General features: G+C 36.5%; 104 protein-coding genes, 1 tRNA gene, 31 pseudogenes and 1 riboswitch (2 of these 137 cut by a window edge). Of the genes and pseudogenes, 35 read left to right on the top strand and 101 right to left on the bottom strand.

Features of this window, described 5'->3' with window-relative positions:
* From JCM19034_RS04390 to JCM19034_RS04325, 14 genes and pseudogenes are all read right to left on the bottom strand, one after another.
* Positions 1–648, bottom strand: the 5' end (the start) of a protein-coding gene (locus JCM19034_RS04390; protein WP_062047629.1) for an alpha-galactosidase. 1542 nt of this gene lie to the left of the window's left edge; only the first 648 of its 2190 coding nucleotides appear in the window; the start codon lies at positions 646–648; its stop codon lies off the left edge, out of view.
* Positions 649–699: 51 nt separating this feature from the next.
* On the bottom strand, positions 700–1377 hold the full coding sequence (locus JCM19034_RS04385) for an SDR family NAD(P)-dependent oxidoreductase (protein WP_062047627.1): 678 nt from the start codon (positions 1375–1377) through the stop codon (positions 700–702).
* 468 nt (positions 1378–1845) lie between these two features.
* A pseudogene (locus tag JCM19034_RS04380) lies at positions 1846–2807 on the bottom strand (alpha/beta fold hydrolase).
* A 10-nt stretch (positions 2808–2817) separates the two neighbouring features.
* Positions 2818–3780, bottom strand: coding sequence for a mannose-6-phosphate isomerase, class I (gene manA, locus JCM19034_RS04375; RefSeq protein ID WP_062047625.1), 963 nt, complete (start codon positions 3778–3780; stop codon positions 2818–2820).
* A gap of 114 nt (positions 3781–3894) precedes the next feature.
* Positions 3895–4839: an ROK family protein gene (locus JCM19034_RS04370; protein ID WP_062047623.1), complete on the bottom strand. Its 945-nt coding sequence runs from the start codon at positions 4837–4839 to the stop codon at positions 3895–3897.
* 144 nt (positions 4840–4983) lie between these two features.
* Positions 4984–5906, bottom strand: a pseudogene (locus JCM19034_RS04365) (1,4-beta-xylanase).
* A 22-nt stretch (positions 5907–5928) separates the two neighbouring features.
* Positions 5929–7122 (bottom strand): AGE family epimerase/isomerase, encoded by a 1194-nt coding sequence (locus JCM19034_RS04360; protein ID WP_062047621.1) that lies wholly within the window; start codon positions 7120–7122, stop codon positions 5929–5931.
* Positions 7123–7383: 261 nt separating this feature from the next.
* Positions 7384–8385 carry a substrate-binding domain-containing protein gene (locus JCM19034_RS04355; RefSeq protein ID WP_062047619.1) on the bottom strand — a complete coding sequence of 334 codons (1002 nt, stop codon included), beginning with the start codon at positions 8383–8385 and terminating at the stop codon, positions 7384–7386.
* A 493-nt stretch (positions 8386–8878) separates the two neighbouring features.
* The gene (locus tag JCM19034_RS04350) at positions 8879–9664 is read right to left on the bottom strand and encodes an EAL and HDOD domain-containing protein (RefSeq protein WP_062047617.1); all 786 of its coding nucleotides are present in this window, start codon (positions 9662–9664) and stop codon (positions 8879–8881) included.
* Complete coding sequence (locus JCM19034_RS04345) at positions 9661–10116, bottom strand: EAL and HDOD domain-containing protein (protein ID WP_062047615.1); 456 nt, start codon at positions 10114–10116, stop codon at positions 9661–9663. The genes JCM19034_RS04350 and JCM19034_RS04345 overlap by 4 nt, the downstream gene beginning before the upstream one ends.
* A 506-nt stretch (positions 10117–10622) precedes the next feature.
* Positions 10623–12698: a beta-galactosidase gene (locus JCM19034_RS04340; RefSeq protein WP_062047613.1), complete on the bottom strand. Its 2076-nt coding sequence runs from the start codon at positions 12696–12698 to the stop codon at positions 10623–10625.
* Between the two features lie 304 nt (positions 12699–13002).
* Positions 13003–13884, bottom strand: a complete 882-nt coding sequence (locus JCM19034_RS23935; RefSeq protein ID WP_062047611.1) for a peptidoglycan-binding protein — start codon at positions 13882–13884, stop codon at positions 13003–13005.
* A 127-nt stretch (positions 13885–14011) separates the two neighbouring features.
* A pseudogene (locus JCM19034_RS04330) lies at positions 14012–15298 on the bottom strand (homocysteine synthase).
* 53 nt (positions 15299–15351) lie between these two features.
* The gene (locus JCM19034_RS04325; RefSeq protein WP_062047609.1) at positions 15352–16248 is read right to left on the bottom strand and encodes a LysR family transcriptional regulator; all 897 of its coding nucleotides are present in this window, start codon (positions 16246–16248) and stop codon (positions 15352–15354) included.
* A gap of 293 nt (positions 16249–16541) precedes the next feature.
* Here JCM19034_RS04325 and JCM19034_RS21545 point away from each other — a divergent pair, with 293 nt between their 5' ends.
* Together JCM19034_RS21545 and gdhA are read left to right on the top strand one after the other, a co-directional pair.
* Complete coding sequence (locus JCM19034_RS21545) at positions 16542–16697, top strand: hypothetical protein (RefSeq protein ID WP_156323874.1); 156 nt, start codon at positions 16542–16544, stop codon at positions 16695–16697.
* Between the two features lie 269 nt (positions 16698–16966).
* Positions 16967–18342 (top strand): annotated as a pseudogene (gene gdhA / locus JCM19034_RS04320) (NADP-specific glutamate dehydrogenase).
* A 265-nt stretch (positions 18343–18607) separates the two neighbouring features.
* Here the strand turns inward: gdhA and JCM19034_RS04315 are convergent.
* On the bottom strand, positions 18608–19357 hold the full coding sequence (locus tag JCM19034_RS04315; RefSeq protein ID WP_062047608.1) for a helix-turn-helix transcriptional regulator: 750 nt from the start codon (positions 19355–19357) through the stop codon (positions 18608–18610).
* 270 nt (positions 19358–19627) lie between these two features.
* Here JCM19034_RS04315 and JCM19034_RS04310 point away from each other — a divergent pair.
* Positions 19628–20765 (top strand): annotated as a pseudogene (locus JCM19034_RS04310) (dicarboxylate/amino acid:cation symporter).
* A gap of 120 nt (positions 20766–20885) precedes the next feature.
* Here the strand turns inward: JCM19034_RS04310 and JCM19034_RS21540 are convergent.
* From JCM19034_RS21540 to JCM19034_RS04265, 10 genes are all read right to left on the bottom strand, one after another.
* Complete coding sequence (locus tag JCM19034_RS21540) at positions 20886–21125, bottom strand: hypothetical protein (protein WP_156323872.1); 240 nt, start codon at positions 21123–21125, stop codon at positions 20886–20888.
* 47 nt (positions 21126–21172) lie between these two features.
* Complete coding sequence (locus JCM19034_RS04305; RefSeq protein ID WP_062047605.1) at positions 21173–21523, bottom strand: YesL family protein; 351 nt, start codon at positions 21521–21523, stop codon at positions 21173–21175.
* 52 nt (positions 21524–21575) lie between these two features.
* Positions 21576–22415 (bottom strand): carbohydrate ABC transporter permease, encoded by an 840-nt coding sequence (locus JCM19034_RS04300; protein ID WP_062047603.1) that lies wholly within the window; start codon positions 22413–22415, stop codon positions 21576–21578.
* Between the two features lie 4 nt (positions 22416–22419).
* Positions 22420–23316 carry a carbohydrate ABC transporter permease gene (locus tag JCM19034_RS04295; protein WP_062047601.1) on the bottom strand — a complete coding sequence of 299 codons (897 nt, stop codon included), beginning with the start codon at positions 23314–23316 and terminating at the stop codon, positions 22420–22422.
* A 154-nt stretch (positions 23317–23470) separates the two neighbouring features.
* Positions 23471–24796, bottom strand: a complete 1326-nt coding sequence (locus JCM19034_RS04290; protein WP_062047599.1) for an ABC transporter substrate-binding protein — start codon at positions 24794–24796, stop codon at positions 23471–23473.
* Between the two features lie 214 nt (positions 24797–25010).
* Positions 25011–25739, bottom strand: a complete 729-nt coding sequence (locus JCM19034_RS04285) for a helix-turn-helix transcriptional regulator (protein WP_062047597.1) — start codon at positions 25737–25739, stop codon at positions 25011–25013.
* Positions 25740–25840: 101 nt separating this feature from the next.
* Positions 25841–26548: a response regulator gene (locus tag JCM19034_RS04280; RefSeq protein ID WP_062047595.1), complete on the bottom strand. Its 708-nt coding sequence runs from the start codon at positions 26546–26548 to the stop codon at positions 25841–25843.
* Positions 26523–27056 (bottom strand): sensor histidine kinase, encoded by a 534-nt coding sequence (locus tag JCM19034_RS23930; RefSeq protein WP_062047593.1) that lies wholly within the window; start codon positions 27054–27056, stop codon positions 26523–26525. Before JCM19034_RS23930 ends, JCM19034_RS04280 begins: the two co-directional genes overlap by 26 nt.
* Complete coding sequence (locus JCM19034_RS23925; protein WP_062047591.1) at positions 27041–27484, bottom strand: sensor histidine kinase; 444 nt, start codon at positions 27482–27484, stop codon at positions 27041–27043. Before JCM19034_RS23925 ends, JCM19034_RS23930 begins: the two co-directional genes overlap by 16 nt.
* An 89-nt stretch (positions 27485–27573) precedes the next feature.
* Positions 27574–28308, bottom strand: coding sequence for a cache domain-containing protein (locus tag JCM19034_RS04265; RefSeq protein WP_062047589.1), 735 nt, complete (start codon positions 28306–28308; stop codon positions 27574–27576).
* 328 nt (positions 28309–28636) lie between these two features.
* On the opposite strand from JCM19034_RS04265, the gene JCM19034_RS04260 reads away from it, so the two are divergent.
* Positions 28637–29260, top strand: a complete 624-nt coding sequence (locus tag JCM19034_RS04260; protein ID WP_156323871.1) for an IS3 family transposase — start codon at positions 28637–28639, stop codon at positions 29258–29260.
* A gap of 41 nt (positions 29261–29301) precedes the next feature.
* Positions 29302–29466: an IS3 family transposase gene (locus JCM19034_RS24615; protein ID WP_082393727.1), complete on the top strand. Its 165-nt coding sequence runs from the start codon at positions 29302–29304 to the stop codon at positions 29464–29466.
* A 618-nt stretch (positions 29467–30084) separates the two neighbouring features.
* On the opposite strand, the pseudogene JCM19034_RS04250 reads toward JCM19034_RS24615, so the two are convergent.
* The 6 genes and pseudogenes from JCM19034_RS04250 to JCM19034_RS04225 all read right to left on the bottom strand — a co-directional run bounded on the left by JCM19034_RS04250 (position 30085) and on the right by JCM19034_RS04225 (position 34839).
* A pseudogene (locus JCM19034_RS04250) lies at positions 30085–30317 on the bottom strand (cyclase).
* Positions 30318–30488: 171 nt separating this feature from the next.
* Positions 30489–31301 carry a bifunctional 2-polyprenyl-6-hydroxyphenol methylase/3-demethylubiquinol 3-O-methyltransferase UbiG gene (locus JCM19034_RS04245; protein WP_062047585.1) on the bottom strand — a complete coding sequence of 271 codons (813 nt, stop codon included), beginning with the start codon at positions 31299–31301 and terminating at the stop codon, positions 30489–30491.
* 142 nt (positions 31302–31443) lie between these two features.
* Positions 31444–32220 (bottom strand): hypothetical protein, encoded by a 777-nt coding sequence (locus tag JCM19034_RS04240; RefSeq protein ID WP_062047583.1) that lies wholly within the window; start codon positions 32218–32220, stop codon positions 31444–31446.
* A 129-nt stretch (positions 32221–32349) separates the two neighbouring features.
* A pseudogene (locus JCM19034_RS04235) lies at positions 32350–32824 on the bottom strand (8-oxo-dGTP diphosphatase).
* A 229-nt stretch (positions 32825–33053) separates the two neighbouring features.
* A complete protein-coding gene (locus JCM19034_RS04230; RefSeq protein ID WP_062047580.1) occupies positions 33054–33989 on the bottom strand; it encodes a phosphotransferase in 936 nt (311 codons plus the stop codon).
* 166 nt (positions 33990–34155) lie between these two features.
* Positions 34156–34839: an HAD family hydrolase gene (locus JCM19034_RS04225; protein WP_062047578.1), complete on the bottom strand. Its 684-nt coding sequence runs from the start codon at positions 34837–34839 to the stop codon at positions 34156–34158.
* A 198-nt stretch (positions 34840–35037) separates the two neighbouring features.
* Here JCM19034_RS04225 and JCM19034_RS04220 point away from each other — a divergent pair, with 198 nt between their 5' ends.
* From JCM19034_RS04220 to JCM19034_RS24610, 3 genes and pseudogenes are all read left to right on the top strand, one after another.
* Positions 35038–35589, top strand: coding sequence for a sigma-70 family RNA polymerase sigma factor (locus JCM19034_RS04220; RefSeq protein ID WP_062047576.1), 552 nt, complete (start codon positions 35038–35040; stop codon positions 35587–35589).
* A complete protein-coding gene (locus tag JCM19034_RS04215) occupies positions 35586–36032 on the top strand; it encodes a PadR family transcriptional regulator (RefSeq protein ID WP_062047574.1) in 447 nt (148 codons plus the stop codon). Before JCM19034_RS04220 ends, JCM19034_RS04215 begins: the two co-directional genes overlap by 4 nt.
* Positions 36029–37325, top strand: a pseudogene (locus JCM19034_RS24610) (FtsW/RodA/SpoVE family cell cycle protein). The gene JCM19034_RS04215 and the pseudogene JCM19034_RS24610 overlap by 4 nt, the downstream one beginning before the upstream one ends.
* A gap of 780 nt (positions 37326–38105) precedes the next feature.
* On the opposite strand, the pseudogene JCM19034_RS21535 reads toward JCM19034_RS24610, so the two are convergent.
* The 13 genes and pseudogenes from JCM19034_RS21535 to JCM19034_RS04150 all read right to left on the bottom strand — a co-directional run.
* Positions 38106–38201: pseudogene (locus JCM19034_RS21535) on the bottom strand (nucleosidase); the annotation flags it as partial.
* Positions 38202–38636: 435 nt separating this feature from the next.
* Positions 38637–39125 carry an NUDIX hydrolase gene (locus JCM19034_RS04200; protein ID WP_062047568.1) on the bottom strand — a complete coding sequence of 163 codons (489 nt, stop codon included), beginning with the start codon at positions 39123–39125 and terminating at the stop codon, positions 38637–38639.
* 42 nt (positions 39126–39167) lie between these two features.
* Positions 39168–39747 (bottom strand): annotated as a pseudogene (locus JCM19034_RS04195) (insertion element protein); the annotation flags it as partial.
* Between the two features lie 130 nt (positions 39748–39877).
* Complete coding sequence (locus JCM19034_RS21530) at positions 39878–40027, bottom strand: hypothetical protein (RefSeq protein WP_156323868.1); 150 nt, start codon at positions 40025–40027, stop codon at positions 39878–39880.
* Complete coding sequence (locus JCM19034_RS04190; protein ID WP_062047565.1) at positions 40012–40242, bottom strand: hypothetical protein; 231 nt, start codon at positions 40240–40242, stop codon at positions 40012–40014. The genes JCM19034_RS21530 and JCM19034_RS04190 overlap by 16 nt, the downstream gene beginning before the upstream one ends.
* 28 nt (positions 40243–40270) lie before the next feature.
* A pseudogene (locus JCM19034_RS04185) lies at positions 40271–40958 on the bottom strand (response regulator transcription factor).
* On the bottom strand, positions 40936–41874 hold the full coding sequence (locus JCM19034_RS04180; RefSeq protein ID WP_062047563.1) for a cell wall metabolism sensor histidine kinase WalK: 939 nt from the start codon (positions 41872–41874) through the stop codon (positions 40936–40938). The pseudogene JCM19034_RS04185 and the gene JCM19034_RS04180 overlap by 23 nt, the downstream one beginning before the upstream one ends.
* A gap of 23 nt (positions 41875–41897) precedes the next feature.
* Positions 41898–42422 (bottom strand): hypothetical protein, encoded by a 525-nt coding sequence (locus JCM19034_RS04175; protein ID WP_062047561.1) that lies wholly within the window; start codon positions 42420–42422, stop codon positions 41898–41900.
* A 47-nt stretch (positions 42423–42469) separates the two neighbouring features.
* A pseudogene (locus tag JCM19034_RS04165) lies at positions 42470–44652 on the bottom strand (MMPL family transporter).
* Positions 44653–45157: 505 nt separating this feature from the next.
* Positions 45158–45721, bottom strand: coding sequence for a metallophosphoesterase (locus JCM19034_RS04160; protein ID WP_231686803.1), 564 nt, complete (start codon positions 45719–45721; stop codon positions 45158–45160).
* Positions 45722–46284: 563 nt separating this feature from the next.
* Positions 46285–46725 (bottom strand): DinB family protein, encoded by a 441-nt coding sequence (locus JCM19034_RS22810; protein ID WP_269431664.1) that lies wholly within the window; start codon positions 46723–46725, stop codon positions 46285–46287.
* Positions 46726–46770: 45 nt separating this feature from the next.
* Positions 46771–47703, bottom strand: a pseudogene (locus tag JCM19034_RS04155) (fumarylacetoacetate hydrolase family protein); the annotation flags it as partial.
* Positions 47704–47958: 255 nt separating this feature from the next.
* Positions 47959–48566, bottom strand: a pseudogene (locus JCM19034_RS04150) (TetR/AcrR family transcriptional regulator).
* Between the two features lie 150 nt (positions 48567–48716).
* On the opposite strand from JCM19034_RS04150, the pseudogene kynU reads away from it, so the two are divergent.
* From kynU to kynA, 3 genes and pseudogenes are all read left to right on the top strand, one after another.
* Positions 48717–50002, top strand: a pseudogene (kynU, locus tag JCM19034_RS04145) (kynureninase).
* Positions 50002–50631 (top strand): arylformamidase, encoded by a 630-nt coding sequence (kynB, locus tag JCM19034_RS04140; RefSeq protein WP_062047556.1) that lies wholly within the window; start codon positions 50002–50004, stop codon positions 50629–50631. Before kynU ends, kynB begins: the two are co-directional and overlap by 1 nt.
* A 2-nt stretch (positions 50632–50633) precedes the next feature.
* Positions 50634–51478: pseudogene (gene kynA / locus JCM19034_RS04135) on the top strand (tryptophan 2,3-dioxygenase).
* 324 nt (positions 51479–51802) lie between these two features.
* Here kynA and JCM19034_RS04130 read toward each other — a convergent pair.
* Both JCM19034_RS04130 and JCM19034_RS22170 read right to left on the bottom strand, forming a co-directional pair.
* A tRNA-Ala gene (locus JCM19034_RS04130) sits at positions 51803–51875 on the bottom strand.
* 62 nt (positions 51876–51937) lie between these two features.
* Complete coding sequence (locus tag JCM19034_RS22170; protein ID WP_197276355.1) at positions 51938–52093, bottom strand: hypothetical protein; 156 nt, start codon at positions 52091–52093, stop codon at positions 51938–51940.
* A 68-nt stretch (positions 52094–52161) separates the two neighbouring features.
* On the opposite strand from JCM19034_RS22170, the gene JCM19034_RS04125 reads away from it, so the two are divergent.
* Together JCM19034_RS04125 and JCM19034_RS04120 are read left to right on the top strand one after the other, a co-directional pair.
* Entirely contained in the window at positions 52162–53085 is a 924-nt protein-coding gene (locus tag JCM19034_RS04125; RefSeq protein WP_062047554.1) for a potassium channel family protein, read from the top strand.
* A gap of 185 nt (positions 53086–53270) precedes the next feature.
* Entirely contained in the window at positions 53271–53927 is a 657-nt protein-coding gene (locus JCM19034_RS04120; RefSeq protein ID WP_062047552.1) for a TrkA family potassium uptake protein, read from the top strand.
* Between the two features lie 28 nt (positions 53928–53955).
* Here JCM19034_RS04120 and JCM19034_RS04115 read toward each other — a convergent pair whose 3' ends face one another.
* The 3 genes from JCM19034_RS04115 to JCM19034_RS04105 all read right to left on the bottom strand — a co-directional run bounded on the left by JCM19034_RS04115 (position 53956) and on the right by JCM19034_RS04105 (position 57191).
* Entirely contained in the window at positions 53956–54378 is a 423-nt protein-coding gene (locus tag JCM19034_RS04115) for a YugN-like family protein (protein ID WP_062047550.1), read from the bottom strand.
* A gap of 164 nt (positions 54379–54542) precedes the next feature.
* Positions 54543–55892 (bottom strand): glucose-6-phosphate isomerase, encoded by a 1350-nt coding sequence (locus JCM19034_RS04110; RefSeq protein ID WP_062047547.1) that lies wholly within the window; start codon positions 55890–55892, stop codon positions 54543–54545.
* A 135-nt stretch (positions 55893–56027) separates the two neighbouring features.
* A complete protein-coding gene (locus JCM19034_RS04105; protein ID WP_062047545.1) occupies positions 56028–57191 on the bottom strand; it encodes an iron-containing alcohol dehydrogenase in 1164 nt (387 codons plus the stop codon).
* 161 nt (positions 57192–57352) lie between these two features.
* Between JCM19034_RS04105 and JCM19034_RS04100 the strand changes: the two genes are divergently transcribed.
* Positions 57353–57580 carry a DUF378 domain-containing protein gene (locus JCM19034_RS04100; RefSeq protein ID WP_062047543.1) on the top strand — a complete coding sequence of 76 codons (228 nt, stop codon included), beginning with the start codon at positions 57353–57355 and terminating at the stop codon, positions 57578–57580.
* A 600-nt stretch (positions 57581–58180) separates the two neighbouring features.
* Here the strand turns inward: JCM19034_RS04100 and yugI are convergent.
* From yugI to JCM19034_RS04080, 4 genes are all read right to left on the bottom strand, one after another.
* Positions 58181–58588, bottom strand: a complete 408-nt coding sequence (gene yugI / locus JCM19034_RS04095) for a S1 domain-containing post-transcriptional regulator GSP13 (RefSeq protein ID WP_062047542.1) — start codon at positions 58586–58588, stop codon at positions 58181–58183.
* 110 nt (positions 58589–58698) lie between these two features.
* Complete coding sequence (locus tag JCM19034_RS04090) at positions 58699–59832, bottom strand: DEAD/DEAH box helicase (protein WP_062047540.1); 1134 nt, start codon at positions 59830–59832, stop codon at positions 58699–58701.
* A gap of 125 nt (positions 59833–59957) precedes the next feature.
* The gene (locus JCM19034_RS04085; RefSeq protein ID WP_062047538.1) at positions 59958–61139 is read right to left on the bottom strand and encodes an aminotransferase; all 1182 of its coding nucleotides are present in this window, start codon (positions 61137–61139) and stop codon (positions 59958–59960) included.
* The gene (locus JCM19034_RS04080) at positions 61136–61630 is read right to left on the bottom strand and encodes an Lrp/AsnC family transcriptional regulator (protein ID WP_062047536.1); all 495 of its coding nucleotides are present in this window, start codon (positions 61628–61630) and stop codon (positions 61136–61138) included. Before JCM19034_RS04080 ends, JCM19034_RS04085 begins: the two co-directional genes overlap by 4 nt.
* A gap of 260 nt (positions 61631–61890) precedes the next feature.
* On the opposite strand from JCM19034_RS04080, the gene JCM19034_RS22805 reads away from it, so the two are divergent.
* Together JCM19034_RS22805 and JCM19034_RS22800 are read left to right on the top strand one after the other, a co-directional pair.
* Complete coding sequence (locus JCM19034_RS22805; protein WP_231686802.1) at positions 61891–62109, top strand: hypothetical protein; 219 nt, start codon at positions 61891–61893, stop codon at positions 62107–62109.
* Positions 62070–62312 carry a cysteine hydrolase family protein gene (locus tag JCM19034_RS22800; protein ID WP_304523996.1) on the top strand — a complete coding sequence of 81 codons (243 nt, stop codon included), beginning with the start codon at positions 62070–62072 and terminating at the stop codon, positions 62310–62312. Before JCM19034_RS22805 ends, JCM19034_RS22800 begins: the two co-directional genes overlap by 40 nt.
* A gap of 78 nt (positions 62313–62390) precedes the next feature.
* Here the strand turns inward: JCM19034_RS22800 and JCM19034_RS04070 are convergent.
* Both JCM19034_RS04070 and JCM19034_RS04065 read right to left on the bottom strand, forming a co-directional pair.
* Positions 62391–62863 (bottom strand): annotated as a pseudogene (locus JCM19034_RS04070) (S-ribosylhomocysteine lyase).
* 26 nt (positions 62864–62889) lie between these two features.
* On the bottom strand, positions 62890–63297 hold the full coding sequence (locus tag JCM19034_RS04065) for a hypothetical protein (RefSeq protein WP_156323867.1): 408 nt from the start codon (positions 63295–63297) through the stop codon (positions 62890–62892).
* A gap of 148 nt (positions 63298–63445) precedes the next feature.
* Here JCM19034_RS04065 and JCM19034_RS04060 point away from each other — a divergent pair, with 148 nt between their 5' ends.
* Both JCM19034_RS04060 and JCM19034_RS04055 read left to right on the top strand, forming a co-directional pair.
* Positions 63446–64276 (top strand): YihY/virulence factor BrkB family protein, encoded by an 831-nt coding sequence (locus JCM19034_RS04060; protein WP_062047531.1) that lies wholly within the window; start codon positions 63446–63448, stop codon positions 64274–64276.
* A gap of 93 nt (positions 64277–64369) precedes the next feature.
* A complete protein-coding gene (locus JCM19034_RS04055) occupies positions 64370–64642 on the top strand; it encodes an HU family DNA-binding protein (protein WP_062047530.1) in 273 nt (90 codons plus the stop codon).
* A 253-nt stretch (positions 64643–64895) separates the two neighbouring features.
* Here the strand turns inward: JCM19034_RS04055 and JCM19034_RS04050 are convergent, their stop codons facing one another.
* Positions 64896–65381 (bottom strand): RDD family protein, encoded by a 486-nt coding sequence (locus tag JCM19034_RS04050; protein WP_156323895.1) that lies wholly within the window; start codon positions 65379–65381, stop codon positions 64896–64898.
* 163 nt (positions 65382–65544) lie between these two features.
* Here JCM19034_RS04050 and JCM19034_RS04045 point away from each other — a divergent pair, with 163 nt between their 5' ends.
* The 4 genes and pseudogenes from JCM19034_RS04045 (at position 65545) to JCM19034_RS24600 (ending at position 68060) form a co-directional block, all read left to right on the top strand.
* A complete protein-coding gene (locus tag JCM19034_RS04045) occupies positions 65545–66132 on the top strand; it encodes a biotin transporter BioY (RefSeq protein WP_062047526.1) in 588 nt (195 codons plus the stop codon).
* 86 nt (positions 66133–66218) lie between these two features.
* A pseudogene (locus tag JCM19034_RS20830) lies at positions 66219–66417 on the top strand (IS1595 family transposase); the annotation flags it as partial.
* A 439-nt stretch (positions 66418–66856) separates the two neighbouring features.
* Positions 66857–67387: an ABC transporter permease gene (locus JCM19034_RS24605; protein WP_062047524.1), complete on the top strand. Its 531-nt coding sequence runs from the start codon at positions 66857–66859 to the stop codon at positions 67385–67387.
* A gap of 25 nt (positions 67388–67412) precedes the next feature.
* Positions 67413–68060: an ABC transporter permease gene (locus JCM19034_RS24600; protein WP_082393724.1), complete on the top strand. Its 648-nt coding sequence runs from the start codon at positions 67413–67415 to the stop codon at positions 68058–68060.
* Between the two features lie 76 nt (positions 68061–68136).
* Here the strand turns inward: JCM19034_RS24600 and JCM19034_RS04030 are convergent, their stop codons facing one another.
* From JCM19034_RS04030 to JCM19034_RS04020, 3 genes are read right to left on the bottom strand one after another with little or no spacing between them, the layout of a single operon-like run.
* Positions 68137–69240, bottom strand: a complete 1104-nt coding sequence (locus JCM19034_RS04030; protein WP_062047520.1) for a DctP family TRAP transporter solute-binding subunit — start codon at positions 69238–69240, stop codon at positions 68137–68139.
* Between the two features lie 40 nt (positions 69241–69280).
* Positions 69281–70546: a TRAP transporter large permease gene (locus JCM19034_RS04025; protein ID WP_062047518.1), complete on the bottom strand. Its 1266-nt coding sequence runs from the start codon at positions 70544–70546 to the stop codon at positions 69281–69283.
* A 36-nt stretch (positions 70547–70582) separates the two neighbouring features.
* Positions 70583–71098, bottom strand: a complete 516-nt coding sequence (locus JCM19034_RS04020; RefSeq protein WP_062047516.1) for a TRAP transporter small permease — start codon at positions 71096–71098, stop codon at positions 70583–70585.
* 442 nt (positions 71099–71540) lie between these two features.
* Here JCM19034_RS04020 and JCM19034_RS04015 point away from each other — a divergent pair, with 442 nt between their 5' ends.
* Positions 71541–72017 carry a divergent PAP2 family protein gene (locus JCM19034_RS04015; RefSeq protein ID WP_062047514.1) on the top strand — a complete coding sequence of 159 codons (477 nt, stop codon included), beginning with the start codon at positions 71541–71543 and terminating at the stop codon, positions 72015–72017.
* A 54-nt stretch (positions 72018–72071) separates the two neighbouring features.
* On the opposite strand, the gene JCM19034_RS04010 is transcribed toward JCM19034_RS04015, so the two are convergent.
* The 3 genes and pseudogenes from JCM19034_RS04010 to JCM19034_RS04000 all read right to left on the bottom strand — a co-directional run bounded on the left by JCM19034_RS04010 (position 72072) and on the right by JCM19034_RS04000 (position 74607).
* Positions 72072–72773 (bottom strand): 3D domain-containing protein, encoded by a 702-nt coding sequence (locus tag JCM19034_RS04010; RefSeq protein WP_062047512.1) that lies wholly within the window; start codon positions 72771–72773, stop codon positions 72072–72074.
* Positions 72774–72968: 195 nt separating this feature from the next.
* Positions 72969–73286: a YuiB family protein gene (locus JCM19034_RS04005; protein ID WP_062047510.1), complete on the bottom strand. Its 318-nt coding sequence runs from the start codon at positions 73284–73286 to the stop codon at positions 72969–72971.
* Between the two features lie 125 nt (positions 73287–73411).
* A pseudogene (locus tag JCM19034_RS04000) lies at positions 73412–74607 on the bottom strand (NAD(P)/FAD-dependent oxidoreductase).
* Between the two features lie 334 nt (positions 74608–74941).
* On the opposite strand from JCM19034_RS04000, the pseudogene JCM19034_RS03995 reads away from it, so the two are divergent.
* Positions 74942–75930: pseudogene (locus JCM19034_RS03995) on the top strand (NAD(P)/FAD-dependent oxidoreductase).
* A 101-nt stretch (positions 75931–76031) separates the two neighbouring features.
* On the opposite strand, the pseudogene JCM19034_RS03990 reads toward JCM19034_RS03995, so the two are convergent.
* Both JCM19034_RS03990 and JCM19034_RS20825 read right to left on the bottom strand, forming a co-directional pair.
* A pseudogene (locus tag JCM19034_RS03990) lies at positions 76032–76384 on the bottom strand (HesB/IscA family protein).
* Between the two features lie 74 nt (positions 76385–76458).
* On the bottom strand, positions 76459–76617 hold the full coding sequence (locus JCM19034_RS20825; protein ID WP_370621824.1) for a Spo0E family sporulation regulatory protein-aspartic acid phosphatase: 159 nt from the start codon (positions 76615–76617) through the stop codon (positions 76459–76461).
* Between the two features lie 349 nt (positions 76618–76966).
* On the opposite strand from JCM19034_RS20825, the gene mqnE reads away from it, so the two are divergent.
* Positions 76967–78061, top strand: coding sequence for an aminofutalosine synthase MqnE (gene mqnE, locus JCM19034_RS03985; protein ID WP_062047508.1), 1095 nt, complete (start codon positions 76967–76969; stop codon positions 78059–78061).
* Between the two features lie 38 nt (positions 78062–78099).
* Here mqnE and dapF read toward each other — a convergent pair.
* From dapF to JCM19034_RS03970, 3 genes and pseudogenes are all read right to left on the bottom strand, one after another.
* Positions 78100–78932: pseudogene (gene dapF, locus JCM19034_RS03980) on the bottom strand (diaminopimelate epimerase).
* 20 nt (positions 78933–78952) lie between these two features.
* Positions 78953–79195, bottom strand: coding sequence for a hypothetical protein (locus tag JCM19034_RS03975; protein ID WP_062047505.1), 243 nt, complete (start codon positions 79193–79195; stop codon positions 78953–78955).
* 24 nt (positions 79196–79219) lie between these two features.
* Positions 79220–79456, bottom strand: coding sequence for a YuzB family protein (locus JCM19034_RS03970; RefSeq protein ID WP_062047503.1), 237 nt, complete (start codon positions 79454–79456; stop codon positions 79220–79222).
* Positions 79457–79670: 214 nt separating this feature from the next.
* Here JCM19034_RS03970 and JCM19034_RS03965 point away from each other — a divergent pair, with 214 nt between their 5' ends.
* Entirely contained in the window at positions 79671–80738 is a 1068-nt protein-coding gene (locus JCM19034_RS03965) for an NAD(P)/FAD-dependent oxidoreductase (RefSeq protein ID WP_062047501.1), read from the top strand.
* A 375-nt stretch (positions 80739–81113) separates the two neighbouring features.
* Positions 81114–81353 carry a NifU family protein gene (locus JCM19034_RS03960; protein WP_062047499.1) on the top strand — a complete coding sequence of 80 codons (240 nt, stop codon included), beginning with the start codon at positions 81114–81116 and terminating at the stop codon, positions 81351–81353.
* A gap of 53 nt (positions 81354–81406) precedes the next feature.
* Here the strand turns inward: JCM19034_RS03960 and JCM19034_RS03955 are convergent, their stop codons facing one another.
* The 5 genes from JCM19034_RS03955 to yutH form a co-directional block, all read right to left on the bottom strand.
* Positions 81407–81637 carry a transcriptional regulator SplA domain-containing protein gene (locus tag JCM19034_RS03955; protein ID WP_062047497.1) on the bottom strand — a complete coding sequence of 77 codons (231 nt, stop codon included), beginning with the start codon at positions 81635–81637 and terminating at the stop codon, positions 81407–81409.
* Positions 81638–81681: 44 nt separating this feature from the next.
* Positions 81682–82602, bottom strand: a complete 921-nt coding sequence (thrB, locus tag JCM19034_RS03950; protein ID WP_062047495.1) for a homoserine kinase — start codon at positions 82600–82602, stop codon at positions 81682–81684.
* Positions 82599–83663, bottom strand: coding sequence for a threonine synthase (gene thrC / locus JCM19034_RS03945; RefSeq protein ID WP_062047493.1), 1065 nt, complete (start codon positions 83661–83663; stop codon positions 82599–82601). Before thrC ends, thrB begins: the two co-directional genes overlap by 4 nt.
* 3 nt (positions 83664–83666) lie before the next feature.
* Positions 83667–84962 carry a homoserine dehydrogenase gene (locus JCM19034_RS03940; protein WP_062047491.1) on the bottom strand — a complete coding sequence of 432 codons (1296 nt, stop codon included), beginning with the start codon at positions 84960–84962 and terminating at the stop codon, positions 83667–83669.
* Positions 84963–85216: 254 nt separating this feature from the next.
* Complete coding sequence (gene yutH / locus JCM19034_RS03935; protein WP_082393722.1) at positions 85217–86251, bottom strand: spore coat putative kinase YutH; 1035 nt, start codon at positions 86249–86251, stop codon at positions 85217–85219.
* Between the two features lie 140 nt (positions 86252–86391).
* On the opposite strand from yutH, the pseudogene JCM19034_RS03930 reads away from it, so the two are divergent.
* Positions 86392–86888 (top strand): annotated as a pseudogene (locus JCM19034_RS03930) (phosphatidylglycerophosphatase A).
* 85 nt (positions 86889–86973) lie between these two features.
* Here the strand turns inward: JCM19034_RS03930 and JCM19034_RS03925 are convergent.
* The gene (locus tag JCM19034_RS03925) at positions 86974–87747 is read right to left on the bottom strand and encodes a TIGR01457 family HAD-type hydrolase (RefSeq protein ID WP_062047489.1); all 774 of its coding nucleotides are present in this window, start codon (positions 87745–87747) and stop codon (positions 86974–86976) included.
* A 214-nt stretch (positions 87748–87961) separates the two neighbouring features.
* Positions 87962–88413: pseudogene (locus JCM19034_RS03920) on the bottom strand (DUF86 domain-containing protein).
* A 112-nt stretch (positions 88414–88525) separates the two neighbouring features.
* On the opposite strand from JCM19034_RS03920, the gene JCM19034_RS03915 reads away from it, so the two are divergent.
* A complete protein-coding gene (locus tag JCM19034_RS03915; protein WP_062047486.1) occupies positions 88526–88792 on the top strand; it encodes a DUF3055 domain-containing protein in 267 nt (88 codons plus the stop codon).
* Between the two features lie 74 nt (positions 88793–88866).
* A pseudogene (locus JCM19034_RS03910) lies at positions 88867–89122 on the top strand (cytosolic protein).
* Positions 89123–89162: 40 nt separating this feature from the next.
* On the opposite strand, the gene JCM19034_RS03905 reads toward JCM19034_RS03910, so the two are convergent.
* Positions 89163–89477 (bottom strand): YutD family protein, encoded by a 315-nt coding sequence (locus JCM19034_RS03905; protein WP_062047483.1) that lies wholly within the window; start codon positions 89475–89477, stop codon positions 89163–89165.
* A gap of 180 nt (positions 89478–89657) precedes the next feature.
* Between JCM19034_RS03905 and JCM19034_RS03900 the strand changes: the two genes are divergently transcribed.
* Entirely contained in the window at positions 89658–90209 is a 552-nt protein-coding gene (locus JCM19034_RS03900) for a YhcN/YlaJ family sporulation lipoprotein (RefSeq protein ID WP_062047482.1), read from the top strand.
* An 89-nt stretch (positions 90210–90298) separates the two neighbouring features.
* Here the strand turns inward: JCM19034_RS03900 and lipA are convergent, their stop codons facing one another.
* Positions 90299–91204 carry a lipoyl synthase gene (lipA, locus tag JCM19034_RS03895; protein WP_062047480.1) on the bottom strand — a complete coding sequence of 302 codons (906 nt, stop codon included), beginning with the start codon at positions 91202–91204 and terminating at the stop codon, positions 90299–90301.
* 167 nt (positions 91205–91371) lie between these two features.
* Between lipA and JCM19034_RS03890 the strand changes: the two genes are divergently transcribed.
* Complete coding sequence (locus JCM19034_RS03890) at positions 91372–92370, top strand: M23 family metallopeptidase (RefSeq protein WP_062047478.1); 999 nt, start codon at positions 91372–91374, stop codon at positions 92368–92370.
* Positions 92371–92503: 133 nt separating this feature from the next.
* On the opposite strand, the gene yunB is transcribed toward JCM19034_RS03890, so the two are convergent.
* The 20 genes and pseudogenes from yunB to JCM19034_RS03795 form a co-directional block, all read right to left on the bottom strand.
* Entirely contained in the window at positions 92504–93244 is a 741-nt protein-coding gene (yunB, locus tag JCM19034_RS03885) for a sporulation protein YunB (RefSeq protein WP_062047476.1), read from the bottom strand.
* A 128-nt stretch (positions 93245–93372) separates the two neighbouring features.
* Entirely contained in the window at positions 93373–93864 is a 492-nt protein-coding gene (locus JCM19034_RS03880) for a dihydrofolate reductase (protein ID WP_062047474.1), read from the bottom strand.
* On the bottom strand, positions 93861–94655 hold the full coding sequence (locus JCM19034_RS03875) for a thymidylate synthase (RefSeq protein WP_062047472.1): 795 nt from the start codon (positions 94653–94655) through the stop codon (positions 93861–93863). Before JCM19034_RS03875 ends, JCM19034_RS03880 begins: the two co-directional genes overlap by 4 nt.
* Positions 94656–94669: 14 nt before the next feature.
* Positions 94670–95548, bottom strand: coding sequence for an HD-GYP domain-containing protein (locus tag JCM19034_RS03870; RefSeq protein ID WP_370621810.1), 879 nt, complete (start codon positions 95546–95548; stop codon positions 94670–94672).
* Positions 95535–95771, bottom strand: a complete 237-nt coding sequence (locus JCM19034_RS24595) for a hypothetical protein (RefSeq protein ID WP_370621809.1) — start codon at positions 95769–95771, stop codon at positions 95535–95537. Before JCM19034_RS24595 ends, JCM19034_RS03870 begins: the two co-directional genes overlap by 14 nt.
* A 151-nt stretch (positions 95772–95922) precedes the next feature.
* Positions 95923–96225 (bottom strand): YunC family protein, encoded by a 303-nt coding sequence (locus JCM19034_RS03865; RefSeq protein ID WP_062047470.1) that lies wholly within the window; start codon positions 96223–96225, stop codon positions 95923–95925.
* A gap of 70 nt (positions 96226–96295) precedes the next feature.
* Entirely contained in the window at positions 96296–97672 is a 1377-nt protein-coding gene (locus JCM19034_RS03860; protein WP_062047468.1) for a bifunctional UDP-sugar hydrolase/5'-nucleotidase, read from the bottom strand.
* Positions 97673–97694: 22 nt separating this feature from the next.
* Positions 97695–98534: a DUF72 domain-containing protein gene (locus JCM19034_RS03855; RefSeq protein WP_062047466.1), complete on the bottom strand. Its 840-nt coding sequence runs from the start codon at positions 98532–98534 to the stop codon at positions 97695–97697.
* Between the two features lie 343 nt (positions 98535–98877).
* Positions 98878–100274 (bottom strand): annotated as a pseudogene (gene sufB / locus JCM19034_RS03850) (Fe-S cluster assembly protein SufB).
* A gap of 30 nt (positions 100275–100304) precedes the next feature.
* Positions 100305–100738, bottom strand: a pseudogene (gene sufU, locus JCM19034_RS03845) (Fe-S cluster assembly sulfur transfer protein SufU).
* Positions 100728–101948: a cysteine desulfurase gene (locus JCM19034_RS03840; RefSeq protein WP_062047464.1), complete on the bottom strand. Its 1221-nt coding sequence runs from the start codon at positions 101946–101948 to the stop codon at positions 100728–100730. Before JCM19034_RS03840 ends, sufU begins: the two are co-directional and overlap by 11 nt.
* Positions 101948–103255, bottom strand: coding sequence for a Fe-S cluster assembly protein SufD (gene sufD / locus JCM19034_RS03835; RefSeq protein WP_062047462.1), 1308 nt, complete (start codon positions 103253–103255; stop codon positions 101948–101950). Before sufD ends, JCM19034_RS03840 begins: the two co-directional genes overlap by 1 nt.
* A gap of 36 nt (positions 103256–103291) precedes the next feature.
* A pseudogene (gene sufC, locus JCM19034_RS03830) lies at positions 103292–104077 on the bottom strand (Fe-S cluster assembly ATPase SufC).
* A gap of 299 nt (positions 104078–104376) precedes the next feature.
* Positions 104377–104760: a carboxymuconolactone decarboxylase family protein gene (locus JCM19034_RS03825; RefSeq protein ID WP_062047460.1), complete on the bottom strand. Its 384-nt coding sequence runs from the start codon at positions 104758–104760 to the stop codon at positions 104377–104379.
* 671 nt (positions 104761–105431) lie between these two features.
* Positions 105432–106289, bottom strand: a complete 858-nt coding sequence (locus JCM19034_RS03820; RefSeq protein WP_062047458.1) for a MetQ/NlpA family ABC transporter substrate-binding protein — start codon at positions 106287–106289, stop codon at positions 105432–105434.
* A 16-nt stretch (positions 106290–106305) separates the two neighbouring features.
* A pseudogene (locus JCM19034_RS03815) lies at positions 106306–106968 on the bottom strand (methionine ABC transporter permease).
* Entirely contained in the window at positions 106965–107984 is a 1020-nt protein-coding gene (locus JCM19034_RS03810; protein WP_062047456.1) for a methionine ABC transporter ATP-binding protein, read from the bottom strand. Before JCM19034_RS03810 ends, JCM19034_RS03815 begins: the two are co-directional and overlap by 4 nt.
* A 126-nt stretch (positions 107985–108110) precedes the next feature.
* Positions 108111–108229: riboswitch (SAM riboswitch) on the bottom strand.
* A 179-nt stretch (positions 108230–108408) separates the two neighbouring features.
* Positions 108409–108648 carry a YusG family protein gene (locus JCM19034_RS03805; protein WP_231686801.1) on the bottom strand — a complete coding sequence of 80 codons (240 nt, stop codon included), beginning with the start codon at positions 108646–108648 and terminating at the stop codon, positions 108409–108411.
* A gap of 130 nt (positions 108649–108778) precedes the next feature.
* Positions 108779–109165: a glycine cleavage system protein GcvH gene (gcvH, locus tag JCM19034_RS03800; RefSeq protein ID WP_062047452.1), complete on the bottom strand. Its 387-nt coding sequence runs from the start codon at positions 109163–109165 to the stop codon at positions 108779–108781.
* Between the two features lie 54 nt (positions 109166–109219).
* Positions 109220–109575: pseudogene (locus JCM19034_RS03795) on the bottom strand (arsenate reductase family protein).
* Between the two features lie 188 nt (positions 109576–109763).
* Between JCM19034_RS03795 and JCM19034_RS03790 the strand changes: the two are divergent.
* The 3 genes from JCM19034_RS03790 (at position 109764) to JCM19034_RS03780 (ending at position 110939) form a co-directional block, all read left to right on the top strand.
* Positions 109764–110048 carry a hypothetical protein gene (locus JCM19034_RS03790; RefSeq protein ID WP_062047450.1) on the top strand — a complete coding sequence of 95 codons (285 nt, stop codon included), beginning with the start codon at positions 109764–109766 and terminating at the stop codon, positions 110046–110048.
* 12 nt (positions 110049–110060) lie between these two features.
* Positions 110061–110384 (top strand): spore coat protein, encoded by a 324-nt coding sequence (locus tag JCM19034_RS03785; protein ID WP_062047448.1) that lies wholly within the window; start codon positions 110061–110063, stop codon positions 110382–110384.
* Between the two features lie 153 nt (positions 110385–110537).
* The gene (locus JCM19034_RS03780) at positions 110538–110939 is read left to right on the top strand and encodes a secondary thiamine-phosphate synthase enzyme YjbQ (RefSeq protein WP_062047446.1); all 402 of its coding nucleotides are present in this window, start codon (positions 110538–110540) and stop codon (positions 110937–110939) included.
* A 50-nt stretch (positions 110940–110989) separates the two neighbouring features.
* Here JCM19034_RS03780 and JCM19034_RS03775 read toward each other — a convergent pair whose 3' ends face one another.
* The 5 genes and pseudogenes from JCM19034_RS03775 to JCM19034_RS03760 all read right to left on the bottom strand — a co-directional run.
* Entirely contained in the window at positions 110990–111631 is a 642-nt protein-coding gene (locus JCM19034_RS03775) for an ABC transporter permease (protein ID WP_062047444.1), read from the bottom strand.
* Between the two features lie 131 nt (positions 111632–111762).
* Positions 111763–112254 carry an ABC transporter permease gene (locus tag JCM19034_RS03770; protein ID WP_062047443.1) on the bottom strand — a complete coding sequence of 164 codons (492 nt, stop codon included), beginning with the start codon at positions 112252–112254 and terminating at the stop codon, positions 111763–111765.
* Between the two features lies 1 nt (position 112255).
* Positions 112256–112940, bottom strand: a pseudogene (locus tag JCM19034_RS03765) (ABC transporter ATP-binding protein).
* A gap of 352 nt (positions 112941–113292) precedes the next feature.
* Complete coding sequence (locus JCM19034_RS24590) at positions 113293–113442, bottom strand: LPXTG cell wall anchor domain-containing protein (protein WP_370621823.1); 150 nt, start codon at positions 113440–113442, stop codon at positions 113293–113295.
* A 136-nt stretch (positions 113443–113578) separates the two neighbouring features.
* Positions 113579–115343, bottom strand: partial view of a hypothetical protein gene (locus tag JCM19034_RS03760; RefSeq protein WP_062047441.1) — the 3' portion only. The gene runs 290 nt beyond the window's last position; 1765 of the gene's 2055 nt are visible here — the last part of the coding sequence; its start codon lies off the right edge, out of view — the gene reads right to left on this strand; its stop codon occupies positions 113579–113581.

Genomic DNA, 115343 nt, shown 5'->3' with positions numbered 1-115343 from the left:
TACCATTTGGATCCCCGATCGCAATTTTTGCCTTTCCATATAACGCTCTCGCGACCAGGCACCTGGTAGTGTAATCAGTTCAAATTCTGATTCACGAAAGTCGACATTAGCACTTCCCACTTTCAGTAACTTAATCTCTTTAGTTCCATCGTTTATGAAAACTGCAGAACGTGTAATAACGTCATATTTTAAATATACGGAATAGCTCAGAATGACGCGCACATTTGTTATTTCGTCGATTAATGTGATTTCTAGCGTCTCTGCTTCTTCATCACATTCCACATAAGTTGCTGGTAAACCATCAAGTGGCTTTTTTCCTTTCATCATTTCATGAGATTCATATTTAAAATTCGTAACCGTTGTTCCATTATCTAATTGCATTTGATAAGCGGGCACATGAAAATCGGTATTACCAAAGGCTGGGTACTCTTGAGGCATAGTATCTAATGAAAAGAACGGTTCATTTTTGTCTGGATTAGGAGAAAATGAACGATCTTTAAAACGTAATGCTGTTCCATGATTGTAGGAATTAACTCTTTTTCCCCAATATAAATGGGCTAAATATCCGTTATATACTTGTAAAATATAACTCGTATGATCAGATTGTATGTGAAATGTCTTAGTTTCATTTTCAAATGTTATTGCCATTTTCCACTCTCCTTATCCTCTACTCAGTGTTCTTCACACATTTTTAAATCTTCATCTCAGCACCTTCATAATTAATAAAAAACGAATCGTTAGCGATTTTTTATCACCTAAGGCTATCGATAGAATGGCTCTAGCACTTTCACTCGGTTGTAACGGTGCTAGCCCACCACCCATATCCGTCTTCATCCAACCTGGATGGATCGCATAAACAGTGTAATTATGTTCATTAGTTAACGCTTTCATTTGCTTTGTAAACATATTCAATGCGGCTTTAGAAATCGCATATGAAAAGTCACCACCATACGCATTTGTGATACTACCCGCTTCCGAAGAAATGTTTATAATTACTCCTGAATTTTCTGGCATTAGTTTAAGAAAATGCTTTGTTATTTGAATGGGGGCAACAAGATTAACATCTAACGTATGTTTAAAGTCTTCCATTGACAATTGTTCTATCGTTTGTTCTCTTCCAACAAGAACAGCTGCGTTGTTGATCAGAATATCAATACATATTTGTTTTTCCTGTAAATCATCAGCTACTTGTTTTATAAATAGTTCATTTGTTATATCACCTTCATATAGGATGATACGATTCTCGTCTAACGCCCTTACTAGCTTTTTATCAGCAAATTGTCGAACAGCTCCAATAACTGTATGACCTTTATCGATCGCACTTTTAGCTATTTCAAAACCAAGACCTCTGTTAACACCTGTCAAAAAGATATTCATATAACTATCCTCCCATAGTTTAAACGTTGACTACCAACATTACAGATGATATTTACTCAACTGAAAGCAGCCACGCCTTTATAAAAAAGGAGCCTCAATGGACAACATCCCGTTGTTCCTTGGCCCCGTTTTGAGTAGCAGTCATTATATTATTTTATTGAACCTTCTGAATCTCCATATGTATAAACATTTAGCACCTAGTTAAGTTATTTTATTACATGGACTCTATTAAATTATTTGTAGTTATCATAATGAAAACTATCTAGGTTATTTTGTAAGGTAATCGTTAAAGTTCCCCATAACCACATCTTATAATGGTAGCGCTTACGTGTCAACCACCAATGTCAAATTCAGTTATTAATGCAGCTTACAATCTTCCCCATGTAATCCTAGCATCCAATTTTTATGCCGATTACATCGAGGTGTCTCAAAAGCGATTCTTTTAAGACACCCCTTACAAAACAGCCATTATATATCTAGAATATATTGAATAATACGATCAGGATGGCCTGGTAACTCTTCATGTCCAAAGTCTTGGTATAGTTCATAGCATTTCGACGATTGAATCTTATTAAATACGGCAAATTGAGTTGATGGTGGGCAAACTGTATCCATTAGTCCGATCGCCATTAATACATCTGCTTTTATTCTAGGTGCTAAATGCTGTATATCAATGTAGCCAAGCTTTCTGAAAATCTCATTTTCTCTTTTATGCTGCGGATCAAAATGTCGAAAATACGTTTTAAGTTCATGATAAGCATCTTTAGCTAAATCCATTTCCCATACTCTTTTATAATCACTTAAAAACGGGTAGACAGGTGCTGCTTTTTTATTCGAGGTTCCAGTGCGGCACAAGCCAATGTTAAGGCTCCACCTTGAGACCAACCTGTTGCTATTACTTTCTCTTCATCCACTTCTGGTAATTCCATCACAATACGAGCAATTTGTGCGGTATCTAAAAAGATATGGCGAAACAATAAGTCGTCTGCTCCTTGATTATCTAAACCACGAATAATATGACCTTGATGTGTATTCCCCTTCACACCACCTGTATCTTCTGAATACCCCCCTTGTCCACGTACATCCATTGCAACAACCGAATAACCCAACGATGCAAAGCTCAATAATCCTGCCCATTCTCCCGAATTACTAGTATAACCATGGAATTGAATAACAGCTGGATGTGGCTTTTGTCCATTCTTGGGCTTCACATACTTACAATGAATTCTCGCTCCTCTTACACCAGTAAAATATAAGTGATAACACTCTGCAAATGGTACCTGAAAATCACTAGGTACTAATTCTACTTGAGAATCGACAGCTTTCATTTCCTTTAACGCTCTTTCCCAATATAAATCAAAATCATCTGGCTTTGGGTTTGTTCCTTCGTACTTAACTAATTCTTCAATTGGCATATCAATCAATGGCATGTTCTTCCACCTACTTTATTTTATTTGAGTAAGAATAAATAATTTCAGCATTTCCGATTAATTCATAATCCTTTACAGATGCTGGAATAATAAAATGAGAACCTTTTGAAAACGAATAAGAGTTTCCTCCCGTTACAATTTCACCTTTACCGCTAATAACACTTACTAATAAATAGTCATCTTTATTCTCTGCTTTATAGGATCCGTCTAATAACCCATGAAACACTGTAAAATATTTTTGCGAAACAAGTTTTATCTCTGTCAAACCTTGATTTATCGATTTCGTTTGTTTTAAAGGAATATCTTGGTGAGGAATCGTCGTCACATCAATTGATTGTTTTAGATGTAGTTCACGTTTATTCCCTTGATCATCTGTTCGGTCGTAATCATAAACACGATAAGTCGTATCAGAGCTTTGCTGTGTTTCAAGAATCAACGTCCCCTTCCCAATCGCATGTACGGTGCCACTTGGAACGTAATAAAAGTCTCCTGGTGAGATAGATACCTTTTTCAATAATTGGTTCCATTCTCCCCTTTCGATCATACCAACAAACTCTTCTTTCGTTTGTGCATGATGTCCTACTATCAACTCTGCTCCTTCCTCACAATCTATCACATACCAGCATTCAGTTTTCCCAAGCTCACCATTTTCATAAATTTGAGCGTATTCATCATTCGGATGAACTTGAACTGATAAATCTTTATTAGCATCTAATATTTTTACTAATAACGGAAACTGATCACCTTTTTCATTTCCAAATAACTCTCGATGCTCGTCCCACGCTTCCTTTAAAGTCTTTCCTGCTAACGGACCATTTTTAATCGTTGATGGTCCGTTCCCATGTGCTGAAATCCCCCAGCATTCTCCCGTTGTTTCTGTCGATATCGTATAGCCAAACACATCCCTTAGCTTCGTTCCACCCCAAATGCGATCTTTGAATTTCGGCTTTAAAAAAATCGGCTCATTATACATTATTATCCCCTCTTACAACAATAGAATCAATGTCACAATGGATTTTCTAATATTTTCACGCATCTGCTAAATTAAGCTATATACTTGATTGTTATCACGATCTGATTAATAGACTTATATATGTGCTTTGTTATATTTCACTAATGCCGCAGCCCCAATTAATCCAACATCGTCACCTAATTGAGCCATCTTAAACAGTAGGTTATCTGCTAGCGGTTTCATTGCCTTTTCTTTGGCAAATTCAATAGATGGCTTTAATAAGTAATTTCCTACTTTGCTAACACCACCACCAAATATAATCATTTCAGGATTATATAGATGAATGACATTTAATAGCCCCGCACCTAAATACTCTCTCGTTTCTTTAACAATTTCTACTGCAAGTGGATCATTTAGTGTAGCCGCCTCAAAAATATCTTTTGAAGTTAGTGTTTCTTTATTTCTAAGTATGCTTGTCATAGAGCTAAGTCTTAATGCTTCTATCGTTCTATTAACAATTCCAGTACCTGATGTGTACGCTTCCAAGCATCCACGATTACCACAACCACATAATGGTCCATAAGGATTTAGGATCATATGGCCAACTTCAGCAGAACTACCATTATTACCTAACAGCAAATGACTGTTATCAATAATCCCCGTCCCCACACCTGTACTTATTGTCATATAAACGACATTCTGTTTACCTTTGCCCGCTCCGAAATAATATTCTCCTAAAGCTGCTGCATTGGCATCATTATTCAAAAAAACAGGCAACTGAAAATGTTCTTCTAAAATCGCTCGTAATGGTATCCCTTCCCAACCTGGTAAATTAGGTGGAGAAAGAATAGTTCCTTCAAATACATCTAGAGGTCCGGGGCAGCCAACTCCCATTCCCACTAGTGATTGTTTACGATCTGTTTGAACTGTCTCAACAATCTCAATCAGGCGTTTAATCACGGCATCAGGCCCCTCATCTGCCTTCGTTAACGTATGATTACGCTTAATCATTTCACCATTCTCATTAAATAATCCTGCACGTATTTGAGTTCCTCCTAGATCAATCCCAATTGAATACAAGCCGTTCCCCCCTACTTTTTATTCAGTTTTCATGTAACCGCCTATTCCTTAATAAATATATTAGAATAAACTTGAAGAAAGTCGATTATACAAAGGCACTAAAAAGGTGGAGCCAACCTCTTTTTAGTGCCTCTTTTATTTTGTTCAATAAAAATCTCTTACTGTTTTCTCTGCTTTCTTCCCATACATGCAATAATCATCATTAGCGAAAGCTTGATCACGTTTATATAAGTGTGCTGGCCAATCCCAAAGCATATAACCACGAAACCACTCTTCACCATCAAGCTGCGAAAACATAACTTTAAAGTATTCATTCTGAGCTTCTTCGCTACAATGTCCTTTATTAAAATTCCAATCATTTGGAATCATTGGTGAACCAACGCGACTTGGACACCTGCTTCCATAAAGAAAAACGGCTTATTCCATTTGTTCACAACTTTGCGAATCCTCTTTATTTGCTCATCCCATGAATCAATTGGATAATAACCACTTGATGAGATAACATCAACAGCATCCCACCATTTCACCTGTCCCTCTTGATATTTATCACAATTATACGTAACAATACCTGAGTACACTTCACGTACTTTGCGAATTAATTCTCGCCACTGGTGTTCACGACGATCAGATTGTACCATTTCACAACCGATACAAAACATTTCACATCCTGTTTCTTCTGCTATTTTGGCATAATACAAAATAAATTCCTCATAACTCGTAAACCAATCTGACCATTTAGGTTCACATGGAACGTCAAGGTCAAAGAAATTAATGTGTGCTCTCCATGTACCGTCAGTACAATTTACAACCGGCTTTAAACAAACTGACAAACCAAGTTGTTTTGCATCATTAATAGCCCAGTAAATCTCATCATCTGATACGACATTGCCTTCTTTGTATTTTATTTCTGTCGATTGAGCTGTTTCTTGTAAACCTTGAAATGCAATCGCTGTCCAATTTATGGCTAAACGCTCTTTCATTTCTTTCATCGAGTGCTTTGCTTCATCCGTTGCCCATTGACCCCGAATACCAACCCACCCCCAAGTCATACCTTTAATGAACTTCATGGCAACGCTCCTTTTATCATTGTTAAACTACTTTAATACGTTCGAGCATTTCAAAGCAAAATCTTGAATTATGATATGGACATTTCCACGGCTCAACCTTTGGGAAATCTCGATAGACGGTATTATTTTCATCTAGCTTCCAAAACCATTCACCATTCTCATGATCTAGCAAGTGTTTTTTTGTATATTTCCACAGACGATAAACTGCATTTAAATAGGCCTCATCTTTTGTTAGTTGATATGCATGATAAAAACCAACCATTGATTCAGCTTGAACCCACCATACTCGGTCTTTATCTATATGTCCGTTTTCTTCTAACTCATTGATGACACTTCCATCATGGTCAATACCTTCTTCTAGCACCTTCTCCGCCATTTTCAATGAAACAGCTTCGACCTTTTGTAGCAAAGATTCATCACCTAACACTTCCGCGGCCTCATATAATAACCAACTTCCTTCAATATCATGTCCATATGAAACAACGGTGGAAGCTGGTCTCCATTTCTCGTCAAAGAACAAAATAAATTGATACGTTTGTGGATGAATGATTTGAGCTATTGTTACTTCAATCAATTCCTTAAGCTTGTTCTTTAGGCCGTTATCTTTCCATACTCGAAATAAATTTGTATATGCTTCTAGAATATGGAGGTGTGTATTCATAGACTTTGCTGTATTTAAATCTTTTCCACTTAGCCTTACATTTTCATCCTTCCCCCAAGTTCGAGTAAACGCTTCCAAATATCCTTTATTCTGTTTATCATAAGCGTGTTTTTCAATTAGTTCATATAAATCTTTAGCGATTTTTAAGCTCTCTTCATTCCTAGTGGCCAAATAATATTCTGATAGACCATAAATGGCAAAAGATTGATTATATATATGCTTACGGTCATCGACCGGATTCCCTTTATAATCAACCATCCAATAAATACCGCCTTCATCGTTATCTATGAACGATTCAATTAGAAACGAAAAAGCATGATTAGCTATTTGCAAATAACGCACATCTTTTAACGTTCGATATGCTTTTGAATAGCTCCAAAGGATACGAGAATTCAATATTCCTCCTTTATTCGCTTCCATATCAATTGTTTGGTCATTTGCTATATAGCCATAGAAACCACCCTGTTCATAATCAACGGTGTGTTCAATCCAATATGGCAAAATGTCATTAGTAAGATGCTTTTCAATTTGTTGTCGTAATTCTAATTGTCTCATTTCTGCTCTCTCCTCTCACATATTAAAAGCTCTGCTCAAGCTGTCATAAAGTGAATTCTATAAAGAAGCAATTCATGAAGACATACCCTTATTAAAACATGAATAAAAACCTTTTAGTTTATCGTTTAAGTTACAATTCGTATAATAACTTGACACCGCTTACTTGTCAATACATTGCTGCTACGTTATTTATAAGAAGTTGGTAAACAAAAAAGATGTTGAAAGTGGTCTCTCTCAACATCTTTTTATTCCCTTGAAAGATTATTCAATTGGTTTAACCGATTCGCGATGTATAATTTTACCTTTAATTAGAACACGACCTGAATTTTTATGCTCATTTTTTACCTTTTCAATAATAAATTCAACAGCTACTTTAGACATTTCCTCAATGTTAACTTCAACAGTCGTTAATGGTGGTTCCGTTAATGTTGAATAAATATCATTATCAAATCCTACTACCGAACAATCTTCAGGTACAAAATACCCTAGTGCTTTTAGTTTATTCATTAGATGGTAGCCAATTTGATCACAGTTACATACGAAAGCTGTTGGTAGCGGGTCAGGTATATTTAAATCAATATAATTACCTTGTTCATCCCGGTCATTTATAACATAGTTTTCCTTTAAGTCTATGTTATGTTCTAATAACGATTTATAATAACCTAAGAAACGATCCTGGATACTACTAGTGGAATTTATATTACCGACAAATGCAATATCCTTATGCCCCAGTTTAACAAGATAATTCGTCAATTCATAAACCCCATAGAAATTATCTGTAATAATGGAATCTATATCAGAATGATCTGTATAAAAGTCTAAGAAGATTTTCGGGATTTTATTCTCTGTAAGCAAATCAATATACTTTTTACTAATTTGCCCTAAAATGATAAAACCATCAACTTTACTATCATAATACGTTCTTGGCAATTGTAATTTACGTTCATCTTCAGCAGATAAAACTTGCAAAATCCCATAATAATTATACTGTTCAAGCATTGTCGTAATATGTTGATAAAATTTCAAATAAAAGTTACCACCAGAATATCGCTCTGGTATAATGATACCGATGTTATAGGAAAGTCCTTCTTTCATTGATTTTGCTACCGCATTAAAACGATAACCCATCTCTAGTGCGAGTGTTTTTATTTTTTCCTTTAGTTCATCACTTACTCCCTCTTTATCATTTAATGCTTTTGAAACCGTTACACTACTTACACCAATTCGATTTGCTATATCTCGCATCGTAATATTATTTTTCATAACAAATGCACCCCCTATACTCATTTGTCTAGTGTTTTAAAGAAGAAGGTACCGCAAAAAGTCTTCCTTGACCCTTTGTGATACCCATAAAAAAACAATTTTCATTCTATATACTTAGAATACTAATCAACGCATAATCATGCAACTTTTTTTACTTGAATTACTTACTATTTTTAAGTAATCCTAAATTTTTATCCACTAGCTTCTTACGGAGCTTAGCATTTACGATTGCATGAATTGGGTTTTCTTGTATCAGAAATGTATAGTCAATCATTTCTCAGCCATAGTTGCTGCAACGTGATACCGGAATTTTCTTCATGATAGAGAACTCCAAACGCTTTAGTTAATCGTTAACTCAATTATCATAACAGATGCTATATTAATTAGGCTAAATTGACTAGTAAATAGATGTAACTTCATCATTAAAGCGCTTCCGTTAATTTCTCAATGCTCCCTCAATCTAATCAGTTTTATATTGGAGGCAAAGGAGAGATTACAAGGAAAATTGCTCTATTATTTCTTGAACATTTTTAATTGCAAGAGTATATGTATCGAATAAAGTGGCAGGTGATATTGATAGACGTTCAGATATATGATCAATTTTCTCCCATTCCGCCCTTTCTAACGCTATTGCAGCATCTAGAACGGGTTTATATATATTGTCCTCACCTAATAATGCCCCTTTTATGCTACGTTCTAATGGCAAATCTTCTACAATTTCTTGTATTGGTCTCATCAAGATCATATCCATTAAGGAAAACATTCCAACTAAAAAATAACTAGAAGCAACGTTCTTCATATTGGAATACGATCCTATTAATTCACAAGTTTTTGCACGAATGAGGCAAAGCTTTATTGCTTCATCAATTCCTTGTTTTTGATTTCTATTACTCTGTTGAAAAGCTAATAAATAAACCCACTTTTTAATCTCATCTAATCCTAACAGCATAATCGCATGCTTAATTGAATGAACGGTTGAAATCAAATGAAATGTGGAGGAATTAATTAATTTTATTAATTTATATGATAGTGACACATCTCTTTCAATCATCTCAGATATCCGATCTATGTTCGGATCGCTTTGAATAAGTTCATGCATAATCTCTACATAGATACTTGAAAATGTATTTACATCTTTGGAGCTTATAACAGCAGGTTTATAAAAAAAGTAACCTTGGAAATAAACGAAACCATCTTCTAAGCAGTGAGTATATTCTTCTCGTGTTTCAACCTTTTCAGCTAAAAAATCAATTTGATAGGGGCGTAAATGGTTAATCATTTTTTTCGCTTATCTCTAGTTGTTTGCCTTATATCAACTTTAATAATATCAACTAACTGATAAATTCTTTCTGAGACCTCCACTAGCTGCTCATAAACAAAGTCATCTAAAGCAATTTTGTATCCTTTGTATTTTAACTGTTTACAAATTTCAATAATTTCACTTGTCAACTCGACCGTTTCCAATATTTCTACAACGATTAAATGAGGAGGAAAATATGTTACGACTCCTTTTTTCAAGAGATTTTCAGTAAAGTTAATGAAACAAGGCTTACCCTCGGACATTTGATCAATGCCAATCGTAAAAAAACTATTAATCAAAACATCTGTTGTTGCAACATCTCCATCAATGTTATTAAACTTATTTTCATCATTGCTACGATATAAAAGTTCATATGCAAATACTTCTTCATCCCTAGTTAATATCGGTTGGCGTGCAACAAAAACTTCCATTTCTCTACCCCTCTTAACCTATTAAAATATTACTATTATAATACCATTATTCGGGTAATAACTACATGATTTGATGCAAATGGATTAAAAATTCATTATAAGTTTTTAAATCGACTTACACGATCCGACTTATTAAGTAACAGTATACTGTTTTTAGGTAATATATAATTGCACCCTTAAGTCAAGGTATGAACAAAAGAAGTGACTTTCCAAAAGTCGATGAAATAAGTGAATAAACAATTCTTAGACTGGACGGAGAAACAATTTGCATAAGGGAGACGTAAAATTATATTACTAAATGGTGGGTGAATAATATCTATCTGTTTATAAGTCTTCATTGAAGGATAGGGTGCAGGCTTTATTGCTTTTAAAATTAAGGTAAGTGTCAAAAAGCAAACATACTTTAAAAGGGATAAAGAGGTTGAAAGATTTTCGAAAAATAATAATCCTTATTAAAAAGGGAGTGCCAAATTTAGACCATTGATCCATTTGACACCCCTTACCCTTTAGCCAATTATATTAGAAGACTTTAAAACTAAAACATCATAAGGCTTTATTGTTACGATATTTAGATGAATATGCTCATTCGTAAGGAGGTTTTCATATTGCCCATCACGAACGCCAACCTGCTGCTCCTTATTTGTAAAGTTCATTAAAAATAGATAATCGTGTACCCCATCCGTTCTTCGACTTAACGACACACCTTTAGGTACTTGTGTTGATGCTTCCTTTCGCACTTCAGCTAGTTCAACAAGCTTACTAAAAAACTCTTTGTTAAAAGGCTCTTTATTGCGTGATGCAATATAATATGCCTTTCCTTTTCCATATGTATTCACAGTAACTGCGGGACGATGTTGATAGAAATCTTCTGTATAATATGCTAACGATTCCGCTCCCTCTAAATGGATCAAATCGCAAAGTTCATATGCCGTAAACTCCCCATCTAATCCAAGTTTATTTCCACCTTTAAAACGAACTCCGTTAGTTTGTTCATCATGTAAACCATCGATTTCTTCCGACCAAATGCCTAGAACTTGACGAAGTGGTCCTGGAAAACCAGTTAAAAATGTTAAATCATTCTCATTAACGATTCCAGACCAATACGTTGACACGAATATTCCACCTTCTTTAACAAAGTGTTCAATTCGTTCACCAACTCCATCTTTTATCATATACAGCATTGGTGCAACTACGATTTTATATTTTGATAAATCAGCCGTCATATCAATGACATCAATTCCTACCCCTTGCTCCCAAAAAGCTTTGTAGTGCTTTAAAATAGTCTGTTCGTAATGAATGCCTTTATTACGAGGGCCTTGTGCATCTTTCAGTGCCCAACGGTTTTCTGTATCAAAAATAATAGCCACTTCTGCATCAACCGTTGTTCCAGCTACCTCTTGTAGATTTTCTAATGCTTCTCCAACATCCGAAACCTCTTTAAAGACACGTGTATTCTCATGGCCCACGTGGTCAACGACTGCTCCATGAAACTTCTCACTTGAACCACGACTTTTCCGCCATTGGAAATATTGCACAGATTCTGAACCATGTGCTACCGCTTGTAATGAGGAAAGAAGATGCATTCCAGGTCGTTTTAACTTACTAACTGGCTGCCAATTCGTTAAGCTAGGCGTGCTTTCCATAAGATAAAAAGGCTGGCCACCTTTTAAAGACCGAAACATATCGTGATTCATTGCCGTCCAAGCAGCGATGTCCGTCTCATCATCACTGGCATGCCATGTTGGGTATGAATCCCAAGAAACAAAATCAACAACTTTAGCAAAATCAGAATATATTAACCCTTCAAACGTATCCATAAAGTTCGTTGTTGCTGGTAACTCAGGACGAACTTTCTTTAATGGTTCTAATTCATGTTCATAAAAATTAATTGTTTGATCACTAACAAATCGTTTCCAATCAAGATTTTGCCCGTGAACCATCTTTTCACCGTGCGGAGCAGGCGACTCCACTTGACTCCAGCTAGAATACGTATGACTCCAAAAAGTTGTCCACCAAGCATCATTTAAGTTGTCTAAGGTGCCATACTTATTTTTTAGCCAATTCCGAAAAGCATTTTGACAATAATCACAATGACACTCTCCACCATATTCATTTGAAATATGCCAACCGATAACAGCTGGATGGTGGGCATAACGTTCAGCAAGCAACGTATTCATAATTGTAACTTTCTCACGATATACTGGTGACGTAAAGCAATGATTGTGCCTCCGCCCATGAAGATTACGAACACGATTTGAACCAACTCGCAGCACCTCAGGATAGGCCTCTGACATCCATGCAGGTCGTGCACCACTCGGCGTTGCCAAAAAGGCGAAAATACCATTTTCAGCAAACGTATCTAACACATGGTCTAACCATTCAAAATGAAATACCCCTTCCTCAGGCTCAAGCATAGCCCAAGAAAAGATTCCTACAGACATCACATTACATTTAGCTTTTTTCATTAAACGAATATCCTCTTTAAATACCTCTGGATATTTCAGCCATTGCTCCGGGTTATAATCTGCTCCATGTAGCATGCCTTTTACCTTTTCATTAATTGCTTTAAAGCGTTTGCTCATTTTCATCACCTTTCTCAATTTACTTTATTATTTTCTGAGGACACTCGAAATTACAAACTGCTCCCCATTATAAAGCGTTTACAAATATTTTGATATATTCATTCTAAATCTGTAGTTAAATACCTCTTCCTTTAAAATATACTATTCATATTACCTAGTATACTATATATGTTTCTCTTATTCCGCAGCATTGTAACTTTATCAAAAGTTATCATATTAATACTATTCTGAACATTTAAATTCTAGTCTGGGATTAATAACAAAACATTCCCGATTCCCATGAAAAGGAAATCGGGATTTTTAATTAAAACATATGCCCCCAAGTTCTTGGACCAACTATTCCATCGACTGCTAACTGGTAGCTCTGCTGATAGCGACGAACGGCATTTGCAGTGAGATGACCATAAATAGAATCATCTGCTACTCCAACGACACGTTGAACAGCACGAACATCTTGGCCACTCATATATGGTCTCTTTAATAATATCAATCTTCTATATATTGGCAATATCCTTGCTAATTCAGCTCTCGTTTCCTGGCCAACAATTCCATCAACTGTAATATTTCTCCTCGATTGAAAAGATCTCACGGCTCGTTCTGTTTCTGGTCCAAATGTCCCATCGGCACCATAACGCGGTAATGACTCACCTACAGCTAACAATTGATTTTGAATTTTACGAACAGCAGGACCTGTATTCAAACGATTAGGAGTTAATAATCGGTCTATATTTTGTGTCGTATTATAAAAACGTTGTAAATACTCTGTTGGATCTAAGCAGTTATTTACACGATCTGCTCGCCAGCCATAGGGCGTTGATGACTCAGCTTTTTTTCTTACTTCATAGTGAAGATGGGAAGTGGTCACTTCTCCAGTAGCACCTTGACGACCAATTACTTGTCCTCTCCTTACTTGCTGACCGACTTTCACTGCAATGCTATCTAAATGAGCATATACTTGTCCTCGGTTATTTTTATCTCTAATAAATACGACGTTTCCATAACCACCAAAACCAGACCCTCTTTGCCCCATCCCAGCAAACAAAACTTCCCCTTCCGTAAAGGCTTCTATTGGGGCTTGGTGTGCTTTTACTAAATCAATACCTGTATGCCATTGTCGACCGCCTCGAATTGGATGTGTTCTCCAACCGAATTGACTAGTAATTCGATAACCTGCAAATACACTCAAAGCGACTCCTCCTTTGTGATCAATCATAACGCTCTTTGCATTTTTATGCTTATACGTATTTTCTGGATAATGAAATTACAAAAAAGCACAAGAAGCTTTCGCCTCCTGTGCTTATAAACTAGTGCAATTAAATAGATGCTAGACCATTTTTTAAATCATTTAAAATATCTTCAATTGATTCAGTACCAATTGATAAACGAATCATTCCCGGTGTGACACCAGCTGCACGCTGATCTTCTTCGGTTAATTGTTGATGTGTCGTGCTCGCAGGGTGAATAATTAATGATTTAGAGTCTCCAACATTCGCCAGATGGGAGAACAGCTTCATTGATTCGATGAACTTTTTCCCTTCTTCCACGCCACCTTTTTATTTCAAATGTTAATATAGCTCCTATTCCTTTTGGCATATACTTCTTACCTAACTCATAAGATTGATGGCTTTCAAGACCAGCATAGTTCACTGATTGAACTTTCTCATGATTTTCAAGGAATTTAGCAACAGCTAATGCATTTTCGCTATGTCTCTCCATACGTAAGTGCAGTGTTTCTAACCCTTGGATGAGCAAGAATGAATTAAAAGGAGAAATACTTGCACCCATATCACGTAAAAGCTGGACTCGTGCTTTTATGATATATGCAATAGGTCCTACCGCATCGGTATAAACGACACCATGATAACTCGGATCAGGTGTTGTTAATCCTGGGAATTTATCATTTTCTTTCCAATCAAACTTACCACTGTCAACGATAACTCCACCGATAGACGTTCCATGACCGCCTATAAACTTCGTAGCGGAATGGACGACAATATCAGCACCATGCTTAATCGGCTGTAATAAGTATGGACTTGGGAACGTATTGTCAACGATTAAAGGTATTCCTTGAGCATGTGCAATCTTTGCAACTGCTTCAATATCTAATACATCACCTTTAGGGTTGCCGATTGTTTCAGCGAAAATCGCTTTTGTTTTAGCTGTTATAGCTTCACTAAAATTATTCGGATCACTTGGGTCAACAAATTTCACAGTTATCCCTAGCTTCGGCAACGTGTGGGCAAATAAATTATACGTCCCACCGTATAAGCTTGAAGCAGATACGATTTCATCACCTGCTCCGGCGATATTTAAAATAGAATATGTAATCGCTGCTTGTCCAGACGCAGTAGCTAAAGCACCTGCCCGCCCTCTAGCTCAGCTATCCGTTTTTCAAACACATCCGTCGTTGGATTCATGATACGCGTATAAATATTTCCGAATTCCTTTAAAGCAAATAAATTAGCAGCATGCTCAGAATCATTAAACCCATAAGATGTCGTTTGGTACAAAGGAACAGCTCTTGAGTTAGTTGTAGGATCAATTTCTTGTCCGGCATGAATTGCTAGCGTTTCCAAATTTAATCGTTGTTCTTCTGACATACATCTTCAACCCCTTATAAATAAATTATATTAGTATTTTACCATTAAACGTTTTATAAGTTTACTTTATTTTCAAAAAATTCTTTCAGAAATTCAAAAAATAAACGTTCAGTCGGAAGAAGTTGTCTCTCTTTAGGAGTAATGATTCCCACGGTTCTAACGAGCTTCGGATTTCTAATTCTAACCTTCGTTGTATTGTGAGGAATGTTATCAACTACCGTTACTTCTGGTAGAAGTGTTATGCCTAAACCTGCAGACGCGAGTCCTTTTAATGCATCAACATCATCCCCTTCAAACGAAATTTTTGGATAGAAGCCTTGGTCAATACATGCTTTAATAACTAGTTCGCGAAAATACATGCCCTCTGGTAAAACAACGATTTGCTCGTGCTCTAATTGCTTTAATGTTAACACTTTATTATTTGACAAAGGATTGTTGTTTGGTACGATCGCAACAACCTCTTCACTAAATAACGTATAGCCATTTACCCTTTCATCCTCTGGTACAGGAGCTAATAAAGCCATGTTATATTCGCCATTGATAACATCTTCAATTAAATCGTAATAAATTCCTTGTTTTAATTGAAATTTCGCTAGCGGATATTTTTCGCGAAACCTTGAAATCGCAGTTGGTAACGTATAAGCAGCCATACTAATCGGGAACGTTATTCGAACTGTTCCTTTCTCAGGCTCTAAATGCTCCTCTACTTCCCTTGTTGCACTTTCAATTAATTTAATGGCCTCTGTCGTTCTTTCAAGAAAGATTCGGCCAAGCGGGGTTAGCTTCACCCTTCTACCTTGACGAATAAATAGGTCTACCCCTAACTCGTCCTCTAAATTACCAATTTGCCTACTTACTGCAGATTGAGCAACATGTAACGCTTCCGCAGCTTCCGTCATATGTTCTCTTTTTGCTACTTCCATGAAATATTTCAGTTGTCTTAATTCCATCTATACCCCTCTTTCATCTCATAAAAGCATTAATCTTATCTTTTATTTATATTGATCAGATTGTTTACTCAGTTATAGAATAGTTCATAACAACAATATCATTTTTGAAATACAGTTTTTTATCCAAACAATAAAAGAAAGCAATATAGTAAACATAAATACTTCATAATATTGCTAATATACTGAGTATTCACATTTTTTCTACTCTATCATGACACTCTATACTGTTAAAATCAACTATTAATTCAATAATATAACTTATTCTAAAGAACTTCATGAAAGGATGATTAATGATGTCTAATAAAGAATGGAACAACTGGCAAAAGGAAATTATCCATGAGGAATATGTAAAACCTGTTCTATTAGAAGAAAAGCTACAACAAAAAATAGAAGAAGTTAATAAAAAATATAGCTCTCGTTACAAAATCATTTATGGAGGAAACCATTAAGAACGACTCATATAGATGGGGTTTTCTAGTAGAACACCCCATCTAAGTTACAATCAGTCCACTTTTTTGATCCGCTCTAACAATCCCCTTTCATTACCATTTCATATCACTTTGAGATTATTATTATCTCCTTTTTGTATTTTATATCATTTCAGCATTAGAATCATCTATTTTTTGTATTGTTCGCCCCCCTTTCGTAATAATAAAATACACACTATCAGAAATGTTAACTTTATAAGCAATTTTATTAACGGAGGATCGTGTATTTTATGGCTATTTTAGAAAAAAGTCCGCAATCAGCCGCGGCTGAACTTTACGTTCGTGACTTATATGAAACAATAATTAAACGTAACCCAAATGAACCTGAATTTCATCAGGCTGTTAAAGAAGTTTTGTATTCATTAATTCCTATATTGGCAAAAGAGCCAAAATATATTGAATCTGGTGTTCTTGATCGAATTGTTGAACCAGAACGTTTAATCATGTTCCGAGTTCCATGGGTCGATGATCAAGGAAAAGTTCAAGTCAATAGAGGTTTCCGAGTTCAATTTAATAGTGCTATTGGACCTTATAAAGGTGGACTTCGTTTCCATCCGTCTGTTAACGCAAGTATTATCAAGTTTTTAGGTTTTGAACAAATTTTCAAAAATTCATTAACGAATCAACCAATCGGTGGTGGAAAAGGTGGATCAGACTTTGATCCGAAGGGAAAGTCTGATTTAGAAATTATGCGTTTTGCTCAAAGCTTTATGTCTGAGCTTAGCAAGCATATCGGACCAGATGTTGATGTGCCCGCTGGTGATATTGGTGTAGGTGCTCGTGAGATCGGCTATCTTTTTGGTCAATATAAGAAGATGCGTGGTGGATTCGAAGCAGGTGTTCTTACTGGTAAAGGGTTAAATTACGGAGGAAGTCTAGGAAGAACAGAAGCTACAGGCTATGGAACAGTCTATTTTGTTGATGAAATGCTTAAAGACCATGGATTATCATTTGAAGGAAGTACTGTTGTTGTATCAGGTTCAGGAAATGTATCAATCTATGCGATTGAAAAAGCAACACAGTTAGGAGCAAAAGTTGTAGCTTGTAGTGATTCAAATGGTTACATTTACGATCCAAACGGAATTGATCTTGCAACCGTTAAACAACTAAAAGAGGTTGAAAGAAAGCGTATTAGCGAATATGTAAACATACATCCGCATGCTGAATACGTAGCAGGTTCTACTAATATTTGGAATATTGCTTGTGACATTGCTCTTCCTTGTGCAACACAAAACGAAATTGATGAGGCTTCAGCTCGCACATTGATTTCAAATGGTGTGAAAGCTGTTGGTGAAGGAGCAAATATGCCTTCTACTTTAGAAGCAATTGATCTATTCCATGATAATAAAGTATTATTCGGACCAGCAAAAGCAGTTAATGCTGGGGGAGTTGCTGTTTCGGCTCTGGAAATGGCACAAAATAGTGCAAGATTGTCTTGGACTGCTGAGGAAGTTGATCTTAAATTACAAAAAATTATGAAAGATATATATACAAATAGTATGAACGCCGCTAACGAATATGGCGTGCCTGGTAACTTAGTTACCGGATCTAATATTGCCGGCTTCAAGAAAGTCGCTGATGCATGATCGCTCAAGGAGTCATCTAACTTCCTATATAATTAAAGATACTAAAGCCTTATTATTGACTTTAGACCGTAGACAAAACGCCTTTGAGAAATTGATTCTCAAAGGCATTTTTACGTTATTTCAAATATTTGCTGTTGGTGATACTGGCCTTAACGTAGATAAGCTTTAAATAAATAAACGGTTAAATTACTGACTATAGTTATAATTACTAGTAATTGAGTGATCTAACCCCAATCTCAAAAGTGCCTTCAAGAAGCTGGTAATACTGTGTACAAAAGCTTTCTATTAAATTTCTCGTTGTAGAAACCGATTCATTAAAACAGGTAAAGAAATCAGTATTGGTGGGTCCTCCAATTTAGGAGGACGGAGCGTAAGCCTTTTATAATGAACATGTCGTTCACCAGTAATAACAATCGGCTGATTATCTTTTGCCCGTAATGTTGTATGAGGAAGTAAAATATCTGCTGCTGCCATCCCCCACTGGATAGAAGTAGCCATTAAATAGTAGATTCCGGGCTTAACATCGATAAAAGAAAATGTACCTACATTAGAAAGTAACGTCCCATACAACGGAAGCCCTTCTGGAATCGGCTTTGCGAACAACCCAACTAATACAAATCCTTCAAACTGCTCACTTGAATCAATCATTCCTTCTACCTTTAAATAAGGATTAGAAAAAGAGCTCTCATCTCTCCAAACATTAAGTTGTTGCAATAATTCCATTTGTTCACTTACTTTCTCGCATGAATGGCGAAATTGTACGGGGGTTAGTCCGACTTTTTCTGTAAAACGAGTTGTAAAAGTGCCTAGGCTTTGTTGACCAATCTCCATACCAATATCACGAACACTTAGATTTGTATGTAAAAGTAAGTCCTTCGCTTTTTGAAGTCTAAGTGAGGAAACGTAATAAAGCGGTGACAAGCCAGTCGCTTTTTTAAACAATCGGGCGAAATGGTAACGGCTATATGATATGTGACCAGCTAATTGTGCTAGAGTTAATGGTTCATAGAGGTGTTCATGAATATATGACAACACGGCGGATACTTCATCAGTTTTTCAATCAATTCAACCAACACCTCATCATCTTTTATAAATTAATCCTACTATATTCTTCATAACTTTCAAGTTTTAACTTGATATTATATTTAAATGGACAAACTGTAAAACCTTTATACTTTCAATCTTCCAAATATATTTACAATTCCGAATATACATAGAACTATTGAGAATCACTTTTATTTATGTAGAATGAGAATATACATTTGTTTTTTTCAAATGAACATTTTTTTGTTAGGAGCTAATCATATGAAACTTATCTTTAAATTACTGCTAGGTATTATTTTAGGGGTTACGATAGGTCTAATCGGTCCTGAGTTCTTAATTCGGATCCTTATTACGATTAAAGCTATCTTTGGTAGTTTTATCAATTTCATCATTCCATTTATTATTCTCTTCTTCATTGCTAGTGGTGTTGCTGGTCTTGGAAAAGGCTCGGGTAAATTAGTTGGAAAAACGGTTGGTACAGCTTATATATCAACACTGTTAGCTGGATTTCTAGCCTTTTTTGTCGCAATGACTGTTATTCCGTTTTTATCAACTGAAAATCAAGCCGTTAATGAAGGCAGTGCTTTAGAACCTTATTTAGAAATGGAAATCGCTCCCCTTATGGGAGTCGTAACTGCACTAGTAACAGCTTTTGTCTTTGGGATAGGGATTACAAAGATTAAAGGGGAATGGTTGAAAAACATCTTTGATGAAGGGAAGAACATCATCGAGCTTGTGATAGCAAAAGTCATTATCCCACTATTACCTTTCTATATTGCTGGTGTGTTCGCAGAACTTGGTTCGGAAGGAACGGTTTTTGAAACATTAAAAGTATTTGGGATTGTCCTTCTTTTAGCGATTGTCATACATTGGGTTTGGTTGATCATTCAATATACGATAGCGGGAATTGCCACAAAACAGAATCCTTTTGCCTTAATAAAAATATGCTACCCGCATATTTTACAGCAATCGGAACCATGAGTAGTGCAGCTACCATTCCTGTTACATTAAAATCAGTTAAGCAAAACAAAGTAAAGGAAAGTGTAGCGAATTTCGGTGTTCCTCTCTGTGCATCAATCCACCTATCAGGTAGTGTCATTACCATTATTATGTGTGCAGTTGCCGTTATGGCGATGAGCCAGAGCTTACTCAGCCTACTTTCTTAGAAATGGTATATGTTATTTTCATGCTTGGTATTATCATGGTTGCAGCCCCAGGAGTACCCGGTGGTGCAATTATGGCTGCACTAGGTGTATTAACTTCCGTCCTAGGGTTTCATGAAGCGGCAATTGGTCTAATGATCGCCCTATACATGGCACAAGATAGCTTTGGTACGGCTACAAATGTAACTGGTGATGGAGCAATCAATGTTTTAATTGATCGTTGGTCAAAAGAATAAATCAAATACCATTAAATAAGGGTTGTTCCAAAAAGTTAATCTCGCTATGGAACAACCCTTATTAGTAATATCGAAATAAGATCTAATATCTCCTTGTAAATTCATTTCCCTATTTGCGACTTAAGGCCTCACTCTGATGATTTTTATCATTCCACTGCTCTTTTTAGTTTGAACCGTTTCAATTGCCCGACGAGCAGGCATCATTACGATGAAAGCAAACAAGCTCATACTTAAAATCGGTACTAATGCTTGAAAATGAAATAGTAAATAACCGAGACCAAATGTTCCTATTACCATTATGAATGTTGGTAATGGATTAATAACCATCGTAAGAAAGGAGTTTTTTAAGATTTTGAGCATCGGTATTTGTTCGAAACAAATTAGCGTAGGCAGGACATAAAAAAGCATTAAACTATATAAAAAACAAGAACAGCAAGTGGAATACTTAGATAATGAAGAAAGACATGTTGAGATGAATTCAATACAAAAAGATCAATAACTAACACGACCCCCATACCACCTAGACAATATCCTAATACGTTGCTTTTAATAAAATACATCTTATATGCACGCCAAAATTCTTTAAAAAGAGACATATCAGTATTCTTATTCATCCATTGATGTACAACTGAAAATGTTGCTGCCATTGCAGGGAAAAAACCGAACAAACCTAATCCTAGAATAGAAAAAATAACCCATAAGAAGTTTAAATACACTAGCTTCGTAAACCACTCTAATCCTCTTAATAACGCAACCACACCACGTCCCCCCTTTTTGCTTGTGATTATTATCGAGACTAGCTCTAATCCATCACCCTTTTAATCCACTTGTACTTATTCCTTCTACGACATAGCGCTGACAGAAGAAGAAAACAACAAAAACAGGTATAAGCGATACGATAGACATAGCAAACATCGCTCCCCAGTTCGATACTGTCTCGTTACTTAAAAACATATTTAATGCTAATGAAACAGTATATTTACTCGGACTATTAAGGTAAAGAACAGGCCCTAGTAAGTTATCCCACGTCCAGTAGAATGAGAAAATAGCCGAAGTCGCTAAAGCCGGTGTAATAAGCGGAAGAATGATTCGGTAAAAAATTTGAAATGTATTACAACCGTCAATCGTCGCCGCTTCATCTAATTCTCTAGGTATCGTTCGAATAAATTGTACGAGTAAAAAGATGAAAAATGGATGACCAAAATAAGCTGGAACAACTAATGGCTTCAACGAATTTAACCATCCAAGTTCTGAGAATATAATGTATTGTGGGATCATAACGACTTCATACGGTAATAATAATGTAAAGATCATCACTCCGAACCAAAACGAACGACCAGCAAACTTTAATCTAGCAAACCCATAGGCAATGAGTGAGCACGAGATTAAATGTCCAATCAAAGTTAAAATAACGAAAACAGCCGTATTTTTTATAAAGACGCCAAAATGCAGTCCTCCAAACCCTTCCCAGCCTTGAATATAATTGTTAATGATAAAAGGGTCGGGGATTAATGAATCTGCGGTAATGAATATTTGTTCACTTACTTTAAACGAACTCATTAATAACCAAATAACAGGATATAGCAGGAGAATCGCAAAACCGCCAACAAGTAAATGATATAAGAACCACTTTGGTGTAAATACACGCATTTTGCTATCTCCCTCCTTCTGATTCATAATGAACCCAATATTTAGAACTAAAGAAAATGACAGCTGTCAATAGACCAATGATTACTAACATAACCCAAGCCATAGCTGAGGCATAACCCATATTAAAAAACTCAAAACCTTGCTTAAATAAATAGAGAGAATATAGTAATGTACCATCAAGCGGTCCACCTGTACCCTTTGAAATGATAAAGGCAGGGACAAATGTCATAAACGCAGCAATGGTTTGCATAATTAAGTTAAATAATATTACAGGACTTAGCATCGGTAACGTAATTGATCTAAACTTTTGTAAGAAGTTTGCCCCATCTACACTTGCCGCTTCATAATAGCTTTGAGGAATCGACTTTAAACCTGCTAAGAATATCAGCATAGATGAACCAAACTGCCAAACCGATAAGAAAATAAGCATCCATAAAGCTGCAGTTGGGTTTCCAAACCAAGCAATTCCATCTAATCCAAAGAAACGGAGCCCTAAGTTTACAATACCGTCATCACCAAAAATATTACGCCACATAATCCCTACGGCTACGCTTCCTCCAATTAGAGATGGTAAATAATATAACGTCCGATATAACCCAATTGCTCTTGAGCCTTCATTTAACAACATCGCCACAAGAAGGGCGAAGCCTAGTCTCAATGGAACACCACCAAAAACATATATAAATGTAATTGTCAGTGATTTCACATACCTTGCATCATCAGTAAACATTGTTGTAAAATTCTCAAGCCCGATCCATTCAGGGGGTGAAAACAAATTATACTGAGTAAATGAAAAGTAAAATGATGAACCCATCGGTAGAATCGTGAATGCTAAAAATCCAATAATGAACGGCGAGATAAATAAATATCCCCAAATGTTTTCTCGAAGCCGAATGTTCATTTACTCATCTCCTTTCTGCTAGTATGCTAAGTTTGTTGATTACCTTATATCACTCGTAAATCGTCTCCTTATACATTGCTAGCCTTTAAGTTACAGTAAATCTTTAAAGGGCACTGAACAGATTGGTAATCTATTCAGTGACCTTTATGATAACTTAATTTAATATACCTTCAGCTTGTGCTCTAAAGCGTTCCGCGGCATCCTCAGGTGTTACTTGACCGTAAGCCATTTCTTCAGCTAAGTTATCTAGTAAATCAATGATTTGACCAGCTCCAGGAGGATCAGGAGGACCCATATCAGAGCTATTTTGTTCAGCCCACTCAATGTATTCAAAAATTTGTGCCTGTGCTTCTGATACTTCGCTAGCTAATTCTTCCTTAATAACAGACGATCCCGGTACTCCACGATCACCTAAAATAATTTTATTTGCTTCAATATCGTTAACCCAAAAATCAATAAACTTTGCTGCCGCTTCTTTATGCTCTGAATTTTCAGAGATTGAGAAGTACATACTAGGTTTTAAGAATAAACCGTCTGATGCCCCTGGGCCTGGCATTGGATGCATTTTAAATGGCTCTCCAGCTACCTGTTGTAATCCAACAAATTGATTCGACCATTGCCAAATTCCAACTCCTTCTCCTTTTACAACCGGGTCATCTTCAAATCCGCTTAATTGTGCTAAATAATCTGGTGTCGGTGTAATTCCCTTTTCAACTTGACCTTGTAATATTGAAAAGAAATCGATGAATAATTGATCGTCATCATAACCTAAACCGCCATCTTCGCCGTATAATTCATAACCTTGTGTTCGTAAGTAGTAATGGAAAAAGACATCTGCCTGCATACCTGTATCAAAATAAACTCCTGCATCAGCCGCTTTTTCGGAAATCTCTAAATAATCATCCCAAGTCCAATCTTCCGGTAACTCGTCAACACCTAACTCTTCTAATAGACTTGGGTTATAGTGAAACCCAACTGCATTAACACCTAAATTAAAGCCATAAATACCATCATTGATTGATCCACCGGATACGATTGTATCGGCTATATTCGAAACATCAATTTGATTACCAATAAAAGAAGATAAATCGGCTAGCTGATTATTCTCGACATATTGTGTAAATCGTGATGTATCCATTTGGATAATGTCTGGCAGTTCATTTGCAGCTGCTTGAGGTGCTAATCGTTGCCAATAATCATCCCAGCTTGCATATTCGGGTTCAAGTTTAATATGTGGATTTTGCTCCGTAAACATTTCAATAACCTCATTTGTTAAATCGTGTCGTGTCTGATCCCCCCACCAAGCAATACGGAGTGTAATCTCCTCTTGATCTCCAGTTGCACCCTCACCATTATCCTCTACGAGTTCATTGTCTCCAGATGTGTCTGGTTCACCAGAAGCATCGTCATTACTGTCTGAACATGCAACAATCATCACCGTCAGAAATAACCCAATAAGTAATACAAACCACTTTTTCATAAAGTAATACCCCCTTTTAATATTGAAAGCGATTACAATTACACTATAGCAAATACTCAAGCTATGCCATTAGATAAAAAACCGACTTCATTGTTCAAAAACTAGACATTTAAAAAACAGTTATCTTGTCTTATTTGCATGAATATTTCTCGAAAAAATGGAGCTGTTCCCAAAGGTCAGTCTTTGACCTTTAGGAACAACCCCATCCTAAAGTCTATGAATATTTCATAATATCGGACGGCGTTAATCCGGTAATTTTCTTGAATAGTTGACTAAAGTATTGAGGGTTATCACCGTAGCCTAGCCGTTCAGCTAATTCAAATACACGAATATCATTTTCTTCCTCAATCATTTCAACAGCTTTCTCAATCCGTTTGTTTGTCACATACGTTGAGAACTTAACATTCATTTCCCTTTTAAAGCGTTTTCCTAAATAGTCAACATTCATATAAAGCTGCTTTGCTACTAATTGTAATGTTAAATTCGGATTTCCTAAATTCTCGTCAACGATTACCAGCATCTTTTCTACGACTTCCGAGTATGTTTTGCTTTTCTCTTTGCTATTTACTAAATAAAAGCGAGTAAAAAGATCCTTAAATAAAGGAATAAATTCATGAATAGCTTTTATATTTTCAATTGATACCATCGCCTCAATACGATCTTTACTAGAAAATGAAACATTCCTTTTCACAATGGATAAATATAAATGAGTAAAATATGACTTCACTAAACCTGGTATTAAACGTTGTTCCTTCATTCGATTTAATAAGTATTCAATCTCTACTAGTGCTTCTTCAATATTTCCTGCTTTTAGCATACGTATAAGCTTCAACTCGTCATAATGATAATACTCACTATCATTTTCACTAAAGGTATACTGATCGGAAAATATAATCGGGCAATGTCCCTGACTATAAAATTGTTCTTCAAGTACTATATGCATTTTCTTATATACGGAGGCACATGTTTGAAGAGAACATAAACGTCCGATAGCAATTGCACTAACTCCTTTTATGGGGCGTATGTTAGTGGACAGCAACTCTACTAACTTACTCTCAACAAGTTCATGATGTAAATGATGACGAGATTCTTTTTATCAAGAAATTGAGAGCATTTTATTTTATCACCTAAAGCTAAATCGAGTTCGTTTAATAATTGGTCCTGAGAATGATGGCAATGGCGATCAATCATACTTATTAAAACGATACGAAAGGATTCTTTCATATTAATATTTAATAAATTCATAATAGCTTCAATATTTACAGTCCGTCCTGTCTCACCATTTACCAGTGCACTCACAAGCCGTTCTTTTTCATCACAAATCAATTGATCAACTTTTGATTTCACCTTATCTAAGTAGTGGCTCTGCTCTTCCCATTCTTCCAATTCAGACACAACTTCTCTAATTGCTTGAGATATTACTTCTTCGTTACACGGCTTTAATAAATAATGCTTGACACCGAAACTCATCGCTTTTTGTGCATATTCAAATTCATTAAAACCGGAAAGTAATATCCATTTTACATTCGGATATAATTCTGAACCTCTTTCCACTAACTGTAAGCCATCTAACCCCGGCATCGTTATATCCGTAATAACAATGTGCGGCTCCTCTTGCTCCATAAATTCTAACGCTTCAATTCCATTTCGAACAGCACCTATGAGCTGTGCTCCTTGATAATGCCAATCGACTATAGATGAAATCCCTTCTAATATCATTCTCTCATCATCGACCAATAGCACTTTGTACATTATGGTCACCCCTTATGACTGGTAATCTAATCCTTACAGTCGTTCCTTTCCCAACTTCACTATCTATTGATATTCCGAACTCTTGACCAAATAATGTTTGGATTCTATGCTGTATATTTTTTAGACCGATACCATTTCCTTGCGATTCATAATCCCAGCTTACAATTTTTTGTAAAAGCTCATTCTCAATTCCAACCCCATTATCTTCCACTGTAAATATTAAATGATCACCATCTTGATGTACCGAAACAAGAATCGTACATGTGCCAATCATTTTCTGCAAACCATACCGAATTGAATTATCAACTAAAGGCTGCAACATAAATTTAGGCACGTGACATGTATATAAATCTTCTGAAATATCCATATGAAAATCTAATCGCTCCTCGAAACGATACGATTGAATAGTCTGATAGCTTTCAACAATTTTCATTTCATTTTCAAGAGGAATTAACGATTCTTTTACATTAATAGATGATCTTAAAATATATCCTAACGATTCAGCCATTTTCGATATACGATAATGCCATTTACCTTTGCTTCCCAATTTATCGTATCTAACGTGTTATATAAAAAGTGTGGATTAACTTGAGCTTGTAATACTTTATACTCTGTCTCTTTTATAATCGTTACTTTTTTATAATTCTCTGACATTAGAAATTCAATTTGATCCATCATTTGCTTAAAATTTTCATGCATTTGCCCAAGCTCATCGTTCGAGAATTTTAGATCAGTGTGATCATCGAGCTGATCGTAGTCACCAGATTGGACAGATTTCATCTTGAGATTTAAATGTTCAATTGGATTTGTAATACTTCTTATAAATCTCATTCCTAAGAATAAAATAACGATAAAGAGTAGGCTATATGTCACAATGACTGCATTTCTTACGACGGAAATGACTTCAAATAAATTACTATACGGTGTTACAATCATGTAGGTCCAATTCGTATGCTGTGCTTGATTATACGTGACAAAATATCTCTCTCCATCCTCCTTAATTAAATGATATCCCTCGCGTCCATCTATACTTTTGCTAATAAATTGATCTGAAAAAGGGGGGTTATTGGATAAATAAATTCTCCATCCTCATTAATAATCATTAAATCTGCCCCTTTTTCCCTCATGCTATTTGAGAAATTATCGACTAAACTTTCTATATCTAACCTTATCGTGCTTAACCCTAATGTTTGAAGGGTTAACCTTAAAGGAGAATACGAACGAATTTCTCTTGCAATAACCAACGTCTGATCTTCTTCATCTGGAAGAATCCATGTAATCCCTCCATTTTGATTTGCAGCCTCCTCTTTCATTCTTAGTAACCGCTCATCCCCAACTGCTACTATTTGGTTACCAGATGCAAGTTCACGATCATAGTTATCATAAATTTGAAAGGAGTGAACATATTGATTTAATGCACCGACATCTAGTAAACGCTTTCTTATTTCCGAACTAGACATAAACCTTTCGTAGTCCGAAGGATCATTGTTTAACATTCGCAAATAGTTGTGAATTAGTAGATCAGTTGTAACCTGAAACGAAAGTCCTTCCATTTTCCTTAACTCATTTTCGATTGAACTGATTGAAACTCCTAATGATTGAGCAGATTGTCGATAGATTTCCTCATTATAGGCATTATAGGCATACTGCAAAATAAAAAGGCCTCCTGTACTAAAAGCAAGTGTTACACTTGAAATTAAGATAAACATTTTATACTTAATTCGTAAATTATTATAATAAGCTTTAACCTTCCTATACACCTTTTCACCTTCTTCTCAATGCAGCAAACGGTCTAAAGAGCTACTACATCAATATGAATCATTGCATTTTTTATGATTGCTTTCATTGATTCGACATGTGTTATTCGTTTCCTTTTTATTTATCAAAAAGATAATATTGTAACGTTAACTCATGTCTTTTCTATTATAAACACGCTCTTAATGGAAACTAGGCAAAATTGGCATATCTCAAATTCATATCTTCCGTGTCACTATCACAGTAGTAAGATTTACTTGCATTAAGATTCTTATAGATGTTAGAAATGGAAGTTGATATTTTAAAGCAAGCCGCGCTGATCATGGGACGAAAATAGACGTTATCGAAAAAAATCGAGACCGCTATTCGGTATCAGCAATGTGCGACGTCCTAAAAATCCCTCGTAGTACCTTTTATCATGTAACAGAAGTATCTACTCAAAAGAAGCTAGAAAAGGCCAAAGAAGAACAGGAATTAAATGATAAGATTCTGAAGATCTTTAACGAAAACCGCAAAGTATATGGAACACGTAAAATAAAAAAAGAACTTTTAAAAGCAGGTCACACCGTTTCTAGACGCCGTATAGGAAGATTGATGGGTGAGCTTGGAATTCCATCGAAGTATGCACAACCTTCGTACAAACCAATGAAATCCCAACCTAATGAGGAGTCTGTTCGTAACGTATTAGACCAGGAATTCCAAGTAGCTGAAGAGATGTCTGTATTGGTCAGTGATCTAACGTACGTGAAAGTAGGTCAGCATTGGAACTACGTCTGTTTTCTAATTGATTTATATAATAGAGAAATAGTTGGTCACAGTGTTGGAAAACGCAAAGACGCAGCTCTAGTTCAACGTGTCTTCGCAACGGTTAATCGGTCATTAAAGAATGTGAAACTATTCCATACAGATCGCGGATCTGAGTTTAAGAATGTTGGTATTGATGACATTATTAAGTGAATTTGAGATTGAGCGCTCATTGAGTCAAAAAGGCAACCCTTATGATAACGCAGTGGCAGAAGCGACATTTAAGATTTTGGAAAACGGAACTAATCAATGGAGAGTACTTCCATTCCCTTAACTACCTTGAACTTGAACTTTTTGATTATATCAATTGGTACAATAACATCCGTTCTCACAGTGCCCTTGGGTACAAAGTCCGGTGAGTTATAGAAAATTAGCCCTTAAAAATATTGTTTGATTTTGACATACCACCACAACAACAGAGGTTGATTTTGTTGCACTAACGCACCCGTTACTTTAAGTACACTTCTTCACAAACTTTATTAGCGAAAGGCACGTTCTTCTTTTAGCTACTAAATAACTTTCATCGATTGTAAATATTTTTCAATTTCAAGTTTCGTTATATGAAAATACTCGTTCTGATGTCTACCATAGTTAAAAAAACCATGCTCCATACCTTCAAATGTTTTTAAGGTTATATCATTTCCTTCTTGTTTCATAATTTTAATAAAATTATTATTTTGTTCATAAAGATCGTCACCTGTCAAAATCTTTTTCTATTGGTTGTCGTAAAAACACTTTATTCCCTTTAATAAGTGGAGACTTATTCATTTTTCCCCCTCCAAAGATTAGATTTTTTATTCTATTCGCTCTTTCTAAACAATAAACCTTCTTAAACCAAACTGTCCCGTTAGCACAATAAGCGATAGTTGAACAAGAAAAGCCACCTTATTGGGCAGCTTAATCTTAAATCCTTTAAAAAAGTTCATCTTTCCAGTTCGAAAAGGAACATTTGATTCTCTCTTATATTTTGCTTGAGGTTATTGCTCAGACTTCTCATCAGCAGGTCTTCGTTTATGTTTTTCATTAATTATTTTTTGTTAAGTATTCTAACTTCACCAACCATAAGCAACCTCATATCCTCTACGATATACTTAGCTAACTCTTCGTCAGTAATGTCCTCTCCCTCAATATCAAGACGAAATTCCTGCCCTTGTATTCCGCCTCCATTCGTAAACTCGATTTCAAAGTCGAATTGAACTCTTTTATCCATTTTGTATCCACCTTATGTTAGTTTTGGGTTGATCATTATATACATATTGTAGTTGAATGAAACAATAACCTTCCTGAACTAAACTGCTTCGTTACTTCAATAAGCGAAGGAACTGTCTTTACGACAACTCCTTCTTTCGTTTAAGCACACGTTAGTTGAAGAACATATGAATTAACCTTTTTTCCTTCCAATGTAAAGTAAGTGAGAGGATATTCCAAGGATATAGGGGTCATTTGCCTTTTCAATAAGCAATTTTATTATTTTTTCAAATTCTTGTTCCCCTTTGTCTTTCCAGTAATTCCAATTATCATTATTTAAAATAGCACCTACATTTGAACCTATTAATTCTAGCACTTCAAATCCTTGTGCTTCCATAAATGGTTCAATTTCAACAATATTAAAGTAATAGGCACCGGTAAAACGTCCCTCATCCTGATGATTAAAACATCCAGTATGAGAAAATTGTTTGATATTATCCATATTATCATTTGGTTTCCAATTTTCGGGATATAAAAGTGAAGTCAAGATATGTCTGATTCTAGGCATAAACGCAACAAAAACAATTCCATTCTTTTTCATAACTCTATGTAACTCTTTTACAGCTTTAATACGGTCAATTTCTTCCTGCAAATGATACATAGGACCAAGCATTAATGAAGCATCAAACTGTGCATCATTAATCATATTAAGTTCTCTAGCATCAGCAGCAAAAAAACCGTTAAATTGTCCCACCAAACCAAGTTCTTGTGCTCTACTTTCAGCTATTTCAACAAGTCTTGGTGTTAAATCAGTCAGTGTTACCTTATATCCTTCTTTAGCCAGTTCCATAGAATATTTACCTGGTCCTGCACCATTATCCAAGATATATCCCGTTTTAGGTAAGTGTTTTTTTATAAAGTGCCAATTTATTTGGAATTCAATAGGTTCTCTATCAAGTCGTCCCCATTCATCAAATTTATTGTAATAATCAATGATTTTACTCACAAACCCACCTACATTCTAATAATTTTACTAATAATTCTAGGAAAAGTAATATAATTCCTTCTTGAACTGACCTGCCCGTTACTTGAACAAGAGAAAGGCGTAACCTTTATTAAACTATCGCACCCTTTAGTTTGAGATTCACTTAGTTCCAATCAGGCTCAGTCTTCCCTTCCTTCCACCACTTCACCTGAAACTGTCCTTGATTTCCATTAATAGCTCTAACAACAATATATTTTGTCGTTGCCTTCTTAAATTCCACGCTTAATACATCATTACTTTCTTCATTCATCCCTACATGATCACCATTTTCATCATAAAGAGATATGCCATAACTATTTCCATTGCTAAAATGATGTTCTTCGTCAAAGTAAATTTGTTCACCTTGCTGTCCATGAATGGGTATCAAATGCTCTCCATTAAAATATTCGTATTCAACCTCTACAAATTTATCTCCTGTCACTTCATTCCAACCGACTTTACTTGTATGATCAAAGGGAATCATCACAAAACAAACAAGTGGTACAACGAATACAATCCAGCTATACCATTTTAATGGTTTTAATTTTTCTTTACCAAGTAAAAAAAGGAGAGAGAAAAAAGCACCTACTGTTCCAGCAATCAATACGTATTCGATTGGCATCAAAATCAAAAAAATGAGATATCCGAACAAAATATAAAGCAATATTTGTTTAATAGAAGAAAAATTAGGAATGAATTTTCCAATAAAATCTATGATAATGGAACTAATTAATCCGTAACCAAAAAATAAAGCCCAAATCGCTGGTGTTGTAATCAAGTTGTGGAATTCAAACAAATTAAACCCACTACTACTAATCATTATTATAAAAAAGATTGATATTGAAAAGCTCGCCCCTATTAAATTCTCTAATATGCGACTAATAACTAAATGTTTTCCCATGTACCTCAACTCCAACAAAAGAATTCTAACTGAACACTATCCTTCTCCGTTACTTCAATAAAGAAAAGAGCTGCCGATCCGTCTTTATCTTCAACTCTAACACTCTGTTAGTTCCACAACGTTTTTAGTTTATGTTTTCTTTATAGTCACTTTTCCCTCTTTTATTTTCTGCTTGATTCCATTCAACTTGAATTTCAAATGTTCCATCTTCAAAAAATAAAGGGAATCTTCTTCTGATTGAATCCTGCATTGGTAAGTCATATGCCTCTTTTATATTTACCCAAACTGCCTTTCCTTCCGGTGAATCTTTAAGTACTTCTCCTCTGAAATCTTTTGTTATGTAATTAAAAATCATATATCTATCCATAGCAACTGGATTTACATATTCATAAAGACCTTTATAAATTAGGTTGCTTACTTCTAATCCAGTTTCTTCTCTTACCTCTCTAATTGCACTTTCTACTATACTTTCCGGAAATTCAACTTTGCCCCCAGGCGGAATAAATCCTTTGAAATTGTCGTGTTGCCTGTCAAGTAGTAAAACCTTGTCTTCATTTTGAATCATGCAAACAGTCCACATTTTGTAATTTACAGAATTATGCATTGGTTCCCCCGTATTTTTATCCTTTATTACCTAACTCTTCTTGCACTAACGATAATTGAACAATCACTTCACTATTTTAACATTAATTCCCTTTTTTGTTTGGTGGTTTTTGTATCCTTTTGAATAAACTATTAAACAATGGGGCGTCAATCGATGTCATTCAGAGTTTACTCGGTCATGAAAAAACGGAGACACACGCATTTATGCACAGTTAAGATTCACAAATTCGCTATTTGTCATAGCTTATGTCAAGAAAAATATTCTCTAAGTCATTCCAGTTATCAGCAACCCAAATGTTCTCCTCAACAAATCTTTTTAGTGGGGTTGAGGTCTCTTCTTTTTCTACTCTTAACCATGATGCTTCTTTCCACCAAGTTAATTTTATTGAACGGACTAATTTTTGATTGCAAAGTTTTTGATATTCTCTGTAACCTTCAACAAAGGCAGACACTTTACCAAGATGAATCTCACCGTTATTTATACAACCAGATAATAAGGGTCTTGAAATGTCGAACTCAGGGTAAACATAGTGCATTCTATCAAAATCAAGAATTGCGGATACACTATTTGTATTGAATAAAATATTGTCTACAAATAAATCCCAATGTGTCCAACCTGTTTCACATTCCGAGAAAATATCTATATTATTTCTCTCTAATATTTTTCTTTGATTTTCGAGATTAGTAAGTAGTTTATTACAATTTAAATCAGCCGCTTCGTCCCATCTTTTACTCCAGTTCTCAAGCATTCTTTCCTTCGACTGAACATCCCAGTGAAGTCGAGGGTGATCTGTACTGCTAAAATTTAGCACCGTATGCATTTGTCCAATGACCCTACCTAAACTATACATTTGATCTTGGGTTACTTTTCCTGCCTTTATGTTCTTTCCATCACATAATCCCATTAATACAAAACGCTCACCATATATAGTTTTTATTACATAATTTCCTTTATATGAGTAAAGCTGAGGGCAAGGGATACCCTCATTAAATAGATTGGATTGATGACTTAGGGAATTTTCTAATCCTTGAATCATATGATCAGGATATCGAATTTTATTATATTGCTTTACAAACAAATCACCTACATTAGTCTTTAACTTCCACTTCATATTTCTATAACCTAACTCAATTTGTTGTGATTCTATAATACTAAAACCAAACAAACTAGTAATTGTCTCAAAATATCTTCCCTAATGTCTTTAACTGAAACACATCTATTCATTAGCATATCTTCCCCTTTGACAAGTCAGGATAATTCAATAGTCTATACCTTTTTACAGTTCAAGAAAACGAGGCACTTCTCGTTCTTGAAGAAACGCTCCCTTTAGTTTAACAAGATTCAACTTTTTGTTCGATTAAATTTTCTATGATTAATGGTAGTTCTGCTAAATCACTAACTGTGAAATCTGCTTGAACATTGCCCCACTGAAAGTCCTTTTTCCAAATTCCTCTCATCCCGACATTTTGAGCGGCTTTTACATCATTTTTAGGATGGTCCCCTACAAATACGCTTTGCTTAGGTGATACATTTATTTGTTCTAAGGCTCTTTTAAATATTTTGGGGTCAGGTTTTTTTATTCCTTCCCATTCAGAAACCAATATCACATCAAAATGCTCTTCAATTCCTAAAGCTTTAATATTATCCATTTGGAATTGTCCATACCCATTTGTAATCATTCCTAATAGAAAATTTCTACTCTTTAATTCTTCCAACATCTGAATTAGCTTATCAAAAGGAACACAGTTATACTTATACTCACTTATGTAATCTTGAAGCAATCCTCCCCAAGTTATGCCAGAAATATGAAATTCTTGAGTTAATTGTTGATATACTTTGTCTTTCCAAACATATCCACGCTTGTCGAGTTCAATAAATCTTGAAATATATTTCTCTTTTTTGATATGACCTACCCATTTATTTAATCGCTCGTATTGATTATCTATGAATCTCTTTACTGACTCATCTCGATTTAACAAAGTTCCATCTAAATCAAATAAGACCGCCTTTATCATTTTCCCAACTCCCCAAATAAGTAGTTGAACTACATGCTAGAATTATCAAAAACCTTTTTTATAAATCTTATAACCAGTTATCACGCCTATTATTGATGTCTACAGGATAGTGGGTTTTACTCCTAAAAAATTTTTTCTGCTTTTCCAAACCACTATGGATTCGGTTCCGTCTAAAATGTAGGAAGAGGTGATACATGAATGAACGAAATCGAGCAAGATGCGATTGTTGCACCAACGATAAATGAACGTGAACAAATGCTAGATCATTTAATGGACGAGTATAGTGATGCGATTGTGCACCTCGTTTTTACATATGTGAAGGACCATGCAACTGCCGAGGATTTAACGCAAGACATTTTCATTAAATGCTATCAGAAGCTAGATCAATTCAATAATCATTCATCCTTGAAGACGTGGGTATACCGTGTTGCCATAAATCATTGTAAGGATTACATACGCAGCTGGCACTACCGGAAAATCAGTTTAACAGACATGGTGTTCGACATCATCCCATCAAAATCAAGACAAGTTGAAGAAGAAATTGTCAAGAATAGCGAAGAGCAAGAATTAGCTGATAGCGTGATCTCTCTCCCCATTCCGTACAGGGAAGTCGTATTTTTACATTATTACGAAGAGCTTACATTAGCAGAGATTAGCAAGATGACAGGGGTTAATGTGAATACATTAAAAACAAGATTAAAGCGCGCAAAAGAATTATTAAAAGAACGAATGAAGGAGGATTTGCGATGAATGATCCTTTCAGTAAGCTAAAAGAGTCCATGAAGAAAACTGTTTTCAACGATTTCTCATTTTCAGAGGATCGAAAAAAGACCGTGAAAGACGCGATTCATAATCAACGTTCCAAGCGACAGCTACATATGTGGAGCGAACAAACTGTGTACCATGTCTTGGCATCTCTTCAACAAGAAAGACGAAATGGCTTTGATATTTCCACGTATCTCTTTCAACTGAATGATGATTGCTTTAAAAACAAAGAAGGTCAGCTCTATTCCCTTCTTCACCTCCTTGAATCAAGGGGTGTTCTTTCATCCACATGGGTTGAGGAAGAGGGTAGACAAACGAAATATTATTCGCTCACAAACAAAGGTAGCAAAATTCTAGCAGCACAAAAGCTAGAATCCAGTCTTACACGAACATCTCTTAAGCATCTAATAGAGGAGGCTTCATTATGAGTCGGTCCAATTTCAACTCATTTCTAGACAAAGTGATTTCAAGAGTAAAATCAAAAGAAGCTCATGGAATGATTATAAAAGAACTGACCCACCATCTCGAGGAGCTTAGTCAAACATTTCAAAAGGATGAAATAAACAGAGAGGAAGCGGAAAAGAAAGCGGTAGAAGCTATGGGGAATCCTTTCACGATTGGGGATGATCTGAATAAGATTCATAAGCCTAGGATGGATTGGGTAATTATCACAATTTTTTTCATGCTTGTGGGGGCTAGCTTTTTAGCACTAATTGGAGGGGTATGGGAGTCCAATGCCTATTTCCATTTAGTTAACCGTCAAGCGCTTTTAATCGTGTTTGCCATGCTCATTCTTCTCAGTTTTCTCTTTTTTGATTATCGGAAATTACAGAAGCTATGGATTTACTTTTATGGCAGTGCATTTCTGTTTCTGCTTTATACCGTTTTTAATGGAACACTATCAAATGGCAGAATTATAGGGATCGCACTTGGTGAATTTTCTATAAGCGCAAGTCTCACCCTACTCTTATTCTTTCTTGCTTGGGCTGGCCTACTCATGTCCGTAAATAAATTTAGCAGTTGGTGGAAACAGCTTTTTCTCGTTGGACTATATTGGTTACCTGTTTTTATTTATATGATGTTGCCTTCCCTAGAACTGACTATCATTTACTTATTTTCAATCGGTTTCATGATCATGTATTCATCTGTGAAGAAAGCTCTTGCTTTTCGTTTTGCGCTAGTTCATCTAGCAATGGGGATGGTTTTTGTATGGATTTTACTCAATTCCCCCTATCGCTTAAGCCGCTTAACTGGCTTTCTAAATCCTGAGGCCGATTCTTACTACGGGTACATTTACAATATCATTAATAGTGTCTTGTCAGAAGCAGGCTGGTTTGGTCATGGACTATCTAATCAGCTCGGTCAAACTCTTCCAGCTGCACATACTGATTTCGTGTTTCCTTATCTCGTCCACTCTCTTGGTTGGGTATTCGGAATTGGTTTGTGTTGTATCCTTTTTGTTATTTTTTTGGCACCTCGCAACGAACGCCTTTCGGACGAAGGATCCCTATGGACGATTGTTAATTATTGGGGGAGTTGCTATTCTCGCTGTCCCGACGTTCTGGAACATTCTGATGGGATTTGGCTTTGTACCAATCATAGGAATGTCACTGCCTTTTATTAGCTATGGGGGAAGTATGCTATTTCTTTATTCAACCGTGCTAGGACTAATTTTAAGTGTCTACCGAAGAAAAGACATCGTTGAACCTACCATAAGCTAAAGAAGCCCCTGTTCCTCATCATTATAGAGGATCAAGGGCTTCTTTTTTCTAGACTGGGCAGTTCGTATATTCGTCTAATAATATGCTGTATGCTCCAATAGTGGAATAAGCGTTTCTACTTGTTCCAGAAAAGCTTCCATTTAGTTGAAGAAGCAATTCTAAGGTGTTCATAATTCAAGGAGTTGTTGACCCAAATATTCAATGCTTCTTTTCAGCTATCGAAGCTCTCTGTAAAGAATTAGGTTGATTTACTCTTCTTTTCATTGCATTTTATTATTTACCATATTATCACATTTGATTTTGATCAAATCAATACAAATTTTTGAATATTTGATTAATTATCACTTATCATTGAGCAATCTCTTAATCATTTCTTAATGAAATATCAGTTTCTTTAGTTTAACATTAAATTCATTTTTATTAACAAAGAAAATGCATCTTTTGTTGAAGAAAAAGAAGTGCGTAGTATTTTCAGTTTCATATCCAGTAACCCAAATAAACTCATTCTTACCAAGTTGATTTGCGAAACTTTCAATGCCACTTTTCAGGTCTTCCAAGTGTCCATTGTCCAAATAAATATCCATATCAACATTACAATCACTACCATACAAGGAATAAATCGCTCTTTTCTTAAAATATAATGTATTTAACTTCAGTTTTTAAGAACACTAACCTCCCTCTATATAGAAAGGTAAATCTCTCGATTTCTCGTTTTTTTTCTCATGACTTCATACCTATCCATTTTTAGTAGACATTGCTAGAATGGTGTAAAGTTGTATGAAAATAAGCATCCGTTTGTTCTCTTACCTCAATGGAATGATTCGATAACAAAGTCTCCCATACTTTTAGTAAAGGAACGCCCATAATTTCACGGTATCAATTACAATTCTTTTAAAAATAAATAAAAGGGGATCGACATTTGCATTTTATCTGGCCAATTGGAATGATAGTCCTAATTCCCTTTTAAAAATACCCAATTTCTGTAAATATAAAACCTTTAAAACATTATATAAGCTTAATATAAACTTTATTTTTTATTCCCTAAAAAGAGTGACACAACACTATTAATTATAAGGCACTGTAATCATGATTCGAAATCTAAACCCACGAAAAAAAGGAGAGGGAAACAATTAAGTAGTTCAGATAATGTGGAGAAAACCAAAAAAATCGGTCTAATTCACTTATCAATTTTGCAGAATTTCACAATCAAAATAGCACGATATTTAGCACATAAAAACGCTTGGATTTATCTCCAAGGTTTTTATGATTTGTTTAAAATGTCTTCTTCAAGTGAGAGCTGCAAAATCCCATTTATTTTAAGACTTTCCAATCATTAAATATTTGAGCATCAATACCTAAATTGTTTGTTCTTATCCATTCAAATGCTTTTAAAACCAATGGTGAAGCATTGTCCAAAGATACTTCTTTCTCAGATACCCATAATGCCCCAAGCGAGTCTTGTCCATCAAATTGTTCTGGAATACTTAACTTTCCGCCAATGTTTGTAACAGAATAAAATACAGCTATATGATGTATATCAGTGAACTCCTTCCACAACCAAGGAAGTTTGAAATCAACTACACCAATGTTTTCTTCAATGTTAATTTCATAGCCCGTTTCTTCAAAAAATTCCCTTTTCATTGCTTGAGATAGGGTTTCCCCATCTTCTAAACTTCCTCCTGGAAGGTCAAAACGATTAATATAAGGACCACCATTTTTATTTATCACTAAGAGTTTTTCATTTTCTACACAGATACCATATACTCCAAAAGCCCTATGATATTTTTTTATATTAGACATCCAATCTCTCTCCTATCCCTAACTTATTAATTATTAAATAAGTTATCTTAGATAAATAATATCATTCAATTCGAAAAACTTTATCTGTAATGCCTAACCTTTGGGCTGGTGTAAGTTCTTTCCCATCGGCTGTCTTATAAGTTTCGCAAAAATTGTAGAATGTTCTTAATATGGTTAATGCGTATTGAGCATACTTCGGATTGAAGTTGGCGTAAATGTAGCTTTTTCCATCGCCTCTTGCGGTCATTAACGGTCTTTCAAGTATTGATAACCTTCTGCGAATTTGTTGGATAAAACTGTTCGTGGCATTGTCATTCACATACATTACCATTTTTGCAATATCCTTCGGTTCAAGAGAAGATAAATCAGTTGAGCAATCCACTCTATCAAAACCTTTATCCCTTGATGCCAAGGGATGTGTAATCGGATTTTTAGCCCAAACATTATACGATTGTTTGTCTGTTTTAATTTCCATATGAAATTTATGTGTTTCAAAAAATTCCTTTAATGAAAAGTAAGCCAATTTCCGCAAGTTCTTTGTTTCATATCCTCTATGAAAACCCCAGTCCAATAAATCGGATTTTGCATCGTCAAATTCTTCTAAACAACGTTTTCGGCTTTTAGCTAATCACTTGTCTTTAATTTTATATAGTATTAGAGGTGTATCTTTATATTATGTTATTTTGAAATCTAAGTTTGCGGCGTTAGTAAATCCTGTTATCCCAACAGATTAAAGTTATTTGAAAAATGAATTAAAACTCTGGAGAAAAGCCACGCTCCATACAAGCTTCTCTCGGCTTATGCACGACGATTGCCCTTTCAGACACGACTCGATAGTCTATATTTTGGTTGTATAATTCAAAGGAAATCATTCCTGTTGTGCAGTTCAAATGAAAATCCATAATATAACCTCTGCCAATAATTCCTTCATTTGATTGATCAAGAGCAGCAAAGTCAATTGGTTCACCTGTATAATTCTCATAAGGGGTTCATAACCACCACTCGTCTCATCAAAACGACTTATATCTAAATATAAGCCAATAACAATAAGGAAAAACGACACGACACCTATTACCATAAAACCGGTCATTGCTATTTTCTTCAAACGTGTAGCCATTACATTCACCTCGTTTCGTTTTTATAACCTATAAAGTAAACCGATACCCTACACCCCATATCGTTTCGATGTAGTCATGTCCTTGAATGGCGGGCAATTTTATCTCTAATTTTCCCAATGTGGACAGTAACCGTTGCATTGTCACTTAACGCATCCATCCCCCATATCGTTTCAAATAGTTCATCTTTCGTGAAAATACGATCGGGATGTGACGCTAAATACGATAGTAAATCAAATTCTTTTACACGAAAGTGAACTTGTTGTTGATTTACATAAACCTTCCTAGCTGATCGATCAATCACCAATTCCCGAACACGAATTTCATCTTTTGCTGAACTAATTTCATTATTTAAACGACTGTAACGATCTAAATGTGCTTTTACACGTGCGACAAACTCACTCGGGCTAAATGGCTTTTTAATATAGTCATTAGCCCCAATACCTAAACCACGAATCATATCAATTTCTTCCGTTCGGGCGGTAACCATTAAAATGGGAATTTCTTTCACTTTACGAATTTCCCTACAAATGTCAAACCCGCTCATACCTGGGAGCATCAAATCGAGAACGATTAAATCATAATCATTTTTTATTGCATTTGCTAAGCCTGACTCCCCCTCGTGTTCCATAGTTACTTCAAAACCATTCATCTCAAGATAGTCTCGTTGTAGCTCTGCAATGCTCGTTTCATCCTCAATAATTAAGATTTTCGTCATGTGAATCCCCACTTTCTTCCCAAGTATCGAGTATTATAGAAAATGATGTACCAAAACCGTACGTACTCTCGATAGACACGGTTCCGCCATGAGCCTCCATAATTTGTTTCACAATGGCTAAACCAATTCCACTACCTCCACTTTCAGTATTTCTCGAACAATCACCACGATAAAAGCGATCGAAGACAAAAGGTAAATCTTTTTCTTTAATTCCTTTACCATTATCCTTGATTACGATTTGAATGTACTCATTTATCCGTTCTATTGAAATGATAATTTCTTTTCGATCTTTGTCTAAAAACTTCATACTATTAGACACAATATTTCTAAGAGCACGCTCTATTTTATCACGGTCAGCTTTTACAAAAACTTCCTGATCTAATCGATTATCGAGTATCACATCGATCTGCTGCTTTTCAAAGTCTAATTTCATTTCCTCTAGCAATTCTTTAAAAAAACTAACTATTTCTAGTTTTCCAAAATGAAAAACGACACTATTTAAGTCCAGCTTTGAAAATAATTGCAGCTCATCAATTAAGCGATCCATATGAACAGCTTTTGCATGAATCGTTTTGCAATATCTTTCAAGCTTGTCTTGATCGTTAGCAACTCCATCTAATATCCCTTCAACGTAACCCTTTATTGAAGTGATAGGCGTCTTAAGATCATGTGAAATGTTGTTCATTAACTCTTTTCGGTTATTTTCATACTTTGCCTGTTTTTCAACAGATTCCTTTAGTCGTAAACGCATTTCTTCAAAATCGTTACTTAAATCTCCTATCTCATCATTCCTTTTTACCGTTACCGGTTGTTGCAAATCACCGTCTTTAATTCGATTTGTTGCTTTCTGTAACTCTCTTATTGGAGTAATGATATGCTTAGAAACGATTGCTGTTAGTACCCCATTTGCTAGCAAAAATGCAAGCAAGAATAGTATGATTAGGTCGGTACGACTATACGGATAAAAGAGTCAATAGGATCAACGTCAAGCATCAAAATATAAGATCCTTTTTCACCATCAGCAAAATAGAAATCATTCATCGTGTATACCCATGCTCCTGAATCGACCTTTAAGGCTCCCTGCTGGTTTCGTTCTTCATCACTAGGCAATTCGGAAAAAACGTGATCATCGATGAACGCCGATTGATAAATCATTTCTTCATCTTCCCAAACGAGAAGAATTACCTTTCTCTTATCAAGCTGTTCTTTATATTGTGCTAAAAATGAATCATTACGAAATAACTCTGGTTCTTCTTTTGCGTGATTTTGCAAGTTTAAATAGATTGGAAGATCATCATTCATAACTTCAGCAAAGAAAGTCTTTTCGACGTTATAATGATCCTTCATTTCCTCGATATTCCCTACAAATAAATGAAACAACAAATGCAAAAATAAGATAGCTAGAGCAATGGGTAATAAAATCATGCATACATATGAAATGACTAATTTAAATCGTATTGACATCTTTGTCCTCCTTAGATTTCTTACCCATTGCAGGGTGTCCATTTATATTAAGATATTTCTCTATTACTTGTGATCGTACGAGTTCGATTTTTCCTTTTACCTGGAAACCACCAGTTCCAGTCACCTAATAGCTTCATCGTTGCCGGAACTAATAGTAAGCGAACAATTGTCGCATCTAAAGCAATCGCTACTGCCATTCCTAGTCCAAGCTGTTGCATCGGCAAAACACCGGCAAAAGCAAAGGAACCGAAGACAACAACCATAATGAGAGCTGCCCCGGATATCATCGGAGCTGTTTGCTGAAGCCTCGTGCAACACTCTCTTCATTTGAATGGCCATTTTCATATTCTTCTTGAATACGAGAAAGCAAAAATACTTCGTAATCCGTACTTAGACTAAAGAGTAATCCTAATAACAAGATTGGAATAAAACTTTGCAGAAAACCAAAATCTCCAAACCCTAAAATACTAGAACCCCAACCCCACTGGAATACTGCTACTAGTATCCCATATGTTGCACCTAATGACAAAATGTTCATGATAATAGCCTTAAGTGGTAGTAAAATACTTTTGAACGTAATGGTTAAAATAATGAAGATTAACACTAAAGTAAATAGTAAAACTTGTATTAACGCCTGATTTAATGAAGCGGAAGTATCCATTCCTTCGGCCGTTTCACCACCTACATACATTTGCAAGGAAAGCGATGATTCACCGATGATATCTCTAATCTCTTTCACAATTTGTCTATTTGTTTCACTTGATGAGTAATCATTCGTAATTACATCAATAACGGCAACTTCTGCCTCTTCACTCAATGAACGATTTAGCATGAGGGAAACATCTCCTGGAAAATCACCCCTTTGCTCGGATAATGCTAAATGAATCATATCACGATCCATATTTGGAAAATAAGAAAGAATAGAGGAAACTTCATCGACATTTTCAATCGATTTTAGCTGTTTCACCAGTTCTTCAAGATGACGTAAATTCTCTTTTGTAGTTAATGGTTCTTCCTCAGATTGAATAACGACATTTATCGGTGAAGCATAGCCTACTCCAAATTCATCTTGCAAATAGTCAATACCTTGCCGGATTTGTGTATGTTCTGGAAGCATACGTGCATCTGGTGTGGATACTTCAATTTCCAATGCAGGAAATGCGATAATGAGAAAAAAGAAAACAGTACCTACTAAATACAGCACAGGACGTCGCATAATTTTATGTGAAAAGCGATACCAGACCCCTTTTTCCACTTCATTTGGTTTCTTCTTAAAGAAAGGAATTCTCCAAGCATTTATTTTATGACCTAATATCGATAATAGAGCTGGTAACAATGTAAGTGTTGTAACCATTAAAAAGAAAACGACAGTCATAACTCCTAAAGCTATTGAACGAACAGCAGCAATATCAGTAAGAAGAATGGCAGCCATTGAGCCGATAATCGTCACACTTGAGAATAAAATAGCGTGTCCAGCATGTTGAAAGGTATTCGTCAATGCTCCAATAACGTGATTATCTGCATTTTCTAATTCATCTTTAAAACGTTTAACAAAGATTAAAGCAAAATCAATCCCAACACCAATTCCTAACATAAGAGCTGCGTCTAAAATAAATACCGAAAGCTCGATTTGTTCAGCAACAAAGTAAAGTACACCTAAAGAGGAGATAATTGAAAATCCAGCTAAAAGTAATGGCATTGTCGAAGATACGACTGAACGAAACACCAGTAACAAAACAAGTAAAATGATTGGTAGGGCATATAAATGAGCTAACTCCAAGCCTTCTTGACTTAGTTTTGTCGTCTCACCCCAAAATGCTGGTGCACCTAGAATAAATGCTTCATAACCATTAGGTTCGACAAACTCAACTACACGGTCTTGAATATCTGGCAACACCTTTTGAGCAAATCCTTCGTCAATATTCATTCCGATAAACCCAATACTTGTACGCCCATCATCACCTAAAAACTGATCTTGGAGCTCTGCTGATACATCATTCCATGTGTTCACACTGTCGATCGTTTCTTCAGCTGCAAGTAATTCTGAAACAGATTGAAGCATTTCTGTATATTCATCAGAGCCGACTTCATGTTCGTCATGTGTCAAAACAAGCGTTAAAGAGGAGGCTTCACGACCGTCAATATGATCAATCATTAATTCATATGCTTGATTAGAGTCTGACTTTTGGTCAGCCCATCCTCCACCAGTAAGTAAATCACTAATTTGCATCGCAAAAAACGCACAAACCCCAACAAATAAAACCCAAGCACCTACAATCCACCAGCGAAATTGATAGGTTCCTTTTGCATAACTTTCGATTCCTTTTCTCATTTCTCCACACCTTCCATTATTTTTCTCTTCATATTCAGATTAACCGCCAAATCTATCCTTTCATTAAAAAAATCTAATCTTTTTCTAAACTATTTTCTTTATGTCTTTTTAGCTTCTAATACAATTTAGATCAATGAAAGCAACATAGAATGAATCAAAAAAGACAACGTGTATTAGAAATACTTAATACACGTTGTCTTTTTACTTCCCAATTGAGAAACTACTATTTTCCATTTGTTCTTATAACTCTGTACCTTGTATATAGCTAAATTTACGAATTGGGTTATAATGTCGACTTATTCTGAAATGACATCCTTAAAGTGCTGATTCTCTGTTGCCACTATAGCATTTGCTTTCGCCAAATCTCACAAGTCATTTTTTAAATGATCGTTTAATCGTGTTGCTAGTTAATTTCGATTATGCTAAATTGACTCTGATTAAGCAGTCGCAGTGGGACACCCGTAGTACCTAAACCACTATCAATATATAAATACTTTTCTTCACCAAGTAGGTATATTCCTTTATCTAATTTAGGGAACAACCCATCATCAGGTGCAATGACCGCTCCGACAAATGGTAATCGAATTTGTCCCCCATGTGTATGGCCGCTAAGAATCAAATCTGCTGAAACGTTCTCATATTTCTTTGTCACGATTGGGGCGTGAGAAAGTAATATTGTATAAAGGTTTTCATCAATCCCCTCGAATGCTGTTACTAAATTTTCATGGTCTGTCGATGCATCATCAATACCTACTAATTGAATATCAATTCCTCGATATGACAATGTTACATTTTGATTATGCAGAATTGTCACACCACGCTCTGCCAAATCAGCCATAAAACGACTGAAAATACCGTTTTCCCATTCATGGTTACCCGTTACATAGAATACTTGATCATGGATAGCTGTGATTTGATCGACAAGTGTTAAGGCATCGGTCGTGTCTACCGTCTTTCGATCAATCAAATCTCCAGTAAAGACAATTAAATCGGCGTCAGTGTTTGATTTCTTTTAGGAGTTTCTGATTCTGATCTGGAAATACTTTATTATGTACGTCTGTCAGCTGTACAATCCTTAGTTGGAAGTCCTCTGGGAGCTTACTACTCTCGAACTGCACATTATTTATTTTAAAGGTATTGGTTTCGTAATAAATTCTTAACGATAAGGAGCTTATTAGCATCAGACTTAGACCAACTCGAAACCAAGTCCTTTTGTATAAAGGTCTGCCTTGTTTATCAGCCATCTAATTCATTTTCCTTCTTTCCCTAGTTTGTTATGTACAAGCCACCATTATATCTAATGTATCTACGGTCATTTTAGCTTTATCTTCATTTCTACACTATAACTAATTATCGCTAGTTACTAACATTACAACCTGACAAAAGTACGAGAAACAATCCTTCTACGTCCCCTCAATCATTTAAGAGTTACGCTCCTTAAATGATTTGAGGGTCTAAAAACGATAACAGGAGGGTTAAATAGGATCTCTACACAACTTTCATTATAGTCATTAGTTACTAATTTTAAGTTTATTGATTGGTATGATAATCGTTAATGTTTCTTTCAATTTGTGAAACATGTTTATCTAAATGCTCTACCATAAAGTGATCCAGCAATAAAGATAGCCGTTTTGTTCCAAACTTTGGATTTATATGTATTGCTTCGATTAATAAGTCTCCGTCATTTAAGCCAACAAGTGTTTGACGAATAGTCGTTTTAAACGAGCGGATTTTTTCTATCACAACTTCTATTTCCTTTAAATTACTCTCTTCTACTGCTGCCAGTCTTTCTCGATGATTAAGTCCTCGTCCCCATTTAATTTCTGGATTGGCTACGGTCCGTCTTAACTCCTGAAGCCAAAAACGATTGGCTTCCTCGACATGTGATGCAATTTGTAAAATCGACCACTGTTCACTAGAAGGCTTCCATTTGATTACTTTCTCCTCTTGTTCCTGAACTAGAGATACAATTTTATTAATTCGTTCATTAATTTGCGTCGCATACTCTTTTACTTTTTCTTTTTCTACAGCTTTAACTGTATTTATTAGCGTTCCTATTTTGTCAACGGTGATAGAAACAACATCACCATCTTGTAAGAATGTTGGTGGATCCATTGCAACCCCCACACCACCAGGCGTTCCTGTACAAATGACATCCCCAGGCTCTAGTTTCATAATTGACGATATATATTCAATTATACGAGGAACACTAAATACTAGATTACTAGTATTTGATCTCTGCCTCTCTTCACCATTTACTGTTAACGAAATTTCTAAACCAGAAGGATCAGGAATTTCATCCTTTGTAACAAGACATGGCCCCATAGGTAAAGTACCATCAGCTGACTTCCCCTGTAGCCATTGAAGTGTTCGCTTTTGTAAGTCTCGCAATGTGACATCATTCACAATTGTATAACCAGCAACATAATCTAAAGCCTCATCCAATGGTACATCCTTTGCCGTTTTGCCTATAACAACAGCAAACTCAGCTTCGTAATCTAACTTCTCTGTAATCGGCGACAATGGGATGTTATCTTTTGGCCCACTAACAGCATTGGCAAACTTCGCAAATAAAACAGGATACTTCGGAATTTCACGCTTCATTTCTAGTATGTGTTCCCGATAATTTTGACCAACACATATAATCTTATTTGGATTAGGTACAGGAGCACCAATTTTAACGCTTTCCTCAGAAAAGACAGCATTTGATGTGTCCTCTCTTTCAAGTACAAATGCAAGTGCCTCCTTTGCAGCATCCATTGCTTTCTCTCCACTTTTAAAAAATTCATTTACCTGATCTGGAACAATAATTTTAGCTTTTTCAGAGGCCATTTCGTCACCAAGCGAAACTAACTTTTCTTCATAAGCTTTTTGTAAATCTATGATGTTGCTGTCTACTTGTGCAGCAAGGCGAAAGTCATCTCCATTTTGGTACTTTACTAACTTCATACCAGTATCCTCCTTTAAATTAACAAAAAATCAATATCTATATATATAACATAGTTCTCTTTATTGAAACAAAAAGAATATGTAATATTCCAGAGAAAGAACGGATAACCCTGATGCGAAAAAAAGTGGAATTACTTGTTCAAGTGAATCACCTGCATAGATTTCAAATGCAGACTAGCATATTCTAAAGCTATAGCAGAATTCTCATTGTGATCAAAAGATTGTAAATAAGAAAGCTCGAGCGTTCATTCGTTTCTAAATATATAACCCATCCATATACAAATCCGTCAGATGAGAAATCACATCATCCATCAAAAAGCGATCCTCACCCATAACATAGTTCCACATAAACATTTCGTTTGCGTAAAACCAGCCTCGAGACACTAAGCTCGGATTAAATGTCGGTGTGGCAAGGCCATTGTTTTGTGAGAACTGGATATCGATTGAAATCCTCTCAATAAAGCGTTCGCGAATATCATTCCATTTCATTTCGATTTCTGGAGAGCTACCTATCGCCTCCTTGACCACCTTCATCATCGCCGCTTCTTCTACCGCACACGTTAAAAATAAGCGGACTTGCTCCGAGATCAGCTGCCGGGCTTCTTCCTTCGTTTTAGGCTGATAGATGCGTTCAGCTACTTGATAGAACTTTCCCATCACTTCTTCCATTAGAATAATTAGAAGGTCATCTTTATTTTTAAAATAAACGTAGCTGTGCCATATCCAGTATTCGCCCGTTTAATAATTTGCGTTATCGTTGCTTTCTGAAAACCGTTTTCTAAAAATATCTCTTTTCCCGCTTCTAGAAGTTTTTCTCGCGTTTTAATTGCTTGGCGTTCTCTTGTTGTCAGTTCTTTTTCCAATTGTATACACTCCCATTCAAAACCTTATTACTCCCATTTTACAAGGTCTATTTCTGTTTTACAACGTATTGACATCATGTCATTGACACAATGTCAACGACCATATACAATTCAATTTAAGATGAGAAATATGATGGGGAGGAACACGATATGACAGAACGAGACAATATATACGCAAAAGCGTATGCACTGCAGCTTGATGATCAAGATGAACTTGCTCATTTCCGTGAAGAGTTTTACCTCAAAAAAAATAGCATTTACTTAGACGGTAATTCACTAGGTTTACTTTCAAAGCGGGCAGAAAAGTCAGTACTTAGCCTTTTAGACACATGGAAAAATTACGGTATTGATGGCTGGACTAAAGGAGAGAATCCTTGGTTTTATCTATCAGAAGAGCTTGGTCAAAGGATGGCTCCTCTTGTTGGCGGCAAACCAGAGGAAGTGATAGCAACCGGATCGACAACTGTTAACCTTCATCAACTAGTAAGCACCTTCTATCAACTAAAGGAACGAAAACGAAAAATATTAGCGGACGAATTGAACTTTCCAAGTGATATATATGCACTGCAAAGTCAGCTTCGACTAAAGGGGTTTGATCCAGCTGTGCATTTAGTTCAAGTAAAGAGTCGCGATGGTCATACATTGCTAGAAGACGACATTATTGAAGCAATGACTGAAGAGATTGCACTCATTGTTCTACCTGGTGTCTTGTATCGAAGCGGACAAATTTTAGATATGAAGCGATTGACGGTTGAAGCACATAAGCGTGGGATTGTCATTGGCTTTGATTTGTGTCACTCCATTGGCTCAATCCCTCATCAATTGAGTGCGTGGGATGTGGATTTTGCTTTTTGGTGTAATTACAAGCATTTGAATGGTGGTCCTGGCGGGGTCGGCGGTTTATTTGTAAACAATCGACATTTCGGCCAACACCCTGGTCTAGCTGGTTGGTTTAGTTCGAGCAAGGATACACAGTTTGACATGGATCATACCTTAACTCCAGCAAAGAATGCTGGTGCATTTCAAATAGGGACACCACATGTATTGAGCCTTGCTCCGATCATTGGTTCTCTGGAAATTTTTGAGGAAGCTGGAATAGAAAATATTCGCAAAAAATCACTCAAGCTCACGAAATATATGATGGACTTGATCAAACATGAGTTAGCTGATTTCGAGTTTACGTTTCAAAATCCACTTGAGGATGATAAGCGTGGTGGCCACCTTTATTTAGAGCACAAAGAAGCAGCGAGAATTTGCAAAGCTTTAAAGGCAGAAGGATCGTCCCTGATTTCCGTAATCCAAAGGGTATTCGCTTAGCACCGGTCGCTCTTTATAATACGTTTGAGGAAGTGTGGAACAGCGTGCAAATCCTTAAGACGATTATGACAGAAGAACGGTATCAACAATTTAAAAATGAACGTGAGGTAGTCGCCTAATGAATTGGATTGATATTTCACAACCTTTGGACAAAACACTAGCCCATTGGCCTGGTGATACCCCTTTTTCTTATAAAGTAACATATTCCAAGGAACAAACAGGCTCCGTTAATATCGGGCAAATGACGATGAGTCTCCATTCTGGTACTCATGTTGATGCACCGTTCCATTTCCTTAATGATGGAGAGAAGATTTTGGATTTAGAGCTGGATGTTTTTATCGGTAAAGCACGAGTGGTGGATCTTTCTTCATTTAACAAAATAGATGAATGTGCCCTTAGCCAGATCGATTTAGACGGGGTCATCCGTTTGCTAGTGAAAACGTCAGTTCCTAATCGACCTGATCGTTTTCCAAAAAGCATTCCATATGTAACAGCTGATGGTGCAGCTTATTTAAGTGAAAAAGGCATTCGGTTGATCGGGGTCGACGTTCCATCAGTTGATGAGCTTGATAGCAAGGAGTTAGAGGGGCATCATGCCTTATACCGTCACCAAATATACATTTTAGAAAATCTCATGCTCGATCGTGTTGCCGAAGGTGATTATGAGCTGATTGCCTTGCCTTTACCACTTAAGGATGCTGATGGAAGTCCTGTTCGTGCTGTGATTAGACCACTTAAGGAGGCGTAACCATGTCCGATTATCAAAATAAAGCAACGTCTAATGAAAAAGGGATTCATACTGATTTTAAAAGTAATATGACATACGGTGAATATTTACAATTAGATGGCTTACTCTCCAGTCAAGACCGTCTATCTGATCACCATGATGAGATGCTTTTTATCATCATTCATCAAGTGAGCGAGCTTTGGATGAAACTGATCTTACATGAAACTAACGCAGCGATTCATTCCATTCAAGCAGATGACTTGCCCACTTCATTTAAACGACTAGCCCGCGTCTCTAAAATTCAAGCACAAATTATCCAAGCATGGGATGTTCTTTCAACCTTGACTCCTTCGGAATACATGGAGTTCCGTGATTCACTAGGTCAAGCATCGGGCTTTCAGTCGTATCAATATCGTCTAATTGAATTTGCTCTCGGTTATAAAACAGGCCATATTTTAAAAATTTATGAAAAAGACGCCAAGCTTCATCAATTGCTTGAGAGAGAGTTTCATGCACCAAGCCTATATGACGTTTCACTTCAAGCACTTTCAAGAGCAGGACTGCCGATTAACCCCGACTTACTCAATCGTGATTTTTCAAAGCCATATGTAGCGGATGAGACTGTTCGTGATGCTTGGCTCACCGTCTACCGTCATACCGACCAATATTGGAATTTATACCAACTTGCAGAAAAGCTTGTGGATATTGAAGATTGGCTGCAGCAATGGCGCTTCCGGCACATGAAAACGGTCGAGCGTATTATCGGCTTTAAAGTGGGAACTGGTGGCTCATCAGGAGTAAATTACTTAAAAAGAGTATTAGATCAACGTTTTTCCCAGAATTATGGGATATACGCACAGAAATCTAAAACATAAAAACCTCTCCTTTGGCAAAATAAGCATAATAGGAGAGGCATTTTTATGCATAACTGTGCTAAATTAAAAGCTTGGATGGTGCAAAAGACTTTTTCACGAAAGTGTCTCAAGCTTAAAAGGTTTTTCAGTTTATTTATGTAGAGCAGCAGATTCAGGATCTAAAGGAAGATTGAAAATGGTGTGGAAATTCATAAGAGGATTTTGCTGAAACGTGGAATTTATGTGCTAAGGAAAAATGGTGGTGATAACTAATTTGTTCTTCTTGATCGATTCAGATATAGTCTATAGAAAATGATTATTCAAGGTTTTATTTTAAATGGAGCATAGCGGGCTCGAACCGCTGACCTCTTCGCTGCCAGCGAAGCGCTCTCCCAGCTGAGCTAATGCCCCACATTTTAGATAGACAAGATCAATTATAGAATGTTCCACCTCACCATGCAAGTATTTTCCTCCTAGAATAATAAATCTAGTATCCACCAGACAACTCCTGCAATTACACTAATCACTAGAGAACTAATGACCATTTCCTTCGTTACTTTTTTATGTTTAACAAGGTCAAAAACAAACCAACCGCAAAAAATGGCCAAACCAAAAATAACCGCTGACATGTTCATTCTCCCCCCTATCCCATTAATGTTATCAAAAAGACGATTGTTTCGCTACTAAAATGGCTATAATGACAAGGTATATAGGAGGAGAAGGTTATGTTCGAGCTAATAAAAAAATCATTCGTATACGCCGTACCATTATTTTTGCCTTTACAGGTGTTTTTTGTCTTATTAGTGCATTTATCATTTACGCAATAGAACCAGAAACCTTTCCAAATCCATTTATTGGCCTATGGTGGGTCATGACGACTGTTACAACGGTGGGTTATGGTGATTACGTTCCAAAGACGGTTTTGGGTCAAATCTTTGGAATTTTCCTTTATCTAAGTGGAATTGCCTTAATTGGTGTCATGATCGGAAAAATCGTAGACGGATTTAGTACCTATCAAAAAATGAAGGAGGAAGGAAAATTGAATTATAGAGGGAAGGATCACTTTATTATCATTGGATGGTCAAGCAAAACATATAAAACGATTGAAGAATTGTTAATGATAAAAAAAAGTGACCTTATTCTTATTGATACAAAACAAACAGCACCGCTCAGTCACCCTCGTATTCAATATATTCAGGGAGATCCAACCTCTCGTGAAACATTGGAACGTGCTAATATTTTACAAGCTGCATCTGTTTGTATTTTTGCATCTGACCCGATTCATAATAGCATTGAGGCAGATGGTAAAACATTACTAATTGCCTCTGCAATTGAAAATTATGCTAGCGAACGAAGTCATCCAATCTATACAATTGCAGAAGTATTAAATGAAAAGCATATTTCAAACTTCAAACATGCTAATGTTGATGAATATATATTATCCAATCAAGTCTTTTCCGATTTGATGGCACAATCGGCGATTTACAACGGCTCAACCAAATTATTCATGCAACTGCTCCACCGAAAACACGGTGATGATATTTGGGAAATTCGTAAGCGTCCTGAATGGATCGTATATGACGATGCTTTTACTTCTTTAAAAAGGTATGGGCTATACTAATTGCCGACCATGAAGATTTTAGCATTATTCGCCGGCTTCAAGATCCTATTCCTGCTGATGCAAAACTCTATATAATATGTGATGAGGCCACTTATCAAAAAATTAGTAGCTAACCATTGACGCATAAGAAAGAAAGGAGTACATTAAATCTTAGTTAATCAGAATTTATGTAAAGGGAGAAGAAAATGAGAAAACAGTTTGCCGTCATTGGGCTAGGGCGTTTTGGAAGTTCCGTTTGTCGAGAGCTATACCGAATGGGACATGAAGTGTTAGCCATTGATACAAATGAAGATAAAGTAAATGAATTTACGAACTTTTCAACACATGCAGTCATTGCCGATGCTACCGATGATCGAGTTTTAAAGAATCTTGGTATACGTAACTTTGAACATGTCGTTGTTGCAATAGGTGATAATATTCAATCAAGTATTTTATGTACACTATTGTTAAAAGAACATAATGTACCTCAAGTTTGGGTGAAAGCTCAAAACAATTACCACCATAAAGTATTGGAGAAAATTGGTGCTGACCAAATTATCCATCCTGAATACGACATGGGGATACGAATCGCTCAGCATTTAACTTCCGATAAAATTATTGACTATATTGAGCTTTCTGATGAATACAGTATTGTTGAATTTATTGCCACAGATAAAATTGCTGATCGTTCAATCATTGATCTTGATATTCGTGCAAAGTACGGCTGTACGATTTTAGCAATTAAACGTGGAGAAGAAATAAACGTTTCTCCCTACCCTAGTGATGTTATCTTAAAAAATGATGTCCTCATATTAATTGGACATAAAAATGATTTAAAGCGATTTGAAGACCACGGTCTTTAAAAGGCTCCCTTTAAAAGGATGCCTTTTTTTACGTTAATAACGTCATTTCCAACTCATCAATTAAACTTTTTGCAATTGGAAAATATTTAGAATCAATATCGCCATCTTTGTCAAACGGTTCAGAGAATTGATTAATCGCACTATTTAAATTTATAGTAATTAATCCGTTAAAAACATCGGGATTATCATCAAGACCTCCTTTATAGCGATGATTTAGAAGGTAAGGTTTTCCAAGTTGAACAGAAACCCCCCTCTGATCTAGCTCACCATCAACTGCAGTAAATGGCACTCTCAAAAATGTGTAGCCATTTTCATCGTCTATTTTATAATCAAAATTGCCGTGATCGTATTCCCAACCACCGCCTATTGAATAACCAAGCGGCTTTAATTTATCTTCTAACACTTTCAATTTAAAACGAGCACCTTCTACTGGAGATTCAATTGCCAGCATGCTGATCATCCCTTCAAATTATCTTATACATAGTGTATCCACGACAAATAAGAAAATTCATAAGCATGATTTCCAATAAAAGAATTCAATTTTAAAGTTCCACAATAACTCCTTTTTCATCATAATAAAAAAGCTGTCAGGGCTTAGCCCCAACAGCTACTTCATTACTTCAAACGAGCTTCTAGCTCAGCTTTTTCCTTTTCAAATCCTGGCTTGCCAAGAAGAGCAAACATGTTTTTCTTATATGCTTCTACTCCTGGTTGGTCAAACGGATTTACACCTAGTAAATAACCACTAATTCCGCACGCTTTTTCAAAGAAGTAGACAAGATAACCGAAATAGTATTCATTTAACTCAGGTACGTTCACAATTAAGTTTGGAACTCCGCCATCCGTATGAGCTAAAAGCGTTCCCTCAAATGCCTTTTTATTAACAAAGTCCATTGTTTGACCAGCTAAATAATTCAAGCCATCTAAGTCGCTATCAGCTTTTTCAATAACGACTTCTTCACGAGATTTTTCTACAGAAATGACCGTTTCAAAGAGATCACGACGCCCATCCTGTACATATTGTCCCATTGAATGAAGGTCTGTTGAGAAGTCAACCGATGCTGGGAAAATACCCTTACCATCCTTTCCTTCACTCTCACCATATAATTGTTTCCACCATTCTGACACAAAGTGAAGAGACGGCTCATAATTTACCATTAATTCAATCGTTTTTCCTTTATTGTATAAGACATTACGTACAGCTGCATACTGATATGATTGATTTTCAGCAAGATTTGGATTATTAAAATCTGCACTAGCATCTGCTGCACCTTGCATCATCTTCTCAATATCAATTCCACTAACGGCAATCGGTAATAGGCCAACTGCTGTTAAAACCGAATAACGACCACCTACATCATCTGGAACGACAAATGATTCGTAACCCTCTTCACTTGCCAACGTTTTAAGTGCTCCTTTTTCACGATCCGTAGTAGCATAAATACGCTTACGAGCTTCTTCTACACCGTATTTCTTTTCCAAATAATCACGGAAAATTCGGAATGCAATTGCCGGTTCAGTCGTCGTACCTGATTTAGAAATAACATTGACTGAAACATCTTTGCCTTCAATTAATGAAAGTAAATCCTTTAAATATGTTGAGCTAATATTTTGTCCGACAAAAAAGACTTGAGGGGTTTTACGCTCTTCCTTCGTTTGTAGGTTATAAAACGAATGCTGTAATCCTTCAATTGCTGCACGAGCACCTAAATAGGAACCGCCGATACCAATTACAAGAAGTACATCTGAATCTTGTTTTATCTTCTCTGCCGCTTTTTGAATACGAGAGAATTCCTCTTTGTCATATTCTTTTGGTAGATTAATCCAACCTAAATAATCGCTTCCTGCACCTGTCCCATTATGTAAAGCTTCATGTGCTGCTTTTACTGCATCTTGTAAGTAGTCAATTTCATGTTGATTAAAAAACGACAATGCTTTTGAGTAATCAAATTGTACTTTAGCCATTCATAAGCCTCCTCAATAGTTTCAATCACTATTCACTTTATCTGAACGTTAATAAAGAATCAAGAGCCTTTCTACTAAATTCCGATGAAAGTGGAGTTTTTTCATCGGAATTATAGTAAATATTACCTTTCGCCTCTATAACGCTTGCTTTAAAATGGTGATGACATCATCCTTTTCCAGCTTCTTGAAGTTCCCGAAAGCACCACGTTCTGCTGCATGGTCAGCCATTTTTTCTATTTGTCGGTCATCAATATCATAATCAGCTAACCGGTTAGGTGCCCCAAGTGAGGTCCAAAAATGAGATAGTTTTTCGATCCCTTCTAGAGCTATTTCTTTATCGGTTTTATTAGATGGGTCAACCCCCATCACATTTGTTGCTAATTGCACGTGACGTTCTATTTTTTCATCAAGAGCATAACGAAGCGTATGTGGGAATAAAATCGCCAACCCACCTGCATGAGGAATATCATATACAGCTGATACAGCATGCTCAATATTATGGGTAGCCCAATCACCACGAAGTCCCATTTGCGTAATACCGTTTAATGCCATCGTTCCACAATATAGAATCGTTTCACGATAGTCCTCATTCGATAAGTCTTTTAAAAGCTTTGGTGCTGTTTCCATAACTGTTACTAAAATCGATTCCATTATTCGGTCTTGTAACGGTGTATTGTCTGCCTTATGGAAATAAGCCTCGATGACATGACTCATCATATCAACAATTCCATAAACCGTTTGATCGAGCGGTACTGATAACGTATTTGCTGGATCTAATATTGAAAATGCTGGAAATGAATATTGACTGCTCCAACCGTGCTTTTCTTGTGTTTCCCAGTTCGTTATTACTGAACCGGCATTCATCTCAGAGCCAGTTGCTGCTAACGTTAAAATCGTTCCAAGCGGGAGTGCTCCAGTAGGCTGAATTTTCTTTTTAATCACATCCCAAATCTCACCTTCAAGCTTCGCTCCTACTGCGATTGCTTTTGAGGCATCAATCACACTTCCTCCACCTACGGCTAAAACGAAATCTAGCTGTTTCTCTTTACAAAGGTCAATTCCTTTTTGTACGGTTGATAACCTTGGATTTGGTTCTACGCCAGCTAATTCTGTCACTGTTACTCCAGCTTCCTGTAGTTCACGTATAACAAAATCATACAAGCCATTCTTTTTAATGCTACCTCCACCATAAACAAGTAAAATATTTTTACCGTAAGACGTTACTTGTTCAGCAAGCTGTTCATTCTGTCCTTTACCAAATATCAACTTAGTTGGATTGTGAAAAATAAATGGTTGCACAATTCATTCCTCCTTTTCGCGTCTATTATCGCTAAAAAGTACTGCTTTTGTAAACGATAATGACTTCTATTTGTATAATTTACTTAAAAGCTAGTTATTCTATACAGTAAGACATGACTGTATGGTTGTGTCCACTTTATCCATTAATGGAGGTGAATAATATGAGCGGTATTCAACGTACAGCCTTAACGTTAGCGATTATCGGAGCAATTAACTGGGGACTGATTGGGTTTTTCCGCTTCGATTTAGTCGCAGCAATCTTTGGCGGTCAAGCGGCTGCATTCTCTCGTGTCATTTATGCTATTGTCGGACTAGCTGGCTTATATTGTATCTCTATTCTATTCAAGCCCGATGAAGAGCTTCAACGTGTCCCTGAAACACAAAAGTAGGAGAATAAGCTTTTCTCCTTATGAGCATGAGCGGTGCACAGTAGGAATCAAATGGCATTTGTTATGCCTACAGCCTTTTTTATACTTGCACCGCTCTGCTTTACTCTAATTCAATAGTTACTCAATAACAGTCAATAAACTTGCAAATAGAATTATCGATATTTATTCAATAACAAGATTTATTCTCTAAGGTTTTAAGTCCAATTGCTTTTAAATACATTGATATTTTACTGATCTTGATGTTCTCAACTAGATGATAAACCACTTATACATAAAACACGATCATGTGAAAATTTCCCCATCCATTTAAACTTATACTTTATAACAGTGTATACAAACAACGGTATACATTAACCCTAATAAGAGTAAATAGATACACTAGCTAATAACGCTCTATAAAATTTTGCGCTTCTACAATTTAAGTATTTTCCAGTAAATTCATAATGGGAATATTTGTTTTTTCTAATACCCTTTTCTTATTTTTCATCAAATTTGCTTAAATATGATTCGATAAATAGAAAAAAACCCCACTTATAAAAGTGAGGTTCCTCCACAATCTGCAGGAGATCGAAAAACTGTATGATCTCCTTTTTCTATTCATTATTTCTTCGCACGTTTATTCAAATCAGCTTGAATTTCGTTTGATTGCTTTAACCACTCTTTTAGCTTATCTTCTAGAGTGTTGAAGCCTTGCTGCTGCTGAGGCTTTTGTTGTTGCGGTTTGCGATTGTTTTGTGGACGCGGCTTACTTGCTGGACGCTCAGGTGCTTCTTGTGTCGCACGGATCGAAAGCGAGATTTTACCAGAATCCTCCTCAACATTCATAATTTTAACTTTTACCTCATCTCCCACTTTAAGAACATCATTAATATCCTTAACGAAACCATGAGCAACTTCTGAGATATGAACTAAACCTTGCTTTTGTTCATCAAGGGCTACAAACGCTCCGAAAGGTTTAATACCTGTAACCTTTCCCTCGACGATACTTCCAACTTCATAATTTGACATACATATACATCTCCTAGATAATTTTTAACCTTTTAATTTTAACATAAGATGACTATTCAAGTAAAGGAGATCAATATATACTCTTTTCATCCATTTGCTGGATTATAACTTCATTTCCTTTTCAGTTGTCCGTGGGTGATGAAGACCTCTTCAAAGTTAATTTTTAAATCCCTTTTATACTTTTCAACTTTGTACTCATCCTTGCGGTCAAGTAACGTAATCACGGTTCCTTCTTTTCCCATTCTTCCTGTTCGACCTGCTCGATGAACGTACTGATCAGAAGTTGCAGCTACATCAAGTTGAATAATATGTGTGACATCTTCAATATCCAATCCTCTAGCGGCAATGTCCGTTGCGACGAGAAGCTCAATCTCACCATTACGTAACTGCTTTATCGCCTGTTCGCGTTCTTGCTTGTTATGATCTGATGATAGTGCTTTGATTTGTAGTCCTTTAAACACTAATTTTTCAGCTGTCTCGTGCAGTTTTTCTAATTGATTGACAAAAACAATTCCTCTTTTTATCTTTTCCGCATGCATCAGTTTTCTTGTCATATCGATTTTATCACGTTGGTCGACACGTATGAGGAAATGATTCACATTTTCCTCATCAACTAGTCCTCCTTCTGCCTCTAATTCAATAACAAATGGTGCTACCTTTTGCATTTGTTCTGTAATACCTTCTGGGATTGTTGCTGACACTGATAAAAATTGCGTATCACGTCCAGCACGTTTGGCAATCTCCATTGTTGCTTCCCATGATGGCTGCTCACCCATCATTCGATCTGCCTCATCAATAATAACAACTTGCAGGTCAGCTAGCTTCAGCTTTTTCATTTGAATAAGTTCGAGTAACCTTCCAGGTGTTCCAACAGCTAACTGTGGCTTTTGTTTTTTTAGCTTGTCAACTTGACGATTTATATTTGCTCCACCGATAAAAGAACTAATATGAATTGGCTCCTTTTCCGTTAGTTTTTTCGCCACATCGACGACTTGCATCGCGAGTTCTTGGGTGGGTGCTAGGATTAACACTTGTAAACGTTGGATTTGCTTGTCGATTTTCATTAATGCTGGTAGCAAATACGCAAGCGTTTTCCCCGTTCCTGTTTGTGAACGAGCAATAATACTTTGTCCTGCTATAGCCTCTGGAATCATTTTTTTCTGAATATCTGTTGGTTCCGTTATATTTAACTCTTTTAATGCTTCGATGTATGGTGCCTCTAATTGCATAAAACCAAAACTCATTTTATCCCTCTTTTCATCTTCTATACGACTTATTGTAACTCATACACAGCTGTTTCTTTCATGGGGAATTAAACAGCCTATTCTGATTAAAAGGCAAGAGCATGTGCCCTTGCCTTTTATAGGAATCATTTTAATCGTTGTAATAAAGAATCGATACGCTCAATCGACTGCTCTAAATGTTCCATTGAAGTAGCATAAGAGCATCGGATATGTCCCTCTCCACCTTCCCCAAATACTGAACCAGGCACGACAGCAACTCGCTCTTCTAGTAACAGCTTTTCAGCAAATTCTTCTGAAGATAATCCTGTATTCGTAATTTGTGGAAAAGCGTAAAAAGCTCCCTCCGGACGATGACATGTTAATCCAATTTCCGCAAAGGATTTAACGATGAAATTTCTTCTTTGCTTGTAAGACTGCTTCATTTTTTCCACTTCATCTAGCCCTTGGCGTAATGCCTCAAGTGCCCCATATTGTGCCATTGTTGGGGCACACATTAGACTATATTGATGGATTTTTAACATTGCTGCCAGCAAATCAGGTGGAGCTAAAACAAAGCCTAAACGCCATCCTGTCATAGCAAAAGCCTTCGAGAAACCTTGAATAAGAATGGTACGATCTTTCATACGTGGTAAAGCTGCAAAGCTAACATGCTTGTGATCATAAGTTAGCTCCGCGTAAATTTCGTCGGAGAAAACGATTAAGTCATGTTTCTCAATAACATCTACGAGCTCGTTTAACTCCTCTTTCGTTAACGTAGAACCCGTCGGATTATTCGGAAAACAAAGCATAATTGCCTTCGTCTTATCTGTGATCGCTTCTTCAATGGCTGCAGCAGTTACTTTAAAATCATTTTCAATCGATGTTCCGATTGAAACAGGAACTCCCCCTGCCATTTCAACGAGTGGGGCATAAGAAACGAAACTCGGTTCAACAACAATCACTTCATCGCCCTCATCCAGAATGGCTCTCATCCCAATATCTATCCCCTCACTTGCACCTACCGTAACGAGTACTTCTGTCTCGGGGTCATACTGAACAGAAAAGCGATTTTCCATGTAATAAGAAATTTCCTGACGTAATTCAATTAAGCCTGCATTCGCTGAATATGCTGTAAAACCTCGTTCTAACGATGAAATACTCGCTTCACGCGTATGCCATGGTGTGACAAAATCAGGCTCACCCACGCCAAGTGAAATAATATTATCCATTTTTGAAGCCAAATCAAAAAAACGACGAATGCCTGATGGCTTAATAGATTGAACACGTTTTGACAATCGACTGTTCTTTTTAGTTTGAGACGAAATCATGGTGTCACCACAATCCGACGATCTTCCTCACTTTGTTCAAAAACTACACCGTCATGTTTATATTTTTTCAGTTGGAAATGAGTTGTAGTCGAAATAACTGAATCAATTGTTGATAGCTTGTCAGACACAAATCGTGATGTCTCTTGCATCGTATTCCCTTCAATCACAACCGATAAATCATATGCTCCAGACATTAAATATACTGCCTTTACCTCAGGGAAACGATAAATCCGTTCTGCAACTTGATCAAAGCCAACACCACGTTGTGGAGTAACCTTCACATCTATTACAGCAGTTACCCCTTCACGCTGTTGGACCTTACTCCAGTCTATAACAGCTGAATAGCTTAAAATAACTTTCTCTTCTTCAAGCTTCTTTAATATGGACGCGGTTTCTTCTTCAGTAAGATCAACCATTTTAGCTAACGTTGAAACAGGAATACGTCCATTACTCTCAATAATGCGTAGAATTTCAATTCTTTTCTCGTCCATCTTGCTAGCACCTTCCTTTATAAAACATGTATGGATCTACGTATTTTGTTTATCATAACATATCAACCAGTTGATACGAATAGCTTTTTCTACCTAAATCCTAATTTTCTTTTTCCTATTATAGTACAGAAAGGAATGTTAATCGTGGAAAATAAAAGGAATACGGCACTTCTTATTATTGATATGATCAACGATTTTGAATTTACAAACGGCGATCAGCTCTTCTCTTTTGCAAAAGAAGCAGCTCATACGATTAAAGCATGAAAGAGCAGTTAAAAGCAGAACAAGTGCCGATTATTTATGTCAATGATCATTTTGGTAATTGGCAATCTGATTTCCAACAAATCATTTCACATTGTAGTGAACAGAGGGTAAGAGGCCACACAATTAGCAGATTACTACAACCAGACGATGATGACTATTTTATTTTAAAACCACAATTCTCTGGTTTTTTTACACGCCGCTCCAATTACTATTAGATCAATTAAACATTCAATCGCTAATCTTGACAGGTGTAGCTGCTGATATGTGTGTGCAATTTACAGCAAATGATGCATACATGCGTGGATACCAAATACATGTACCTTCTAATGCAGTTGCTGCCCAGACAGAAACGCGAAATGAGCATGCACTACAATTGATGAAGCATGTATTGAAGGCAGATGTTTCACCTTGGATATAAAAGCTTGTATAAAGTATAGAAATTATCCCTAAGTAAAATAGAAAAGGTGAATCTAATCAAATAGATTCACCTTTTTCTTTAAGCAAACACTTCTTTTAATGTCGCTTTATCATGTTTTAACCAATAGTTCATTAACTTTTTTGCTCCTTCTAAATCATGGAGCTTTGCTTGTCCACACTGTTTCTCCGTTGCTGCCGGTACTTCTGTTAGTTCGAGTGAATAGTTCATCGTCTCTTCTAAAATATCGATCAGCTCTTCAACAGTAGGTTTCCCGCTCATAATTAAATAAAACCCTGTTTGACAGCCCATCGGTGATAAATCAATAACCTCAAAGTGTTCGTATTTTTCTGCAAAACGACGGATATTCAATGCAAGTAAATGCTCCATTGTATGGATAACATCCGGCTTCATCGCTTGTTTATTAGGTTGAAAAAACGAATGTCAAATTTGTTTACTTCACCGTCTGTACCGACCGGAATTGTACCGCAAGGTCTAACAAAAGGTGCTTTAACAATTGTATGATCAAGTTCAAAACTTTCGACTGTTGGCATTTAAAGTCCTCCTCTTTGTAACCAAATTATTTAGGTGTTTTCCCGAAAACCTCATTATGAATATTATGTTTTTCCGAGAAATCCATTAGCTCCTCATCTAATCCATTAGGTTCGAAACGCTTTAGTTTTATACGAAATCCTTTTGTCGGATGAAGGATTACAACCGTACGTTTACCAAATTTAATAATAGTCATTTTTTTTATTTCATTGGCTTCAAGCTCTCTTGTTCCTATTACCTTTCCTACTATGAGTGTACGGTATAGACAACGGTTCTCGTTTATTTCAAACTCATACGTAATGGTTAGAAAGATTAGAAACAGGATAATACTAGCATATGCGATATATTGATAGCCATTATCTAAAACAGAGCCATACATTAGCGCCAATATAATCCAAGCGATCCATATAAATGGTGATTCTTTAGCTTTATACATGTTCATTTCCCTCCCCACCTACCTATTATACAGAAGTTTTGCGATAGAAAAAGAAGGGGATAAAAAAAAGGGTGTCTTTTTTTAGAATAATCATTAGATATCATTCTTAGTACCTTGTAGTGTATTTCATAAAGAAAGGGGATCAAAGTTGAAAAAATCGCATTTTACGTTTACACTGATTCATCGTCTAAAATCAGATCCAATTCTTGATTGGGCAGCAACGCTAGCCTATTATTTTATGCTTTCGATTTTTCCATTAATTATATTTATTTTAGCCCTTATCCCTTATTTTCAAATAGACATAGAAGGTTTACAGCATTTTATTGAAGATTTTGTACCTAATGAGTTAGCAGATATTTTGTTTACAACGATATTCGAAGTTGTCAGCGAACCGCAAGGAGGTCTACTCTCATTTGGGATTTTAGCTACCGTTTGGTCTGCCTCGAATGGAATTAACGCTCTCATTCGAGCCGTTAATCGTTCTTATACTGTGGAGGAAACCAGGGGCTTTTTACGACTTCGCTTCCTATCGATCGGATTAACCATTTCAATGATTATCGTTATCGTAATTGCTTTGCTTTTACCAGTGTTTGGTGATTTAATTATTACCACACTTGACCGCTTTTTCCTTTTGCCTGCTGAAACGACAGCTGTCTTAAAGATGTTACGATGGATAATCGGTATTACCTTAATGTCACTCATTCTTATGATCGTTTATCGGTTAGCACCCAATATGAAATTAACCTTTTCACAAGTCTTAATCGGTGCTTTTGTTGCGACTATTGGCTGGCAGCTGATCTCAATCGCTTTTTCTACTTATATTAGTCACTTCGGTCAATTTTCTGCTACGTATGGGAGCCTAGGTGGAGTAATTGTACTAATGCTCTGGTTTTTCTTAACTGGACTTATTCTCGTTATCGGTGGCCAAGTAAATGCCGTCCTCTACCACTTACATAAAGAAAAAAGCTATAAAAAGTGACGAATATTCCGTTTAAACGTATAAAACTTTTAAAATTGGTCATGATGGTAGCAGGAAATGGAATAATGATTGAAAATGAGGAGATGAAAAAAAATGAATAAAACTGAGTTAATTCAAGCTGTTGCTGAGCGTTCACAATTATCAAAAAAGGATTCAACTTCTGCTGTAAACGCTGTTTTTGATGTAATTTCCGAGACACTAGCTTCAGGTGAGGGCGTTCAATTAATCGGATTTGGTAACTTTGAAGTACGTGAGCGTGCCGCTCGAAAAGGACGTAATCCACAAACTGGTGAAGAAATTGATATTGCAGCTACAAAAACACCGGCATTTAAAGCTGGAAAACAATTAAAAGAAGCAGTTAAATAAAGAACTCTTTTGCGTTTGTTCTAATACTCGGAGCCATTATTCGTTGAATTGGTTCGTCTGCCATGATACTACCTACTTTGGATTATGAAACTTTCTCAACATGCCGTACTTTCTCTAACTAAGTTGAAAGTATTATTTGAGCATGATGTATGGTTCCGACGTTCTTCTTTCAAGTAATCTAGAATCAACCTAAGAGTACTCACTCGTTTTACTAAAAAGAAGTTGCCCCCACCAAAAGGGGCAACTTCTTTTTTTAGTCATTTTCAACTAGTTGTTCAGGTAAATCACGTGTAACATATGTACCAGCGATAAAATCATGAATGCTGCGTTTATCACGGCGAATCATGACCATTAGTCCACTAACTATAACTAACAAACCGAACGAGATTGTATATAGAACAAGTGCAATAACAGCCCGTAAAATCATTGCTCCGATCCCTAGTTTCGAACCGTCTAATTTCACAATTCGAACACCACATATACGTTTACCAACTGTAAAACCATACCATACAACCGGCAGAATAACCATATAGACTAGTTGCCCAACTCCTGAAAAAGCTTGTGAAAGAATTTCAGCTTGTGTATAGATTATAATATCCTCAAAGTTATACACAACTACATCCGCACCGGGGAATGGAATAAATAACAACAAGATTGAAAAAGCGATTGCAAGAAAAATACTATCTAGAATTGATGCACCTAAGCGTATCCAGAAACCAGCTGGATTTTGAGCCATTATATCAACCTCCAATATTAGTAATACTTCTCTATTATACTAATGATTAGAATTGTAAGGCAATATTTTCTTACCACTTTGATTGTCAACCCTACATTAACTAAGGTTGACAATAGACATTTCACATATTATTCTACTAGAGTACAATTAAATTTGGAGGTGCATTATGAAGAGATCTTTCCACACGAAACAACTTGTATATATAGCGATGTTTGCCGCATTAATGACGATCGGAGCCAATCTTACATCCTTTCTTGTGATCGGTTCAGTACCTATTACGCTGCAACCTTTCTTTGCCATGTTAGCTGGTGCTCTATTAGGGAAACGTCTCGGTTCGATTTCGATGCTTGTTTACATACTAATTGGATTAGTTGGGTTTCCAGTTTTTGCTCAATTTAGAGGCGGATTGTCTACGTTTGTCAGTCCGACATTTGGTTTCTTGCTATCATTTATTATTTTAGCATTTGTGGCAGGGTGGATTATTGAAAAGAGTAAAGAAAAGAAGCTGTCTACGTTTTTCATAGCTTGCTTTACCGGACTTTTTATAAATTATTTAATTGGAACCAATTATATGTATGCTAATTTAAATTTAATAGCAGATGGTGAAGCTGTAAATTATCAAACTGTTTGGGCTTGGATGGCTGCTCCATTTATAAAAGACTTCATTTTTACATGCTTTGCTGCCATTTTAGCCAAGCGAATATATAAAATAGTGGATTTGCCAAAAGCTGAACAAAAAAACAAAGTAGCCTAGACAAATTCGCGAACAAGTGCATGGTGTTTAACACACACTTTTTTTAGAAGGCTCTGTTGAAGGTAAATGTTGATATTTGATGCCTTGTGATTGTAACCGATGCGTGGAGAGCCTTTAAAACCTATCCTAAAGAAAAAGGATTAGTGCATTACCGTATTAAATCAGACGGTGGCAAACACGTTATTAACAGGTTTGTAATACACTCAAAATGTCAACGGTCTCCATTTCCGTTTAAAACAGTGGATAGATCGTTCTAATTGTGTGGCAACAAAGTATCTCGAAAATTTACCTTTATAACTTTAACTATTTATCTACTGATGCCTATTAAATAAACCTCTTTTACTTTGTTTACATGTAACTAAAGTAAAAGAGGTCATTTTTATAATAACGGGTTCCGTTACCTATCACAAACAAAGAAAAGGTTGTTTAATTTGCCTTTTATGCACAGTATGATTCATTCATGTATACCTTTCCACTTCACAAATTTAAATTTATAACAAAAAAACACAAAATTATTATTAGTTAATAATGAATTTGTGAAGTAATGCCCTAAAAGAAACGAGCAGTTTAATTAAACAAGAAAAGTCTATATTCTTCTTATTAATTAATTCTATTTTATAATAACACCTTTAAACAATTAAGGTAAGTTATGTTAATATAGATTGAAAACAGTAAAGCAATTTATACATTGCACTGAGTAAGGATTAGAAAAGTTCATGAAAGTATGGGTATATTTATGGATATAAAAACATTATGGAATTTAAGGATTCATGAATTTTATAGAAAAATGTTCAGGTACTATTCAATAATTGGTGCGAATGTTGTTTATTTTTTCCTGGTCATTGGTAGTATCTTTATTTATTATTTTAATTTATTTCTTAAGTGGGTACCTTCTCAGATATCTGTTGAAGTAATTTTATCCCTATTTATAACCTTCTTTTTAATGCAAACAAAGGTTCGTACATTTGTAAAAAGGGCAGATATATTATTTTTGTTGCCATTAGAAGTGAAATTAAAGTCGTATTTTATTAAATCACTTGTATATAGTTTAACTATTGATATTATTAAATTGCTTAGTTTAATTACCATTTTCTTATCCTTATTTTTACACACAGTTAATATGTCTCTTCCCATCTTTCTTTTAATAGTAGGGATTGTTTCTTATAACATTTTAATGAAGTGGACTGAACAGTGGTTACAGAACTATGTACAATTTGTATTAAATAGGTTAAATAGGTTTTTTCGATATATTTAATGTGCTATTTTTTGTTTAATAATGACTGGATTTTTGTGTTTGTTTTAATGAGTGTAAATTTCGTTTATTTAATTTATATTATTGGAAAAAAAGAAATCTGAATTGGCAGTGGCTAATAATTGAAGAAGAAATTGCCTTATTAAGAAACTTTAAATTTATTAATATTTTCATGGATGTCCCTAATCTTAAACGTTCTTCTCGGAATAGAAGTTTGCTTACAATGATTCTGAAAAGATGTATACCATACAGCCAAAGATACACATTCTTATATTTATACTCACACATGTTTGTAAGGTATAATGATTACTTTTATCTTTATCTAAGACTAACTGTAATTGGCATATTTATTAATTATGCTATACCAACAAGTGGTTGGATTTTTAATCTCCTCATTTTATTTGTGACTGGATTACAAGTAATTCCTTTACAATATGAAATTAAACAAAGTGCATTACTTTATCCTATTTCTAAATCTCAGATGAATGATTCTTTCTTAAAATTTGTCTTGCTTATATTATATATACAATTTTTTATTCTATATTTCACAATGTTCATCCATACTTCTACTGCTAAAATATACTTTCTTGTAGTTGGAAGTTTATTTGTTTATATATTTGTATGTTTTTTTATATCAAAGAGGGTCAATGTCTCAGGTAGTTCCTTTAAAGAATAGCGTGGTATTCAACGAACGAACCAAAGAAATAAGAACGCCCCAATTTAAAGGACGTTCTTCAACTAACTTATATTGATTATTCGTGAGCTGCAATCTCTTCTTCTAAAAGATCTAGAATTTGAACGCCTTCTTCACTAAGACTATCGCGGAACTCCTCACGAACCGGAATCGCAAGCTCGCGGAATGCTTCTCGCTCTTCTTCCGTTAGTGTAATAATTTCCGTTGGATTGTCTGTATCATCTGTGATTCGATCTAAATAGCTTTCATTCATTTCATCTTGTAATTCGAACGCACGAGGCTGCATTTCTTCTACTGTTTCATCTACTAGTGAACGAACTTCATCAGGTAATCCATCATAGAAAGTTGGATTTACTGCTGTCATTGCGACATAATTGTTATGATTTGAAACTGTTAAATGACTTTGAACCTCATGGAATGACGCATCCGCAATAAAGAAAATTGGATTTTCTTGCCCATCAACGACTCCAGTATCTAAACCTTGATATAAGTCTCCCCAACTTAGTGGAGTAGGATCAGCACCATATGCTCGGTAAGAATCCATAATTAATGGCGACTCTTGCGTACGGATTTGGAAACCATTAAAGTCATCCGGAGTGCGTAACTCACGGCTACCTGTCCATTGCATAGCACCTTCTGTAAAGTATGCAAGTGGCTTTATATTTTGAGCCTCATATAGATTAGCTAAGTGGACATTTAATGCTTCACTCGTATTTAAAATTTCTTGTGTTGTTTCAAGGTCATCTGGGAATAGAAATTGCAAGGCAAATAATTGTCCTTCTTCAACCATTCCACCTGTAAAACCAGGAGAAACGATGGCAAATTCAACTGCCCCTTGTTGTAGTTGCTGAACCTGGTCCACTTCATTACCTAATCCACCAAATTCAAATACATCTATCGTGATTTGTCCATTAGATTTCTCATTGATAAGTTCAGCAAACTCGGCTGCATATTCATATTGAACTTGTCCTTCATTCTCCTCAGTGACAAATCTCCAATTATACGTTTCATCAATAGCTACATCACTATCAGACTGTTCACCTTCTGTGTCAGCCTCAATAGGATCTGTACCCTCTTCTGTCTCTCCACCACAAGCAGCTAAAACTAGCGATAATGCACCTGCGACAGCAACAGCCTTGAACCCTTTTTTCTTAAAAAACATCTAATTCCCCCTATAAATTAGTTTTATTTTCAAGAAATATCTATAACAAAAATAGTGATATTTCTTCAAATAATATAATTAACACCGCTGCAACAAGTAACATGATGATATACGGTGGTGTTCCCCTTATAACATTTAAATATGACTTATTAAAGACCGCACTGGCGGTAAATATATCTACACCAAATGGCGGTGTAGCAGAACCTAATGCCGCTTGGAAGACGATAACAATTCCTAAGTGAATTGGATCCACACCTGCTGCTATTGCTGCTGGATAGAAGATTGGCGTTAATATTAATATAACGACAATTGGATCGACAAACATACAACCAATAAAGAAGAAAATTGCTACAATAAATAACACGTATAACGCTGACGGGCTATCACCTAAAACAGCTCCTGTTAACAATTGTGGTACTCTTTCCATCACAAGTATCCAAGAAAGTGCTTGACCTGCTGCAACAAGTATAAAAACGGCAGATGTAACTAATCCCGTAGATAAAGCTAGTTTAGGTATCATTGAAAGTTTTATCGTTCTAAAAATTAATAATTCTAAAATGAGTGCATATATTACTGAAATTCCAGCCGCTTCTGTCGCAGTAAAAAAACCACCATAAATACCACCGATAATAATGACTGGAAATCCTAAAGGAAGTAATGCTTTGACAGTAACCTTCCCTCTTTTCTTCCAAGGAATCTTCTCATCGAGAGGGATGTTAAAAATCTTTGCATGAATATAACTATAAATAACAAACATTAGTAGCACTAATAATCCTGGTCCAATACCTGCGATAAATAAATCCCCTAATGAAACATTTGGTGCAGCTAATGCATATATAATTAGTCCAATACTCGGTGGAATTAAAAGAGCTACATCACTAGCATTAATGATTAAAGCAATTGCACTCGAATCCTTATAGCCAGCCTTCAATAGTCTTTGTCTCATCGGACGTCCTACAGCTACAACGGTTGCTTGTGTCGACCCTGAAATAGAGCCGAATAATGCACAAGTAATAGCAGTAGTAATCGCATAACCGCCGCGTATATGACCAACAAACGCACCTACAAAATCTAACAATCTCTTTGATGTTTTCCCTTCTGACATAATGTCAGCAGCTAATATAAACAATGGAACTGCCAAAAGCTCGTATGCCGAAATCCCGGTCATCATTTGTTGAACTAAAAAAGATGGATCTGTCGGCATAAAGAAAACGATCACAATGATCGAAGCAGCAATCATTGGAATCATCATCGGAAATCCCAATAATAGTAACACGATCATTACTAATAACATCATCGCTATCATCTATTCGTTCCTCACAGTCTAATTATATTCGGAATATTATGAATAATCTTTACGATCTTCTGCTAAGTAAACATCCTTTTCACGTATATTTACCCACATGTTCCTTAAATATTGTATACCACCAAAAAATAATCCAATTGGTACAATTACAGCAAAGAAATATACAGGTACTCGTAAAGCAGTCGTCACCTGACCAGAATCAACCATGGTCATGAAATATTGATAACCAAAAAAAGCTAAAGTAAACAGCACAATTGCAGTAACAAAAGGTATCAATATTGCTAACGTCTTACGGATTGGAAATGGAGCTAAATCATAGAAAGCAGTCATACTAATATGTCGACCTTTCCTTGCAGCGTAACTAATCCCCATAAATGTAGCAACTGTTACAGCAAAACGACTTACTTCCATATAGAAGGACCAACTTGAGCCAAATACTTCTCGACTAATTGTATTTCCGACAATCATAATGACAATTAAAATAATTGAATAACTTAAAATCCATTCCTCAGCTTTCACAAGCCCTTGATCGAGCTTCTTAAGAAATTCCAAGAAATCTTCTCCCCCTCTCTTCAAACGTTACAGTTATAACCGTAAACGCTTAAAGCAACGCTATATATAATGATACAGAATCCCGCCTATGTGCTCAAACGTGAAATAACGGCTTCACATCGGATAACCTTGCAAAATTAAGTCTGAGGTAAAGTCAAACAACTGAGCTAAAAAGATCCTCATCTCAGCATCTAAATAATCTCGAATCCTCCACATTCACCTTGAAATTTTTGGATTTACCTTTTATGCCATTTCTCTACACATATTCAATTATCTTAAAGCCATTTTCTAACTTACTAATAAAAGACAAGTACAAAACAATATGATATACTTTACTTTTAAAGAATCATTTAACAACTTTAATTCACTAGTAAAAAACAACAAATTAACATACATTAAACAATATGAATCGTTTTAGACTCGAAAGGACGTATAAGCACTTATGGACATTTTCCAAAATTTCCCTTTGTGGGCTTCTCTTTTTGCAATAGGTTTTGCTCAGTTTGTAAAAGTTCCTCTAAACTTTATTGCAACAAGAAAAATTGAATGGTCTTTATTAACAAGTACTGGTGGAATGCCTAGCTCGCATTCGGCTGCTGTTACATCTTTATCGACAGCGATCGCCCTGGAGTTTGGACTTGATTCATCCGTTTTTGCGATAGCCGCAATTTTCGGTATTATTGTCATGTTTGATGCTACAGGGGTTAGAAGACATGCAGGTTATCACGCAACAGTTATAAATCAGCTCGTAACTGATTTTAATAAGCTTGTGGCAGAGGTTAAAACTTGGCCAAAAAAACAAGAGAATGAGAAAAGGAAAGAATTAAAAGAATTGCTTGGCCACCAACCAATCGAGGTCTTTTTCGGTGCACTATTAGGGGTTTTTCTTACTCTTATTCTACACGCTATCGTTCACTAAGGCCGTACTAAACAAAGAGTGAGGCAGGATAATCCTGCCTCACTCTTTGTTCCTCTAGAACTCCATTTGATTGCGAAAGACTTGCACTGCTTCTTCCTCATTCATTTCAATTAACTCTTCTTCAGAAAGCTGTCCGCTTCCTTCCTTTACTAAGTAAACCTCAACTTCTTTCTTACCCCATTGATCATAAACATCCTGAACCGTTTCATAATAAAGATCAATCTTATTTCCTTTAATTGCTGAACCAGTATCTGCGACTACACCGTATCCATAGCCAGGAATAAATAATACCGATCCAATTGGATAAATACTTGTATCTGCAGCAATGGTTGAGTACAAATCACGCTTTACACGCACACCTGAATACGTAATACCATAGCTAGGATGATCTGGATTCTTACCTGTCGATTCATAACCAGCTGTATAGCCAGTTGCAACAACATGATTGGAAGGGTATTGCGTCCAATCTATCGCTTCCTCCAACGTAACTGGTTCTGATTCAACAACCTCCTGAGACATCGCCTTCTCGCTCGTTGAGTAAAAAGGCAGATCTCTAAATGACAAGAACGACTGCTTTTCGCTCGTATTTCTTGCTGTATGTAACTCTTCTTCTTGAGAAAATTTCAATTTTTCGTAAATCCATTGATGCAGCTCAGCCGCACTTACATTTGAGAAGGTTTCAAACGTCGTCAATAAAGCTGTCATAAATAACACACTTATAAGAAAACCTCGACTCAACGTTTTTAAACGTATCAATCAAATTCACTCCTCTCATGAAATCATCCTCCCCAGAAGTGAAATGATTTATACGCAAAACAGCAAAAAAAAAGACGCATCATGCGTCGAAGTCTTTCTCGATGGTATTCTTGACATTTTGCCCTCATAATTAAGACACCATGTTCTTTCTAAATAAAAAAGTACAGCAAAGCCCCCTTCGCCATACTTTCTACACTAAAACATTTGATAGCCACGAACCCGTAGCATTTTAATGACTATACCTGAAATAATAGCCCCAGCAAAACCACTAAATAAAATAATCATATCTACCAGCTGTAATGCAAATAAATGCTCGCCAATTGAAGAAAAGGCAACAGAAGGCTGTGTGACATAATCGATTAATTTAGCATCATTTACAATCCATATAATAACAAGAGGATATATAAAAGCCATAATCCATGTTGATCGTAAAACCATATTTAATAAAAAGCCTATACCGAAAAATAATACGAGAAACAGTACAATTGAAATAATTAATTGTGGTATATTCATCAAACGCACCCCCACGTCCCTTACATTTTACGCAATGAAAGAATCCTTCGTCAATTGACTAAATCATGAACAAACTTAGAATGGCGTAAAAGGGAAGCCTTTTACGCCATTCTAAAATCAATTAATTACATCGGGCTCTTTCCGCGTTTAAGAACTAGTCCAGGACCACCTAATAAGAATAAATAACGATTGTCAATCATCTTCTTCATAAAGTTAGCTGTTGAACCGAATAATTTCTTCGTTCCGACGACACCAATCGCTTCTTTGCCACCTAATGAAGCAACCGTTCCTTTGATTTGTGGAGTGAACGTTTGTAGTGAACCCCCATCTAATAATGCTCGTAAATTGTTCGCACATATTTCCGCCATTTGCATAGCAATTTGTGCCGTTGGAGGGTACGGGCGATTGATTTCTTCGTTAATAATCAAAGCACAGTCACCAATGACAAAAATATCCTCATGACCAGGAGCACGTAGATCTGGTTCTACCTTAATACGTCCACGCATTGCTTCAAAACCAGATTTTTCGATGATAGAGCTTCCTCTAACACCTGTAGCCCAAACGATTGTCTCAGCTTTAATTTCATCACCACTTGCCAAAATAACACCTGATTCCGTTACCTCTTTAATTGGGCAGTTGATTTTAAACTCAACACCACGGCTCTCAAGCAAGTTCATCCATATTCGACAAGCTCAGGGTCAAAACCAGGCAGTGCAGTAGGGGCAGCTTCAATCACATACATTTTCACCTTTTCTCTAGGGATATCATATGTCTGACAAAGCTCTGGTACTCGTTCTGAAAGTTCACCAATAAATTCAATACCCGTAAAACCAGCACCAGCTACGATAAATGTTAATAGCTCATCCTTCTTTTCAGGTAAGTTGTTATATTTCGCAAATTGGTACTCAATATGCTCCTTCACTTCGCGAACACCATTTACTGTCCATTTGCTAAAGGCATACTCATGTACACCAGGTACACCAAACGTCTCTGCTTCTGAGCCTAATCCAATGACTAAGTAGTCATATTCAAGCTCACCCTGCTTAAGGATAACCTTCTTTTCTTCACGTTTAATCTCTACAACTTCGTCTTTCACAAAATTAATTTTGTTTAAATCAAGAACACTGTCAATAGGCATACGAGTACGATCTGCAGATAGTGTACCTGCTGCTGGCTCATGTAACCACGTTGTTTGATAGTGATAGTCATGCTTATTAACTAGTGTAATATTTGCATCATGACCGACTTTCTTTGATAAGCGTGCTGCTGTAATCATTCCGCCATATCCAGCACCTAAAAGTACAATATTTGGCTTTTTCAACAAAATCACTTCCGTTTTCTTTATAGATTTTCAAAAAAAAATAATTGCTACGAACTTATTGTGAATATTTTCACGAACATAAACAAAGAAAGATATTGTTAGATAATCTCGCAAAGAATTCACTAAACACAGTTCTATAATATTCGTTTTCTAGACATATTTCAACTATTTTTTGATCATTTCAGTAAATACCATTTACTATTAAATTATTCTTATTTTTAATGTGAGCGAACTTACTTAAGAATATTCATTATAGAATCATTCCGTATTCTTTCTTTTTCTTTTTATTTATGCATATAATAATTGATATGAATACTTGGAGGTGCCTAAAATAATGTCAGATTCAACTATGTATGATATTACAATTATCGGCGGTGGCCCGACTGGTTTGTTTGCTGCCTTTTATGGGGGAATGAGACAAGCTAAAGTGAAAATCATTGAAAGTATGCCGCAATTAGGAGGGCAGTTAGCCGCTCTTTATCCAGAGAAATACATATATGATGTAGCTGGATTTCCAAAAGTACGTGCACAAGAGCTTGTAGACCGTCTCATGGAACAAGCAAATCAATTCAATCCGACGTTTGTTCTTGAAGAGTCTGTACAAGAATTAATTAAGCAGGAAGATGATTCATATATTATCCAAACGGATAAGGATACTCATTTTACAAAGGCAGTCATAATCACTGCTGGTGCTGGTGCTTTTCAACCAAGGAGATTAGAGGTAGAAGGTGCAAGTCATTACGAAGGTAAGAACTTACATTACTTTATTAAAGATCTTGAAGCATTTGCTGGACAGCGTGTACTCGTATGTGGTGGGGGGGATTCTGCAGTTGATTGGTCATTAATGCTTGAACCAATTGCAAAAGAAGTAACGCTTATCCACCGCCGTGACAAATTCCGTGCTCATGAACACAGTTTAGAACTTTTAAAGAAATCCAATGTTAACATATTAACGCCATTTCAAATTCAAGACTTAATTGGTGATGAAACAGCCATTAACCAAGTAAAGTTAGCAGAAATAAAAGGAAGTAAAACACATACAATTGATGTTGATTCCGTCATCGTAAACTTTGGTTTTGTATCATCCCTCGGTCCCATAAAAAATGGGGACTTGATATCGAGCGAAACTCCATCAAAGTTAATACAAAGATGGAAACAAATCTTCCGGGTGTATATGCGGCTGGTGATGTATGCTCATATGAAGGAAAGGTAAAATTAATCGCAACTGGTTTCGGCGAAGCTCCAACAGCCATCAACAATGCAAAAGCCTATATTGACCCAAGTGCTAAAGTATTCCCTGGTCATAGTACGAGTTTATTTTAACAGCTAAAAGAGGTGTCCCTGACTGTCAAACCTGACCGTCAAGGACACCTTTATTTTTGTCAATTTTATTATTCTACATTTCATCTAAAAAAGACGTTTTTTTAACACTCTTCAGGTTTTCCAGCATTTGTCGCCGTTCTAAAAGAGAACCACATCCACAATTTGCAATCGCATTCGGGTTGTCAATCGTAAAGCCGCCACCCATCATATTTTGCTTATAATCAATTGTTACGTCTTTAACAATCGGAACACTATCCTTATCAATTAACACGTCTAACCCATTAATTCTATGCAATTCATCATCTTCCGTCTTTTGATTGTCAAATCCCATACCATAAGAAAGACCGCTACAGCCTCCACCTTTCACACCGAAACGGAGCATCAGGCTATCGTCTCCCTCAGCTTCCTTCATAGTTAAGATTTGACTCACGGCGGATTCCGTTATTGTAATCATAACATCCCTCCTCCAATTAGACTTTTATTATACAATAATTACTCCTTGCACCTCAAGGAAGTCGACTTTTTATCTCAACAATCTACTGGATGGTGATCATGAGAAGCAGAATGTGTAATCATCATTAATTCATTATGTGTGTGATCTAACTTTTGACTGTACTGCAAGACAATAGGGTGGTTCATTCCATATATTTTTGCTGCATCAATCATTTTAAAGCGTAAATCTTCTATTTTTTAAAATAAGCATCGTGGTTTATAACATTACGCATCCCTATCACCTCTCCCCATTTACTTGTTCAGTAGTTACCTATAGTTTACAAAACTAACAACTAGAACGCAATAAATTCCACATCTGTTCCAATTTTTGTTGAACATATGTTAAAGTTTGTAATTAGATGTCTTCCTTTTAATCAATTCAAAGTAATAGTATAATAGAAAAAATGAATAGTAAATATTTCGATATTGAGAGGGTTCTCCCCTCTTTTTCTTCATAAATTTATTCACTTTTATTTTATGAAGCACACTCATTTATGACTACGTATTGATTGATTTTTTTATTCGAAATGGAGGAAACATTTTTATGAGTATCATGTTAACAGATACGAAATTAGAAGCAATTGCTGAGAAACTAGAAAATAAACAACGGCTTAGCATTGAGGATGGCTTATACTTATTTGAATCACCTGACTTGCTTGGTATTGCACAGCTAGCCAACAAAGTAAACCTAGAAAAAAACGGGCATAACGTATATTTTATTGAAAATATGTACATTAACCCGACTAATGTCTGTGAAGCTAATTGCGGATTTTGTGGATTCAAGCGTAAGCCTGGCCAAGAAGGCGCATATACGATGGATGAAGCAGCATTATTAGAATATGTTGAGAAAAGATGGAATGATAACATTCGTGAGTTTCATATCGTCGGTGGACATAACAATGAAGTCCCGTTTGATTACTATTTAGATACCATTCGTACGTTAAAGAAACATTACCCTAACGTGACTGTGAAGGCTTATACAGGAGCAGAAATTGAATTTTTCTCTAGACTCTCTGGTTTATCTATGAAAGAAGTGTTGGAAGAGCTTATTAAAGCTGGACTAGATACGCTTCCGGGTGGTGGAGCTGAAATATTAACAGAACGGTATCGGGCAAAGATGAGTCCAGAAAAAGCCTCAACAGATCAATGGCTTGAAGCACATGAAATTGCACATAATCTAGGCTTACGTACACACGCAACAATGCTCTATGGTTCAATAGAATCTAAAGAAGAACGGTTAATCCATATGGATCGTGTCCGTCAGCTACAAGATCGAACAAATGGTTTTATGGTATTTATTCCACTAGCCATGCAGCCACGCAGTGTAAAAGCCGGATTAAAGCGTCGTACCAGTGCGTATGACGATATGAGAACATTGGCTATTAGTCGTCTAATGCTTGATAACTTTGACCATATTAAAGCTTATTGGATTAACATTGGTGTTCAATTAACACAAATGGCGTTAACATTTGGGTCAAGTGATATTCATGGTACATTAATTGAAGAACGTATTTCCCATTCCGTTGGTGCTTTAACTTCACAAGGCATTACTCGTGAGGAGCTTATCCACCTTATTAAAAGTGCCGGAAAAACGCCTGTTGAACGTGATACATTCTATAATATTATTAAAAAATACTAATACTAAAGGGTTGTTCCAAGTGGAACAACCCTCATCAATTATTTACGCTCAAAAATTCCTTCGCAAATCACTTCGGCACCGCCTGTCATAAGCACATCCCCATTTTCATCCCAAATAATACGTAAGTCACCGCCTAATAAATGAACGATAACTTCCTTACCTTTTTGACTATACCCATTTAACACAGATGCAACAACTGCTGCACACGCCCCTGTTCCGCAAGCTTGCGTAATACCAGATCCTCTTTCCCATACACGGAAATGAATTTCATTAGGAGAGACCACCTCAACAAATTCCACATTCACCCAATCGGGAAAACGTTCATCCTTTTCCATTAAAGGGCCAATTGTTGTAACAGGTGCTTGCTTTATATCGTCAACAAACATAACTGCATGGGGATTCCCCATTGAAACTGCCGTTAACGTTACTGTATCCTCACCAATCGCAAAAGGTTCAGCTACTACTTGATCAGCAGCTTCCCCCATCATTGGAATTAACTTTCTTTCTAAAATTGGTCTACCCATATTAACTGTTACATTTGTTACCCTTTTACCATCAACATGAACTTTTGCTTCTACTAGCCCTGCCAATGTTTCAATTAGAAACGTTTCTTCTTCAACATAACCATGTTCGAAGGCGAATTTCGCCACACATCTTAGACCATTCCCACAATTTTTTGCTTCCGAACCATCATTGTTGAAAATTCTCATTTTTACCGGTGCTTCTTCAGATGGTGCGACTAAAATTAGACCATCAGAGCCAATCCCCTTATTTTTATCAGCTACTTCGATCGCAAGTTGTGGTAAATCTTCTTCCTTTAACGGATGTTTAAAAACATCTATATAACATAACTGTTCCCAAGTCCATGCATTTTTGTGAATTGCAATTGTACTACCCCTTTCTTAACGGCTTGTCTGTCCAAAAATAGTCATCATCTACCTCTATAATTGTCATGACCTCATGACAACAAGGCATGATCAACCTTGTCTTAATTCCTTCTTGTGCACGTTTGAAATCTATTTTTTTCATATTTGTCCTCACTTGTTCTTGATGACAATATGGGCAAGAATCAAAATAAACGTCACCCATCATCATTTCATAAGGCCAAGTATGAGTGAATGGGATCATCTCCATAAAAAACCTCCCTTATCGGTTTATTTAAAACATCGGATTTTCTTCTAAATATTCATATATTTGATCAACAAGCTCATCATTTGTCTCAGCAGAAATATATTCACCATTAACGAGAGCAAACGGTGCTAAGGCACATTGGCCACAATGATTTAAGCAGCCGTACTCAATAATATCTAAGTTAGGGTCCTTCTCTAACATTTCCATCGCTTTCTGTGAACCACTTGCTAAGTTACTTAAACAAAATTCAATAATAGGACGCATATTTTCACCTCATTTAATCTACAACATTTATGCTACTCTCGCTGTAGTAAGAAGTCAATTCCGATTATTTTTCACAATGTACGCAATTATTAAAAAATTAATCAATTTGTTGTTATTTTATCTCAACTTGATATAATCAAACTGTCATATATATTATGTTTACTTGCAATCGTTTGCAATTCTCTATCTTTTCTTCTCAAAGGAGACATTTTCCATGCAAAAATTACTCATTCTTGGTGGTGGATACGGTGGAATGCGTATTATCCAGCGGTTATTGCCTGATTTAAGGGACGATATCAAAGTTATCTTGGTCGATCGACTACCTTATCACTGTTTAAAAACTGAATACTATGCTCTTGCTGCAGGAACTGCCGCTGATCATGACCTCCGTGTCACTTTTCCGGAGGATCATCGCCTTTCTATTCAATATGGCACTGTTTCAGAAATTCAACTAGAAGGCAAACAAGTACACTTGGAAGACGGTACCATTCTTGACTACGATAAACTGATTATCGGACTAGGCTGTGAGGACAAATACCATAATGTACCAGGTGCACAGCAATACACTCACAGTATCCAGTCTATGGATGCAACACGAAAAACATATGAAACACTTAATAACGTAAAACCAAATGGAATTGTTTCAATTGTTGGTGCAGGCTTAAGTGGTGTTGAATTAGCAAGTGAACTTCGTGAGAGCAGACCTGATTTGACCATTATGCTCTTTGACCGTGGTGAAATTATTCTTTCTATGTTCCCTCGTAAATTAAGTACGTATGTACAAGATTGGTTTATTGAGCATGGTGTCGAAGTCATTAACAAATCTAATATTACTAAAGTTGAGGAAGACGGCTTGTATAACCATGATGAAAAAATAATGAGCGATGCGATCATTTGGACCGCAGGAGTTCAGCCTGTCGAAGTAGTTCGTAATTTAGATGTCGAAAAAGATAAACAGGGAAGAATTAAACTAACACCGCAACACTTTCTTCCAAATGACGATGACGTTTTTGTTGTTGGTGATTGTGCTAGTTTACCTCATGCCCCTAGTGCACAGCTTGCAGAGGGCCAAGCCGAACAAATCGTCACTATTCTAAAAAAACAATGGAATGGTGAACCTTTACCAGAGCAACTTCCGAAAATCAAGCTTAAAGGTGTTTTAGGTTCATTAGGAAAAAAACATGGCTTTGGCTTAATGGGAGAGCGAACGCTTCTTGGACGAGTGCCTCGTGTACTAAAAAGTGGCGTTCTCTGGATGTACAAATACCATTCCGGAAGTTAAGAAATAGCGAGCCCCTATTCTTAATTTCTTACTATTAGGAAAAGGGATGAGCATATTATCTGAGGAGCATCGAGTGTAATCGTTACGTTTGTTTTTAGGCTTTACAAAAAAAGCTGCGTACTGTAAAGTGTCTACTGAGACAAGCCGATGCTCTTCCTTAATATTCAGGCATCAAAATGCCTCCTGCAACGTTATCCTTTCCACCTTAGCTTTTCATCCTTGAAACATGAATGGAATCTTTGTTATTCTTGTTCATATGTTCCTGTTATACTTCCATGAATAACTATTTCCAAGGATTCACCTTAAAATCCAAAGCGAATACATGGATTTTTTTTGTTTCCCTATTATAATAAATATAGAAAGGAGTTGTTGACCATGGCAACAAGTACTGAAATGATTGAACAAGTAAGAGAAGTATTAGATAAGCTTCGTCCGTTCTTACTTCGTGACGGTGGGGATGTCGAGCTAGTAGATGTAGAAGATGGGATCGTAAAAGTACGTCTTCTTGGTGCTTGCGGCTCTTGCCCAAGTTCAACTATTACGTTAAAGGCCGGTATCGAACGTGCTCTCCTTGAAGAAGTACCAGGAGTTAAAGAAATCGAACAAGTTTTCTAATGCTTGTTAATATGAGTAAAAGGAGCCTAATGAGTGATCATTTGGCTCCTTTTTTACATAGATAACTGATTATAAAGTAATTCTGCCGATTCATACGTCGCAAAAATCGCGTCATCTTCTTCTATTGGATGATAAAAATCGCGAAATAGTAATGTTAACCTTTCCGGATCATCTGGATCTCTTGCAATCATTGCTTCCTGTATTGTTGATACGGAAGGAGTGTGCGGATTTTCATAAATGACATACACTTGTTGTCCTTCTTCTAGCTCATCAATAGATAACATGCAGGTACCCTCCTTGGTTAAAGAATACCCGCATGTATTATTCGTTATTCATTTAGATGGATCATTTCCCGTTTCACTTCAACACCTTTAATAGCTGGTTGCATCACTTGAATTTCAAGTGTAGGAAATAATTGTTGCAGCTCTTTTTTTAATTCTTCACCACGTTGAAATGGTGCTAAACAAAGCATAGTTGGGCCAGCACCACTTAACGCAGCACCATAAGCAATTGTCCTTTCAGTAACCGTTTCTAATACTTCTTTCATATGAGGAACAAGAGCGAGACGATAAGGGTGATGAAATAAATCCTCTGACATCATTTTTCCAACTAATTCAAAATTCCCTTGTAGGAGAGCTGCCACTAATACATTCGCAACACTACTTGCCCGGACTGCATCCTTGTAAGAAAACTCTTCTGGTAATACGCCTCTAGCCTTTTTCGTTTTAAGCTCCTCTGATGGAACTAGCAAAACAAGATCAATTTCAGGAATTCCACCATTTACAATATCTGTATCTTCCTCGGTATGGGTACCAATCACAAGTCCTCCATAGACAGATGCAGCAACATTATCAGGATGTCCTTCCCATAAAGCAGCATAACGTATCTTTTCCTTAGCCGTTAAAGGTTCTCCTACTAACTGATTAGCAAGTTCAATTCCCGCCACAATTGCTGCCGCACTGCTTCCAAGCCCACGAGCAAGTGGTATTTCACTCTTCATTTTCACATTACATGGTGGTAATTGATAACCTAGTTCGTTTGCTACGTGTAGTGCAACCTCACAAATTAAGTTATCTTCACCACTTGGGACATCTTCAAGTCCAGGAGACGACGATGTAAAAACCCATGCATCCGAAGGTTGTACTTCTAATGTTAAATACCGATTAACTGCTAGTCCAATTGAATCAAAACCTGGTCCTAAATTGGCTGAGCTCCCTGGAACCTTTATCATAAAAGGCTCTTGGCTCATGATGATACACCACCCTTTAGGTGGTTAAGGAATGCCTCACGGTCGTTTGGTAAAACGGTTGGCTTAACGGATACTGTATCAATCGCTGTATTCGGATCTTTTAATCCATTTCCAGTTAATACGCAAACAACACTTGAGCCTTTTTTAATTTCACCGGATTTAATTTGTTTCATTAAACCTGCAATTGAAGCACATGACGCTGGTTCAGCAAAAACACCTTCACGTTTCGCTAACAATTGATAAGCTTCAAGAATTTCTTCATCCGTTACAAAGTCAATCTTACCGTTTGATTCCTCAGATGCGGCAACTGCTTGCTTCCAACTTGCAGGGTTTCCGATTCGAATTGCTGTTGCGACTGTTTCAGGATCATTAATTACTTCATTACGAACGATTGCTGCTGCTCCTTCAGCTTCAAATCCACGCATTTCGGGTAAGCCTGTACCTTTTTGCTCATTGTATTCTTTAAACCCTTTCCAATATGCTGTAATATTTCCAGCATTACCAACCGGGATTGCTAATACATCAGGAGCTTTTCCTAACGCTTCACACACTTCGAAAGCGGCTGTTTTTTGGCCTTCAATTCGGTATGGATTAACAGAGTTTACGAGTGTGATTGGTTCTGTTTTGCTAATTTCACGAACGATATCAAGAGCATTGTCAAAGTTCCCTTGGATCTCAAGTACTTCTGCTCCATACATAACAGCTTGAGCAAGCTTACCCAATGCAATTTTCCCTTCAGGAATAACGACAATACATCTTAAACCAGCACGGGCACCATAAGCGGCAGCGGCAGCCGATGTATTACCTGTTGATGCACAAATAATCGCTTCGCTTCCTGCTTCCTTTGCTTTTGCAACTGCCATCACCATTCCACGATCTTTAAACGAACCAGTTGGATTCGCTCCTTCATATTTCACATGAACGTCAACGCCCCACTCTTTCGACAGATGAATTAGTGGTACTAGCGGCGTATTCCCTTCTTGCAGCGTTAATAATGGCGTTTGTTCATTTACAGGTAAAAATTCTTTATACTCTTGAAGTAATCCTCTCCAACGACTCATTCTTTATTTTCCTCCCTCAACACGATAGCTGCTTTCAATCGATTCAATGACATCAAGCTCAGTTAATTTTTGATATAGTTTCAAATAGTTTTCTTTATTAGTATGATGTGTAATAACAATAACTTCTGCTACTTCTTTTCCTTCAATTGGCAATTGAAGCAATTTCTCGAAGCTTACTTCAAGATTAGCGAATAAACTTGTAACCGCTTGGAACGTACCTGCTTTGTCTAGTACACGCAAACGCAAGAAATATTTTGAATCAATTTCTTTATCTTCCTTTAATGTACGTTCATGCAAAGGCTTTTGAATTCCATTTCCACAAACACCTAACCGCATATTTTTCATAACGGAAACTAAGTCAGATACGACCGCTGTTGCAGTAGGTAACGACCCCGCACCTGGACCATAAAACATCGTCTCACCTACAGCCTCGCCATACACATAAACTGCATTATATTCATTATGAACAGAAGATAAAGGATGTTCCTTCGGCAATAATGTCGGTTCAACACTCACTTCGACTCTACCGTCATCACGTTGTGCTAAACCTATTAACTTCATAGTATATCCAAGTTGATCACAGTAATCTAGATCTTCTTTTGTCACAGAGGAAATTCCTTTAACACTTACATCAGTTAGGCTTACATCCATTGAAAAACCGAGCGTAGCCAATATCGCCATTTTGCGAGCAGCATCAAGCCCTTCAACATCAGCTGTAGGATCACTTTCAGCAAACCCTAGCTCTTGTGCTTTCTTTAACACTTCATCGTATGAGCTTCCATTTTGAGTCATCTTCGTCAAAATGTAATTTGTCGTCCCATTAACGATCCCCATAATTTTCTTAATACGATCTGCTGACAAACCATCGCTTAAACCACGAATGATCGGAACTCCACCAGCAACACTTGCCTCATAATATAAATCACAACCGTTGGCAGCCGCTTCTTTTAACAACCCGGCACCATGAACAGCCATTAAATCTTTATTAGCTGTTACGATATGCTTGCCATTTTGCAGTGCCTTAAGCACATGCTCTTTAGTCGTATCGACGCCACCCATTACCTCAATAATAACATCAATTTCAGGATCATATATGACATCTTCAATTTGATCGGTCAAGATGTTTGAATTGATGTGGATGGGTCTTTGTTTATTTAGATTACGTACAGCCACTTTTTTAACAGTTACAGGACACCCTACTTGGTGACGAAGTTCTTCTTGGTGCCTTTGAATAATCGAAACGACACCTGATCCTACTGTACCTAATCCAATTAAACCAACACGTACTTCTGCTGCCATTTCTCTACACTCCTTCTCCCACACTTATTGTATGTCTAAAATGAACAAATGTTTATCTATAAAGGACATTATAGACCTCTTTTCCTAGAACTACAATAGACAATTTCGATAATTTTATAAAAAGTTTGAGAAGGGACTTTCTTTATTCTATCTAAATTTTTGAATCAAGTAAATGTTAAAAAAACTCGAAAAACACTGAAAAGAGGTAGCTCCTTTTTCAGTGTTCGTAATACAATGTTCTTAAATGTAATGTTTTAGCTTAACCATTCGAGTGTAGGTACATTCACTAATGATTTTGCTCGTGAATGCAAATAATAAGTGGAGAAATCTCTAAGAAACGTTTCATTGTTCGCTTCATTCATGAGCAGCTTCATAAATTGCTGTCCTCTTCGTATACGATCCTCCTTAACTTGGGCAGAGTAGTAGAACTCAATTGCTTCAAAATAATGACGCGGAAATAATAGGCGGGCATATAGCAAGCGACGTGAATAAGTTGATAATAAGTCTACTTGTTCATAACCATTTAATAATTGGCTAGCTTTTTCCCAAGGAAACTGATCGTTTCTCAAACGTTGATCTCTCATCCACTCGGCAATATCACGGCAAGGATGATCGTATAGCCACTCTGTTGGTCTTTTCACAATAGCACCATCTTGAGAAACGATCATCCAGGTATGTTCTGCAAAATGTCGGTGAACGATCGTGGGCATTTCTTGATCACGACTAAGTTCATCAATTGTCGCATCAACTGCATATTGTATTGCATTTTCAGTTAACCCCATAAAATAAGGATACGTAAACAAAAATGCTTGATCCACATCAGATTGTGGTCCTTCAAATAATACTTGTTGATACCAGCTTTCCAGCTGTTCTAACCGTTGTTCCCATATCTTAGGCCATTGACCAAAAAAGTCGTATTTCTTCTGATATGGAACCCGTTTACCGTAAGAATGCAATTGGGATAAATGCATTCCACGTTCTTCTTCGGAATTAATACGAATTTGCGAAGCTGATTGTTCATTCGGTAAAGGGGCAACGTAAACTTCCTGTCCGTCTACTAATGCAATCCTATTATTATTTTTTGTCAGTAACGGTTCTAGGACAGACAGATCCCCAATTGATCGCAAATAATTCGTAAAACTTAGCATTTCAGATTCACTTATAAGACATTCATCTTTCGGAAGCAATAAGTACGCATGATTATTTGAATAAAACCCGTCATACCCTTCTAATAAAAAGCGCCCTTCACAATAAAGACCAAAAGCATCATAAATCGTGCGTTCAAACATTAACACCACTCCTCTAGGCATTCCTTTTTTTAGTTTATGCCTAGCTTGAATAATTTGTGTATAAGTACAGTAGACTACGAATATTACTTCTGTCACAATAGTAGTGAGTGGTAAATATATTTTAGGATAGAGGTGTACGTATGACTAATAGGCACATGGATGTTGTTGAGAAAAAGGCAAGGGAGTTATTAGAAGAAAGAGGAGTAACACTTGAAGATATTGCAGAGCTTGTCTACTATTTACAAGTAAAGTACCATCCCGATCTTAAAATGGAAGATTGTCTAGAAAATGTCGATCGTGTTTTACGAAAGCGCGAAGTACAAAATGCCATCCTAACTGGTATTCAGCTTGACATTTTGGCTGAACAAAAGAAGCTCGAGGAACCACTTCAAGATATCATTGATCGTGACGAAGGTTATATGGAGTTGATGAGATTATCGCTTTATCAATTGTAAATGTATATGGTTCAATAGGATTCACGAACTATGGTTATATTGATAAGCAAAAACCCGGAATATTAGAACAATTAAATGATAAGAGTTCCGGGAAATGCCATACTTTTTTAGATGACATTGTTGGTGCCATAGCTGCCGCTGCGTCAAGCCGGCTAGCTCATAGTGCTGCTAACACAGAATAAAGGATATAACAAATTACATATTGATCGCTAACATTGAAAAACTAAACCGCGCTCCTTAACAAAGGGTACGCGGTTTTCTTTCATTTTATTTTATAACTTCCCAGTCAGATAAAGAATCTATTTCAAATGTTGGTTTTTCATCATAGCTTGCAACTTGTTCTTTTGTTGAAACCCCTGTATAAACAAGTAAGGTATCCATCCCCGTACGAATACCTGCTAATATATCGGTGTGGTAGTTATCGCCAACCATTACAGTCTCCTCGTTCGTTAACCCCATTACTTCTAATGCTTGTTCTACAATAACTGCTTCAGGCTTTCCTATAAAGGTTGGTGTTACTCCGGTACTAACAGACAACACTGAAATAAGTGAGCCCGCTCCGGGAACAAGTCCTCTTTCAGTTGGTAAGGCAACATCTCCATTAGTGGCAATAAACGTTGCACCTGCACGAATGTTTAACGCTGCTTTTGCCAGTTTTTCATATGTAATCTGACGATCTAGACCCATGACAACAATATCTGCTCCTTCATCTACTAACTCATGGCCTTCTTCAAGTAATGCAAGTTTAAGCCCCTCTTCACCAACCATACATACTTTTGCATTTTGCTTTAATTGACTAATATACGTTGCCGTAGCCATACTTGTCGTAAAAACATGCTCTTCATCAGCCGGCACATCTAACTCACGTAAATGGTTAGCAACATCACTAGGGTGCTTTGTTGAATTATTCGTAACAAACAAGTAAGGTATTCCTTGTTCTTTTAACTTTTTCACAAACTCAATCGCTTCTGGAATTTTCTCTGTCCCGCGATACATTGTACCATCTAAGTCAATTAAATAACCTTTGTAAGCTTTTGTCATCGTTATTATCTCTCCAGTCATATTTACTGTTCTTTTACTTTATATACAAGATATTTTTTTGTACCTCTTTAAATTGACGGCGAACAGCATTTCAATAAAGTAAATTTCCCTCGTTGATCGACGTAATTAATTGAAGGGGGGTTGCTTCTTTGTACAAAGTGTTCACCATCCCCCTTTTGTTGTTAGTTATTGTAACATAAAAGGGATTCTTCAACTATTGATCGTGCTGTGGGATAAACGCTGATACTGGACCAGTTCTTGTTCTAAGTAACGTCTCACCTCAATTGGAAAGCCACGCAACGCCTCTTTATGCTGATTTAATACATTACGAAGTGACAAATGATCAATGTCTTGAAATTTCTGAACGAGTTCTTTCCTTTTTTCTAGTACTGCTTTTAGTTCATCTGCCTGTTCTTTTTCAATCACTTTTTCATCTTCCAATATATCAATTATATCTTCGTAACTTCCAGGATCACGCATAATAAAACCATCAATCATACTATTTCCAACATCGATAATCGATTCAATTACTATCATCGCAATTCGTTCAAGTGCAAGCTGATCAGTAAAGGTTGGGTTATTAGTATTTAGTTTTTCTAAATGTGCAATCGATCTTTCCATATACGTTAGTGCTTTATCTATTTGATTTCGATCTACAAAATACATCTTCTCGTCTCCTTTTTAATCTTCTGTATTGCCAATTGCAAAGTGATTTACTTTGAGCTAATGTAAAATGAACAATGAAATTATGAACTGAATAAGATTTGGAGGCTTAATTATGTCTGAACGTTTTTTTCTTTATGATGAAACAGAAGAAACTCGTACACGTTTTGTTAGCTTTATGGGTGAATCGAACCGTTTTGATTTAGCGATCATTGAATCGAGCCGGTATTACGGCAAACAGCTTGTTCTAGATATACAATCAAACCGTTTTGCAATTCTTGGTCAAGATGACCTTGAAGAACCTCATTACATTGAGGAAGCTTTTAACTTATCTAATGAAGAAGCTACTGAGTTAACATCCTTCCTCTTTGAAATTGTATAAGTATCTTTCTCTTTCATTTATTTTGTTGAAAAACACCTCCTGCGGGTACGCTAACCTTAAGGAGGTGTTTCTCGATGGATAGAGAAAAGCAAACCAAACAAATCTATTCTGACTTTGCCAACGTTGAAGCAATGAAAAACTTTCTTGTGCCAGAACAAACCCCTGAAGCCATATGGATCACCTATTAATAATGACGAGCCCGTTTCAAATAAAACGACACCTTATGAAAAAGGACAACGTCCTTATAGTGCGTTTAATTATGAAAATAAGTCGTTACATGAAGATAATCCGCGTAAATATCCTGGTGCACACCCAACACATGATGAATAATGTTCCAGCACTGTGTCTCTATTTAAAAGAGCCAGTGCTTTTAACTATTCACAAGATCATTGTTTTTTTTCGATTTATTTTTTTCCTTTATTCGTTTAATGACGAAATAGGCACAACCAAAATTACAATATTCATACAAGTAATCGGGTAACGTACTTATTTTCGTATCATACGTAGACTTTTTATTTCGGTCTTCAAAAAAACCCCTAAGTCTAAGTTGATTATAGCCCCAATCGCCTACTATATAGTCATATTTATTTAACACTTCACTATATCGTTCCTTAAAGGCTTCTTCATCCCAGCCATTTTTAACATTTTCAATGACTTCAAATTGCAGTCCCTGAATTCGGACCATACCTATTCACCTCAATCCTTCACTCTGTTATGAATTATAACATATGTAAACGAAGACAACAGCCGTATATGTTATGGATATATATCATAACAAATTGACATTTTCAATTTTAGCAATTCATTCCACGATTTAATCTGTTGAAATAAAAAATTCAAAAACGGGAACTCTGAAACTAAAGGAGTGATAAAATATGCCAATAAAAAAATAATTCTTATCTTATCGATTGTTTTATTATTCTCAGGCTGTCAATCAGCAAATGATCAACAGTCGACACAACAAGCACAAATGAAGCATGAAGTAACCCAAGATAATGCCAATTATAATGATTACAGCCATGTTCATTATACGAAGCAACAGGTTGAACCAAACGGCCAACAACAAGAGGTTACTTATGTTGATCGAGAAAAGCTAACTGATAGCATCACACGCTTAGTTTTGACTAATGATGAAGTGGGAGAAGCTGCAACGCTTGTGACAGATCAGTATGTACTTGTTGCATACACAACAGCTTCGGAAAACCGAGAAGAGGTTGCTGATCAAGTTAAGCGTTCAGCATTGTCCATTGCCCCTCATTACTATGACGTTTACATTTCAGATAATGAAAATCATTTTGATGAAATTGAGCGTTTTAGAGGATTAAATGCACACTCAAATAGTGAAGAAGCTATTGAACAAACGATTGAATTGTTTAAGCAATCTCCGCAAGGACCAAAGAGCGAGGAAATTGATTAAGAAAATGTATTCTTTTTTGTAGCAGGATTCTTCAAAAAAGAATAAAAGAAAGGGTTGTCCCACAATTCAACTGGACAACCTTCATATTTTTAATTTTGTACCTTCATTGCTTCTTTTCGAACTTGTGCTTCATTTACTTGTTCATCTGCATGATATGACGATCGTACAAGTGGTCCAGCCTCACAATGGCTAAACCCTTTGCTTAAAGCAATTTCCTTTAGCTCGGCAAATTCATCAGGGTGATAATACTTCTGAACTTTCAAGTGCTTCTTCGTCGGCTGCAAATATTGTCCAATCGTCATAATATCAACATCTACCGCACGAAGATCATCCATTGTTTCAATAATTTCTTCCTTCGTTTCACCTAAACCGATCATTAAGCTCGATTTCGTCGGAATGTCATCATGTATTTCCTTTGCTCGCTTTAGAAACTCTAACGTACGCTCATATGTTGCACGGGCCCGAACTCTAGGTGTTAAGCGACGAACTGTTTCAATATTATGATTCATAATATTAGGCCGTGCATCCATTAATGTTTTTAAGCTATCAAAATTACCCAACATATCTGAAGGTAGAACCTCAATTGTACAAAACGGATTCCGATTACGAATCGCTCGAACAGTATCAGCAAAAACAGCTGCTCCACCATCTTTTAAATCGTCACGAGCAACAGCCGTAATGACAACATGCTTTAATCCCATTTGCTCAACTGACTCAGCAACTCGCTCTGGTTCTTGTAAATCAAGTTCAGTCGGTAGACCCGTCTTTACTGCACAGAATCTGCACGCCCGTGTACAAATATCTCCCAAAATCATAAACGTTGCTGTTTTGCGGACTGCCCAACACTCATGAATATTCGGGCAACGTGCTTCTTCACAAACGGTATGTAGTTTCTTCTCGCGCATCATTTTCTTCAAGCCTGTATAGGATTCATTTGTATTTAATTTTATTTTAAGCCATTCCGGCTTACGAAGGTGTTCTTCTTTCTTTGCCATTATTATTCACTCCATCCAAGCTTGCAAATTTCTCATATTTAATACTTTACCACGATTAATAAGAAAAAACCAAACGAAGTGCCCTAATTACCAATCATTCACTATGATGATTTTTCATTATTTTAACACACTAATGGTAAGTAGAGTGGCAAGGAAAGGAGTATTTTATGTCTATTACAAAATCTATTCTCATTTTGACCTGTTTTATTCTAATATCATCACCCTTGACTGCTCTTGCACAAGAAAAAGAAGAATTATCGATCGAGGACATTTACAAAAATCGAAAGGCACTATACCTTAAAACAGAAACTGTCACAAATGTCCCATGGTATTATCTTGCCGCTGTAGATACATTTGAACGTGGCTTGCGAAGAGCTAGGAAGGATCGGCCGAAAGAAGAAGGATTTATTGCGATTTATTATTCAGAAGAAGAATGGGCCGGTGCAACTAATCCTAACCCTAATGATACTAACCTAGCTTCCATACAATTTTTCGGAGGGGTCGGTTTAGATGGTGATGGTGATGGCAAGGCTGATCGAAAAAATGATGAAGATGTCCTTTATACGTTTGCACACTATTTAGGAGAGTACGGTGTAAACGAAGCAGATTTTAAAATCGCATTATGGGAGCGATATAAGCGAGTTCAGTCAGTCAATATTCCATTTGGGCACGCAAAAGTTTATCAAAAGTTTGGAACACTAGATCTCGATGACCATGCTTTTCCGATGCCTTTACATCATAATTACAGCTATAGAAGTACTTGGGGAGACCGCAGAGGTTGGGGTGGAAGACGCATCCATGAAGGAACAGATATTTTTGCAAATTATAACGTTCCAATTCTTGCGACCTCATATGGGATCGTTGAAATAAAAGGCTGGAACAAATACGGAGGGTGGCGCATTGGTATTCGCGATCTAAATAATGTTTATCATTATTACGCTCACCTTAGTGGATTTGAGAAAGGAATAAAGCAAGGAACCGTTGTCGCACCAGGAGATGTGATTGGTTACTGTGGAAGTTCAGGCTACGGAAAACCAGGAACACAAGGGAAATTCCCACCTCATCTTCATTATGGTATGTACCGAGATAACGGTTATAGCGAATGGTCTTTTGATCCTTATCCATCATTACGAAAATGGGAAAGAGAAACACGTCAGAACCGATAAGAACGTCACAGGAGATAAAGAAGTCTAACATAAATTATCTGAGAGTACTTCGTATTGTTTCGTTTTTGTTGTGATGCCATTAAGCTAACTGTCCCAAAAGGTGAATTTAAACACCTTCTGGGACAGTTGTTTTTTAATTTGATATATCTGATGGAATAACGAGCCCACCACCGCTTGAATAAACATCTGGTACTTCCCCAGGAATTGTTACTAATCCAATAGGAATCGTAGTACTAACTGCTTCTGTATTTGTCGCAAATGGAATAACAATTTTCACGTCAACCTCGATATGAAAATTAACTTGAATTGTCGTATTATTGATCCCAGTATTAATTATTTGTGCATCTAAATCTGTTTGCACATCACCTATAGCAGAGAATCTTACTGGTATTTGCGGACCTAACTGTGCTAATAAAACATTTTTCGTTGCCTGCCCTAAAGGAATCCGATAAATAATGCCACCCTCACCATCCAATTCATCTTCATAACTTGGTAAAAATACTTCTCCTCGCTCAATAGCTTTTAAATGATTTTGTACTAACTGTTGAGATTCCTGTACAACTTGATTATAAATTTGCGTATTAAATTGTATTGAACGAATTGTCCCGTCTTCGGCTATATCCTTAATAAATAAATCCTGCTGATCTAATTCTGCTGTTATTCGAGAATTCACAGCATCACTTATAGCTTTTGTAGCAATGACCTTTGTTTCTGTTGTAGCTATATGGATAAGCGTTGGTCGAATCCCTTGGTCCACGATCCAAAGGCCTTGAACGGTTAAAATTATAAAAATAATAAACGATAAAAGCAGAACATACCGAAATGGCAGCGGGCCTTTATTAGTCCTCGGTCGTATTTTTCTAGGTGTTCTCACGCCCAAAAACCCCCTTTGCCCAATATATATGCAGACAAGGGGGATAGCTTGATAAAAATATGTACAAAACACCCTTTTAACGACGAAGGCACTAAAAAGCCTAATTACTGCTTATTTAGTGCCAACACTTAAGAACGGTGAACGCGCTCATATATCCGAAATTCATGTTGATGCTTGTTCTTTTCATCAATTATTCCAGGCTCACTTGAAATGAGACGCCATTCTTGTTCATTAATTACAGGGAAATACGTATCAGCTTTAAACGTATCGTCAATATACGTAATATAAAGGCGATCAACCATATCCCAAAAAAGGTTAAAAATGTCGGTTCCACCGATAATAAAAGTTTCCGTTTCAGCTGATGTCATGTTTAGTAATTCCTCTTTAGTATGGATAACTTCGCATCCCTCAGCCATAAATGATTTATTACGGGTAATAATGATATTTCGGCGTTTAGGCAATGGTCGTCCAATCGAATCATATGTCTTCCTGCCCATCACAATTGTATGACCTGTTGTAACTCGTTTAAAAAAAGCTAAGTCATTAGGTAAATGCCACGGTAGATCATTTTGATAGCCGATCGCACGATTACGATCCATTGCAAAAATAAAAGAGATCATACCGATACAGCCCCTTTTATGTGTGGATGTGGATCATAGTCAACTAATTGAAAATCATCAAACTCAAAGTCAAAAATAGACGTTCTCTTAGAGTTAATCTGCATTTTTGGCAGCTCTCTCGGTTCTCTAGTTAATTGCAGTTTTACTTGATCAACATGATTTAAGTAAATATGAGCATCGCCAAATGTATGGACAAATTCACCTGGCTTTAATCCGGTTACTTGTGCCATCATCATCGTTAAGAGGGCATACGAAGCGATATTAAACGGTACACCAAGAAATATGTCGGCACTTCGCTGGTATAGTTGGCAGGATAACCTTCCATTATTTACGTAAAATTGAAATAAACAATGACAAGGAGCTAACGCCATTTCATCAATTTCAGCTACATTCCAAGCATTCACAATGAGCCGTCTTGAATCTGGATTTGTCTTAATTTGTTCGATAACTTCACTAATCTGATCAACCGTCTTTCCATTGGCCCCTTCCCAAGAACGCCATTGCTTCCCATACACTGGGCCAAGCTCGCCATTCTCATCAGCCCATTCATTCCATATCCGCACACCATTTTCCTGTAAATAGGCAATATTCGTTTCGCCTTTTAAAAACCATAATAATTCATATATTATTGAGCGTAAATGAAGTTTTTTTGTCGTTAGCAATGGAAAACCTTTTTCTAAATCAAATCTCATTTGATAACCGAAAGTGCTAATCGTTCCTGTTCCAGTTCGGTCTGATTTTTCATCTCCATTTTCAAGTACATGTTTGCATAAATGTAAATATTGTTCCATAATTATACCCCTTACTAAACTGTGTTGGCTAATATAGATTCCATTTTCACGATTGTTACATCTAATTGTTTCGACAAATCAAGGTCGTAGCATTCTAGAAGGTCTTTTCCATCTTCTGATATAATTCTAACAATTGGGTGTGTTGTTAATTGTTTATTTTGCTTAATCACAATTCCTTCCCTACCATCACTTAGAGTAACAGAAAGGCCTTCTGGATACAATGCTACAACTCTCCTAAATGCTTCAACAAGTGATTGGTCAAATTGGGTTCCTGCCCCTGCATAAAGAAGTTCAAGTGCTTCATTTGGAAGCATTGCTTTTCGATATACACGATGTGATGTTACAGCATCAAAAACATCGGCAATCGCGATGATCTTCGCATATTCATGTATTTCGTTCTTCATGATTCCTCTAGGATAACCAGATCCATCTAATCGCTCATGATGCTGAAAGGCACAATGAGCTACTAATAAAGGGATATCGTGTTGTTTACGTAAATATTCAAAACCTTCATTCGTGTGTGATTGAATAATCTTAAATTCTGGATCAGTTAATCGATCTGGCTTATTTAAAATGTCTAACGGAAGCATCATTTTGCCAACATCGTGTAATATCGCCCCAAGACCTATCTCCCCAAGTTGCTTCTCATTAAAATTTAGCTCCATTGCAAGGCGTAACGTATATACAGTTACATTTAACGAGTGTGTAAATATATAGTTATCATATGTAACGATATCAGATAGAATCGACAATGCTTGCTGATTGCTTTTTAAATCATTTAGTATATCCTGAATCACTTTACTAAAGTCTTTATTTAACTTTGGGTATTTAAATGCCTTGTTTAACGTCGTTTGATCAACAATTGTACTGAATTCATCCTTAATTGTTTTCATTGCCTTTTTGCTTTGTTTTTTTTTGCAAGACATCTTCAATTTCAATATCAGCAGTACGCTCATCTTTAATATAAATAAATGAAATACCAAGATCATGTAAACGTTTTATGATCCGACTAGTCAGCGCAACCCCTTCATGAAGGAGGACTTGTCCTTGATCGTTATGTATTGTTTTACCTAAAATATCTCCCTCACTAACTGATTGAGTAGAAACTAGTCTCATGATGTACTGCTCCTTTTCATAACGAAATATTCATTTTAAGTTACATCATAATTAGTCATTTCGTCCTTAATTTTTGAAACAATTTGACGAAAAAACTTAAAAATGTGTAAAGAAACAGTTCAAGAGCCTATTTCTTTACACGTTTCGACATTTATTTCATTTTTAATAGAGCTTCTTTCCCAATTAAACCTGGTACAATTCCTAGTTGTTCTGCCTCCAACGTAACAGATTCTAGTGGAGCATCAAGTAATTGTTCTATCGTTCTCACACCAACTGCACGACCTGCAACAATTTTTCGGTCTTTTAATTTCTCATTCAATAATGCAACATCAAGAGCACCACACATAATGTAACCGACATCATTCATTACAGCCATAAAGTTTGTTTTAGGTAGCTTTAATGTAACTGCAATAAATGTTTCACCTTCAATTTGAATTGGCGTCATGTTAAACACAAGACCCACTTCCTTTCATTCATATCACGTTCTATTGTACGGTATGAATGTTTACATTTTTATGTGCTAGTTACGAGGACCCAATTTCTTTTATTGTGAATTCCAACACATCTCTCAACACTTCAGGCATAAAGAAGCGTTTTTCTTCTGATTCGGCTATCATCGGGAACAAGTGGCCAAATGTATACATGTCCAAAGTAGCTAATAAATATGTTTCATGTTCTATCAACGGTTCACCTTGAATTACGACAGAATTCACATCATTCCTATCTCTATCATACTCGTATGTTAAACCCGAAAAAATGGTTTTCCCTAATACTTTTCCTCGGAAACCGAAACCTTTCAACTCAAGCTCTTGAATATCCTTCGATTCTCCGCGAATGATGACCTCTTTTAATTCTTTTCCTGACAATGGTACAACGCAAGGATTAATTGGATGCGGGCAAACACTTAATAGATCGCCTTTAGAAATAGTACCTTTCTTTAATGAGTGCAACAAAACTCCCGCATTGAGCATTCCAATTGACTGACCACACCATTTAGTTAAAGCATCGCATAACTGTTTGACTAGCTCCGTTTCTTCAAACCAATTAACCTCAAAGTCCTTTGGCAATGTTGCAACTGGTTGCATTAATAGTCGTTTTGCTTTGATGGCTAAAGTATCTAATAAGTTTGTTGTATGCTTGTCTATATTCATTCGTTTTGAATAATGATGAAGCGTTGCTTGCTTTTTTATAACCATATGCTGTGCCTGATCGATGTAAAGAGTAATTTCTCCTAAATACGTCCCATACTTTCCGGCTTGTACAATGAGTGTTTCATTAACCTGCTCACCTTCGTGCAACACATGGTGCGTGTGTCCACCAATGATAACATCAATTCCATTAAAACCTTCGGCTAACTTTCTATCAGCATGAAGCCCCAAATGAGATAATACTACAACAATATCTGCTTTCTTTTTCACAATCGGGAGCCATTGTAACAGTACCTCTTCTGGATTGAGCACCCTCCATCCTAACTGTTCGTAAAATCGACTAAAAGGAGCCGTTAAACCAATAAACCCTACTTTTACACCATTAATAAGGGAAGTTATTTCATACGGAGTACACCAACTGGGTCTTTTCCCATTTTGGTCTTCTAAATTAGCTAATATGATTTTGAATTGTGCTTCCATATATAACTGATCTAGCTGTTCAAATGAGAATGTAATCCCTTCATTATTTCCAATTGTTACATAGTCGACTGCTGCTTCGTTTAATAATGCAATATTTCCTTTTCCTAAAGTGGCTTCTGTGATTGGATGACTACGATCTGTATGATCACCAATATCAACATACAACGTATTATCGTCACGATTCTGTTTAATATATTTCACTATGCTTGACCAATAATCGAAGCTACTATGTATATCATTTGTATGAAAAAGCCTTACTTGCTTAAATCCCATCATACCCTCTCCATTTATCTGATTACTCACCAAAAAGGTCAAGTTGTCTCGGTGCTAATCCTGTATAGTTAATATTAAGAATATCGATCAATTGTGCTGCATTATCAGCTGCATCTCCACCAGAATTATTGTTAAAAATAATATAGATATTCCTCGATTTTAAAGTTTTGATATGATTAGCCCACTCTTGTAATTCGGACATCTCATAACGATACAAATAACGTACATCACGCCATTTCCCATTCCCTGGGTCATTCCATCCATGTACGTTACGCCCATGCATTCGAATTAACGTTTTATCATTTGTTGTACTTTCAAGGATAGTCGGAATCGAACCAATTCCTGCTTGAGGTTCATCACAAATGCTATGTATCCACTTTTCCTGACGCATAAAAGCTAACGTTTTTTCTTTCATCTCCTGCGTAAACCATGTTTGATTTCGAAATTCCAAAGCTGCAGGCAAATCACGAAGCTCTTGCTTCATATACCGCAAATACTGTACATGCTCCTTCCTACAATCAAACCAAGGCGGAAATTGACAAAGCACCATTGCGAGCTTGCCTGTTTTTCGTAATGGTTCAACTGATAAACGAAACGCCTCAAACATTTCTTCCTTCGTTTCAAAGGGGTCAGACCCCTTTTGATGACCTGTCATTCCCTGATAGGCCTTTACAATAAATTGAAAGTTCTTAGGCGTTTCAGCAACCCATTTTTCCATGTTTCGTTTCGGTTGAATCGCATAAAAAGCCGAGTCTAACTCAACAATAGGAAAATGCCCTGCATACGTTTGCAGCCTTGCTCCTGTCTCACCTTTATACAATGAATAGTGGTCTCCCCAACCAGCTAGACCAATGTAAATCATTTGCAAAAGTCCTCCCATTATTCATATTAATTAGATTATCATATTATAGCATTCGATTAGGGAAGAAACGAGCCATCTGAATTTTTAAGCAACCTTTACTACCACTCTCCTAAAATAGAGAGATACTAAGTCAAAGTGTAGAATAGCGAAGAGAAATCGTGTATAAGTTAAAGGGAACCGAAGATGAAAGAGGATGAAGCATATTAGTGCATTTTACGTATTGCTTGTTAATGATTAGTTTTATAAAACAACACAGCTGCAAACAACTATGTAAATTAATACAAATAAAAGAAGAGACGAACTCAATAACGTTCGTCTCCTCCTACTCAAAAAGGTGATTAAATTATCCAATAGATCCTTCCATCTCAAAGCTGATTAGGCGGTTCATCTCAACCGCATACTCCATTGGAAGTTCCTTCGTAAATGGCTCGATAAAGCCCATTACGATCATCTCTACCGCTTCTTGTTCAGGAATACCACGGCTCATTAGATAGAATAACTGCTCCTCTGATACTTTTGACACCGTCGCTTCGTGCTCAAGTGTAATGTTATTATTTAAAATTTCATTGTATGGAATTGTATCAGATGTTGATTCATTATCCATAATGAGCGTATCACATTCGATCTTCGCTTTCGATCCTTGTGACTTACGACCAAAGTGACATATACCACGGTATGTGACTTTACCACCGTGCTTAGATATTGACTTCGATACAATAGTTGATGAACAATTTGGTGCTAAATGATGAACCTTCGCACCAGCATCTTGGTGTTGGCCTTTACCTGCAATCGCAATCGAAAGAATCGTTCCTTTTGCTCCTTCACCGCGCATAATAACTGCAGGATATTTCATCGTTAGCTTAGAACCAATGTTTCCATCAACCCACTCCATCGTTGCACCTGCATCAGCAACTGCACGCTTTGTAACTAAGTTATAAATGTTTGGTGCCCAGTTTTGAATTGTCGTATAACGGCAGTATGCATCCTTTTTCACGATAATTTCAACAACCGCACTATGCAGAGAGTTTGTTGAATATACAGGTGCTGTACATCCTTCTACGTAATGCACTGAGCTATCTTCATCAGCAATGATTAACGTACGCTCAAATTGACCCATGTTTTCAGAGTTAATACGGAAGTAAGCTTGTAATGGTGTATCTGTTTTCACACCTTTTGGTACGTAAATGAATGAACCACCTGACCAAACAGCGGAGTTTAGGGCCGCAAACTTATTATCAGTTGGAGGAATGATTTTACCGAAATGTTCTCTGAAAATTTCTTCATGCTCTTTTAACGCTGTATCAGTATCGGTAAATAAAATCCCAAGCTCAGTAAGATCTTCTTTCATGTTATGATAAACAACCTCTGATTCGTACTGAGCAGAAACCCCAGCTAAATACTTTTGCTCAGCTTCAGGGATACCAAGTTTATCAAACGTGTTTTTAATTTCCTCTGGTACTTCATCCCAAGATTTCTCTGACTTCTCAGATGGTTTAACATAATACGTAATATCATCAAAATTTAGCTCACTTAGGTCGCCACCCATTGTGGCATTGGCATACTATAAAACGTTTCTAACGATTTCAAACGGAAGTCTAACATCCATTGTGGTTCACTTTTCATACGGGAAATTTCTTCAACAATCTCTTTTGTTAATCCACGCTTTGAACGGAAGATCGAAACGTCACGATCTGAAAACCCATATTTATATTCCCCGATATCTGGCATTTTTTTCGCCATGTTGAACCCTCCTTATTTGTTAATCAAAACCTATTTATTTTCTTCAATTCCCTTTTCCATCGCCTTCCAAGCAAGTGTCGCACATTTAATCCGTGCTGGGAATTTAGTGACACCTTGAAGTGCTTCGATATCACCAAGATCAAAACGATCTTCATCATAATCGTTTCCAAGCATCATATTCGAAAAATCTCAGCCATTGCAACTGCCTCTTCGGTTACTAAGCCTTTAATAGCTTGTGTCATCATTGAGGCAGACGCAAGGCTAATCGAACATCCTTCACCCTCGAATTTCGCATCCTTCACCTTACCATTCTCAATCTTTAATTGAAGTTGTATACGATCTCCACATGTCGGGTTATTCATATTTACTGTCACGGCCTCATCTTCAAACTCACCACGGTTACGCGGGTTTTTATAATGATCCATGATCACCTGTCTATATAGTGTATCAAGATTAGAAGACATCTCCAAAGTACTCCTTTGCTTTCACTAATCCTGCTACAAGTGCATCAATATCTTCTTTTGTATTGTACAAATAGAAGCTCGCACGTGCAGTTGCTGTTACGTCTAACCATTTCATTAATGGTTGTGCACAATGATGGCCGGCTCGCACAGCAATTCCTTCAGTATCTAGTACGGTTGCTACATCATGCGGATGCACATCATCGATATTAAATGTAACAAGACCTGTTCGTTGCTTCGGACCATAAATAGTCATACCGTCTATGTCAGACATCCGTTCTGCAGCATATTGTGCTAACTCATGGTCATGTTTGGCAATTTCATCAAGGCCAATATCCTCAAGGAAATCAATCGCTGCACCTAAACCAATTGCACCTGCTATAATTGGTGTCCCACCTTCAAATTTCCACGGAAGTTCCTTCCAGGTCGAATCTTGCAAACCGACAAAATCGATCATTTCGCCACCAAATTCAACTGGTTCCATTTGCTCTAACAGCTCTTTCTTTCCGTAAAGAACACCAATTCCAGTTGGTCCACACATTTTATGCGCTGAGAAGGCGAAAAAGTCACAATTTAACTCTTGAACATCGATTTTAAAATGTGGCGTGCTTTGTGCTCCATCTACAACCATTATAGCACCATTTCGATGAGCAATTTCCGCAATTTCTTTAACTGGATTCACAACGCCTAACACATTTGATACATGCATGACGGAAACAATTTTTGTGTTTGATGTAATCGTTTCGTCAACATCTTTCAAATTAATTGATCCATCCGCCTGAAGAGGAAGGTATTTCAACGTTGCACCCGTTGCTTTTGCTACCTGCTGCCACGGTATAATATTACTATGATGCTCCATCGGTGTAATGACGATTTCATCGCCCTTTGTTAATTGACTTCTACCGTAGCTTGATGCAACCATATTAATCGCTGTAGTTGTCCCCCGCGTAAATATAACTTCCGCAGTTGAAGAGGCATGGATAAAAGAACGTACCTTTTCACGAGCCCCCTCATATCCATCTGTTGCTTGTGTACCTAACGTGTGGACACCACGGTGAACATTAGAGTTATAGGAACGGTAATAATGCTCCAATGCTTCAATTACTTGAACAGGCTTCTGAGATGTTGCTGCGCTGTCTAAGTAAACAAGTGGATGACCGTTTACTTCCTGACCTAAAATGGGGAACAGCTGCTTAATCTCTTTAGCGTTCATTATTTAACTTTCCCTTCAATCGCTTCACGTAAGCGTGATTTAACTGATTCAATCGGAAGCTGCTCCACAACAGGTGCTAAGAAACCATGTATGACAAGACGCTCAGCTTCTTTACGTGAAATTCCTCGGCTCATTAGATAATACATTTGAATCGGGTCTACTTGACCAACTGAAGCTGCGTGTCCTGCTGTAACATCATCTTCATCAATTAATAAAATTGGATTAGCATCTCCACGTGCTTTTTCACTTAACATTAAAACACGCTCTGTTTGTACCCCGTTTGCTTTCGTTGCACCATGTTCGATTTTGGTAATCCCGTTATAAATCGACGTCGCTGCCTCTCTCATTACCCCGTGCTTTAAAATATGTCCTTCAGAGTGCTTTCCATGATGAAAAATCTGAGTTGTGAAATTTTGCTTTTGGCTACCACGTCCGATAGATACAGTTTTTGTATCTGTCCAAGAACCATCACCTACTAAATGTGTTGTATTCTCAGAAACAGTATCACCATCATTCATTTGACCTAATGCCCAATCAATACGTGCATCTTTTTCAACATGACCTCTGCGAACGACATACGTTGTCACATTACTACCTAAATTATCTACTGCACCAAATGCAACTTTAGCTCCTGATTTCGCATAAACTTCAGCTACAATATTGGCAACCATCTCAAGATCAGTTTGTGAAGTATAATTTTCAACATATGTTACAGAGCTATTTTCTTCTGCGACAACAACGACGTGATTGTTATAAGTCGCTTCACCTGTTTCGAAAGAGAAAATCGTTTGTAACGGTACTTCTACTTGAACGTTTCGAGGTACATAAATAAATACACCACCATTAACTAATGAAGCATGTTGAGCAAGAAGAAGATTCTCTTCCGCCTTCACTGCTTCACCAAAGAAATACGGCTCTAACTTATCAGAGTGATCCCGAACAGCAGTAGCTAAGTCTGTAAATATCACACCTTTTGTTTCTAGATCACTTGAAACTTTTTTAAACACCGCCGTCGTATCTTGCTGAACTAACAGATTTTGATCATTTGATTCCGTCCCGATCAGTGCTTGCACTGCCTCCGGTAGCTCATTAATAGAAGTAACGATTTCTTTATCGTCTATATCAAATGTTGCTTTTTGAAAGTTCCAATTTGTAATATTAGTTTTCTCCGGCTTAGGAAGAGCTGTTGTTCCCGTTAATTCTAAACCTCTTAAACGAAGCTCTTCAAGCCATTGAGGTTCATTTCTCTTGTTAGAGAATGCTTGAACTTGATCTTTACCGATCAATATTTTCGTCTCAACTGACATACATATACCCACCTTTTACGTATATTTCTTCATTCTTTACGCTTCTTGATTCACACGCTCATCTTCAATGCCAAGCTCATTTTTAATCCAGTCATAACCTTCAGCCTCTAATTGCTCAGCTAACTCATAACCACCAGACTTGACAATGCGTCCTTGCATCATAACGTGAACCTTATCAGGCTTAATGTAGTTCAGTAGTCGTTGATAGTGCGTAATAATTAAACATCCGAATTCTTCTCCACGCATCGCATTAACACCTTTAGAAACAACTTTCAATGCATCGATATCAAGACCTGAGTCAATTTCGTCGAGAATTGCGATTTTCGGCTCTAACATTAACAATTGAAGAATCTCATTACGCTTCTTCTCACCACCAGAAAATCCTTCATTTAAATAGCGATGCGAGAAAGATTCATCCATTTCAAGTAATTCCATTTTCTCATCAAGCTTACGAATGAACTTCATGAGCGAAATTTCGTCTCCTTCTTCACGCTGTGCATTGATTGCTGAACGTAAGAAGTCCGAATTTGTAATCCCACTAATTTCACTTGGTACTGCATTGCTAAGAACAATCCAGCTTGTGCACGCTCGTCCACTTCCATCTCTAGAACATCTTCTCCATTCATATGAATCGATCCACCTGTAATTTCATATTTAGGGTGTCCCATAATCGCTGAGGCAAGCGTTGATTTTCCAGTACCGTTTGGTCCCATGATGGCATGAATCTCGCCACCTTTAATTTCAAGGTTAAAATCTTTTTAAGATTTCTTTACCTTCAATTGACACTTGCAAATTCTCAATCTTTAAAAATGGTGCTGACATATTCCCATACCTCCAATGTATTTCGCTATCTTCTTTATATAGCGAGTAAAATGTAATTGATTGTTAATTCTCAATTTATTCTCATTACAATCTTATAACAAATATAGATAAAGTTCAAGAAACGGCTCCCACTTATTCCGGTTCTAACTATGCGACATTATAAGAAGTGAAAACAGAGTAGCACCAGTGCACTACTCTGCTTTATTCTAACATAAAACTGAATCACAGGCGAAATGATTACTAATAATTTTGTAAGAATTTCTAATGAAATCTTACACGGTTTAAATACTTTACTACTCTTACTGTACAGGCTGATTATCTCCTAATTCCTTCATCGCTTCCTGAACGAGGGTAACCGCTTGACTCATCGCAGCGCCACCACCGAATGCTGCTGTTACACCGACTGTTTCTAAAATCTCTTCTTCTGTACAACCTTCGTCTAAGCAGCCTTTTGTATGATAAATGATGCAATACTCGTCCTGTGAAAAAATGCTAATACCTAATGCAATCATTTGTTTTTCTTTTTTCGAGAGCTTCCCTTCTTCAAAACATGCTTCCGTAAATGCATTATACTTTTTTGCTATAGTCGGCATCTTTTTCGTGAAAATGCCAATTCCTTCTTTATAATCTTGTAATGCCATTTGAATTGGACTTTGATTATCCTGATCTTGCTGTTGATCCATCGTTTTCCCTCCTAGTCACTTTTGACATCCGTATTATGTTCAAAAATAGATAAACTATACCAAAAAGCACTAGACTTTTTCTAAAGATTTCAGGCTGTCGACAAAGACTCGCAAAAAAGAGAGACGGTCAACACGCATTTTTGTATAAGGATTTGTCACGCTCAACTAAAAGAGAACGTGATGAAACTACATGGCGATTTTAAGAAAATCTGAGTATGTCTATGATACATATGTCCAAAAGATCACCTTCTACCGGTTCTTACGACAAACCGAGAAGGGTATCGCGAGTACATATCTGAATTCACCTATTTTCCAGACATATCATTGTCTTACACTAATTCACCGAGAGTATATCACTGGATGAAGCTTGACGCTTACGACATACAGATATAAATAAAAGAGATTGCGAAAAGCGTAAAGAAATGATTGAACGTGTCTATGGCAATCTGTAACAAAAGCATGGTTGGCGTTGAATTTCCTCCAGGGGGTTGGAAAAATTCAATCTTCAATTCAGGCGATGCTTGTTTTTGCTGCCATGAAGCTAAAAAAGTTAGCTAACTGGCACAGGAGAAACACACATCATAAAGTATAGAAAAGTATTTAGACGAAATAACGTAAAAACGCCGTTGAGAAGTTAGTTCTCAACGGCGTTTTATCTATGGTCTGAAAGATTATTTTTGGACAGGGATCACTGCACCATTGTATTTTTCGATAATAAATTCTTGTATTTCTTCTGATGTTAGAACTTCATACAAAGCTTGAACTAGTTCATTATCTTCGTCACTAGCATTAACTACTAATAGATTTGGTTGAAGAACATCTTCTCCTTCAAAGGCGATTCCATAAGCATCAATATCTACTCCGCCCTCAAGAGCATAGTTTGTATTAATAACAACTGCATCCCCTTCATCATTTTGAAAAGATGGGGCTAACATTTTTGCCTCAACTTGATATTCATCAAATTTTAAATTTTTCGGGTTTGATGAAATATTCTCAATACGAGCAAGTTCTCCTTCTTCAACATCCAATTCAATTAAACCAGCACGTTCAAAAATTGGTAAAATACGTCCATGATCACTAATAGAATCACTAATAATGATCGTTGCACCATCAGGAAGCTCATCTAAGCTGTTGTACTCTTTTGAATATACACCAATTGGCTCATAATGAACCTCACCCACACTTACAAAATCATACTGTTCATTATCATCCATTTGTGATGCTAAATATCCAGGAGTTTGAAAGTAGTTAACATCAATTTCATTTTCATATAACGCTTCATTCGGCAAAATATAATCAATAAAAGTTGTTATTTCTAAATCAATCCCTCTTTCAGCCAATAGCGGCTTTGCCGTTTCTAAAATTTCTGTATGAGGTACAGCAGAAGCTCCAACTCTTAACGTTTCTGTTTCTGATGCTGTATCTGTGTTTGATGCTGTCCCTTCTTCTGAGCCTGTTGTTGAATTTCCACATGCGACCAATGTAACTGATAACGCCAATGTTCCTAATAAACCTAATACTTTTTTCATTACTTTTCCCCCACTCTTATCGTTTATCTGTTTTATGTGAAAAGTAGTCTCCTATCCATTGAATCATAAAGACAATGATTAGTATTGCTACTGTTGCCACCAATGTAATCATACTATTACTGCGTTGAAACCCTTCTAAATATGCAAAGTGTCCTAATCCCCCAGCACCAATGATCCCTGCCATCGCCGTATAACTTACAAGCTATCGCCGTTACCGTGATACCTGAAATAAGTGCCGGCATCGCTTCTGGAATTAATACTTTACGAATAATTGTAAAAGACGATGCTCCCATGGCCTGTGAGGCTTCGATTACCCCTTTATCTATTTCTCTAAGGGCAATTTCGGCCATCCTTGCATAAAAAGGAGCTGCCCCTGCAATCAAAGCGGGTAAAGCGGCATTTGGACCTAGCATCGTCCGACAAGTGTCCTTGTAAACGGGATTAGGAGTACAAGTAAAATAATAAATGGAATAGAACGAAACACATTTACAATTGTACTAATAATAAAATTGATTACTTTGTTTTCCCATAAACCGCCTTTACTTGTTACGTATAAAATTAGACCAAGAATTAATCCTATGAAGAATGTAGCCGCTACTGAAATCGACGTCATATAAAGCGTTTCAACCGTCGCTTCCCATAATTTATCAATTTTAATATCTTCTAGAAACTCATTCATGCTTTGATCACCTCCACATCGACTTTCTTTTCTTTAATGAAGGTAATCGCCTCATCAAGTACGTTTTCTTCTCCTTTTAAAGAAACGAATAATGTACCGTATGACCCATTCTGAATTTTTGTAATTTTACCTTGGACAATATTCACTTCTATATCAAAAGCTCGGATCAACTGCGTAATAAGTGGGCTTTCCGTCTCATCACCAACAAAAGTTAGTTGTACCATGCGGCTATTTGCTTCATTTGCTAAGGACGATATTGCCTCAATCGTCTCTTCAGGTTCTGTTATTTGTTTCACAAATTCCTTTGTCATTTCTTGCTTAGGTCTTCTAAACACTTCTAACACCGGACCCATTTCCACAATTTTACCAGCATCCATAACAGCTACTCGATGGCAAATTTTTCGAATAACATGCATTTCATGTGTAATGAGAATAATTGTTAAGCCAAGCTTTTGATTTATATCAACTAGCAACTCTAAAATGGAGTCAGTCGTTTTCGGATCAAGTGCTGAAGTGGCTTCATCACATAATAATACATTAGGGTTATTCGCTAATGCGCGAGCAATACCAACTCGTTGCTTTTGTCCTCCACTTAATTGCGATGGGTAACTATCACCACGACCTTGCAAACCGACAAGTTCAATTAGCTCATCAACACGCTTTGTCCGGTCTTCTTTCTTAACACCTGCAATTTCAAGAGGAAAAGCAATATTTTCTCGCACTGTTCGTGACCATAGCAAGTTAAAATGCTGGAAAATCATTCCTATATCCTGCCGAGCTTTTCGTAGTTCTTTTGCTGATAATGAAGAAAGCTCTCGTTCATTCACAATGACTTGACCATCTGTCGGCCGTTCTAGCATATTTAGCATCCGGATTAATGTACTTTTACCTGCACCACTGTAACCTATAACACCAAATATCTCGCCTTCTTCAATCGTTATGTCCACTCCGTCCACCGCTTGTACAGGACCATTTTCTGTTTGAAATCGCTTCTTGATCCCTTTTAAAGAAATCACCGAAAACCACTTCCATTCCTAAAAGTTAAGAAACTATGAATTCAATCATGTGAAATAATAGATTAAAATCATGCTCCATAAGAAAATCCTTTCTGCCTTGACAGAAAGGATTTAGTCATGTCCTTCCTCTCATCTTTCAAAGCATCACACGCTTTGCAGGATTTAGCACCTAATAAGATAAATAACCTTATCTTACCGGTTGCTGGGCATCATTGGGCCAGTCCCTCCGCCTCTCTCAATAAGAGTTTTCCTATATAAAGAATCTAAAATAACTGCTATGAATAATAGCACATGCGAAATTCGACTGTCAACAAATGAACCATTATAATTTTTGTCAATTTTTCTCGAGTAGTCCCTAAACAGATAAAAAATGTCCTAAAAGGTCATATTTGGACATTTTAGGACATTAATGGATATCAAACAATTAACACCAGCCATCATCACAGTTATCAACATATGAACGTACTTGGTTTGGCTGTTTATTTTCATATCGATATATTTTATCTTTGTCAAATTCAAACCCTGCAGCCATTTCATGCTGTAAACCTTCGTTTGTTTCTAACACTTGACCAACCTTAGCGTCTCCCATATATAAATTAAGCTTGCCATTTTCATACTTGGCTTCTACTTGACTTGTCACATCAACCTTTACAAATTCCAACATAAGCACCTCCTCATTTTAATAGAAGATACTTATACTGTCCCCTAAATGACATCATCTCATAAATGGATGTTCTTTCAAAATCACTATTTCTAATTAAAAAGGTGATGAACCCTCACCACCTTTGCTTCTGTTATTCCTGGCTAATCATTTCCTCGTACTTTTCTGCAGACATGAGATCTTCAAGTTCATTTTCGTTACTCGGTTTAATAAGAAGCATCCATGCTGATTCGTACGGAGATTCATTCACAAGCTCCGGTGAATCATCAAGTTCGTTATTGACTTCCACCACTTCTCCGCTAACAGGTGCATATAATTCAGATACGGTCTTAACTGACTCCACATTACCGAATGGCTGATTAGCCGTTACCTTTTCACCGACCTCAGGTAATTCAGCAAACACAATATCTCCAAGTTCGACTTGAGCAAAGTGCGTAATTCCGATACGTACGTGGCCTTCTTCATTTTTAACCCATACATGTTCTTTTGAATACGTTAACTCTTTAGGTACTTGACTCATTATATATCCTCCCAAATCCTCGTTAATTAAGTATATTGATCTTCATAAAAACATCTATTTCCAAGTTTGTTCAAATAAATCCTCTTTAAAACCTACCGTCACCTTATCATCCCAATAGTAATGGGGCGTTTAATGAGCATTCCATCTGATGAGAGAAGCTCTAATGCTTCATCCTCCGTCATTGTCGGTAGTTTTTCTTTTAAATTCAATTCACGATATTTCTTTCCACTCGTATTAAAAAACTTTTTAAGTTCCAAACCACTCGTATCAACCATCACTTTTAGCTCTTCCTTTGATGGAGGGCTGTTTACAATATGTACGTCATTAATTTCTATACCTTTTTGTTCAAGCCATTTTTTTGCTTTTTTACACGTTCCACAATTCGGATAATGATAAAACGTAATTGCCATATACTCACCCTTTCCTAACTTGTCTAAATCTTATTATGCCCCATTGTATCATAACCACAACCAATATGTTTCATCATTAGCAACATCTCACTAGGATAAAGAATACAAATATTCTTAAACTAATTGTGTATCCACCCAATAATGGGTACGCTGCATGGATGTGCAGCATTTCCAAAGGAGGAACGAACATGCAGCAATCACAAGTTACTAGTCAGCAAAACCAACAAAATCAAGCACTTATGCAGCAACCACCAGCCGTTATTTCAACGAAAGATCAGCTTTATTTAACAGACATGCTCTCTTGGAACTTAATTGCCATGAAAAAAGCTCACTTTTTCGCACAGCAGTGCCAAGACCAAGAAATTATCCAGGCCCTTGAGAATGCCGGTACGATGCATCAGCGACACTACGAGAAAATTTTGACCCATCTAAATGCATCACAAAACCAACAAGCAACAATACCGGTTCAATAAGGAGAGGATTTCATGACACAGCAAAAGATTCAAAATCCAGAATTACAAGTACCTAAAACGCCACAAATGTCTGAACGAGACTTTTTAAATGACCAATTAGCAACTGAAAAAAATATGACTAATTCTTATTCTGTTGCTTTAAATGAATTAAGCCACAATCAATTATATCAGGATATTGCTGCAATCTTCAACGAAACGCAAAATTGCCAACGCGATCTTTATAACGTCATGTTTAAAAAAGGTTTTTATGCGATAGAACCTGCTGAGCAACAAAAATTAACAGAATCTTACCAGCAATTTTCTGGATATCAATCACAATTTCCGTACCAACAATAGTCAGAAAAACCTAATGAGGAAATTACACTCCTCATTAGGTTTATACATAATAGAAAAGAACTGTCGATATTTCCCGAGAAATATCCATTTCATGCTTGAAAGGATACAATTCTTTTGATATGACTTAATTATGTCAAAAGGAGTGTGAATTCTATGGAAACTATAATACAAATTCCAACAAAAAGTCGTGATCAAATGATTGAAATTACGAATGACATCGAAACATGGATTCATTCCATCGGACTAAATGATGGGATAGTCATTATATGCTCTTTACATACTACAGCAGGTATAACAGTTAATGAAAATGCTGACCCTGATGTCAAGACAGATATGTTGATGAGGTTAGATGAAGTTTATCCATGGCACCATCCAAAGGATCGACACTTAGAAGGAAACACGGCTGCCCACCTAAAAACAAGTACCGTAGGACACTCGCAAACAATCGTTGTTTCAAATGGGAGGCTTGTACTTGGAACGTGGCAAGGAGTTTATTTCTGTGAATTTGATGGACCAAGACAGAGAAAGTGTCTGTTAAAAGCTATTTCTTCTTAACCAAAAACACACGCTTGTCCGAAGCGAACTTCAACCAAGCGTGTGAATTTTTATAATTCTCGTCTTAATGCTGATAATACATGAATTGTTGTTGCCTTTTTTGCTGGTCGCATTCCAGATAATATCGCAACAGATACACTAATAGTCGCAGCAATAAGAACAAGTTGGATAGGTATCGCTGAGAAAGTGACGTCCATAAATTCCGTCGTATCTGTCACTTCAACAAGAATTCTCGGGATAATCCAATTTACAGCAAAGCTTACAATATAAGATAGTAAAACTCCAATTCCTACTCCTAACAAGCCAATGATGGCACTTTCCATTAGAAATAAGCGTCTTATCACAGTAGGGTTTGCTCCAATTGCTTTCATAATTCCTATTTCTTGCGTTCGTTCTGTAACTGCCATTGTCATCGTGTTAAAGATGCCGATTGACGCAATAATTACAGCTACGGTACCAACGATTATTAATCCTGTTTTTAATGCTGTAAAAAATATCGCCATACCATCAATTCGTTCACTAACCGAATCTATCCAGTACCCTTGCTCCTTTAACGTTTTCGACAAACTATCAACATGTTGAACATCTGTCGCATATACACTCACTTGGTCATAACTATATGTATATTCTTCACCATCGATTTCTTGATACAGAAGCTCTTCTGATAAATGATTAGAAACGAATACATCCATGTCTTTTCGCCATTCTTGTTCGGGTTCTGCCCCGATGCCAACAATGACAAACTCTTCCTCAAAATACGTCTCTTCTTCGTCGTCAGTAACAGTTAAGGTAACTGTCTGGTTTAATAAATCTCCATGGTACGTTAAAAACTCAACTTCATCATCTGATGAATCGTATAGAAATTCATGTGTATGAAATCCGACAAGTAATTCGTTTTCCTTTTCTGGAAACGCCCTCTAGACAATTGCAAATTGGATTTCTCTTCTTCTACGAAATCCGTTAGTTGGGTTGAGAACGCCCCTGAGTAGGAATCCAATGATAATTCAGTTATATAAGGAATATAATTTCTTGTGACAACTGCTTGGACATTTTCCAGTTGACGAATTTCTGCTATATCTGCGTCCTCAACGCTACGACCTACATCCCCTTCTTCTCGACCGTATATGGAGACTTCATTCATAATTTGATGTTGCGTCATTTCATCAATGATCGATTCTTGTAAACCAAATCCCACAGAAGCTAAAACAATTAGGAATGCACAGCCCATCGTTGTTGCAAGGACAGTCATAAATAAACGTAATCGATTTTTTGACATATTACGTTTTACATATTGAAGTTGATCTTTAAATTGCATCCTATTCTCCCCCTTCCTTAAGCATCCCATCTTCTAATAGAAGAGTTCGATCGGCAATTTTTGCTACTTCCTCATCATGTGTAATCATGACGAACGTCATTTTTCTTTCTAGATTTAACTTTTTTAATAGTGCTAATACTTCACTTTCCGTATTCGTATCTAAGCTCCCTGTTGGTTCATCGGCAAATACATACTTTGGGTTTGTGATCACAGCACGGGCAATTCCAACACGTTGTTGCTGCCCACCTGAAAGCTCGCTTGGATAATGATTAGCATGCTCGTCCAAACCTACTTCACTTAATAACTCACCTACTCGCTCTTTTCGTTCATTCTTTTTTACACCTTTCAATATCAACGGCAATTCAACGTTATCAAATACAGTGGCACTTGAAATCAATTGGAAATTTTGAAATACAAATCCTAAATGATTTAAACGAAATTCAGCCCATTCTTTTTCTGAAAAAGAGGTCACCTCTTGATCATCAAATAGTATACTGCCCCCCGTTGCAGGCATAAATCCTGCTAATAAACTTAGTAGGGTAGATTTCCCTGATCCACTTCGTCCAACTATGGACACCATCTCTTCATCTCGAACAATAAGTTTATTACTTTTCAAAACAGGAATTACTTGTTTTTATTACCTTTCCTACTTCATAGGAAAAGGATAGATTATTTACCTTAATCATGAATAGCACTCCCCAGTTTAATTCGCATTAACTGTATGATTTATTATAATACAGTTAATACTGTAATCATATTTTTTTCTCTTGTCAATAGGTTTTCAAGATTTATTGAATACACATTTCAAAGTATCAGACGGTATATATTCCTTAGGAATTTTCACACTATCTAACCTGATCTCTGATATTAGTAATAATGTTTTAAAGAACGTACGAATGTAATGGCAATAGTGAAAGCCTATAATTATTGTTGTAAGCAAAAAGGAATAGGCCCAAGGGTTATCCCTTGGACCTGAGTTTTAATTTATTTATTTTTTCTCATTAAATCCACCATTATCGAGTAATTCTTAATGACAATCTAATTCTCCATTTTTCTATTTCGCCACATAATTATTGTACCAATTAGAAGTAGAACAATCCCTAATAGAATCAAGTTATAAATGTTTGTAGCTGTATTCGGTAGCTCATATTCATCATTAACTTGATTATTGTTTTCTTTATTCGACAGCTCATCTCCTGGTTGCTCGGTTCCTGGTTGATCGTCTCCTGGTTGCTCATCTCCCGGTTGCTCGTCTCCCGGTTGCTCGATTCCTGGTTGCTTATCTCCCGGTTGATCGTCTCCCGGTTGATCGGTTCCTGGTTGCTTATCTCCCGGTTGCTCGTCTCTCGGTTGCTCGTTCCTGGTTGCTTATCTCCCGGTTGCTCATCTCCCGGTTGCTCATCTCTCGGTTGTTCATCTCTCGGTTGTTCATCTCTCGGTTGTTCATCTCTCGGTTGCTCATCTCTCGGTTGCTCTCTCCCGGTTGCTCGTCTCCCGGTTGCTCGTCTCCCGGTTGCTCGTCTCCCGGTGTTTCTACATCTTCTAGAACAGTGAAGATACTAAAATGGTTAGTAACGGCTGTTACAAAGCCATCTTGATATTCCCCGCCAATAATCTCCCATTCATCATTAGCGTTAAGTGTATAAACGTTTAATGCGTTTGTATCTGTAACTTCATCTACATTAACTCGGAACGTTAATGTAATTCCTTCTGCTTCAAATGTAGAAACAACAACATCGCCATCTTTAATAGTGAAGTCATATACATCACTGATAGGATTATCAATGTTAGTTACATTTTCTACACTGATCGTTAGGCTCTCATTATTTACGAAGTTACTCATTGGGATAATGAGCATTACTTCCTCATTTATTACTTCTACTCTTATATTCTTACTTACTAATTCTGCCAATTGCTCGTTTGTCAAGGAAATGTCCACTTTAGAGCTATCATATTCAGATAGATCAACAACAAGCGTACCTTCATTATCTACTAAAATCACAGATTCATCACTGACATTAACGATGTCATCAGTAATTGTTACACTTGCGTCTACACGTTTTTGCTTTTGACGATGTTCTACCGGTAAAGGCATCGACCACGTTACAGCAAAGTTGTTATCATACGGTTGTGCAAACTCATGAACTTCAGAAGCAAATCCGTTTACAAGTTGAATAATCATTTTATCAACAGATTGATCCTCTATTAAGTCTTGAATAAGAGGTTCTAGTAGTTCACCCGTATTGACAAAACCCACAATTGCCTTCAAATTACTTCCAAGAGCAAGTTCAAGAGCAGGTTTAGCTATAAAACCTAAAAAGCCTCCTCCCTCTAAAATCCTACTAATTGATGGATCATATTTTAGATTTTCTGCAATTTCTTCAATTGCTTCGTCTAATAAAGGGATAAGGTTGCTCACCATGTTATCAATCACTTGTCCTGAATTAACAGCTTCGATTCCTTCTTTCACCCAATCTTCAGTATTTTCCAATCGATGGGTTTCATCCCCTTCTAGATGACTACTATAAAGATAGTTGATTAAATCTCCAACAGTTTTATTAGGGTCACTCTCCACATCTAATTCTGTATCAAGAAGCATTGCACCAGCTTCCCCAACTAGACTTTCAAAGTATGACGTATCTTGAATATATTTCTCATCTAATTGTGCAACAAGATTATCGACAACTAACTTCAAGTTTTCAGCAGTTATATGAAAATTAGCACCTAAAGCACTTAAAATGAGTCTATTTTGTTCGGTGTTATAATAAATGTTTGCAATACCAGCTAATTCTAATCCTTCTTCTGGACTTGAACCTAGTAAATCCGGTAAAGAGTCAACAATAAATTCTCCAGCAGTTGTTCCAATTAGGAGATCAAGAAGACTTACAAGACCTTGTTCTTGATACTGTTTAAAGAAAGCACTGTCAAACAGATTAACTGCTAACCCTTCAATTAGCTCTGGAGTAACCATAAGTTGATTACCATACTCTTTTAAATCTTCAATCGGTTCACCAGTTGTAGGATCAATATATTGTACATTCGTGATTGTATCCGTTCTAACGACTAACGATTCCTGACGTGTATCACCT

The sequence above is a fragment of the Bacillus sp. JCM 19034 genome (genome assembly GCF_001310635.1).
Lineage (GTDB): Bacteria > Bacillota > Bacilli > Bacillales > Bacillaceae_D > Halalkalibacter.
This window is presented reverse-complemented; position numbering and strand designations above follow the sequence as displayed.

Coding starts and splice junctions, on each gene's coding strand:
- JCM19034_RS04385 (WP_062047627.1), bottom strand. CDS start 1,377: ATGAATATCTTTTTGACAGGTGTTAACAGAGGTCTTGGTTTTGAAATA.
- manA (WP_062047625.1), bottom strand. CDS start 3,780: ATGTATAATGAGCCGATTTTTTTAAAGCCGAAATTCAAAGATCGCATT.
- JCM19034_RS04360 (WP_062047621.1), bottom strand. CDS start 7,122: ATGAGACAATTAGAATTACGACAACAAATTGAAAAGCATCTTACTAAT.
- JCM19034_RS04355 (WP_062047619.1), bottom strand. CDS start 8,385: ATGAAAAATAATATTACGATGCGAGATATAGCAAATCGAATTGGTGTA.
- JCM19034_RS04350 (WP_062047617.1), bottom strand. CDS start 9,664: ATGATTAACCATTTACGCCCCTATCAAATTGATTTTTTAGCTGAAAAG.
- JCM19034_RS04345 (WP_062047615.1), bottom strand. CDS start 10,116: ATGGAAGTTTTTGTTGCACGCCAACCGATATTAACTAGGGATGAAGAA.
- JCM19034_RS04340 (WP_062047613.1), bottom strand. CDS start 12,698: ATGAGCAAACGCTTTAAAGCAATTAATGAAAAGGTAAAAGGCATGCTA.
- JCM19034_RS04325 (WP_062047609.1), bottom strand. CDS start 16,248: ATGGAATTAAGACAACTGAAATATTTCATGGAAGTAGCAAAAAGAGAA.
- JCM19034_RS21545 (WP_156323874.1), top strand. CDS start 16,542: ATGTCTAATAAAGAATGGAACAACTGGCAAAAGGAAATTATCCATGAG.
- JCM19034_RS21540 (WP_156323872.1), bottom strand. CDS start 21,125: ATGCTCAAAATCTTAAAAAACTCCTTTCTTACGATGGTTATTAATCCA.
- JCM19034_RS04300 (WP_062047603.1), bottom strand. CDS start 22,415: ATGCGTGTATTTACACCAAAGTGGTTCTTATATCATTTACTTGTTGGC.
- JCM19034_RS04295 (WP_062047601.1), bottom strand. CDS start 23,316: ATGAACATTCGGCTTCGAGAAAACATTTGGGGATATTTATTTATCTCG.
- JCM19034_RS04290 (WP_062047599.1), bottom strand. CDS start 24,796: ATGAAAAAGTGGTTTGTATTACTTATTGGGTTATTTCTGACGGTGATG.
- JCM19034_RS04285 (WP_062047597.1), bottom strand. CDS start 25,739: ATGCATATAGTACTTGAAGAACAATTTTATAGTCAGGGACATTGCCCG.
- JCM19034_RS04280 (WP_062047595.1), bottom strand. CDS start 26,548: ATGTACAAAGTGCTATTGGTCGATGATGAGAGAATGATATTAGAAGGG.
- JCM19034_RS23930 (WP_062047593.1), bottom strand. CDS start 27,056: ATGGCTGAATCGTTAGGATATATTTTAAGATCATCTATTAATGTAAAA.
- JCM19034_RS23925 (WP_062047591.1), bottom strand. CDS start 27,484: ATGATTGTAACACCGTATAGTAATTTATTTGAAGTCATTTCCGTCGTA.
- JCM19034_RS24615 (WP_082393727.1), top strand. CDS start 29,302: ATGATAACGCAGTGGCAGAAGCGACATTTAAGATTTTGGAAAACGGAA.
- JCM19034_RS04240 (WP_062047583.1), bottom strand. CDS start 32,220: ATGGGAAAACATTTAGTTATTAGTCGCATATTAGAGAATTTAATAGGG.
- JCM19034_RS04225 (WP_062047578.1), bottom strand. CDS start 34,839: ATGATAAAGGCGGTCTTATTTGATTTAGATGGAACTTTGTTAAATCGA.
- JCM19034_RS04220 (WP_062047576.1), top strand. CDS start 35,038: ATGAACGAAATCGAGCAAGATGCGATTGTTGCACCAACGATAAATGAA.
- JCM19034_RS04215 (WP_062047574.1), top strand. CDS start 35,586: ATGAATGATCCTTTCAGTAAGCTAAAAGAGTCCATGAAGAAAACTGTT.
- JCM19034_RS04200 (WP_062047568.1), bottom strand. CDS start 39,125: ATGTCTAATATAAAAAAATATCATAGGGCTTTTGGAGTATATGGTATC.
- JCM19034_RS21530 (WP_156323868.1), bottom strand. CDS start 40,027: ATGGATTTTCATTTGAACTGCACAACAGGAATGATTTCCTTTGAATTA.
- JCM19034_RS04190 (WP_062047565.1), bottom strand. CDS start 40,242: ATGGCTACACGTTTGAAGAAAATAGCAATGACCGGTTTTATGGTAATA.
- JCM19034_RS04175 (WP_062047561.1), bottom strand. CDS start 42,422: ATGTCAATACGATTTAAATTAGTCATTTCATATGTATGCATGATTTTA.
- kynB (WP_062047556.1), top strand. CDS start 50,002: ATGAATTGGATTGATATTTCACAACCTTTGGACAAAACACTAGCCCAT.
- JCM19034_RS22170 (WP_197276355.1), bottom strand. CDS start 52,093: ATGTCAGCGGTTATTTTTGGTTTGGCCATTTTTTGCGGTTGGTTTGTT.
- JCM19034_RS04125 (WP_062047554.1), top strand. CDS start 52,162: ATGACAAGGTATATAGGAGGAGAAGGTTATGTTCGAGCTAATAAAAAA.
- JCM19034_RS04120 (WP_062047552.1), top strand. CDS start 53,271: ATGAGAAAACAGTTTGCCGTCATTGGGCTAGGGCGTTTTGGAAGTTCC.
- JCM19034_RS04115 (WP_062047550.1), bottom strand. CDS start 54,378: ATGCTGGCAATTGAATCTCCAGTAGAAGGTGCTCGTTTTAAATTGAAA.
- JCM19034_RS04110 (WP_062047547.1), bottom strand. CDS start 55,892: ATGGCTAAAGTACAATTTGATTACTCAAAAGCATTGTCGTTTTTTAAT.
- JCM19034_RS04100 (WP_062047543.1), top strand. CDS start 57,353: ATGAGCGGTATTCAACGTACAGCCTTAACGTTAGCGATTATCGGAGCA.
- yugI (WP_062047542.1), bottom strand. CDS start 58,588: ATGTCAAATTATGAAGTTGGAAGTATCGTCGAGGGAAAGGTTACAGGT.
- JCM19034_RS04090 (WP_062047540.1), bottom strand. CDS start 59,832: ATGAGTTTTGGTTTTATGCAATTAGAGGCACCATACATCGAAGCATTA.
- JCM19034_RS04085 (WP_062047538.1), bottom strand. CDS start 61,139: ATGATTTCGTCTCAAACTAAAAAGAACAGTCGATTGTCAAAACGTGTT.
- JCM19034_RS04080 (WP_062047536.1), bottom strand. CDS start 61,630: ATGGACGAGAAAAGAATTGAAATTCTACGCATTATTGAGAGTAATGGA.
- JCM19034_RS22805 (WP_231686802.1), top strand. CDS start 61,891: ATGAAAGAGCAGTTAAAAGCAGAACAAGTGCCGATTATTTATGTCAAT.
- JCM19034_RS04065 (WP_156323867.1), bottom strand. CDS start 63,297: ATGTATAAAGCTAAAGAATCACCATTTATATGGATCGCTTGGATTATA.
- JCM19034_RS04055 (WP_062047530.1), top strand. CDS start 64,370: ATGAATAAAACTGAGTTAATTCAAGCTGTTGCTGAGCGTTCACAATTA.
- JCM19034_RS04045 (WP_062047526.1), top strand. CDS start 65,545: ATGAAGAGATCTTTCCACACGAAACAACTTGTATATATAGCGATGTTT.
- JCM19034_RS24605 (WP_062047524.1), top strand. CDS start 66,857: ATGGGTATATTTATGGATATAAAAACATTATGGAATTTAAGGATTCAT.
- JCM19034_RS04030 (WP_062047520.1), bottom strand. CDS start 69,240: ATGTTTTTTAAGAAAAAAGGGTTCAAGGCTGTTGCTGTCGCAGGTGCA.
- JCM19034_RS04025 (WP_062047518.1), bottom strand. CDS start 70,546: ATGATAGCGATGATGTTATTAGTAATGATCGTGTTACTATTATTGGGA.
- JCM19034_RS04015 (WP_062047514.1), top strand. CDS start 71,541: ATGGACATTTTCCAAAATTTCCCTTTGTGGGCTTCTCTTTTTGCAATA.
- JCM19034_RS04005 (WP_062047510.1), bottom strand. CDS start 73,286: ATGAATATACCACAATTAATTATTTCAATTGTACTGTTTCTCGTATTA.
- mqnE (WP_062047508.1), top strand. CDS start 76,967: ATGAGTATCATGTTAACAGATACGAAATTAGAAGCAATTGCTGAGAAA.
- JCM19034_RS03975 (WP_062047505.1), bottom strand. CDS start 79,195: ATGGAGATGATCCCATTCACTCATACTTGGCCTTATGAAATGATGATG.
- JCM19034_RS03970 (WP_062047503.1), bottom strand. CDS start 79,456: ATGCGTCCTATTATTGAATTTTGTTTAAGTAACTTAGCAAGTGGTTCA.
- JCM19034_RS03965 (WP_062047501.1), top strand. CDS start 79,671: ATGCAAAAATTACTCATTCTTGGTGGTGGATACGGTGGAATGCGTATT.
- JCM19034_RS03960 (WP_062047499.1), top strand. CDS start 81,114: ATGGCAACAAGTACTGAAATGATTGAACAAGTAAGAGAAGTATTAGAT.
- JCM19034_RS03955 (WP_062047497.1), bottom strand. CDS start 81,637: ATGTTATCTATTGATGAGCTAGAAGAAGGACAACAAGTGTATGTCATT.
- thrB (WP_062047495.1), bottom strand. CDS start 82,602: ATGAGCCAAGAGCCTTTTATGATAAAGGTTCCAGGGAGCTCAGCCAAT.
- thrC (WP_062047493.1), bottom strand. CDS start 83,663: ATGAGTCGTTGGAGAGGATTACTTCAAGAGTATAAAGAATTTTTACCT.
- JCM19034_RS03940 (WP_062047491.1), bottom strand. CDS start 84,962: ATGGCAGCAGAAGTACGTGTTGGTTTAATTGGATTAGGTACAGTAGGA.
- yutH (WP_082393722.1), bottom strand. CDS start 86,251: ATGTTTGAACGCACGATTTATGATGCTTTTGGTCTTTATTGTGAAGGG.
- JCM19034_RS03925 (WP_062047489.1), bottom strand. CDS start 87,747: ATGACAAAAGCTTACAAAGGTTATTTAATTGACTTAGATGGTACAATG.
- JCM19034_RS03915 (WP_062047486.1), top strand. CDS start 88,526: ATGTCTGAACGTTTTTTTCTTTATGATGAAACAGAAGAAACTCGTACA.
- JCM19034_RS03905 (WP_062047483.1), bottom strand. CDS start 89,477: ATGGTCCGAATTCAGGGACTGCAATTTGAAGTCATTGAAAATGTTAAA.
- lipA (WP_062047480.1), bottom strand. CDS start 91,204: ATGGCAAAGAAAGAAGAACACCTTCGTAAGCCGGAATGGCTTAAAATA.
- JCM19034_RS03890 (WP_062047478.1), top strand. CDS start 91,372: ATGTCTATTACAAAATCTATTCTCATTTTGACCTGTTTTATTCTAATA.
- JCM19034_RS03880 (WP_062047474.1), bottom strand. CDS start 93,864: ATGATCTCTTTTATTTTTGCAATGGATCGTAATCGTGCGATCGGCTAT.
- JCM19034_RS03875 (WP_062047472.1), bottom strand. CDS start 94,655: ATGGAACAATATTTACATTTATGCAAACATGTACTTGAAAATGGAGAT.
- JCM19034_RS03870 (WP_370621810.1), bottom strand. CDS start 95,548: ATGAAAACAATTAAGGATGAATTCAGTACAATTGTTGATCAAACGACG.
- JCM19034_RS24595 (WP_370621809.1), bottom strand. CDS start 95,771: ATGAGACTAGTTTCTACTCAATCAGTTAGTGAGGGAGATATTTTAGGT.
- JCM19034_RS03860 (WP_062047468.1), bottom strand. CDS start 97,672: ATGGGATTTAAGCAAGTAAGGCTTTTTCATACAAATGATATACATAGT.
- JCM19034_RS03855 (WP_062047466.1), bottom strand. CDS start 98,534: ATGATTTACATTGGTCTAGCTGGTTGGGGAGACCACTATTCATTGTAT.
- JCM19034_RS03840 (WP_062047464.1), bottom strand. CDS start 101,948: ATGAACGCTAAAGAGATTAAGCAGCTGTTCCCCATTTTAGGTCAGGAA.
- sufD (WP_062047462.1), bottom strand. CDS start 103,255: ATGTCAGTTGAGACGAAAATATTGATCGGTAAAGATCAAGTTCAAGCA.
- JCM19034_RS03825 (WP_062047460.1), bottom strand. CDS start 104,760: ATGGATCAACAGCAAGATCAGGATAATCAAAGTCCAATTCAAATGGCA.
- JCM19034_RS03820 (WP_062047458.1), bottom strand. CDS start 106,289: ATGAAAAAAGTATTAGGTTTATTAGGAACATTGGCGTTATCAGTTACA.
- JCM19034_RS03805 (WP_231686801.1), bottom strand. CDS start 108,648: ATGTTGGAATTTGTAAAGGTTGATGTGACAAGTCAAGTAGAAGCCAAG.
- gcvH (WP_062047452.1), bottom strand. CDS start 109,165: ATGAGTCAAGTACCTAAAGAGTTAACGTATTCAAAAGAACATGTATGG.
- JCM19034_RS03790 (WP_062047450.1), top strand. CDS start 109,764: ATGCAGCAATCACAAGTTACTAGTCAGCAAAACCAACAAAATCAAGCA.
- JCM19034_RS03785 (WP_062047448.1), top strand. CDS start 110,061: ATGACACAGCAAAAGATTCAAAATCCAGAATTACAAGTACCTAAAACG.
- JCM19034_RS03780 (WP_062047446.1), top strand. CDS start 110,538: ATGGAAACTATAATACAAATTCCAACAAAAAGTCGTGATCAAATGATT.
- JCM19034_RS03775 (WP_062047444.1), bottom strand. CDS start 111,631: ATGGATGTATTCGTTTCTAATCATTTATCAGAAGAGCTTCTGTATCAA.
- JCM19034_RS03770 (WP_062047443.1), bottom strand. CDS start 112,254: ATGCAATTTAAAGATCAACTTCAATATGTAAAACGTAATATGTCAAAA.